Origin of the sequence: Streptomyces sp. NPDC048566 (assembly GCF_043199735.1) — a bacterium.
Taxonomy (GTDB): Bacteria; Actinomycetota; Actinomycetes; order Streptomycetales; family Streptomycetaceae; genus Streptomyces.
In genome coordinates this window covers 1-97082 of sequence record NZ_JBICWL010000023.1, presented here as the reverse complement: position 1 = coordinate 97082, position 97082 = coordinate 1, and the positions used below count along the sequence as shown (strand labels likewise).

At 74.1% G+C, this 97082-nt stretch carries 81 protein-coding genes and 1 tRNA gene; 35 read left to right on the top strand and 47 right to left on the bottom strand.

Going from position 1 to position 97082, the window contains the following annotated elements; genetic code table 11:
* Nucleotides 1–434 precede the first annotated feature (434 nt).
* Both ACGFS9_RS26785 and ACGFS9_RS26780 read left to right on the top strand, forming a co-directional pair.
* Nucleotides 435–1340 carry a pseudouridine-5'-phosphate glycosidase gene (locus ACGFS9_RS26785; RefSeq protein ID WP_393256759.1) on the top strand — a complete coding sequence of 302 codons (906 nt, stop codon included), beginning with the start codon at nt 435–437 and terminating at the stop codon, nt 1338–1340.
* Between the two features lie 89 nt (nt 1341–1429).
* Entirely contained in the window at nt 1430–2320 is an 891-nt protein-coding gene (locus ACGFS9_RS26780) for a carbohydrate kinase family protein (RefSeq protein WP_393256763.1), read from the top strand.
* Nucleotides 2321–2561: 241 nt separating this feature from the next.
* Here the strand turns inward: ACGFS9_RS26780 and ACGFS9_RS26775 are convergent, their stop codons facing one another.
* Nucleotides 2562–3356 carry a methyltransferase domain-containing protein gene (locus ACGFS9_RS26775; RefSeq protein WP_393256758.1) on the bottom strand — a complete coding sequence of 265 codons (795 nt, stop codon included), beginning with the start codon at nt 3354–3356 and terminating at the stop codon, nt 2562–2564.
* 185 nt (nt 3357–3541) lie between these two features.
* Here ACGFS9_RS26775 and ACGFS9_RS26770 point away from each other — a divergent pair, with 185 nt between their 5' ends.
* A complete protein-coding gene (locus ACGFS9_RS26770) occupies nt 3542–4669 on the top strand; it encodes a magnesium and cobalt transport protein CorA (RefSeq protein WP_393256757.1) in 1128 nt (375 codons plus the stop codon).
* 179 nt (nt 4670–4848) lie between these two features.
* On the opposite strand, the gene ACGFS9_RS26765 is transcribed toward ACGFS9_RS26770, so the two are convergent.
* Both ACGFS9_RS26765 and ACGFS9_RS26760 read right to left on the bottom strand, forming a co-directional pair.
* Nucleotides 4849–5277 carry a CBS domain-containing protein gene (locus ACGFS9_RS26765; protein ID WP_393256756.1) on the bottom strand — a complete coding sequence of 143 codons (429 nt, stop codon included), beginning with the start codon at nt 5275–5277 and terminating at the stop codon, nt 4849–4851.
* Between the two features lie 314 nt (nt 5278–5591).
* Entirely contained in the window at nt 5592–6233 is a 642-nt protein-coding gene (locus tag ACGFS9_RS26760; RefSeq protein WP_393256755.1) for a uridine kinase, read from the bottom strand.
* A gap of 83 nt (nt 6234–6316) precedes the next feature.
* Between ACGFS9_RS26760 and ACGFS9_RS26755 the strand changes: the two genes are divergently transcribed.
* A complete protein-coding gene (locus ACGFS9_RS26755; RefSeq protein WP_393256754.1) occupies nt 6317–7021 on the top strand; it encodes a DUF2293 domain-containing protein in 705 nt (234 codons plus the stop codon).
* 389 nt (nt 7022–7410) lie between these two features.
* Nucleotides 7411–8904 carry a glutamate synthase subunit beta gene (locus ACGFS9_RS26750; protein WP_393256753.1) on the top strand — a complete coding sequence of 498 codons (1494 nt, stop codon included), beginning with the start codon at nt 7411–7413 and terminating at the stop codon, nt 8902–8904.
* Nucleotides 8905–8962: 58 nt separating this feature from the next.
* On the opposite strand, the gene ACGFS9_RS26745 is transcribed toward ACGFS9_RS26750, so the two are convergent.
* The gene (locus ACGFS9_RS26745; RefSeq protein ID WP_393256752.1) at nt 8963–9529 is read right to left on the bottom strand and encodes a carboxymuconolactone decarboxylase family protein; all 567 of its coding nucleotides are present in this window, start codon (nt 9527–9529) and stop codon (nt 8963–8965) included.
* Between the two features lie 47 nt (nt 9530–9576).
* Here ACGFS9_RS26745 and ACGFS9_RS26740 point away from each other — a divergent pair, with 47 nt between their 5' ends.
* Nucleotides 9577–11004 carry a PLP-dependent aminotransferase family protein gene (locus tag ACGFS9_RS26740; RefSeq protein ID WP_393256751.1) on the top strand — a complete coding sequence of 476 codons (1428 nt, stop codon included), beginning with the start codon at nt 9577–9579 and terminating at the stop codon, nt 11002–11004.
* 163 nt (nt 11005–11167) lie between these two features.
* On the opposite strand, the gene ACGFS9_RS26735 is transcribed toward ACGFS9_RS26740, so the two are convergent.
* Both ACGFS9_RS26735 and ACGFS9_RS26730 read right to left on the bottom strand, forming a co-directional pair.
* Nucleotides 11168–11446, bottom strand: coding sequence for a DUF397 domain-containing protein (locus tag ACGFS9_RS26735; protein ID WP_366699197.1), 279 nt, complete (start codon nt 11444–11446; stop codon nt 11168–11170).
* Nucleotides 11447–12307: a helix-turn-helix transcriptional regulator gene (locus ACGFS9_RS26730; RefSeq protein ID WP_393256750.1), complete on the bottom strand. Its 861-nt coding sequence runs from the start codon at nt 12305–12307 to the stop codon at nt 11447–11449.
* 329 nt (nt 12308–12636) lie between these two features.
* Here ACGFS9_RS26730 and ACGFS9_RS26725 point away from each other — a divergent pair, with 329 nt between their 5' ends.
* Both ACGFS9_RS26725 and ACGFS9_RS26720 read left to right on the top strand, forming a co-directional pair.
* Nucleotides 12637–13593, top strand: a complete 957-nt coding sequence (locus ACGFS9_RS26725; protein ID WP_393256749.1) for an ATP-binding protein — start codon at nt 12637–12639, stop codon at nt 13591–13593.
* Nucleotides 13594–13628: 35 nt separating this feature from the next.
* On the top strand, nt 13629–14036 hold the full coding sequence (locus ACGFS9_RS26720; protein ID WP_393256762.1) for a hypothetical protein: 408 nt from the start codon (nt 13629–13631) through the stop codon (nt 14034–14036).
* Between the two features lie 245 nt (nt 14037–14281).
* Here ACGFS9_RS26720 and ACGFS9_RS26715 read toward each other — a convergent pair whose 3' ends face one another.
* Nucleotides 14282–14455 (bottom strand): hypothetical protein, encoded by a 174-nt coding sequence (locus ACGFS9_RS26715; RefSeq protein WP_393256748.1) that lies wholly within the window; start codon nt 14453–14455, stop codon nt 14282–14284.
* Nucleotides 14456–14653: 198 nt separating this feature from the next.
* The gene (locus ACGFS9_RS26710; protein WP_393256747.1) at nt 14654–15340 is read right to left on the bottom strand and encodes a DUF899 domain-containing protein; all 687 of its coding nucleotides are present in this window, start codon (nt 15338–15340) and stop codon (nt 14654–14656) included.
* Nucleotides 15341–15813: 473 nt separating this feature from the next.
* Here ACGFS9_RS26710 and ACGFS9_RS26705 point away from each other — a divergent pair, with 473 nt between their 5' ends.
* On the top strand, nt 15814–16221 hold the full coding sequence (locus ACGFS9_RS26705) for a RidA family protein (protein WP_393256746.1): 408 nt from the start codon (nt 15814–15816) through the stop codon (nt 16219–16221).
* Nucleotides 16222–16350: 129 nt separating this feature from the next.
* On the opposite strand, the gene ACGFS9_RS26700 is transcribed toward ACGFS9_RS26705, so the two are convergent.
* Complete coding sequence (locus ACGFS9_RS26700) at nt 16351–17880, bottom strand: YfcC family protein (protein ID WP_393256745.1); 1530 nt, start codon at nt 17878–17880, stop codon at nt 16351–16353.
* 100 nt (nt 17881–17980) lie between these two features.
* Nucleotides 17981–18310: a hypothetical protein gene (locus ACGFS9_RS26695; RefSeq protein WP_393256744.1), complete on the bottom strand. Its 330-nt coding sequence runs from the start codon at nt 18308–18310 to the stop codon at nt 17981–17983.
* Between the two features lie 134 nt (nt 18311–18444).
* Here ACGFS9_RS26695 and ACGFS9_RS26690 point away from each other — a divergent pair, with 134 nt between their 5' ends.
* The gene (locus ACGFS9_RS26690) at nt 18445–19101 is read left to right on the top strand and encodes an RNA-binding S4 domain-containing protein (RefSeq protein ID WP_393256743.1); all 657 of its coding nucleotides are present in this window, start codon (nt 18445–18447) and stop codon (nt 19099–19101) included.
* 322 nt (nt 19102–19423) lie between these two features.
* Here the strand turns inward: ACGFS9_RS26690 and ACGFS9_RS26685 are convergent, their stop codons facing one another.
* From ACGFS9_RS26685 to ACGFS9_RS26675, 3 genes are all read right to left on the bottom strand, one after another.
* Nucleotides 19424–19879 (bottom strand): DoxX family protein, encoded by a 456-nt coding sequence (locus ACGFS9_RS26685; RefSeq protein ID WP_393256742.1) that lies wholly within the window; start codon nt 19877–19879, stop codon nt 19424–19426.
* A gap of 197 nt (nt 19880–20076) precedes the next feature.
* Nucleotides 20077–20775, bottom strand: coding sequence for a class I SAM-dependent methyltransferase (locus ACGFS9_RS26680; protein WP_393256741.1), 699 nt, complete (start codon nt 20773–20775; stop codon nt 20077–20079).
* 101 nt (nt 20776–20876) lie between these two features.
* Entirely contained in the window at nt 20877–21905 is a 1029-nt protein-coding gene (locus tag ACGFS9_RS26675; protein ID WP_393256740.1) for an acyltransferase domain-containing protein, read from the bottom strand.
* A gap of 94 nt (nt 21906–21999) precedes the next feature.
* Between ACGFS9_RS26675 and ACGFS9_RS26670 the strand changes: the two genes are divergently transcribed.
* Nucleotides 22000–22308, top strand: coding sequence for a DUF6343 family protein (locus ACGFS9_RS26670; protein WP_393256739.1), 309 nt, complete (start codon nt 22000–22002; stop codon nt 22306–22308).
* Between the two features lie 52 nt (nt 22309–22360).
* Here ACGFS9_RS26670 and ACGFS9_RS26665 read toward each other — a convergent pair whose 3' ends face one another.
* From ACGFS9_RS26665 to rpsA, 4 genes are all read right to left on the bottom strand, one after another.
* Entirely contained in the window at nt 22361–22741 is a 381-nt protein-coding gene (locus tag ACGFS9_RS26665; protein WP_393256738.1) for a tetratricopeptide repeat protein, read from the bottom strand.
* Nucleotides 22742–22791: 50 nt separating this feature from the next.
* The gene (gene coaE, locus ACGFS9_RS26660) at nt 22792–23400 is read right to left on the bottom strand and encodes a dephospho-CoA kinase (protein ID WP_393256737.1); all 609 of its coding nucleotides are present in this window, start codon (nt 23398–23400) and stop codon (nt 22792–22794) included.
* Nucleotides 23401–23478: 78 nt separating this feature from the next.
* On the bottom strand, nt 23479–24417 hold the full coding sequence (locus tag ACGFS9_RS26655; protein ID WP_393256736.1) for a PAC2 family protein: 939 nt from the start codon (nt 24415–24417) through the stop codon (nt 23479–23481).
* A 172-nt stretch (nt 24418–24589) separates the two neighbouring features.
* Entirely contained in the window at nt 24590–26089 is a 1500-nt protein-coding gene (rpsA, locus tag ACGFS9_RS26650) for a 30S ribosomal protein S1 (protein WP_366699234.1), read from the bottom strand.
* A gap of 317 nt (nt 26090–26406) precedes the next feature.
* Between rpsA and ACGFS9_RS26645 the strand changes: the two genes are divergently transcribed.
* On the top strand, nt 26407–27267 hold the full coding sequence (locus ACGFS9_RS26645) for a class I SAM-dependent methyltransferase (RefSeq protein ID WP_393256735.1): 861 nt from the start codon (nt 26407–26409) through the stop codon (nt 27265–27267).
* Nucleotides 27268–27400: 133 nt separating this feature from the next.
* Nucleotides 27401–29983, top strand: coding sequence for an ATP-dependent helicase HrpB (gene hrpB, locus ACGFS9_RS26640; protein WP_393256734.1), 2583 nt, complete (start codon nt 27401–27403; stop codon nt 29981–29983).
* 247 nt (nt 29984–30230) lie between these two features.
* Here the strand turns inward: hrpB and ACGFS9_RS26635 are convergent, their stop codons facing one another.
* A complete protein-coding gene (locus ACGFS9_RS26635; protein ID WP_393256733.1) occupies nt 30231–32033 on the bottom strand; it encodes a lytic transglycosylase in 1803 nt (600 codons plus the stop codon).
* 784 nt (nt 32034–32817) lie between these two features.
* The gene (gene polA / locus ACGFS9_RS26630; protein ID WP_393256732.1) at nt 32818–35544 is read right to left on the bottom strand and encodes a DNA polymerase I; all 2727 of its coding nucleotides are present in this window, start codon (nt 35542–35544) and stop codon (nt 32818–32820) included.
* Between the two features lie 169 nt (nt 35545–35713).
* On the opposite strand from polA, the gene ACGFS9_RS26625 reads away from it, so the two are divergent.
* The 8 genes from ACGFS9_RS26625 to ACGFS9_RS26590 all read left to right on the top strand — a co-directional run bounded on the left by ACGFS9_RS26625 (nt 35714) and on the right by ACGFS9_RS26590 (nt 45520).
* Nucleotides 35714–37993: an FdhF/YdeP family oxidoreductase gene (locus ACGFS9_RS26625; RefSeq protein ID WP_393256731.1), complete on the top strand. Its 2280-nt coding sequence runs from the start codon at nt 35714–35716 to the stop codon at nt 37991–37993.
* A 62-nt stretch (nt 37994–38055) separates the two neighbouring features.
* Nucleotides 38056–38538, top strand: coding sequence for a PaaI family thioesterase (locus ACGFS9_RS26620; protein WP_393256730.1), 483 nt, complete (start codon nt 38056–38058; stop codon nt 38536–38538).
* 334 nt (nt 38539–38872) lie between these two features.
* Complete coding sequence (locus tag ACGFS9_RS26615) at nt 38873–39499, top strand: Tat pathway signal sequence domain protein (protein WP_393256729.1); 627 nt, start codon at nt 38873–38875, stop codon at nt 39497–39499.
* A gap of 284 nt (nt 39500–39783) precedes the next feature.
* Nucleotides 39784–41019 (top strand): branched-chain amino acid ABC transporter substrate-binding protein, encoded by a 1236-nt coding sequence (locus tag ACGFS9_RS26610; RefSeq protein WP_393256728.1) that lies wholly within the window; start codon nt 39784–39786, stop codon nt 41017–41019.
* 109 nt (nt 41020–41128) lie between these two features.
* Complete coding sequence (locus ACGFS9_RS26605) at nt 41129–42061, top strand: branched-chain amino acid ABC transporter permease (RefSeq protein ID WP_393256727.1); 933 nt, start codon at nt 41129–41131, stop codon at nt 42059–42061.
* A gap of 5 nt (nt 42062–42066) precedes the next feature.
* On the top strand, nt 42067–43890 hold the full coding sequence (locus ACGFS9_RS26600) for a branched-chain amino acid ABC transporter permease (RefSeq protein WP_393256726.1): 1824 nt from the start codon (nt 42067–42069) through the stop codon (nt 43888–43890).
* A 5-nt stretch (nt 43891–43895) separates the two neighbouring features.
* Nucleotides 43896–44807, top strand: coding sequence for an ABC transporter ATP-binding protein (locus tag ACGFS9_RS26595; protein WP_393256725.1), 912 nt, complete (start codon nt 43896–43898; stop codon nt 44805–44807).
* Nucleotides 44804–45520 carry an ABC transporter ATP-binding protein gene (locus ACGFS9_RS26590; protein WP_393256724.1) on the top strand — a complete coding sequence of 239 codons (717 nt, stop codon included), beginning with the start codon at nt 44804–44806 and terminating at the stop codon, nt 45518–45520. The genes ACGFS9_RS26595 and ACGFS9_RS26590 overlap by 4 nt, the downstream gene beginning before the upstream one ends.
* A gap of 94 nt (nt 45521–45614) precedes the next feature.
* Here ACGFS9_RS26590 and ACGFS9_RS26585 read toward each other — a convergent pair whose 3' ends face one another.
* Complete coding sequence (locus ACGFS9_RS26585) at nt 45615–46271, bottom strand: ANTAR domain-containing response regulator (protein WP_393256723.1); 657 nt, start codon at nt 46269–46271, stop codon at nt 45615–45617.
* 102 nt (nt 46272–46373) lie between these two features.
* Here ACGFS9_RS26585 and ACGFS9_RS26580 point away from each other — a divergent pair.
* Nucleotides 46374–46456 (top strand) — tRNA-Leu (locus ACGFS9_RS26580).
* Between the two features lie 89 nt (nt 46457–46545).
* Complete coding sequence (locus tag ACGFS9_RS26575; protein ID WP_393256722.1) at nt 46546–47337, top strand: transposase; 792 nt, start codon at nt 46546–46548, stop codon at nt 47335–47337.
* Between the two features lie 60 nt (nt 47338–47397).
* Here ACGFS9_RS26575 and pyk read toward each other — a convergent pair whose 3' ends face one another.
* Together pyk and ACGFS9_RS26565 are read right to left on the bottom strand one after the other, a co-directional pair.
* Nucleotides 47398–48834: a pyruvate kinase gene (gene pyk / locus ACGFS9_RS26570; RefSeq protein ID WP_393256721.1), complete on the bottom strand. Its 1437-nt coding sequence runs from the start codon at nt 48832–48834 to the stop codon at nt 47398–47400.
* Between the two features lie 243 nt (nt 48835–49077).
* On the bottom strand, nt 49078–49782 hold the full coding sequence (locus ACGFS9_RS26565; RefSeq protein WP_393256720.1) for an SIMPL domain-containing protein: 705 nt from the start codon (nt 49780–49782) through the stop codon (nt 49078–49080).
* A 137-nt stretch (nt 49783–49919) separates the two neighbouring features.
* On the opposite strand from ACGFS9_RS26565, the gene ACGFS9_RS26560 reads away from it, so the two are divergent.
* Nucleotides 49920–51725 carry a bifunctional metallophosphatase/5'-nucleotidase gene (locus tag ACGFS9_RS26560; protein WP_393256719.1) on the top strand — a complete coding sequence of 602 codons (1806 nt, stop codon included), beginning with the start codon at nt 49920–49922 and terminating at the stop codon, nt 51723–51725.
* A gap of 62 nt (nt 51726–51787) precedes the next feature.
* Here the strand turns inward: ACGFS9_RS26560 and ACGFS9_RS26555 are convergent, their stop codons facing one another.
* The 6 genes from ACGFS9_RS26555 to ACGFS9_RS26530 all read right to left on the bottom strand — a co-directional run bounded on the left by ACGFS9_RS26555 (nt 51788) and on the right by ACGFS9_RS26530 (nt 60067).
* The gene (locus ACGFS9_RS26555; RefSeq protein WP_393256718.1) at nt 51788–53209 is read right to left on the bottom strand and encodes a lysine N(6)-hydroxylase/L-ornithine N(5)-oxygenase family protein; all 1422 of its coding nucleotides are present in this window, start codon (nt 53207–53209) and stop codon (nt 51788–51790) included.
* A complete protein-coding gene (locus tag ACGFS9_RS26550; RefSeq protein WP_393256717.1) occupies nt 53206–54570 on the bottom strand; it encodes a pyridoxal phosphate-dependent decarboxylase family protein in 1365 nt (454 codons plus the stop codon). The genes ACGFS9_RS26555 and ACGFS9_RS26550 overlap by 4 nt, the downstream gene beginning before the upstream one ends.
* A gap of 350 nt (nt 54571–54920) precedes the next feature.
* A complete protein-coding gene (pepN, locus tag ACGFS9_RS26545; RefSeq protein WP_393256716.1) occupies nt 54921–57413 on the bottom strand; it encodes an aminopeptidase N in 2493 nt (830 codons plus the stop codon).
* A 97-nt stretch (nt 57414–57510) separates the two neighbouring features.
* A complete protein-coding gene (locus ACGFS9_RS26540) occupies nt 57511–58065 on the bottom strand; it encodes a two-component system response regulator (protein WP_393256761.1) in 555 nt (184 codons plus the stop codon).
* A 369-nt stretch (nt 58066–58434) separates the two neighbouring features.
* On the bottom strand, nt 58435–58776 hold the full coding sequence (locus tag ACGFS9_RS26535) for a chorismate mutase (RefSeq protein WP_393256715.1): 342 nt from the start codon (nt 58774–58776) through the stop codon (nt 58435–58437).
* A gap of 511 nt (nt 58777–59287) precedes the next feature.
* Nucleotides 59288–60067: a serine protease gene (locus ACGFS9_RS26530; RefSeq protein WP_393256714.1), complete on the bottom strand. Its 780-nt coding sequence runs from the start codon at nt 60065–60067 to the stop codon at nt 59288–59290.
* Between the two features lie 219 nt (nt 60068–60286).
* Here ACGFS9_RS26530 and ACGFS9_RS26525 point away from each other — a divergent pair, with 219 nt between their 5' ends.
* Together ACGFS9_RS26525 and ACGFS9_RS26520 are read left to right on the top strand one after the other, a co-directional pair.
* Nucleotides 60287–61195 carry a hypothetical protein gene (locus ACGFS9_RS26525; protein WP_393256713.1) on the top strand — a complete coding sequence of 303 codons (909 nt, stop codon included), beginning with the start codon at nt 60287–60289 and terminating at the stop codon, nt 61193–61195.
* Nucleotides 61196–61339: 144 nt separating this feature from the next.
* Entirely contained in the window at nt 61340–62068 is a 729-nt protein-coding gene (locus tag ACGFS9_RS26520) for an ankyrin repeat domain-containing protein (protein ID WP_393256712.1), read from the top strand.
* 74 nt (nt 62069–62142) lie between these two features.
* Here the strand turns inward: ACGFS9_RS26520 and ACGFS9_RS26515 are convergent, their stop codons facing one another.
* Entirely contained in the window at nt 62143–62694 is a 552-nt protein-coding gene (locus ACGFS9_RS26515; RefSeq protein WP_393256711.1) for a HutD family protein, read from the bottom strand.
* On the bottom strand, nt 62691–63410 hold the full coding sequence (locus ACGFS9_RS26510) for a vWA domain-containing protein (RefSeq protein WP_393256710.1): 720 nt from the start codon (nt 63408–63410) through the stop codon (nt 62691–62693). The genes ACGFS9_RS26515 and ACGFS9_RS26510 overlap by 4 nt, the downstream gene beginning before the upstream one ends.
* Before the next feature lie 157 nt (nt 63411–63567).
* Here ACGFS9_RS26510 and ACGFS9_RS26505 point away from each other — a divergent pair, with 157 nt between their 5' ends.
* Complete coding sequence (locus ACGFS9_RS26505) at nt 63568–64449, top strand: chitosanase (RefSeq protein WP_393256709.1); 882 nt, start codon at nt 63568–63570, stop codon at nt 64447–64449.
* Between the two features lie 153 nt (nt 64450–64602).
* Here ACGFS9_RS26505 and ACGFS9_RS26500 read toward each other — a convergent pair whose 3' ends face one another.
* The 3 genes from ACGFS9_RS26500 to ACGFS9_RS26490 all read right to left on the bottom strand — a co-directional run bounded on the left by ACGFS9_RS26500 (nt 64603) and on the right by ACGFS9_RS26490 (nt 71741).
* The gene (locus tag ACGFS9_RS26500) at nt 64603–66063 is read right to left on the bottom strand and encodes a glutamate synthase subunit beta (protein ID WP_393256708.1); all 1461 of its coding nucleotides are present in this window, start codon (nt 66061–66063) and stop codon (nt 64603–64605) included.
* Nucleotides 66056–70648, bottom strand: a complete 4593-nt coding sequence (gene gltB, locus ACGFS9_RS26495) for a glutamate synthase large subunit (protein WP_393256707.1) — start codon at nt 70646–70648, stop codon at nt 66056–66058. The genes ACGFS9_RS26500 and gltB overlap by 8 nt, the downstream gene beginning before the upstream one ends.
* Before the next feature lie 361 nt (nt 70649–71009).
* Nucleotides 71010–71741, bottom strand: a complete 732-nt coding sequence (locus tag ACGFS9_RS26490; RefSeq protein WP_393256706.1) for a VIT1/CCC1 transporter family protein — start codon at nt 71739–71741, stop codon at nt 71010–71012.
* A gap of 272 nt (nt 71742–72013) precedes the next feature.
* Here ACGFS9_RS26490 and ACGFS9_RS26485 point away from each other — a divergent pair, with 272 nt between their 5' ends.
* From ACGFS9_RS26485 to ACGFS9_RS26455, 7 genes are all read left to right on the top strand, one after another.
* Nucleotides 72014–73165, top strand: coding sequence for an ADP-ribosylglycohydrolase family protein (locus ACGFS9_RS26485; RefSeq protein WP_393256705.1), 1152 nt, complete (start codon nt 72014–72016; stop codon nt 73163–73165).
* Between the two features lie 146 nt (nt 73166–73311).
* Nucleotides 73312–74748 carry an ADP-ribosylglycohydrolase family protein gene (locus tag ACGFS9_RS26480; protein WP_393256704.1) on the top strand — a complete coding sequence of 479 codons (1437 nt, stop codon included), beginning with the start codon at nt 73312–73314 and terminating at the stop codon, nt 74746–74748.
* Nucleotides 74749–74755: 7 nt separating this feature from the next.
* Nucleotides 74756–75925: an ADP-ribosylglycohydrolase family protein gene (locus tag ACGFS9_RS26475; RefSeq protein WP_393256703.1), complete on the top strand. Its 1170-nt coding sequence runs from the start codon at nt 74756–74758 to the stop codon at nt 75923–75925.
* Nucleotides 75913–77277: an ADP-ribosylglycohydrolase family protein gene (locus ACGFS9_RS26470; protein ID WP_393256702.1), complete on the top strand. Its 1365-nt coding sequence runs from the start codon at nt 75913–75915 to the stop codon at nt 77275–77277. The genes ACGFS9_RS26475 and ACGFS9_RS26470 overlap by 13 nt, the downstream gene beginning before the upstream one ends.
* Complete coding sequence (locus ACGFS9_RS26465; protein ID WP_393256701.1) at nt 77274–78170, top strand: ribokinase; 897 nt, start codon at nt 77274–77276, stop codon at nt 78168–78170. Before ACGFS9_RS26470 ends, ACGFS9_RS26465 begins: the two co-directional genes overlap by 4 nt.
* The gene (locus ACGFS9_RS26460; protein WP_393256700.1) at nt 78167–79387 is read left to right on the top strand and encodes a CaiB/BaiF CoA transferase family protein; all 1221 of its coding nucleotides are present in this window, start codon (nt 78167–78169) and stop codon (nt 79385–79387) included. Before ACGFS9_RS26465 ends, ACGFS9_RS26460 begins: the two co-directional genes overlap by 4 nt.
* Nucleotides 79384–80223, top strand: coding sequence for an HpcH/HpaI aldolase/citrate lyase family protein (locus ACGFS9_RS26455; protein WP_393256699.1), 840 nt, complete (start codon nt 79384–79386; stop codon nt 80221–80223). The genes ACGFS9_RS26460 and ACGFS9_RS26455 overlap by 4 nt, the downstream gene beginning before the upstream one ends.
* Nucleotides 80224–80289: 66 nt before the next feature.
* Here the strand turns inward: ACGFS9_RS26455 and lgt are convergent, their stop codons facing one another.
* The 11 genes from lgt to hisI form a co-directional block, all read right to left on the bottom strand.
* The gene (gene lgt, locus ACGFS9_RS26450; protein WP_393256698.1) at nt 80290–81408 is read right to left on the bottom strand and encodes a prolipoprotein diacylglyceryl transferase; all 1119 of its coding nucleotides are present in this window, start codon (nt 81406–81408) and stop codon (nt 80290–80292) included.
* A 141-nt stretch (nt 81409–81549) separates the two neighbouring features.
* Nucleotides 81550–82326, bottom strand: coding sequence for a thioredoxin domain-containing protein (locus tag ACGFS9_RS26445; protein WP_393256697.1), 777 nt, complete (start codon nt 82324–82326; stop codon nt 81550–81552).
* 100 nt (nt 82327–82426) lie between these two features.
* Nucleotides 82427–83242, bottom strand: coding sequence for a tryptophan synthase subunit alpha (gene trpA, locus ACGFS9_RS26440; RefSeq protein ID WP_393256696.1), 816 nt, complete (start codon nt 83240–83242; stop codon nt 82427–82429).
* Nucleotides 83239–84531: a tryptophan synthase subunit beta gene (gene trpB, locus ACGFS9_RS26435; RefSeq protein ID WP_393256695.1), complete on the bottom strand. Its 1293-nt coding sequence runs from the start codon at nt 84529–84531 to the stop codon at nt 83239–83241. Before trpB ends, trpA begins: the two co-directional genes overlap by 4 nt.
* 183 nt (nt 84532–84714) lie before the next feature.
* Nucleotides 84715–84948, bottom strand: a complete 234-nt coding sequence (gene trpM / locus ACGFS9_RS26430; protein WP_393256760.1) for a tryptophan biosynthesis modulator TrpM — start codon at nt 84946–84948, stop codon at nt 84715–84717.
* A 226-nt stretch (nt 84949–85174) separates the two neighbouring features.
* Nucleotides 85175–85984: an indole-3-glycerol phosphate synthase TrpC gene (trpC, locus tag ACGFS9_RS26425; protein ID WP_393256694.1), complete on the bottom strand. Its 810-nt coding sequence runs from the start codon at nt 85982–85984 to the stop codon at nt 85175–85177.
* A 156-nt stretch (nt 85985–86140) separates the two neighbouring features.
* Nucleotides 86141–86674 carry a DUF2752 domain-containing protein gene (locus ACGFS9_RS26420; RefSeq protein WP_393256693.1) on the bottom strand — a complete coding sequence of 178 codons (534 nt, stop codon included), beginning with the start codon at nt 86672–86674 and terminating at the stop codon, nt 86141–86143.
* A gap of 93 nt (nt 86675–86767) precedes the next feature.
* The gene (locus tag ACGFS9_RS26415; protein ID WP_393256692.1) at nt 86768–87013 is read right to left on the bottom strand and encodes an HGxxPAAW family protein; all 246 of its coding nucleotides are present in this window, start codon (nt 87011–87013) and stop codon (nt 86768–86770) included.
* Nucleotides 87014–87213: 200 nt separating this feature from the next.
* On the bottom strand, nt 87214–87867 hold the full coding sequence (locus ACGFS9_RS26410) for a TIGR02234 family membrane protein (RefSeq protein WP_393256691.1): 654 nt from the start codon (nt 87865–87867) through the stop codon (nt 87214–87216).
* Nucleotides 87868–88029: 162 nt separating this feature from the next.
* Entirely contained in the window at nt 88030–89517 is a 1488-nt protein-coding gene (locus ACGFS9_RS26405) for an anthranilate synthase component I (protein ID WP_393256690.1), read from the bottom strand.
* An 11-nt stretch (nt 89518–89528) separates the two neighbouring features.
* Nucleotides 89529–89960, bottom strand: coding sequence for a phosphoribosyl-AMP cyclohydrolase (gene hisI / locus ACGFS9_RS26400; RefSeq protein ID WP_393256689.1), 432 nt, complete (start codon nt 89958–89960; stop codon nt 89529–89531).
* Between the two features lie 142 nt (nt 89961–90102).
* Between hisI and ACGFS9_RS26395 the strand changes: the two genes are divergently transcribed.
* Nucleotides 90103–90738 carry a TIGR03085 family metal-binding protein gene (locus tag ACGFS9_RS26395; RefSeq protein WP_393256688.1) on the top strand — a complete coding sequence of 212 codons (636 nt, stop codon included), beginning with the start codon at nt 90103–90105 and terminating at the stop codon, nt 90736–90738.
* A gap of 456 nt (nt 90739–91194) precedes the next feature.
* On the opposite strand, the gene ACGFS9_RS26390 is transcribed toward ACGFS9_RS26395, so the two are convergent.
* The 3 genes from ACGFS9_RS26390 to ACGFS9_RS26380 form a co-directional block, all read right to left on the bottom strand.
* The gene (locus tag ACGFS9_RS26390) at nt 91195–92997 is read right to left on the bottom strand and encodes a PucR family transcriptional regulator (protein WP_393256687.1); all 1803 of its coding nucleotides are present in this window, start codon (nt 92995–92997) and stop codon (nt 91195–91197) included.
* 114 nt (nt 92998–93111) lie between these two features.
* The gene (locus tag ACGFS9_RS26385) at nt 93112–94908 is read right to left on the bottom strand and encodes a LuxR C-terminal-related transcriptional regulator (RefSeq protein WP_393256686.1); all 1797 of its coding nucleotides are present in this window, start codon (nt 94906–94908) and stop codon (nt 93112–93114) included.
* Between the two features lie 702 nt (nt 94909–95610).
* Complete coding sequence (locus ACGFS9_RS26380) at nt 95611–96588, bottom strand: alpha/beta hydrolase family protein (protein WP_393256685.1); 978 nt, start codon at nt 96586–96588, stop codon at nt 95611–95613.
* Between the last annotated feature and the right edge of the window lie 494 nt (nt 96589–97082).

The following is a 97082-nucleotide window of genomic DNA, read 5'->3' as shown; positions in this document are numbered from 1 at the left end:
GCACGACCGGGTCAGGACTCCCAGCCCCAGCCGCTCCAGACGGGATATCAGCACACCGGCTCAACCGGCCGACAGCCTCAAAAGCAACGGCATTGTCATCCGTTCGACAGGGGGCAACAGTCATGCCGGGCCCGGAGGCCAGCGGCCCTCTTGCAGGACCGCGAAGAAGATAACGGGGCACGCCAAGGGCGGACGTCCGAGGGGGGCCGCCGGGGTGTTCCGCGATCCGGAGCACCGCTCGCCCCGCGTCCGCCTGTCCTCGTCGGCCTGTCCGCGTCGGCTCCGCCGTCGCGGGTGCCGGGGCCGGCAGCGGTGACGGCGGCTCCGCCTCCGCCGAACCCCGGGTCCCGGGACGGCGGCCCGAGGGTTTGGCGGCACGCGCCGCCCGCCAGAGATCCAGGGACGGGGAACGTCGTCCGACAGGAGGCAGACGCGTGATCGTGGTGTCCGAAGAGGTGCGGGAGGCGCTCGACGCGCGCCGGCCGGTGGTGGCCCTGGAGTCGACGATCATCGCGCACGGGCTGCCCCGTCCGCGCAATCTCCAGGTCGCGCTCGAACTGGAGGAGGCCGTACGGGAGGAGGGGGCCGTCCCGGCCACGATCGCCGTGCTCGACGGCCGGCCGCACGTCGGTCTGGGCAAGGAGCAGGTGGAGCGCGTCGCCGGCGAGGACGGCATCCGGAAACTGGGACACCGCGACCTGCCGCTCGCCGTGGCCCGCGGGGCGAGCGGCGCGACCACCGTCTCCGCGACGGCCCTGCTGGCGGAGCACGCGGGAGTGCGGGTGTTCGCGACGGGAGGGCTGGGCGGTGTGCACCGCGAGTGGACCACCACGCAGGACGAGTCCGCCGATCTGGGCCTGCTGGCCCGCACCCGCATCACCGTGGTGTGCGCGGGCGTCAAGTCGATCCTGGACGTGCCGGCGACCCTCCAGCGGCTGGAGACGCTGGGCGTGGCGGTGGCCGGATACGGCACCGACCGATTCCCCGGCTTCTACCTGTCCGACTCGGGCCACCCCGTCGAATGGACGCTCCGGTCCCCGGGAGAGGTGGCGGACGTCATGCGCGCCCAGGACGCGCTGGGCGGCCCGGCTTCGTCCCTGATCGTGGCGAATCCCGTGCCGCGCGAGGACCAGCTCGATCCCGACCTGCACGCCCGGGTGCTCGCCGACGCGCTGCGCGCCTGTGCGCAGGAGGGCATCACCGGGCAGGCGGTCACCCCGTTCCTGCTCGGCCATCTCGTCCGGCACACCGACGGCGCCTCGCTCGGCGCGAACCTGGCGGCCGTCCGGGGCAACGTGCGCCTCGCGGGGCGGATCGCGGCGGCCTGGGCCGGGAGGTGAACGGCTCGGCCCGTACGTCCCCGGGGGCCGGTCCGGCCGGGAGCGACGGCGCGGGCGAACCGGGGAGGGAACGTTCCGCCGCGAGGGCGCTGCTGGTGGTGGGCGACGTGGTGACCGACATCGTCGCGCGTCACCGCGGGCCTCTCGCCTCCGGTACGGACACCGTCGCGGCGATCCGCACCGTTCCGGGCGGCGCCGGCGCCAACGTCGCGTGCTGGGCGGTGTCCGCGGGCTGCGCTGACGTACGCCTGCTGGGGCGGGTGGGAGCGGACGCGGTGGACTGGCACGAGCGCGAGCTGCGGGCGAGCGGCGTCCGGCCGCTGCTGGTCACCGATCCGCAGGCGCCGACCGGGACGGTCGTCTGCCTGGTGGACACCGGCGCGTCGGCGGAGCGCACGTTCCTCACGGACAGCGGAGCGGCGCTGCGGCTGGCCCCGGAGGACTGGTCGCCGGGGCTGCTGGACGGGGTCGGCCGGCTGCACCTGTCCGGGTATCTGTTCTTCTCCGAGCCGGGCAGGGCGCTGGTGTCCACGGTGCTGGACTCGGCCCGCTCGTGCGGCGTGCCGGTGAGCGTCGACCCCGCCTCGGCCGGCTTCCTCGGCACGCTCGGCGCGGACCGATTCCTCGGGCTGGCCGAGGGGGCGGAGGTGCTGCTGCCCAGCCGCGACGAGGCGTGTCTGCTGACGGGGCTGCCCGATCCGGCGGACGCGGCGGTCAAGCTGAGCCGGCACTTCCCGCTGGTGGTCGTCAAACAGGGGGGCGCCGGTGCCCTGGTGGCGCGGTCCGGCGCCGTCCGCGCCCGTGTGCCGGCGCGGACGGCCGCTCCCCGGGACACGACGGGCGCGGGTGACGCGTTCACCGGCGCGTTCCTGGCGGCCCTGCTCGCGGGCAGTGCACCGGAGCGGGCCGCCGCCGCGGGGTGCGCGGCCGGCGCGCAGGCGGTGGAGCGGGTCGGGGGGAGGCCCCCGGCGCGGCGCTGACGGCGGGGCGGTACCGCCCGGACGGCCACGAGCGTGCCCGCTGCACGGCGGGAGCCCTGGGGCGGATCGCGGCCGGAGGGAGGCGACCGGCAGTGGAGCACGCGGCGGGGCGAGGCGGAGTGATCCGGTATCCGCCCTGTCCGTCGGCCCCTCCCCCGGGCTTGTCCCCCGGCCCGGCTCCCGCGCTGCCGCTCACCGGGAGCGCCCCGTACGCGGGTGCGCCGGGAGCGCCCGCGCCTGGTTAGCCCTTGCGGCCCCAGGCGGAGATCATCGGTGCCGTCGCCAGGTCCATCGAGCCGGCGGCGACGTTCGCGAGGTGCCGGTCGATCTCCTCGTCGGTCGCCAGCCCCGCCGTGACCAGCTGCCCCCGGATCTGACGGACCGTCGCCGCCTCCAGGGCACCGCACGCGGGAGAGGTGACGGGGAAGTACGCGTCGGCCTCCACTCCGCGCAGTCCGGCCTCGCGGAGCAGGCGCGGCAGTCTGCGGCCGTAGGCGAGGTCGGCGCCGCGGTCGGCGAGGAGCGTGCGGAAGCCCTGCCGCAACCGGTTGGCGAGCTGCTGCTCGGGACCGTGCTCGTCGGGGCAGAGCAGCGGCTGGAGCGCGGGGTCGGCGTCCTCGACGAGGAGCCGGCCCCCGGGCCGCAGAGCCTTGACCATCGAGCGCAGCGCCCGCTCCCGGTCCGGCACGTGGACGAGCACGAGCCGGGCGTGCACGAGGTCGAAGCCCTCGCCCGGCGGCTCCTCGGCGCCCACGTCGTGGACGCGGACCTGGACCGGCGGGCGGGCCGCCGAGGCGGCCCACGACGTGTCGATGTCGGTGGCGAGGACCCGGCCCGTGGGGCCGACCTTCTTGGCCAGCCAGGACACCACCGACGTACCGCCCGCCCCCACTTCCCAGCAGCGCCAGCCGGAGCCGACGCCGAGACGCTCCAGGTGCCGGAAGGTCGTGGGGTCGAAGAGGGTGGCGAAGGCCTGGAAGCGCTGTCCCGCCTCGTCCTGCCGGTTGTCGAGGAGATATCCGTCGGTTCGCGTCATGGGGGGATCTTCCCAGCCGACCGGCTTGTCAGGGCGTCCATCCGGCCCGGACGGGGGTCCGCCACCCCGCACGGCGGAACGGAATGTTCCGTTCCCACAGCCTTTTTCGCGACCGGAGCAGGACTGGCAGACTGGCGCGCCAGGCGCGGAGCGCGGCCCGAGGAGATCCACCCGGGGAGATCCAGATGTCCATGGCAGGGAATCTGCGGAAGGCGACGGCACGCGGCGCGGTCGGCGGCCTCCGCAAGGTGGCACGGCTGACGCGGCGACGGCCCCGTGTCGACCTCAGTCACCACGCCCGGTCGCCGCTGGGCTCGGCCGTGGTGAACTGCGTGGCCTACGAGGGCGGTGTGCGGATTCCCGAGGGCAGCGACCTGGTCGACACCGTGCACCGGATCCGCGTGCGGGACGAGGGATTCGTCTGGCTCGGACTCCACGAGCCGACGGACCGGGAGTTCGCGGGCATCGCGGAACTCTTCGATCTGCATCCGCTGGCCGTCGAGGACGCGGTGGAGGCCCACCAGCGCCCCAAGATGGAGCGGTACGGCGACACCCTGTTCGCCGTGTTCAAGACGGTCTGCTACGCGGAGCACGCGGAACTGACGGCCACGAACGAGGTGGTGAGCACCGGCGAGATCATGGTGTTCGTCGGCCCGGACTTCGTCATCACCGTGCGGCACGGACCGCACGGCTCGCTCGGCCCGCTCCGCGAGGAACTGGAGTCGGACCCGGAGCAGTTGTCCAAGGGGCCGGCCGCGGTCCTGCACGCGATCGCGGACCACGTCGTCGACGACTACGGAACCGTCACGGACTCGGTCCAGGCCGACATCGACCGGGTCGAGGCCGACGTGTTCGCGGAGGACGGCGCCCGCACGGACGCCGGGCGCATCTACCAGCTCAAGCGGGAACTCCTCGAACTGAAGCGGGCCGCGGTGCCGCTCGCCCGGCCCCTCCAGGAGCTGGCGTCCCGTCCGATCCGGGTGGTCGATCCCGAGATACAGGCGTACTTCCGCGACGTCTGCGACCATCTGCTGCGGGCCACCGAGCAGATAGCCGCCTTCGACGAGCTGCTCAACTCGATCCTCCAGGCGCATGTCGCGCAGGTGACGGTCGCCCAGAACGAGGACATGCGGAAGATCACCGCGTGGGCGGCGGTCATCGCCGTCCCGACGATGGTGTGCGGGGTGTACGGGATGAACTTCGACCACATGCCCGAGCTGCACTGGCGTTTCGGCTACCCCATCGTCCTCGCCGTCATATCGGTCGCCTGCCTCGTCCTCCACCGCGGCTTCCGGCGCAACGGCTGGCTCTGACGCGGCACTTCCCCGGCGCGTCCGGCCGGGCAGTCGCACGGCCGGACGGACGGTCGCGGGCGGGGCCGCGCACGAGAGCCCCGCGGACGGAGGGCGCGTCACAGGGCCGGCACGGCGCCCGGCGAGGGAGACGCGCACGGCCCCGACGGCGGCGGACGGAGGGAGGCCGGCGGCGCGCCTCAGCTCGTGGCGCTCCGGGCGTAGACGCTCTCCACCCAGTCGGCGAGTTGGTCCTCGCCGAGGTGCTGGGCGAGGTCGGCCTCGCTGATCATGCCCACCAGCCGCTTGTCCTCGATGACGGGCAGCCGGCGGATCTGATGGCCCTTCATCTCCTGGAGGACCTCGCCGACGTCGGCGTCCGACTCGATCCAGCGGGGTGTCCCGTGGGCCATGTCCCCCGCGGTCACCCGCGCGGGATCGTGGCCCATCGCGACACAGCCGACGACGATGTCGCGGTCGGTGAGGATGCCGCAGAGGCGTTCGTTCTCGTCGCTGATGGGCAGCGCTCCCACGTTCAGCTCGCGCATGAGCTGGGCGGCGCGGTCCAGGGTCTCGTGAGCGGGGATCCACTGGGCGCCCCGGTGCATGATGTCTCCGGCGGTGGTCATGACGTACCTCCCGGTGCCGGACGGCCGGCGCGGCGCCGGGCGCGCCGCTGGTCCCGGCGCCCCAATTCTCGCCGCGCCGCGGAGGGCGTGCACCCGGAGGCGCACTCAAGCGGGTCACGGCGGCGCGGGCCGCGGCGACGCGGTGAGATGGTCCGGGACCGTACCGCCGGGGTGGCTAACGGACCGCCCGGGGGGGGGGGACGGCGCAAGGCCGCGCCTCAGTCCCGCGGAGGCGGTACGGCGCACCGCGGGCGAGCGAGACCGCGGGGCGAGGGGGAGAGCGGCGCGGTGGGATGCCGTGGGTGGTGGACGGGTCAGCCGGTCCACGCCGGGTGGCGGGGGTCGTCGGCTCGTACCAGGACGTCCGCCGTGGCGGCGGGGTCGGTCTCGTCCTCGTAGCGGGCGAAGGCGGGGAGCGTCCAGTGCTCCGCCTCGGGCGTGCGGCGACGCAGCGCGCCCGGGGAGAGCAGGACGTGCACGCTGAGGTCGAAGGGGAACCAGTGGCGCAGGAGGAGGGGGCCGTGCAGCAACAGGATTCCGCCGCGCGGGAGTCGGGTGTAGGCACTGCGCGTGGCGCGGTCCGTGACCGGGTCCCAGAGATCGGGCAGGACCCGGCCGTCGCCGCCGGGTTCGAGAGGACCGAACACCTCACGCCACAAGGCGCCGGTGTCGAACCATCCGTCGTAGTAGGTGTCGACGTCCCGGTGCCCGTACTCGAAGCGGAGCGAGCCCGGCCGCAGGAAGCCCCCGGACCCGACGACGAGGGACGGCCGGCCGCGCACGCGCAGCGCCTCGCCGACCCGTTCGGCGAGGTCGCCGGGGCGGGCCGCGGGCGCACCGTCGAGCGCGACGCGCCGCCAGGGGCTCCCGTCGTCCGGCTCCAGGTCGAGCAGCCGGTCGGCGAGGAGGCCGCCGAGCCGTTCCCAGGTGATCGCTTCGAGTCGCACAGGGCCCATGATGCATCGGTCACCCGGTGGCGCGGGGGCACCGGTGGTGCTCTCCGGGTGGCCGGCGGTCCGGGGCGGGGAAGGAACCGCGCATGGCACGGTTCACCGCCCCTCCCCCGCAGCCGGCCGGCGCTGCGCCGCTCGTCCTCCAGCCGATCAGGAGGCGGCACTGCGCCGAGTGCCGCGGCGGACCGCTCGCCCTGCTGGTGCTGGAAGGGGGCGCGCCGCGCTGTCTGGACTGCGCGGACCTCGGTCACCTGGTCTTCCTGCCGCGGGGCGACACCGCTCTCACCCGCCGGGCGCGGGAGGGCAGTGGGCTGTCGGCCGTGGTCGTGCGGTTCAGCCGGCGGCGGGGCCGCTACGAACGCCGTGGCCTGCTGGTGGAGGAGGCCGCGCTGGTCCGTGCCGAGGAACAGTGCCTCGCCGATGCCGAGGCCAGGCGGCGGCGCCGGGCTCGGGACGCGCGACGCCGGGAGGCGGAGGACCTGCGGTTCACCGCGGCGTTCGCCGACGAGATCGGCCGGTTGTTCCCGCGCTGCCCGGCCGACCGGGCCCGGGCGATCGCGGAGCACGCCTCGGTGCGCGGGAGCGGGCGGGTGGGGCGCAGCGCGGCGGGGCGGGCGCTGTCCGAGGCCGCCGTGACGGCGGCGGTGCGGGCATCGGTACGGCACACCGAGACGCCGTACGACGCCCTGCTGATGAGCGGGACGCCCCGGCACGAGGCGCGTCGGCGGATCGCGCCGGCCGTGGACACGCGCCTTTCGGAGTGGAGCGAGGGGCGGACGGAGGGGAGGTGAGCAGGGCGGGGACGCGCAGGGAGCCGCCCGGACGGGCGGGGAGGGAGCGAGGAGGGGGCGGGAGGGCAGAGTGGGGGGGGGAGGGAGCGAGGCCAAGGGAGGGGGAGCAGGCTCGGGCGGATGCCGGCACCGCCGGTACGGCTCGCCGACGGGACCCGACCGGACCGGCGGACATCGGAGCCCGTCACCCGTGATCGGGCCTGCCCGCCGGTGGGATCGGGCCGGGCCGGCGTGGGGCGGCGGGGGGATCGGGCCGGGCCGGGTGGGGCGGCGGGGTGTGCGCGGGAGACGTATCGTGGCGGGAAAGGAGCACCGCCCGGGTCCGCGGTCGACAACGTCCGGCCGGCCGCGCGGTCGCGCACCACTCCGCGTACGTGAGGCGGACGGCCATGGCCGATCCCAAGGGGTTCATGTCCACACCGCGCGAGGAGTATCCGCGCCGGCCCGTCGACGAACGCGTGCGGGACTGGAACGAGGTGTACGTCCCCGGGGCGCTGCTGCCGATCATCGCCCGGCAGGCCGACCGGTGCATGGACTGCGGGATCCCGTTCTGCCACGACGCCTGCCCCCTCGGCAACCTGATCCCGGAGTGGAACGACCTCGTCTCCCGCGACGACTGGCGGGCGGCGAGCGACCGTCTGCACGCCACCAACAACTTCCCCGAGTTCACCGGGCGGTTGTGCCCCGCGCCGTGCGAGTCCGGCTGTGTGCTCGCGATCAACCAGCCCGCGGTGACCATCAAGAACGTCGAGGTCGCCATCGCCGACCGCGCCTGGCAGGACGGGCTCACCTCGCCGCGGCCCCCGGACCGGCTCTCGGGGCGGACCGTCGCGATCGTCGGGTCGGGGCCCACCGGGCTCGCGGCGGCGCAGCAGCTGACGCGGGCCGGCCACACGGTCGCCGTGTACGAGCGCTCGGACCGGATCGGCGGGCTGCTGCGGTACGGGATTCCCGCGTTCAAGATGGAGAAGCGGCACCTGGACCGGAGGCTGGAGCAGATGCGGGCGGAGGGCACCAGGTTCCGCACGTCCACGGTGATCGGCGCCGACCTCGGCGCCCGGGATCTCACGGCCCGGTACGACGCGGTGATCCTCGCGACGGGCGCGAGTGCCTGGCGTGATCTGGACGTTCCGGGGCGGGAGTTGTCCGGCATCCACCAGGCGATGGAGTACCTGCCGCCGGCCGACCGGGTGTGCGAGGGGGATCTGGAGGTCTCCCCGCTGTCGGCGGCGGGCCGCCATGTGGTCATCGTCGGGGGCGGTGACACCGGGGCGGACTGCCTGGGGACCGCGGTGCGCGAGGGCGCGGCGTCCGTCACCCAACTCGACATCTACGCCCGGCCGGAGGACGCGCGCGACGAGGACGCCGAGCCGTGGCCGACGTATCCGAAGATCTACCGGCTCTCCGCCGCTCACGAGGAGGCCGGCGCGCTCGGGACCGCTCCGGCGGCGCACGCGGACGCGCGGCTGTTCGCCGCCTCGACGCTTCGCTTCACCGGGGACGCGCGGGGCCGGGTGCGGTCGCTGCACCTCGTCGAGGTCGACGCGGGGCGGCGACCGGTGCCGGGGTCCGACCGGACGCTGCCCGCAGACATGGTGCTGCTCGCCCTCGGATTCTCCGGGCCGGACCGGCGCGACGGCCTGATCGACCAGTTGGGGCTGGCGCTGCAACCGCGCGGCACGATCGCCCGGGGCCCGGACTTCTCGACGAACGTGCCCGGTGTGTACGCCGCGGGCGACGCGGCACGCGGTCAGTCGCTCGTCGTGTGGGCGATCGCCGAGGGCCGGGCGGTCGCGGCGGCCGTGGACCGGGCGCTCGTCGGTGCCGAGGGGCTGCGCCTGCCGGCCCCGATCGGGCCGTACGACCGTCCGATGACCGCGTGAGGGGCGGCGAGGCTTCGCCCGGCGGGCGGCGCGGGCCGGCCGTGCCGGTGGGGGGCGGTCAGCGGCGTTCGTCGGTGCCGGCCACCTTGGCCGTCGCCAGGGCGAGACGGTTCCAGGTGTTGATGGCGAGGACGAGGGCGAGGACGTGGCCCAGTTCGGTGGCGTCGAATTGGGCGGCGGCCTCGGCGTAGACGTCGTCGGGCACGCCCGCGTCGGTGAGGCGCGTCACCGCGTCCGTCAGGGCCAGCGCGGCCTGTTCCCTGGGCGTGAAGAAGTGCCGGGCCTCGTGCCACACCGCGACCAGGTGGAGCCGGTCCTCGCTCTCCCCCGCGGTGCGGGCGTCGTTGGTGTGCAGGTGCAGGCAGTAGGCGCAGCGGTTGAGGTGCGAGGCGCGGATCAGGATCAGTTCGACGAGGGCGGGGTCGAGGCCCTCCCGGGCTGCCGCGTCGAAGCCGACCAGGGCCCGGAACGCCTTCGGGGCGGTCTTCGCGAAGTCGATCCGTCCGGTGCCGGCAGGGACCGCCGCGCCGGCGCCGAGTGCGCCGGTTCCGGTGGCGTGCGCCGTCGTGACGGTCCGGTTCACGGCGGCGCGGGTGCTGGCGGCGGTGTGCGTGTTCGTCGTCATGACTGTGAATCTACGGGCGGAAAAGACCGGCGGTAAGGTTCATTTCCGTGGCGGAATCATGGGTCAATTCGGCGGAACGGATCGGCTCCGACCTGCACGTGGAGCTGACCGGTCCGGGCGGGCGCAGGGCCGCGCTGATCCGGGCTCTGCGCGAGGCCGTACGCGGCGGGCGGCTGGCGCCGGGCACCCGGCTGCCGCCGTACCGTTCGCTGGCCGCGGACCTCGGGATCGCCCGGAACACGGTGGCCGACGCGTACGCCGAGCTGGTCGCGGAGGGCTGGCTGACCGCGCGCCAGGGCTCGGGCACCCGGGTGGCGGCGGGCGTCGCTCCCCCGCCAGGCGCGCGCCCTCGGGGCGACGCCGCGCGCGGGCCGGAGGAGAACGCGCCGCGCGCGCCCGGTATCCGGCACGACCTGCGGCAGGGCACGCCGGACGCGTCGTCGTTCCCGCGGGCCGCCTGGCTGGCGTCCTACCGCCGGGCGCTCCAGCGGGCGCCCCACGCGGCCTTCGGTCCCGGCGATCCCGCCGGCCGGCCCGAGCTGCGCGAGGCCCTCGCCGAGTACCTGGCGCGGGCCCGCGGGGTACGCGCGGACCCCGGGCGCATCGTGGTCTGCTCGGGGTTCGCCCACGCGCTGCGGCTGCTCTTCCCGCGGGTGCTGCGCGGCCCGCTGGCCGTCGAGGCGTACGGCCTCGGCTTCCACCGCGACCTGCTGGCCGCCGCCTCCGTACGGACCGTGCCGCTGCCGCTGGACGAGGACGGCGCCCGGGTGGAGGCGCTGGGGCGGGAGCGGGCCGTACTGCTGACGCCCGCGCACCAGTTCCCGACGGGAGGTCCGCTGCATCCCGAGCGGCGCGCGGCGGTGATCGACTGGGCGCGTGGGCGGGACGGGCTGGTCCTGGAGGACGACTACGACGGGGAGTTCCGCTACGACCGCAAACCGGTGGGCGCGCTCCAGGGGCTGGACCCGGAGCGGGTCGTCCACGTCGGGTCGGTCAGCAAGAGTCTGTCGCCGGCGCTGCGTCTCGGCTGGATGGTGCTGCCGGCGCGGTGCGTGAGCGCCGTGCTGGAGGTGAAGGGCGAGCGGGAGGCGTGGGCGAGCGTGCCGGACCAGTTGGCGCTCGCGGACTTCATCGCCTCGGGTTCCTACGACCGGCACGTGCGGCGGATGCGGCAGCGGTACCGGGGGCGCCGGGACCGGCTCGTGGCCGCGCTCGCGCAGCGGGCTCCGCATGTCGGGGTGACGGGGGTCGCGGCCGGGCTGCACGCGGTGCTGCGGCTGCCGCCCGGAACGGAAGGTGCGGTGGTGGAGGCGGCGGCCCGCCGGGGGATCGGTCTCGACGGGCTCGCCCGCTTCCGGCATCCGCAGGCGGCGACGTCCGCGCCGGACGGCCTGGTGGTGGGGTACGCGACACCCGCGGAACACGCCTACGGGTCCGCGCTGGAGGCGTTGTGCGCCGTGCTGCCGCCGGAGTGAGCGCGCCACGCGGGGCGGGCGCGCGACTCCTCGTACGGAGGGTCCGGCCGGCGGCGGGCGCCTGATCACTCCGGGTCCGCGTGGGGGGACGGATCGTTCGGGCATCGCGTTCGGGTCGGTCCGACTCCGGGGCGGGCTCCGGGCACGAGCCGGGCCGTGCGCTTCAGGACAGGAGGAAGTCCGCCTCCCCGGCCTTGGCACCCTGTATGAACGCGGTCATCTCACCCGGTGTGTAGATGAGCGCGGGGCCGTCGGGGTCGGCCGACTGGCGCACCGCGATCCGGCCGTCGGCGAGTTTCATCGCCTCCAGGCAGTTCCCGCCGTTGCCTCCGCTCCAGGGCTTGTGCCAGCCCTCGCTGCCCAGTTCGCGGGCGGGCATTCCGTTGTAGATGCGCAACTGGCCTGTCCGCGGATGCCTGCGTTCCGGCTTGATGCGTTCCATTCACAGCTCCTTGCGGAGGTCCCGGAGGATCTCCTTCGTGCGATGTGCCGTGGCGGCCTGCGCCGCCATGCGGTCCATGACCTCCAGGTGGGTCGCCACCTCGGAACGCGCGTCCAGGTAGACGGCGCCGGTCAGGTACTCGCTGTAGACCATGTCCGGGAGTTCCGGCATGGCGAATCGGAACAGCACGAACGGCCCGTAGGTGCCGGGGTGCGGGCCCGAGGAGAACGGCATCACCTGGAGCGTCACGCCGGGCAGCTCCGTGACCTCCAGGAGCCGGTCGATCTGCGCGCGCATCACCTCGGGGCCGCCGACGGGACGGCGCAGGGCCGTCTCGTCCATGACGGCCCAGATGCGGGGCGCATCCTGCCGGGTGAGGAGCTGCTGGCGCTGCATGCGCAGGGCGACGTGGCGCTCGATGTCCTCGGGGCGGGTCTGCCCGATGGCCCCCGCCTTCATGACGCCGCGGGCGTAGTCCTCGGTCTGCATCAGGCCGGGCACGAAGTGGGGTTCGTAGGAGCGCAGGAGGGCCGCGGCGCCCTCCAGGCTGACGTGCATGGAGAACCAGTCCGGCAGGATGTCGTGGAACCGCTGCCACCAGCCGGGTTTGTTGGCCTCCTCGGCCAGCTGGACGAAGGCCTCGGCCTCCTCGTCGCCGACGCCGTACGACTTCAGCAGCAGCTGGAGGTACGGGATCTTGAGGGAGACCTCCGCCATTTCCATCCGGCGGACCGTGGCGGGGGCCACGCGCAGGATGCGCGCCGCCTCCTCGCGCTTGAGACCCGCGCGTTCCCGCAGGTCCAGCAGTCGCCGGCCGAGGACGACCTGGCCCACCGTCGGCGCGGACCGCGGTTCGCTCACGTCCCACCTCCACTGAATCCGGACAGCCCGGGCGGCGCCGTTCGGGTTCTTCCTCGTCTTCCTCGACGATCCCAACTGGCGCCGCTCGGGATGCTGTTGCGAGCAGTGTGCCACGCGCCCCGACGGCGTCACACAGCACTCTGCATTTTTCAGAGTGACACTTGCCAAGTGTTCACGCCGAGGAGATAGTGGCAAGCGTGATTCCGTCCGCGCCGTTAGGAACAGACGCCGCCGAAGACCGGTCCGGTCTCCGTGCCGCCCGAGGGCATCGTCCCGGCGCGGCCGCCGATCGGCGGTTCCGCTTCGAGCTGGCCGCCCACCCCGGCTCCGTGGCCCGGGCGAGACGCCTGACCAGGGCGCGGCTGTCCGGCTGGTCGGTGTGTGAGGACACGTGCGACACGGCGGCCCTCGTGGTCTCCGAACTGGTCACCAACGCGATCGTGCACGCCGCGGGGCGACGCGTCGTCTGCGAGCTGCGCGACGGCGACGATCTGGTGCGGATAGCCGTGGGTGACGAGGGGTGCGCGCCGGGTGAGCCGCGCCCCTCGCCGGAACGGCCCGACGAGGAGCACGGGAGGGGATTGCTTCTCGTCGCGGCGGTGTCCAGGGCCTGGGGGGCCCTGGACACCGGGCCCGGCCTGCTGGTGTGGGCGGAGCTCGCGCGCTCGGCAGGCCGGGCCCACATCACCGGCGGCGCCGGTGCGCAGTCCGCGGACGTCGCCCCGCTCGGCCCGGACGACCTCGACCGGCTCGAAGCGGCCCTCGGGGCTGCGGCGGAACCGGCTGCGCACGGGGTGCCGCACACCGCGGGGCCGGAGCAGTTCCGGCCGGAGCTCGGGCGGCCCGAGCCCGTCCGCCCGGGGCACGACGGGCCGGAGCACCAGCGCGCGGAACACCTGCGGTCGGGCCGCGCGCGAGCGGAGCGCGGCCACTCCGAGCACGGGCGACCGCCGGCCGGCCAGGTTGGCGCCCAGCCCGGTCGGCCGCAGCCCGAGCACGTCGCGCAGCCGGACCACGTCACGCGACCGCACCGTGCCCAGCCGGATCGCCCCGGCGCCGATCGCCCGTGGCCGCACGGCGGTCCGGGCGGCACGGACACCGGCCCGCGCGGGGATCTGGGCTGGAGCGCGAAGAAGCCGCCGAACGACGGTCGGGGGACCGGGGCGGAGGGGGCGGGGGAAGCGGAGGGGTCCTGGAGGACGGGAACCGCGGGGGTTCGCCGGGACTCCTCCGCTCGCGGCGGGGACGGACATCGGGAACGGGACGGGGAGCGGAGGAGTCGGTGAGGCGTACGTCGGCGGCGGGACGCGCGACGCGGGCGATGAGCCTGGACACGCTGGTCCGGGTGCAGCGCGGGCAGCACCTGCCCGGGCCGCCGAGACGCCTTGCCGTCCCGGAGGGCATGACGGTGCCGCTCGGCTGTGACGCGGTGTCGGTGCCCGCCCGGCTCGGACCTCTGCTGCTCCCCCGGCTGCCCCGCGTGGGCTGCGTCTACGCGGACCGCGCGCACTGGTGGTGGATCGTGCCCTCCGACTCGGACGTCGCGCTGGAATGGCCGGCGCCCGCCCACTACGCCACGGGGGCCGTCGTGCCGGACACGCCCCGCGTTCCCGGGCTCATCCACAAACCGGACGGCACGGTTCCGTACACGCCCCCGATCCCGCTCTACCTGGCCGTGTGCCGGGTGACGGGCACGACGCCCGTCTGGTCACGTCCGATCAGCGCCTGACCGCTCCCGGCCCGGGCTGCTCGCGAGGGCGCCGAGCCGGTTCCCTCGGGCGTGTAGCGATAGCCGCTTCGTTCGCCCGGAGGCGGGCGCGCGGCGCCGGGTACGCGCTCTCGGCGTGCCGGGCGGAAGCCCTCGTAGCGGACGCACTCGGCCTTTCGCCCGGTGCGGCGAGCGTGCGTGCAGGGCGTCGCACGGCAGAAGGGGCGTTCGCAACACGCCCTCGCGGCCGAGAGCCACCACGGCGTCTACTCGGCGCGGTCGCTCCCCCCGACGACGACGAGGAACGTGTCCGAGGTGAGGTCCATGACGACCTCGACCGTCTGGCCCTCCCGGCGGCGCGCCTGCGCGAACTCCTCCGCGGGCCACGACCCGCGCGGTCCGCCGGCCGGAAAGCGCTCCAGCACCATTCGCCCGTTCACCCTGTACCTCCCTGTCGCGCTGCCTTTCAGGAGTTAAACGCCTGCCGGAGGCAGAACGACTCGGGAGGTGACCGTACTGAGACGAAGCCGACACCGCGTCACACAGCCCGTTACGGGCCGATCCGGCACACCGGCAGCGCGAGGCCGCAGGTCGGGCGGGGTGGAGGGGGTCGCTCCGCGGCCGGTGGCCCGGAGGTCTCAGTCGTCGTACTCGTCGTGGTAGCGGATGCGTTCGCTCCCAGCGGGCGCCCCCAGTGCCGACGCGCGCCCCGTGGGCTCCTCCCAGTCCTCCTGCCGGCCGAGGGCGGTGAGGTCGAGCAGGGAGGTCGTGGAGCCGAGCCCGTCCAGGCCGCGTCCGTAGGTGGAGTACGTGTGGAAGACGCGGTCGCGGTCCCGCAGGAAGCAGCTCACACCGGGGCGCTCCGCGGGTTCGTCCCCGCCGAGGGAGACCTCGAAGTCGTGGTTGAAGTCGCCGCCGAACGAGGAGTACCAGGGCACGGTCCACCCCATCCGCGCCTTGAACGGCAGGATCTTCGTGTACGGCGCCCGCGACACCACGGCGAACTCGGTCCCGCGGGCCCGCAGATGGGCGAGGTGACCGATCTGGTCGAGGAAGGCCGAGCAGCTCCGGCAGCCGGCGTCCCACTCGGGGGCGAACATGAAGTGCTGGACGACGAGCTGGTGCCGGCCCCGGAAGAGGTCGGGCAGGGTCACCTTGCCGTCGCCGCACTCGAAGACGTACTCCTTCTCCACCGCGACCATCGGCAGCCGCCTCCGGGCGGCGTTGAGCGCGTCCCGCGCGCGCGTCGCCGCCTTCTCCCTGACCAGCAGTTCCTCGCGCGCGGCGCGCCACTCCTCACGCGAGACGATCTCCGGAAGCGTCATGTGTCCCTCCAACAAAGCGGTGCCTGCTCCGTGGTGACCGGCGGGACGCGGAGAACTCATCGCCGCACGGAGGACTTCTTCGCCGACGGACCAATTTCCCCGACAGACCAATTTCCCGGATGTGGGCGGGGCGGTGGGGGTGTGGGAGGCCGACGGCGTGCAGGACGCGATGGTCTGCCGCCCTCCGGCCGCTCGGTCCCGGGCGCCCGCGTGCCACCGAGCCGCCGCCGACCGCACTCCGGCAGGTCCGGCGCCCCGTTGGGGGATCTCCTCGCCGTCCACCGTCGACGGACCCGCCTCCCGCCTCCACGCCCGCGCCGTCGAGGGCGCGCGGTGAGGACACGGGCGTCGAACGGACTCCCGTCCCGGGAATCCGGGTGCGGTTCGACGGGTCCGCGGCGCATGATCGGCGGGGTGCGCTCGCCGCGCCCCGGTTCCGTCCCGCACCGCACCCGTCCGGCAGGAGTACCCCCGTGATCCAGCGTGTCACCGTCCCCTCCCTCTTCCCGCCGCCCGGCTACGCGCACGCGTCCGTCGTCGAGGCCGGGACACGGCTGGCCTTCCTCGCCGGGTCGGTGCCGCTCGACGCCGACGGCGAACTGGTCGGAGCGGGCGATCCCGTCCGGCAGGCCGTGCAGGTGCTGGCCAATCTCGACGCACAACTGCGGGCCGTGGGCAGCGACATGGCGCACGTGGTGGCCACCGACGTCTACGTCGTCGGTGCCGAGCCCGCCGTCCTGAGCGCCGTCTGGGACGTCGTCCAGGAGTCCGGGCTCCGCACGGGCCCGCACGCGTCGACACTGCTCGGGGTCGCCTGCCTCGGGTACACCGGGCAGCTGGTCGAGATCACCGCGACCGCGGTCGTACCGGCCGCCGGGTGAACCGTGCTGGTGCGCCGCGACGTTCGCCGGCCGCGGGACCGCCGCCCGGGCGGCCCCGGGCTCCGCGTCCGAACGGCCCGGAGGTCGGGCGGGCCGGAGGTCGGGCGGGCCGGAGGGGCGCGCGCCGGACTACGTCATCGCCGCGCCCGCGGCCAGGAAGCCGCAGATCAGCACGAACAGGAGCGCGAGCAGCGGGAAGACGAACCGGAGGTACTTGTCGTAGCCGACCTTGGCGAGCGCCACGCCGCCGATGGTGACGGCGGTGGTGGGCACCCAGAGGTTCATCCAGCCGCTCGCGGCCTGCCAGGCGGTGACGGCGACGGCGCGGGAGACGCCCGCGAAGTCGGCGAGCGGGGCGAGGATCGGCATGGCGAGGGTCGCGTGCCCCGAGGTGGAGGGGATGAGGAAGGCGAGCGGCAGGTTCACCACGAAGACGATGATCGCGAACAGGCCGGACGAGGTGCCCTGCACGACGCCCTCGATCGAGTGCAGCACGGTGTCCGTGATCTTGGAGTTGTTCATGATGACGGTGACCCCGCGGGCCAGCACGATCACCAGCGCGGGTGAGATGAAGTCCGCGGCCCCCTGGACGATCGTCGCGCTCAGCTTCTGCTCGCCCATCCGCGCCACCACCCCGACGAGCACGGCCGCGCACACGAAGAGGGCGGCCAGCTGCGGGAAGGACCAGCCGAGTTCGAAGCCGTAGGGCCGGGCGTCCGCCTTGCCGGTGAGCGCGCTGGACCAGGGCACGACCGAGAAGATCATGAAGGCGAAGACCAGGGCCGTGGTGACGAGCACCGCCTTGTGCAGGCCGGTCAGCTCCGGCACCTCCCCGGAGGCGTCGCGGGCGTGCTCGCGGTCCCCCGGCAGGAATCCGGTCACCGAGCGCTCCGGCCGCCTCTGCACCCGGCGCGCGTACCGGACGACGTAGGCGACGGTCACCGCCGTCAGCACGACCCACATCACGAAGCGCAGCACGATGCCGTCGCCCAGCGAGATGTCGGCGGCGGAGGAGGCCACGCCCGTGGCGAAGGGGTTCACCGTCGAGCACAGCACCCCGACGCCGGCGCCGAGGATGATCGTGCCGACGGCCACCATCCGGTCGTAGCCCAGCGCCAGCATCAACGGCACGATCAGGCCGTAGAACCCGAGGGTCTCCTCGGCGAACCCCTCGACCGTGCCGAGCACGGAGAAGACCACCATGATGCCCGCGATCAGCAGCGCTCCCCGGGTGCGCAGCCGGTGGGCCAGCCGGCCGATCCCCCGGTCGAGCGCACCGGTGGCGAACACCACGGTGATGAAGGCCCCGATGGCGAGCACGAACAGGAACACGCCCGCGCTTCCGTACAGTTCGCCCGCGAAGTCCGGTCCGACCAGCTCCGTCTTCCCGTCCAGGATGCCGTACAGGCCGTTGACGGGAGAGAGGAAGAGGTCGTCGAGGCGGTCGGCGAGGCTGCGGCCGGAGTCGACGCGGTGGTAGGTGCCCTGGATCGGCCGGCCCGCGGGCGTGCGGTCGTACTGTCCGGCCGGGATCAGGAAGGCCAGCGCCCACACGGCGACGGTGACGATCGCGAGGACGGTGAGCGCGCTCGGGAAGGTGAACCCGCGCCGGCGCGGCGGCTCGGTACCGGTGGGCCGGCTCTCGGTGGGGGCGCTCATCGCAGGCCCCCGTCCCGGGCACCGGAGGCGGTGTCGGCCGCGGTGGGGCCCGGCGGGCGGCGGTGGAGTGCGCCGGACGGCGGCCGGGACGCATCCGCGGTCACGCGCCGGCTCCCGGCTCGACGGGCGGGGACGGCCGGGAATCCTCGTCCCGGGGCGGCCGCACGGCGTCGTGGGAGGGGAGAAGGCACGTCGGCGCGTCCGGGGCCGGCGTGATCTCCGCGAAGACGACGGGGGCGGTGTCGGGCAGGTCGAGCCGCGCGACCCGCTCCACCCCCGCGTCCCGCAGCATTCTCACGAGCAGGGTGTGGGCCTGCGGCACCGGTTCCGGCGGAAAGCCGGGGAACGCGGCGGAGGGGATGGCGGCGAGCCGCTCCGGATCGGCGCGCAGGCCGTCCGTCGGGGCGTCGGCCTTCGCTGCTGTGACCACGGCGGTCCCCTCTGTCGTTCGGCGCACCGACTCAACGGCCAGCCTCGGCGCAGCCCCGGGCCCCCGCATCCGGGGTGGTCCGTGCGACGGAAAAGCCGTGCGGCGGCGGGGACGCCGGGCGTTAGAGTCGGGGCATGGCTTCTCAGGACGCTGACGGGGAGACGGGCGGCACGGGCGCGGGCGACGGGACCCGGTCCGCGGACGACGGCGCCGCGCGCGGCCGGAACACCGCGGGGGCACGTTCCGGCGGCTCATCCGCCGATTCCGCCGCCGCCAGGGCGGCGGCGGTGATCGCCGCCGCCGGTGCGGGGCCCGCCGCCGGGGAGAGCGTGCGCATCGACGCGTGGATCTGGTCCGTCCGGCTCGTCAAGACCCGCTCGGTGGCCGCCACCGCCTGCCGCGGAGGACACGTGCGGGTCAACGGCGAGCGCGTCAAACCCGCCTACGGTGTCCGGGTCGGCGACGAGGTCCGGCTGCGCCACGAGGGGCGGGAGCGGGTCGTCGTGGTGCGGCGCGTGATCCGCAAGCGCGTCGGTCCCCCCGTCGCCGTCGAGTGCTACGTGGACAACAGCCCGCCGCCCCCGCCCCGGGAGGCGGTGGCCCCGGCCGGCGTCAGGGACCGCGGAGCGGGCCGCCCGACCAAGCGGGACCGCCGCGACATGGAACGTCTGCGGGGCATGCAGGCCGGTTCCTCCGGCCCGGTACGGTCCGCGGGCCCCTCGGCCTCCGGTCCGGGCGGACCGTCCGAGGCGTCCCGGCGCGCCTCGGGCCGCCGTTCGCCCGGCTCGTAGCCCCCCCGGGGCCCCTGGGCCTGCGACCGGCCCGTCTCGCCGGCCCCACGGCCCGGCCGGCTCACCGCTGCCGGGCGAACCGGCCCGCGCACTAACCGACTTCACAGCTCACGGCTCACGGCTCACGGCTCACGGCTCACGGCTCACGGCTCACGGCTCACGGCTCACGGCTCACGGCTCACCAGGATGATTCCGGCGGGTCGGGGGACCACTGCCCCGCCCGGCGTCGCCGCGGGCCCCGGCCCCGGTCACTGCCCGGGGCCGCACACCGCCGGAGGGCTTCCCCCGCCGGGGGAAGCCCTCCGATGCCGGTGGTCCGTCGTCACGCGCGCCGTTGCGTCCGTCGCCGGACCAGGCGGACCAGGTCCGCCGCGTGGCCGCGCCTGGCCCAGGCGATGAGGGCGAGCGGCAGCATCAGGACGAGCGGGGTGGCCGCGTACGGGCCGTGGACGACGGCGACGTTGGCGATGAAGGCGCCTGCCATCAGGGCCATGAGGGCCACCGCCGCCACCGCGTCGAGGAGCGGGATCATCAGGGCGATCCCGCCCGCGAGTTCGAGCGCGCCGATGAGGTACATCCCCGTGTGGCCCCAGCCGAGCTTGTCGAACGCCTCGGTCGCCGACGGGTGGGCGATCAGCTTGGGGAGGGCGCTGGCGATCGCGTAGAAGAGTCCGAGCACGACCTGAAGAGCGGTCAGGGCGATCCGGGCGCGGCGCGAACCCGCCGTGGCCGGGGCGGAGGCGGAAGCGGAAGCGGAGGGAAGGGTGGTCTCGGACACGGTGGTCTCCCGGGGTAGCGGTGCTTGGTGCCGACGCATGGACAGACCCGGGCGGCGCCGGAAACTCATCGGTCGGCGCGCGTCCCGCGCGGGGCGAGGCGGCGGACCCACCACCGCGAGGCCGCCGGGGGCCGCCGCTGCCCCTCCCCCGCGTCCTCGCCACCCGGCACGCCGCAGCCGGACCCCGGCCGGTGGCCTCACCCGGTGTGCGCCGCCACCGCCCTCGCCCACGTCCCGTCCTCCGTCAGATAGCGGTCGACGCGCAGCCCCGCCTCGCCCAGCGCGCCCTCGAAGGCGCTCCGGGTCAGCGGCCGGGACAGGAAGGTCTGCGTCCAGCGGGCGTCCGGGAACACGTACTCCACGCGGACCTCGTCGACACCGTCGCCGACCGGGTCCGCCGACAGCACGCGGACGACGAGGCCGCTCGGGTCACGGCGCTCCCGCGGTACGTCGCCGTGCCAGTCCGGCCCCTCGCGCTGGATCAGCACGCAGCCCCGGTCGGCGACGTGGCGCCGGCAGGTGTCGAGGATCGCCCTGCGCACCCGGAGGTCCCCGGAGTGGACGAGGAAGGAGGCCAGCAGCACCACGTCGAACTTCTCTTCGAGGTCGAGGTCCTCGATGGCACTGCGCACGGTGGGTGCTCCGCGGACGTGTGCCAGCATCTCGGCGGACTCGTCCACCGCGGTGACCGCGAAGCCGCGTTCCAGCAGCGGGTGGGTCATCCGCCCGACCCCGCAGCCCAGTTCGAGGATGCGCGCGGCCCGCGGGACGGCCGCGGCGACGATGTCCGGCTCGGCGCCGACCGGCAGCCGCGCGTAGAGCTCGACGGCACAGCCGTCCGGCGTGATGGCTCCCGGGCCCGTGCCGTCGTGCCCCTGACGCTTCTCGGTCCTCATGTCCGTCCAACGGGCGGCGCCCGCACCGGTGTTCCCTCCGCGCGTTCGCCCGTGCGGATGACCGGCGGCCCTGCGGGGCGCGGCCGGGCGGCCGGCGGTCCTCACCCGATGCCGGTCGGCGCCGAGGGGTGCCGACCGGTGCCCTGAAGGGCGAACCACCCGCTGCCCCCGTACCAGTGGCCGCCCGCGCGCAGGTGGTCGCCCACGGCGCGCTCGACGCCGGTGCGCCGGGGCAGCGTCCCGACGGGCAGGTCGGGGTCGCCGAAGACGAACCCGACGGGCGCCGCGTCGTCGGGGTTCGCCTCCTCCGGCACGAGCGTGAACCGGTCCTGGAAGCGGATGATGTTCGAGTCGGCGGGCAGATACCGCTTGAGCTGCGGATCGAGGAGCCAGGAGCGGCAGACGGCGACCGCGTGCCGCTCCTCGGGATAGTGACGGGCGAAGAAGTCCCGGGCCAGGCCGAGCGAGTGGTCGCACGCGGCCGGCGACAGCGGGCCGCGGAAGTCGGTGATGTGCAGGCTGAGACAGGGGTCTCCGGGACCGCGTCCGAGTCCGGCCGCCGCGACGGCCCGGCCGGTGCGCCGGCCGAGCACCGCCCGCTGGAACTGCAGCCGGCCCAGTTGGAACAGCTCGCCGTGGAAGGGCAGCGCCGTCCACCACGGGAAGAGCAGTCCGGGCCCGCCCGCACGGCGGTGGTGGACGGCCACGTGACGGCCCAGGTCGGCGAGCGTGCGCCGGGACACCTCGTCCGGGACACCCCGTCGGCGGTGGTGGGCCCGGACGTGCGGGAGGGCGGCGACGAAGACGAACAGCGGGAAGCAGCGGCCCAGGGCCCCGGTCCGTGCGGGGAACACGGGCGGGTCCCAGGCCGTGCCCACCTCGCCCATGTCGCGGACGAAGCGGGCGACGCAGCGGGCGAGGAGGGTCGTGGCCTCCGGTTCCTCGGCCAGCCGGACGCTCAGGGAGACGATCTCGTTGATGTGCTCGTGCGGGACGGCCAGGTCGAGCAGGACGTCGGGGAGGTCGTCCGGGTCGGGAAGCGACGCTTCCCGCGGGGGCGGGCCCGCACGCTCCAGTTCCTTGAGGCACTCGGCGAGCCTGGCGTCCGCCCGCACCTCTCTCAGCAGCACTGCCGCCTCCCCCGGCGGCCCGTTCCCCGGGCCGCTCTCCTGTGGTGAACGTGCACCACGAAGAGTACGTTTCACCGTGGGAGCGGTGACTCGGATGCGTACGGGCAGTGAACCGGTGACAGCGCGCAGTGCCCTGCGGGCGCGGTTCTGGCTGAGCGTGTGGGGCCTGCTCTGGGCCGTCGCCGGAACCGTGGCGTTCGTGCTGGCGGGCCGGCCGGGCTGGGCCGCGGCGTGCGCGGCGCTGTGGCTGCTCGCCACCGTGGACATGACGATGATCGTCCGGCACATCCGGCAGGGACCCCACTACCAGCCGGGCCGTGACATACCGCCGTACCGGCCGGTCGACGACCGGCGCACGCCGCGTCCCCCGCCACGGCGGCCCTCGAAGCCGTCTCATCCCTGAGGCCGCACCCGCCTCGCGCCACGCGCGCTCCGCGGCCCCCACCCGGTGCGCCCTAGGAGTCGAACCGTGCCGCTTGCAGGTACTGGGGCCTGGGGTCCAGCGCCGCCGCCAGCCGGAAGTGGCGTTTGGCCTGCTCGGGGCGCCGCTGGCGCTCATAGGTCCGGGCGAGGGCGAAGTGGGCGAAGGCGTTGTCCGGCTCACGCTCCAGGACGATCGTGAACTCCAGCTCGGCCGGGCGCAGTTGGGCGGCGGCGAAGAAGGCCCGCGCGCGCAGCAGCCGGGCCGCCGTGTTCTCGGGGTGGGCGGCGATGACGCCGTCCAGCAGCTTCACCGCACCCCGCGGGTCACGCGCGTCCAGCAACTGCTCGGCGGCGCGGAAGTCGATGACATGCGTCTCCGGGGTGCGTCCGGTGGGTTCGCTGGTCTCGGGCACGGCAGAGTCCTTCCCTCGCTGCACCGGTTCAACGCCCCTCGCGCGGAGCGCTATTCCTTCGGCTGCCGGGCCCGGCGGGCCAGCGCCTCCCACACCTCGGCCACCCGGCGCTCCAGGGCGTCCAGGGGCACGTCGTTGTCGATGACGATGTCGGCGATCGCCAGGCGCTTGTCACGGGCGGCCTGGGCGGCCATGCGGGCGCGCGCGTCCTCCTCGGTCATCCCGCGCAGCCGGACGAGGCGGTCGAGCTGGGTCTCGGGGCGGACGTCGACGACGACCACCAGGTCGTACAGCGGGGCCAGGCCGTTCTCCGTGAGCAGGGGCACGTCGTGCACGACGACGGCGTGCTCGGGGGCGGCGTCCTCCAGCGCCTGCGAGCGGGCGCCGACGAGGGGGTGCACGATGGCGTTGAGCGTGGCGAGCCTCTCGGCGTCGGCGAAGACGATCGAGCCGAGCCGGGGCCGGTCCAGGGTCCCGTCGGCGGCGAGGACGTCCGCGCCGAATGCCTCGACGACCGCCGACAGACCGGGGGTTCCGGGTTCGACGACCTCGCGCGCGATGCGGTCCGCGTCGATCAGTACCGCCCCGTGCTCCACCAGGAGCCGGGACACCTCGCTCTTGCCGGCGCCGATACCGCCGGTCAGGCCCACCTTCAGCATGTCCGGCAGCTTAGGGCCTGACCCGGGCGGTCCGCCGCCGGGCGTCCCGCAGCGGGCCGGGGCCGTCGGCGTCCCGGCTCAGGAGTCGCCCTCGCGCTCCGCGAGGAAGCGCTCGAATTCCTGGCCGATCTCGTCGGCGGAGGGGATGTCCACCGGTTCGGCGAGCATGTTCCCGCGGGACTCGGCGCCCGCGGAGGCGTCGTACTGGTGCTCAAGTCCCTGGACGAGTGCGACGAGTTCCTCGTCGCCCTCCTGGATCTGCCGGTCGATCTCGGTCTGCGTGCGGTGCGCCTCGGTGCGCAGGGTGTGCGCGATGCCGGGCAGCACCAGGCCGGTGGCGGCCGTGATGGACTCCAGCACGGTCAGCGCGGCGTCCGGGTAGGGGGAGCGCGCGATGTAGTGGGGCACGTGCGCGGCGACGCCGAGGACGTCGTGTCCGGCCTGCATCAGCCGGTACTCCACCAGCGACTCCGCGCTGCCGGGGACCTGCGCCTCCTCGAACGGGCTGCGGTGGCCGGGGACGAGGTCGGTGCGGTTGCCGTGCGGGGTGAGGCCGACCGGGCGGGTGTGCGGGACGCCCATCGGGATGCCGTGGAAGTTGACCGCGAGCCGGACCCCGAGCCGCTCCACGATCTGCTCGACCGCGGCGGCGAAACGCTCCCACTCCACGTCCGGTTCGCGGCCGGAGAGCAGCAGGAAGGGGGCGCCGGTGGCGTCCTGGACGAGGCGCACCTCCAGGGCCGGCTCCTCGTACGCCGTCCAGCGGTCGCGCTGGAACGTCAGCAGCGGTCGGCGCGCCCGGTAGTCCACCAGCCGGTCGTGGTCGAAACGGGCCACGACCTGGTGGGGCAGCGAGTCGAGCGCCCGGTCGACGATCTGGTCGCCCGTCTCCCCCGCGTCGATGTATCCGTCGAAGTGGTAGAGCATGACCAGACCGGCCGACTCCTGGGCGAGTGCCGTGTCGACGACGGCCAGCCCCTTCGGCTCCCATGCGTACAAACCCTGCGGATCAAGCACTGTGACCGCTCCTCCTCGTGTTCGTACTCGACAACAGGGCGCGGAGCACGGACATTCCCGTCCCGCGCCCCGCTCCGTCGTCCGTCACCGGCAGGTCCCGAAACGAACGACGTGGGCCCGCACCGAAACGGTGCGGGCCCACGTCCTTCAGCTACTGCCTAGCGGGGAGCGTTCAGCTCTGGCCGCCGGCGAGCTTCTCGCGGAGAGCCGCCAGGGCCTCGTCCGACGCCAGGGCGCCGGAGTTGTCGTCCGACTCCGAGGAGTAGGAACCGCCACCGGACGCGGCCGGAGCCGCGGTGGAGGTGCTGGCACCCTCGGCCTCGGCCTGGGCGTCGGCCTCGCGGGACTTGATGACCTGGGCCTGGTGCTGCTCGAAGCGCTGCTGCGCCTCGGCGTACTGGCCCTCCCACGCCTCGCGCTGGGTCTCGTAGCCCTCGAGCCAGTCGTTGGTCTCGGGGTCGAAGCCCTCGGGGTAGATGTAGTTGCCCTGGTCGTCGTACGACGCGGCCATGCCGTACAGCGTCGGGTCGAACTCCACCGAGGCCGGGTCGGCACCGAAGGACTCGTTGGCCTGCTTCAGCGAGAGGCTGATGCGACGGCGCTCGAGGTCGATGTCGATGACCTTGACGAAGATCTCGTCGTTGACCTGGACGACCTGCTCCGGGATCTCCACGTGGCGCTCGGCCAGCTCGGAGATGTGGACCAGACCCTCGATGCCCTCGTCCACGCGGACGAACGCACCGAACGGGACGAGCTTGGTGACCTTGCCCGGGACGACCTGACCGATCTGGTGCGTACGGGCGAACTGCTGCCACGGGTCTTCCTGCGTCGCCTTGAGCGACAGGGAGACACGCTCGCGGTCCATGTCGACGTCGAGGACCTCGACGGTGACTTCCTGGCCGACCTCGACAACCTCGGACGGGTGGTCGATGTGCTTCCAGGAGAGCTCGGAGACGTGCACCAGACCGTCGACGCCACCCAGGTCCACGAAGGCACCGAAGTTGACGATCGAGGAGACGACGCCGGAGCGGACCTGACCCTTCTGGAGGGTGGTGAGGAACGTCTGGCGGACCTCGGACTGGGTCTGCTCCAGCCAGGCGCGGCGGGACAGGACCACGTTGTTGCGGTTCTTGTCCAGCTCGATGATCTTGGCCTCGAGCTCCTTGCCCACGTAGGGCTGGAGGTCGCGGACACGGCGCATCTCGACGAGGGAGGCCGGCAGGAAGCCACGGAGGCCGATGTCGAGGATGAGACCACCCTTGACGACCTCGATGACGGTACCGGTGACGATGCCGTCCTCTTCCTTGATCTTCTCGATGGTGCCCCAGGCGCGCTCGTACTGGGCGCGCTTCTTCGAGAGGATCAGGCGGCCTTCCTTGTCCTCCTTCTGGAGAACAAGGGCCTCGATCTCGTCGCCGACCTTGACGACCTCGTTCGGGTCGACGTCGTGCTTGATCGAGAGCTCGCGGCTCGGGATGACACCTTCGGTCTTGTAACCGATGTCGAGCAGGACCTCGTCCCGGTCGACCTTCACGATGACGCCGTCGACGATGTCGCCGTCGTTGAAGTACTTGATCGTCTCGTCGATCGCGGCGAGGAAGGCTTCCTCGTTACCGATGTCGTTGACCGCAACCTGCGGGGTGGTGGCGGTGGTCTCGGTGCTGCTCGTCATGTGGGAAAGGGCTCCGGTACGGACAGTGAGTCGTAGGTACTGCTTACGCCGGAAGCCCGTTTCGCCCTGTAGAAGCCGGACAGCCAAAGAAACGCCGACCCGGACAATCCGGCGGCGCCTCGAGACCGAGGGGACATACATACAGATGCGAGCGTTACCTGCTACGTCTGAGGAGCGCAGGCTCGCAGCGCAACTTGTAGCATACGGGGGCAGCCGGGCAGGGTCAATGCGCGAAGGCGCACACCCGGGGCGGATCGCCGCAATCCCGGCACAAGACCTGTCTCACGAGGCCACGCGGGCAGCCGGACGCCTCCGCCGTGACGTGCCCGAGACGGGTTGGACGGAAGAGTACGACGAGGGAGCCGATCATCCAAGAGCCCGAAGCCTTCGAACCGGAAGCCACCCGGCGTGCCGCCGACCTCACCGAGAGCTCGCGGGCCAACCGGGGCTGGTGGGACCGGAACGCGGACGATTACCAGATAGAGCACGGCACGTTCCTCGGCGACGACCGGTTCGTGTGGAGCCCCGAGGGGCTCGACGAGGTGGAGGCCGAACTGCTCGGCCCGGCGGACGACCTCAAGGGCAGGGACGTCCTGGAGATCGGCGCCGGCGCGGCCCAGTGCTCGCGCTGGCTGGCCGGACAGGGCGCGCGCCCGGTGGCCCTGGACCTCTCCCACCGCCAGCTCCAGCACGCACTGCGGATCGGCGGAGCGATTCCCCTGGTCCAGGCCGACGCCTGCGCGCTGCCGTTCGCCGACGCCTCGTTCGACCTGGCGTGCTCGGCGTACGGGGCGCTGCCGTTCATCGCGGATCAGGTGGTGGTGCTGGGCGAGGTGCGCCGGGTGCTGCGCCCGGGGGGCCGTTTCGTCTTCTCCGTGACCCATCCGATCCGCTGGGCGTTCCCCGACGAGCCCGGTCCCGAGGGGCTGACGGTGTCGGCGTCCTACTTCGACCGCACGCCGTACGTGGAACAGGACGAGCGGGGCCGCGCGGTCTACGTCGAGCACCACAGGACGGTCGGGGACCGGGTGCGCGACGTGGTGGCCGCGGGCTTCCGCCTGGTCGACCTGGTCGAACCCGAGTGGCCCGCCTGGAACACCCAGGAGTGGGGCGGCTGGTCCCCGTTGCGCGGCAACCTCCTCCCGGGCACGGCGATCTTCGTGTGCGAGCGGGACTGACGCGGGCACCGGACCGGGGCGGCGGACGCCTCCCCGCGGCACGCCGGGCGGGGCGGCGGGCGGGGGCTCCTGGCTGCGGCCGCCCCGCACCCGTGCGTGGCACCCGCCGCCGGGCCCGTACGAGACTGGGGGCGTGATCCGACACGACGCCCTGGACGGGCTGCCCGTACGCGCCGCCCTGCCCGGTCTCGACGCCGCCCTGGAGGAGCACGGCGGGGCGGTGCTGGTGGCGCCGCCCGGCACCGGAAAGACGACGCTGGTGCCGCCGTTCCTGGCCGGGCTGCTGGACGACGGGCGCCCGCCGCGCCGGGTGGTGGTGGCCGAGCCGCGGCGCATCGCGGCCCGGGCGGCGGCCCGGCGGATGGCGTGGCTGCTGGGCGAACGGGTCGGCGGGAGCGTCGGCTTCACCGTGCGCGGGGAGCGGGTGGTCGGGCCGCGCACGCGCGTGGAGGTCGTCACCACGGGCGTGCTGCTCCAGCGGCTTCAGCGGGACCAGGAACTCGCGGGTGTCGACGTGGTCGTGCTCGACGAGTGCCACGAGCGGCATCTGGACGCCGACACCGCCGCCGCCTTCCTGCTCGACGTGCGGGCCGCGCTCCGGCCCGAGCTGCGGCTGGTCGCCGCGTCCGCGACGACGGACGCGGGCGGCTGGGCGCGGCTGCTGGGGGACGTGCCGGTCGTGGAGGCGCAGGGCGTCTCCCATCCCGTCGAGGTGGTGTGGGCGCCGCCCGCGCGTGCCGTCCGGCCGCCGCACGGGATGCGGGTGGACCCGGCGCTGCTCACGCACGTCGCGTCCACGGTGCGGCGGGCGCTCGCGGAACGGGACGGAGACGTCCTGTGCTTCCTGCCCGGGGTCGGCGAGATCGCGCGGGTGGCGGGCGAGTTGGGCGGCCTGGGCGGCGTGGAGGTCCTCCAGGTGCACGGCCGGGCGCCGGCCACCGTCCAGGACGCGGTGCTCACGGCGGGTGCGCGGCGGCGGGTGGTCCTGGCGACGTCGGTCGCCGAGTCGTCGCTGACGGTGCCCGGGGTGCGGGTGGTGGTCGACTCGGGTCTGGCCCGCGAGCCGCGGGTGGACCACGCGCGCGGGCTCGGCGCGCTGACGACCGTACGGGCCTCGCAGGCCGCCGGACGGCAGCGGGCGGGCCGGGCCGGCCGGGAGGCGCCGGGTGCGGTGTACCGCTGCTGGGCGCAGGAGGAGGACGGCCGGCTGGCGCGGTTCCCCGCGCCGGAGATCAAGGTGGCCGATCTGACCGCGTTCGCGCTCCAGGCGGCCTGCTGGGGCGATCCGGAGGCCGCGGGGCTGGCGCTGCTCGATCCGCCGCCGGGCGGGGCGATGGCGGCGGCGCGGTCCGTCCTGTCGACCGTGGGCGCGGTCGACGCCTCGGGACGGGCCACCGGGCGCGGGGTGCGGATGTCCCGGCTCGGCCTGCACCCCCGGCTCGCCCGCGCCCTGCTGGACGCGGCCCCGGAGGTGGGCGCGGAGCGGGCCGCCGACGTCGTGGCGCTGCTGAGCGAGGAGCCCCCGCGCGGCTACGGCGACGACCTGGCCGGTGCGTGGCGGACGGCCCGGCGCGGCGGCGACGCCTACGCGGCGCGCTGGCGTGCGGAGTCCCGCCGGCTGCGCGGCGCCGCGGCCGAGGCCGTCCGGCAGGGCACCGGGCACGACGGCGCGGGGGCGGGCACCGGCGCGGAGCGCGGAACCAGCGGAGAAAGCGGAGAAAGCGGAGGAAACGGAGGAAGCGGGGACGACCGGGTCGCCGGGCTGGTCGCGGCGCTGGCGTTCCCCGAACGGCTCGCGCGCGGCCGGGGCGGCTCGCACCTGATGGTCAACGGCACCCGCGCCGACGTCGCGGAGGGGTCCCCGCTGCGGGGCGCGCCCTGGCTCGCGGTGGCGGTCGCCGACCGTCCGGTGGGCAGCGGGCACGCCCGGGTGCGGCTCGCCGCCGTCACCGACGAGCCCTCGGCGCGGCGGGCCGCCGCCGGACTGCACTCCGAGCGGGACGAGGTCCACTGGGCCGCGGGCGACGTCGTCGCGCGCCGGGTGGAGCGGCTGGGCGCGGTGGAGCTGGCGGTGCGGCCGCTTCCGGACGCCGGTTCCGGGCCGGTCCGGGAGGCGCTGCTGGAGGGTCTGCGGCAGGAGGGGTTCGGGCTGCTGCGGTGGTCGCGGGACGCGGAGGTGCTGCGGCAGCGGCTGGCGTTCGTGCACGGGCGGCTCGGCGCTCCCTGGCCGGACGTCGGCGACGCGGGCCTGCACGCGCGCGTGGCGGAGTGGCTGGAGCCGGAGCTGAGCCGGGCCCGGCGGCGCGCCGACCTGGGGCGGATCGACGCCGGGCAGGCTCTGAACCGGCTGCTGCCGTGGTCCACGGGCGAGGCGGGCCGGCTCGACGAGCTGGCGCCCGAGCGGATCGTGGTGCCGAGCGGTTCGCGCGTCCGCGTCGACTACGGCGATCCCGAACAGCCGGTGCTCGCGGTGAAGTTGCAGGAGATGTTCGGGCTTCAGGCGTCGCCTCGGGTGGCCGGTGTGCCGGTGCTGGTGCACCTGCTCTCCCCGGCGGGCCGGCCGGCGGCGGTGACGGCCGACCTGGCGTCGTTCTGGCGGGACGGCTACAAGGGCGTCCGGGCCGAGCTGCGGGGGCGCTATCCGAAGCATCCGTGGCCGGAGGAACCGGCGAGCGCGGAGCCGACGCGGTTCACCAACGCCCGGCTCCGGCGCTGAGGGCCCGCGGCCGCCGTCCGGGGCGGACGCGGCGCCGCCGGGCAGGCGTCCGCGGGTCTCCGGCGTGATGGCCGGGAGGGTGCGGCGGGACCCGGCCGGGCGGCGGTGCGCGCCCTGCCGTCCGGCGGCGCGGTGGCGGCGGGCGGGGTCGGCACCGCGCACGGCACGGCCGGCGCACGGACGACCGGGGCGCTCCTTCGCCGGACGGTGAAGGAGCGCCCCGGTCGGGTGAACGGGTCGCGCGGTGTCAGGAGGCGGGGGTCTCCTCGGCCGCGGGTGCGGCGGCCACGGTCAGTTCGACGGTCAGCGTCGCGCCGCCGGTGGTGGTGATCCGGAGCAGGAACGTGCCCGTGGTGTCGTCGGCGTACAGCCGGGGCAGTGTCAGCAGGCCGTCGGCGTCGGTGGTGAGATCGGTCAGGGTGCGGACGGCCTGGTCGCCGGCGCCCTTGAAGTAGGGGCCCTTGGCGTCCGCGGCGGCGTCGCCGGTCGCGCCGCTCTGCGGCGCGCCGTCCTCGGAGGCGGCGTCGCCGGCCGTGGCGTCGGCGGGTCCGAGGAGGGTGGCGGTGGCGGCGACCTTGCCGGCGGCGGCGCCCTTGTAGGTGGCCTTCAGCTCGACGCGGTCGGCGAACTCGCCGCCGGGCACACAGGTCAGCTTGGTGTCCGCGGTGCGCGCCAGGGCGTCGGCCGCGCGGGCGGTGACGGTCGCGCCGTGGTCCAGGCCGGGCAGGACGCGGCCCACGACGGTGGCGCGCACGGTGAAGTCACCGGTCTTCTCGCCCGCGACGAGTGCGGGGGCGGTGGCGGCGCCGGCCGCGTCGGTCTTCACCACGGCGACGCTCTCGCCGCCCGTGAAGGTGGCGTCGGTGTCGCCGACGACGGTGAAGCGGACCCGTACCTGTGCCACGGCCTTGTCGGCCGAGTCCTCGGCACGCACCGTGATCTTCTGCGCGAAGGTGGCTCCCGCCATCGCGGTGAGCTTCGTCGCGGTCCCCGCGAGGTGGTCCACCCTCTCGGTGGGCGTCGGGGTGGCGGGCGGGGTCGTCGGGGGCGGCGTGGCCGGCTCCGAGGGCTTGGCCGGGGTGGCGGGCTCGGTCGGCTCGGGGCTCGGGCCGGGCTTGCCCCCGTCCGGTGCGGACGGTGTGGAGGCGGCCGGCGGGGTGGGCCGGGCGGGCTCCGGCGGCTCGGGCCGGGCGGTCGGCGTACCGATGCGTCCGCCGGTGCGGGAGGGCAGCGCGCCGGCGCCGTCCGGCACCTCGTGGGTGCCCTTGCGGTAGAACTCCAGCCACGACAGCACGGTGTTCAGGTAGGCCGTCGAGTTGTTGTAGCTGAGGATCGACTGGTTCATCTGCGCCTGGACCGACATGTCGTGGTCGAAGCGGCAGAGGTAGTGGCCCGCGGCGAGCGCCGCGTCGTAGATGTTGTTGGGGTCCTTCGTGCCGTCGCCGTTGCCGTCGCGGCCGGCCCACTCCCAGGTGGAGGGGATGAACTGCATGGGGCCCACGGCGCGGTCGTACGTGGTGTCCCCGTCGTAGGCGCCGTGGTCGGTGTCTCCGATGCTGGCGAAGCCGTTGCCGTTCAGGACGGGGCCGAGGATGGGCGACAGCGTCGTGCCGTCCGCGTCGACCCGGCCGCCGCGGGCCTGCCCGGACTCGACCTTGCCGATGGCGGCGAGAAGCTGCCAGGGCAGGTTGCAGCCGGGCTTGGACGCCCGCAACGACGCCTCGGCCTTCTTGTAGGCGTCGAGGACGCTCGCGGGGATGCCCGCCTCGGCGGCGCCGACGGCCGCCGGTGGCCCGCTGCCGGCGCTCGGCGCGGGCGCGGGGCTGTCGAGCGGCGGCAGGTCCGTGTAGTAGCGGGAGTTGCCGGTCGCGGTGCCGTCGTCCTGCGGGGTGCCCGTGTCCGGGCCGAGGTCGGCTCCGGTGGTCTGTCTTCCGCGGCCGTCGACGGTCACTCCGGGCGCCTGCGACGCGGACAGAGCAGCGACCGCGACCGCGGCCACAGCGGTGGTTGCCGCGCCCTTGCGCAGCCTCCTGCCGAATTGCGCCGCCATTGAGTGAAGCCCTCCCACCGACGGCCGGGCGAGCCCGCCGTCCTTCGATGCCGGTGCGCCCCCGGTCCGGGTGCGCGTCCGCCTCGTGACTGTTGCGTTGTTCGATCGTGCTCCCGGCACGGTGACCCAGGTGACCCTACGACAACTTCCGTCGTCCGGGGACCCGTTCGCGTCCGATATTCACCACTTGGCCATGTCCCGCCGTACCGCGTCATGGCCGTCGGTGATCGATCGGCCGGTCATATCGGTCCAACCGGCGGCACAGGGGGACGACTTGTCTTTCACGCTCGGTCACGCGGTGGCGTTCCGGTCCGGCGTGTGCGGGGACGGAAGCGGTCGCGGGCGAACGGTTCCGGCCGTCCTCGCGGCCGGTCCCCGACGCCTCCGGTACGTGGCCACCGGTCCGGCGGGCGTGCCCGGAGGCGCCGCGCTCGGCCCCGACCGCCGGCGGCACGGCCGCGGAACACCGAGGGCCCGCGCCGCGGGCGTGCGGCCGCCGCCCACCGCGACCGCACACCTCGACGGTCCGGGCAACGCCCGTCACGGGCCGTCGGGCCCGGCGCCGTCGCGGGTCGTCGGGGCCGGCACCATCGCGCGCCTTCGGGCCGGGGCGGCACGCGAGCCGGCGACGGGACGGCGGGGCGGCACCATGCCGCCGGTCCCGACCGCAGCTCCGGAACGGGCCGGGCCGGGTACGGCGGGTCGTCCCCGGCGCTCGCGTAGCGCGAACGGCGGCTGCCCGCAGGACGGCGCGGCCCCCGGGCCGAGGGGCCGCGCCGGGCGGTCAGTGCGCCGCCGACTCCCAGTCCGGGCCGGAGCCGACCGAGACGTCGAGCGGGGCCCGCAGGCTCACCGCGTTGGCCATCTCTCGGCGCAGCAGCTCCTCCGTCCGCTCACGCTCGCCCGGAGCGATCTCCAGCACGATTTCGTCGTGCACCTGGAGGAGCATCCGGGAGGTGAGTCCGGCCTCGCGCAGCGCCCGGTCCACGTTCAGCATCGCGATCTTGACGATGTCGGCGGCGGTGCCCTGGATGGGGGCGTTCAGCGCCATGCGCTCCGCGGCCTCGCGGCGCTGCCGGTTGTCGCTGTTCAGGTCGGGCAGATAGCGGCGGCGCCCGAAGAGCGTCGCCGTGTACCCCGTGGCACGGGCCTCGTCGACCGCGCGGCGCAGGTAGTCGCGCACCCCGCCGAACCGCTCGAAGTAGGTGTCCATCAGGGCACGGGCCTCGCCCGCCTCGATGTTCAGCTGCTGGGAGAGCCCGAACGCCGACAGCCCGTACGCCAGGCCGTACGACATCGCCTTGATCTTGCGGCGCATCTCCGCGTCGACCCCGGACCGCTCCACCGAGAACACCTGCGAGGCCACCGTGGTGTGCAGGTCCTCGCCCGAGGTGAACGCCTCCAGCAGGCCCTCGTCCTCCGACAGGTGGGCCATCACGCGCAGCTCGATCTGGCTGTAGTCCGCGGTCATCAGGGACTCGAAGCCCTCGCCGACCACGAAGCCCCGGCGGATCGCGCGGCCCTCGTCGGTGCGCACCGGGATGTTCTGCAGGTTCGGGTCGGTGGACGACAGGCGGCCGGTGGCCGCGACCGTCTGGTTGAAGGTGGTGTGGATCCGGCCGTCGGGGGCGATCGTCTTGATCAGGCCCTCGACGGTCGAGCGCAGCTTGGCCTGCTCACGGTGGCGGAGCATGATCACGGGCAGTTCGTTGTCGGTCTGCGCGGCCAGCCAGGCCAGCGCGTCCGCGTCCGTGGTGTAGCCCGTCTTGGTCTTCTTCGTCCTGGGCAGGGCCAGCTCGCCGAAGAGGACCTCCTGGAGCTGCTTGGGCGAGCCGAGGTTGAACTCGTGCCCGGCCGCCGCGTGCGCCTCCTTCACGGCCTGCTGCACGGCGCCCGCGAACATCTGCTCCATGGCCTCCAGGTGCGCCCGGTCCGCCGCGATGCCGTGCCGCTCCAGCCGGGCCAGCAGGCCGGAGGTGGGCAGCTCCACGTCCCGCAGCAGCTCGGCCGCGCCGACCTCCGCGAGCTTCGCCTCGAACGCCTCGCCCAGGTCGAGGATCGTGCGGGCCTGCGCCATCAGCGCGTCGGCCTCCGCCCGCTCGTCCGCGCCGAACGCGAGCTGTCCGTCGGCCGCCGCGGCCGGGCCCAGCTCCCGCCCCAGGTACTCCAGGGACAGCGCGTCCAGCGCGAAGGACCGCCGGCCCGGCTTGACCAGGTACGCGGCGAGCGCGGTGTCCATGGTCACGCCCTCGACGGTCCAGCCGTGCTCGGCGAAGACCCGCATCGCGCCCTTGGCGTTGTGCAGCACCTTGGGCCGCTCCGGGTCGGCGAGCCACCGCGCGAACGCGTTCTCGTCGGCCTCGTCCAGCCGCGCGGGGTCGAACCAGACGGCCGGACCCTCCCCCGAGGCCAGGGCCACCTCGGCCACGGAACCCGAGCCGAGCGCCCAGCTGTCGACCGTCGACATCCCGAGGGCGGCGCCGCCCTGCCCGGCCAGCCACGGCTCCAGCTCCCCCGCGCCCAGCACCGCGCCGTCGATCTCGACGCCCTCGGCGACCGGCTGCGTCTCCTGCGCCTCCTCGGCGCCCGGATCGACCGCGAGCAGCCGCTCGCGCAGCGACGGATTGCGGATCTCCAGGGTGTCCAGGACCATCGCCAGGGCCTTGCGGTCGTACGCGGCGCGCTCCAGGTCGGCGACCGTGCGCGGCAGCTCGACGTCCTTGACCATCTCGGTGAGCCGGCGGTTGAGCTTGACCGCCTCCAGGTGGTCGCGCAGGTTCTGCCCCGCCTTGCCCTTGACCTCGTCCACCCGCTCGACGAGCTGCGCGAACGAACCGAACTGGTTGATCCACTTCGCGGCCGTCTTCTCGCCGACGCCGGGGATGCCCGGCAGGTTGTCCGACGGGTCGCCGCGCAGCGCCGCGAAGTCCGGGTACTGCGCGGGCGTCAGCCCGTACTTCTCGAAGACCTTCTCCGGGGTGAAGCGGGTCAGCTCGGAGACGCCCTTCGTCGGGTACAGCACCGTCGTGTGCTCGGAGACCAGCTGGAAGGAGTCGCGGTCGCCGGTCACGATCAGCACCTCGAAGCCCTCGGCCTCGGCGCGCGTCGCCAGCGTCGCGATGATGTCGTCGGCCTCGAAGCCGTCGACGGCGAACCGCTGCGCGTGCATGGCGTCGAGCAGCTCGCCGATCAGCTCGACCTGCCCCCTGAACTCGTCCGGGGTCTTGGACCGGTTCGCCTTGTACTCGGTGAACTCCTCGGAGCGCCACGTCTTGCGCGACACGTCGAACGCCACCGCGAAGTGCGTCGGCGCCTCGTCACGCAGCGTGTTCGCCAGCATCGACGCGAACCCGTAGATGGCGTTCGTCGGCTGGCCGGTCGCGGTCGTGAAGTTCTCCGCGGGCAGCGCGAAGAACGCGCGGTAGGCCAGTGAGTGCCCGTCCATGAGCATCAGGCGCGGGCGGCCCGCATCCGCGGTCTTCTCGGTCTTCTTCGATGCTGTCTCTGCCACACCCCCGATCCTGCCACGGCCCACCGACAACGAGAGCCGCCCGGCCCCGCGGGGCGGGCCCGGCCCCGGATTCCCGCGGCCCCCGGCCGTCGTCACCGGCGGCGCGTGCGAGGATCGAAGGGCTACCAGGAGACGCACACCGAGGTGCGTACGCGAAGGGGGTCCAGCCATGGCCAGCAAGCCGCCCGCCGGCGATCCGGTCCAGGACGCCCCACGGGTCACCGAGCCGCAGCACGCCGCCGCGGGACTGCCCGCCATCGGCCACACCCTGCGCGTCGCCCAGCAGCAGATGGGCGTCCGCCGCACGGCGCTCACCCTGCTGCGCGTCAACCAGAAGGACGGCTTCGACTGCCCCGGCTGCGCCTGGCCGGAGCCGTCCCGGCGGCACACCGCGGAGTTCTGCGAGAACGGCGCCAAGGCCGTCGCCGAGGAGGCCACCCTGCGCCGGGTCACCCCGGACTTCTTCGCCGCGCACCCCGTCTCGGACCTGGCCGGCCGCAGCGGCTACTGGCTCGGCCAGCAGGGCCGCCTCACCCACCCCATGTACCTGCCGGAGGGCGGCGACCACTACGAGCCGATCGGCTGGCAGCGCGCCTTCGAGATCATCGCCGAGGAGCTGCGGGGCCTGTCCTCCCCCGACGAGGCCGTCTTCTACACCTCGGGCCGCACCAGCAACGAGGCCGCCTTCCTCTACCAGCTGTTCGCCCGCGAGTTCGGCACGAACAACCTCCCCGACTGCTCGAACATGTGCCACGAGTCGTCGGGTTCCGCGCTGTCCGAGACCATCGGCGTGGGCAAGGGCAGCGTCCTGCTCGACGACCTCCACCAGGCGGACCTGATCATCGTCGCCGGGCAGAACCCCGGCACGAACCACCCGCGCATGCTCTCCGCCCTGGAGAAGGCCAAGGCGGGCGGCGCGAAGATCATCACCGTCAACCCGCTGCCCGAAGCGGGCCTGGAGCGCTTCAAGAACCCGCAGACCCCGCAGGGCATGCTCAAGGGCGCCGCGCTGACCGACCTGTTCCTGCAGATCCGCCTCGGCGGCGACCAGGCCCTCTTCCGCCTCCTCAACAAGCTGATCCTCGCCACCGACGGCGCCGTCGACGAGGAGTTCGTCGCCGAACACACCCACGGCTTCGAGGAGTTCGCCGAGGCGGCCCGCGCCGCCGACTGGGAGGAGACGCTCACCGCCACCGGCCTCACCCGTGACGGCATCGACGAGGCCCTGCGGATGGTCCTCGCCTCACGGCGCACCATCGTCTGCTGGGCGATGGGCCTCACCCAGCACAAGCACGCCGTGCCCACCATCCGCGAGGTCGTCAACTTCCTCCTGCTGCGCGGCAACATCGGCCGCCCCGGCGCCGGCGTCTGCCCCGTCCGCGGCCACTCCAACGTGCAGGGCGACCGCACCATGGGCATCTTCGAACGCCCCGCCCCCGCCTTCCTCGACGCCCTGGAGCGCGAGTTCGGCTTCGCCCCGCCCCGCGAACACGGCTACGACGTCGTGCGGGCCATCCGGGCGCTGCGCGACGGCGAGGCGAAGGTCTTCTTCGCCATGGGCGGCAACTTCGTCTCCGCCTCGCCCGACACCGACGTCACCGAGGCCGCCATGCGGCGGGCCCGGCTGACCGTGCACGTCTCCACCAAGCTGAACCGCTCGCACGTCGTCACCGGCGCCCGCGCGCTCGTCCTGCCCACCCTCGGACGCACCGAACGCGACCTCAGGGACGGCGGGGAGCAGTTCGTGACCGTGGAGGACTCCATGGGCATGGTGCACGCCTCCCGGGGCCGCCTCGAACCGGCCGGCCCCCACCTGCTGTCCGAGCCCGCCATCGTCGCCCGTCTCGCCCGCAGCGTCCTCGGCGCGGACAGCGCCACCCCGTGGGAGGAGTTCGCGAAGGACTACGGGACCATCCGCGACCGCATCGCGCGCGTGGTCCCCGGCTTCGAGGACTTCAACGCGCGCGTGGCCGCTCCCGGCGGTTTCGCACTCCCGCACGCCCCGCGCGACGAGCGGCGCTTCACCACGGCCACCGGCAAGGCCAACTTCACCGCCGCCCCCGTGGAGTTCCCCGCCCTGCCCGCCGGCCGGCTGCTGCTCCAGACGCTGCGCTCGCACGACCAGTACAACACCACCGTCTACGGCCTCGACGACCGCTACCGGGGCATCCGCGGCGGACGCCGCGTGGTCCTCGTCAACCCCGAGGACGCCCGCGAGCTGAACGTCGCCGACGGCAGCCACGTCGACCTCGTCGGCGAGTGGAAGGACGGCGTGGAGCGGCGCGCGCCGGGCTTCCGCGTCGTGCACTACCCGACCGCCCGGGGCTGCGCCGCCGCCTACTACCCGGAGACCAACGTCCTGGTCCCCCTGGACGCCACCGCCGACACCAGCAACACCCCTGCCAGCAAGTCCGTGGTCGTCCGTCTGGAACAATCGGCGGCCGACTGAGCGTTCGCTCAGTACGAGCGCATCCACGGCGCGGCGGTCCACGACGAACGGAGCAGGACCCGATGGGCGAAGAGCACACCCCGACGTTCCCGCAAGAGGTCATCGACGAGTACGCGGCACTCGGCGTCGACCTGCCCGCCCTCTTCTCCGCGGGCCACCTCGGCAACCGCATGGGCGTGCGGATCGTCGAGGCCTCCGCGGACCGCGTCGTCGGCACCATGCCCGTCGAGGGCAACACCCAGCCCTACGGCCTGCTGCACGGCGGAGCCTCCGCCGTGCTCGCCGAGACCCTGGGCTCGGTGGGCTCGATGCTGCACGGCGGCAGCACCAAGATCGCCGTCGGGGTGGACCTCAACTGCACCCACCACCGCGCCGCCCGCTCCGGCCTCGTCACCGGTGTCGCCATCCCCGTGCACCGCGGCCGCTCGACGGCCACGTACGAGATCGTCATCAGCGACGAGGCGGACCGGCGGGTGTGCACCGCGCGCCTGACCTGCCTGCTGCGCGACGTCCGGCCCGGCGACGCCGCGCCCGCACCCGCGTAGCCCCGGGGCCGCCCGGATCACGCCGGATCGCGGCGTGCGCGAACGCGCGCGCCGGGGCGCGCCGGGACGGCGGCGCCCGGGGCCGCTCCGGCCGCGCGCCCGGCACGGCCGCGCCCGTTGCCCGCACCGTCCGGGCGCCGTAGCGTCGCCGCATGGGACCACGAGGACACCCCCGGCCCCCTGGTGCGCGGGCGGCCGGCGGACCGCCCCCCGCGGGGCGCGCCGGCGCAGCGGTCCGCGCCCCGGACGTCCCGCCCGCCCTCCGCTGTGATCCGGTGACCCGGCGGACCGTCGCGGACCCGCCCGGCGGTGCCCGTCCCGCGGGCGCCCCGCGATGACGGGGATCGGCCCGGTGGAGCCGGGCGAGGACACCCGCGCCTGGGACAGCCCGCCGCCGGACGGGTCAACGGCCCCTCGTCCGGGGCCCGTCGGCCTCCGCCGGCTCGCGCCGCGCTCGCCGCGGCACCGCCGCGCGGCGACGGCCCTCGCCGCCGGCGCGGCGGTCCTGGCGGGCGGCGGCTACCTCTGGGCGTCCCGCCCTCCGGAGCCGCCACCGCCCGAACTCCCTTATCCCGCACAGGTGGTGGCGCTCGACTTCGTCGACGAGCCCGTCGCGCCGCCCGGTACCGGACCGCGCAGCTTCGCGTTCGCCGTCCGGATGAGCGTGGCGTCCGGGCCGCCCGTCACGGTGACCCGGATAACGCAGCCCTACGCCGGGCTCACCCTCGCCTCCGTCCCGCCCGCCCCCTTCCGGACGAAGGCGGGAACGTCCCGCAAGATCACGATCACCATGCGGGTGACGGATTGCGGACGTGTTCCGAAGGACGCCGGACTGCCTTTCCTGGAAGTAACTCTGCGTAATGCGCGCGCAATACAAGCCCAGAGTTTCATCCTCGGATCGGCGTACGCGCGACACCTCTCCGCCGCCCTGAAGGTCGCCTGCAGCAACAAGAACTCGTAATCACCAAAAGCGCCGAGACTCCTGAACGCACCGAGGCGTTCCTGCGGGTTCTCACCATGTGGACAGGGCGAATCGGCCGTAATTCCAGCGTTTCCCCCACCGTGTACCGCTCTGCATTACCTCGTGTCATAACAAGAGCGTCACAGCATTCGTCAGACCCTCCTCGACATTCCCCGCCACGCTTAGAGTCACGGCCAGTCACCGCGCCTCGAATGCCATACGGGCCAGCGTGCGACTCGACCGCTTCCACGGGGATGCGGTTGTGCCTGGGGAAAGGACTGATCGTGCGTCAACGTTCGCTCATCGCCATCACCGCCGCGCTGGCGGCGGGAGCTCTCACCCTCACCGCCTGCGGCTCGCGAGACAGCAGCGACAAGGGCTCGGACTCCGGCAACGGTGGCACCACCGTCGTCATCGGTGTCGACGCCCCGCTGACCGGCGACCTCTCCGCTCTCGGCCTGGGCATCAAGAACTCGGTGGACCTCGCGGCCAAGCAGGCCAACAAGAAGAACTACGTCAAGGGCGTCACCTTCAAGATCCAGGCCCTCGACGACCAGGCCCAGCCCTCGTCCGGCCAGCAGAACGCCACCAAGCTCGTCGGCGACAAGCAGGTCCTCGGCGTCGTCGGCCCGCTGAACTCCTCCGTCGCCGAGTCCATGCAGAAGGTCTTCGACGACGCGAACCTCGTCGAGGTCTCGCCGGCCAACACCAACCCCGCCCTCACCCAGGGCACCGACTGGCAGAAGACCAAGGCCCGGACGTACAAGTCGTACTTCCGCACCGCCACCACCGACGCCATCCAGGGCCCCTTCGCCGCCCAGTACGTCTACAACAAGGCCAAGCACACCAAGGTCTTCGTCATCGACGACAAGAAGACCTACGGCGCCGGCCTCGCCGCGACCTTCAGCGACGAGTTCAAGAAGCTCGGCGGCAAGGTCGTCGGCACCGAGCACATCAACCCGGACACCAAGGACTTCTCCGCGGTCGCCACCAAGGTCAAGAACTCCGGCGCCCAGGTCGTCTACTACGGCGGCGAATACCCGCAGGCCGGCCCGCTCAGCAAGCAGATCAAGGCCGCCGGCGCCAAGATCCCGCTCGTCGGCGGCGACGGCATCTACGCCGACGACTTCATCAAGCTCGCCGGCTCCTCCGCCACCGGCGACCTCGCCACCTCCGTCGGCGCCCCGGTCGAGACCCTCCCCTCGGCCAAGGAGTTCGTCGCCAACTACAAGGCGGCCGGCTACAAGGAGGAGTACGCGGCCTACGGCGGCTACTCCTACGACTCCGCCTGGTCGATCATCGAGGCCGTCAAGAAGGTCGTCGACGACAACGACGGCAAGCTGCCCTCCGACGCCCGCGCCAAGGTCACCGCCGCCATGCAGAACGTCTCGTTCGACGGCGTGACCGGCAAGGTCTCCTTCGACGAGTACGGTGACGCCACCAACAAGCAGCTCACCGTCTACTCCGTCGAGGACGGCGCCTGGAAGGCCGTGGAGTCCGGCACCTACAGCGGCAGCTGACCCACACCCGCACCACCGAGCCGCGCGGGGCGCTGTTTCCACTGGCGCCCCGCGCGGACTCGCATCCGGCCCCATTCGTCGAACTTTCCGAAAGCTCGGAGGACATGCGGTGAACGAACTGCCGCAGCAGCTGGTCAACGGCCTGCTACTAGGATCCATGTACGGGCTGGTCGCCATCGGCTACACAATGGTCTATGGCATTGTCCAGCTCATCAACTTCGCCCACGGCGAGATATTCATGACCGGCGCCTTCGGCGCCCTCACGGTCTACGTCTACATCCTTCCCGACGGCACCTCCATGTGGCTGGCCCTGCCGCTCATGCTCGTCGGCGCCATCTTCGTCGCCGTCACCGTCGCCGTCGGAGCGGAACGATTCGCCTACCGGCCCCTCCGCACCGCACCCCGCCTCGCCCCGCTCATCACCGCCATCGGCCTCTCCCTCGCCCTCCAGCAGGCCGTCTGGGCCTGGTACCCCGAGGCCAAGTCCGCCCGCACCTTCCCCACCATCGACGGCGGCCCCTTCGAGATCGGCAACGTCACCATCCAGACCGGTGACGTCTTCCTCCTCGTCGCCGCGCCCATCAGCATGGGCTTCCTCGCCTACTTCGTCATGCGCACCCGCACCGGACGCGGCATGCAGGCCACCGCCCAGGACCCCGACACCGCGAAGCTGATGGGCGTCAACACCGACCGCATCATCGTCATCGCCTTCGCCCTCGGCGCCACCTTCGCCGCCGTCGGCTCGGTCGCCTACGGCCTCAAGTACGGCCAGATCGACTTCCGCATGGGCTTCATCCTCGGCCTCAAGGCCTTCACCGCAGCCGTCCTCGGCGGCATCGGCAACATCTACGGCGCCATGCTCGGCGGCCTCGTCCTCGGCGTCGCCGAAGCCCTCTCCACCGCCTACATCGCCGACATCCCCGGCATGGACAAGTTCGGCAGCCAGTCCTGGGCCGACGTCTGGGCCTTCGTACTCCTCATCCTCGTTCTGCTGTTCCGGCCACAGGGCCTGCTCGGCGAACGCGTCGCGGACAGGGCGTGACACCGATGACCACACAGACCACCACGGCACAGACCCCCGACGCCCCCACAACGGCGCAGACCGGTCTCATCGGCCTCCCCACCGCCCTCGGCCGCGCCCTCGCCACCGGCGGCGGCGCCCTCACCGTCCTGTCCACCTTCCTCGCCTGGACCTGGACCTCCCAGTTCCCCGGCGACCTCACCGTCTACGGCTACCCCGGCGGCCTCCAGGTCCTCGTCCTCGTCGGCGGCATCCTCACCACCCTCTTCGGCCTCGCCTCCTACGGCGTCAAAGGCCTCCGCTGGCTGACCCCCGGCAGCGGCGACAGCGCCGTCAAACTCGCCGCCCTCGGCACCTTCGCCACCGCCTGGTACACCGTCCTCGCCATCAGCTCCGAACTCGGCGGCGTCGTCAACCTGGAGCCCGGCGGCTACGTCGCCGCCGCCGCCACCCTCATCGCGCTCGTCGGCGCCCTGGCCCTCCCCTTCGAACGGCCCGAACCCGACCTCGCCGACCCCGACGACACCGGCTGGGACGTCGTCCGCCACACCACCCGCCAGAAGTGGAACACCTTCAAGGCGGCCTTCGCCGGCACCGCACCCGCACCGGCCCGCACCCTCCCCGCCTACGCCGAGATCCTCGTCATCTGCGCCGTCATGGCCCTCGGCCTGATCGTCTTCGACTACGGCATCGGCACCGAGTACGACGAACTCTTCATCGGCTTCCTCATCACCGCCGGATTCGGGTTCGCCGCCGTCGCCAAGGCCGGGCTCGTGGCCCGGATCTCGACGATCACCAGCCGCCACCGCACCGTCACCATGGCCGGCGCCTTCGCCGCCGCCGCGGCCTTCCCCTTCACCCAGTCCAACGACCAGTACGCGACCATCGGCGTCTACATCCTCATCTTCGCCACCGTCGCCCTCGGCCTGAACATCGTCGTCGGCCTCGCCGGCCTCCTCGACCTCGGATACGTCGCCTTCCTCGGCGTCGGCGCCTACACCGCCGCCCTCGTCTCCGGGTCCCCCTCCTCCCCCCTGCACGTGCACTGGCCCTTCTGGGCCTCCGCCCTGCTCGGCGGAGCCGTCGCCATGGTCTTCGGCGTCCTCATCGGCGCCCCCACCCTGCGCCTGCGCGGCGACTACCTCGCCATCGTCACCCTCGGCTTCGGAGAGATCTTCCGCATCACCGTCCTCAACATGGACGGCACCTCCGGCCCCGACGTCACCAACGGCTCCAACGGCATCTCCTCCATCCCCAACCTCAACATCCTCGGCTTCGACTTCGGCAAGGAACACGTCCTCCTCGGAGCCACCATCGGCCGCTTCGCCAACTACTTCCTGCTCATGCTGCTCATCACCCTCATCGTGGTCGTGGTGTTCCGCCGCAGCAGCGACTCCCGCATCGGCCGCGCCTGGATCGCCATCCGCGAGGACGAGACCGCCGCCCTCGCCATGGGCATCAACGGCTTCCGCGTCAAACTCATCGCCTTCGCCCTCGGCGCCACCCTCGCCGGACTCGCCGGATCCGTACAGGCCCACGTCACCTACACCGTGACCCCCGAGCAGTACCAGTTCGCCCACGTCGTCCCGCCGAACTCCGCCTTCCTGCTCGCCGCCGTCGTCCTCGGCGGCATGGGCACCATCTCCGGCCCCCTCGTCGGCGCGGCCCTGCTCTACCTGATCCCGGCCAAGCTCCAGTTCCTCGGCGACTACCAGCTCTTCGCCTTCGGCCTCGCGCTCGTCCTGCTGATGCGCTTCCGGCCCGAGGGCCTCATCCCCAACCGGCGCCGCCAGCTCGAATTCCACGAAGAAGCCGAAGCGCCCGCCGTCCTCACCAAGGCAGGGGCCTGACCACGATGACAACCGACACCACCACCCAGGACGCCGCCCCCGGCGCCTCCGCCCCCGGCGAGACCGTCCTCGACGCCCGCGGCGTCACCATGCGCTTCGGCGGCCTCACCGCCGTCCGCGGCGTCGACCTCACCGTCAACAGCGGCGAGATCGTCGGACTGATCGGCCCCAACGGCGCCGGCAAGACCACCTTCTTCAACTGCCTCACCGGCCTCTACATCCCCACCGAAGGCGAAGTCCGCTACAAAGGCGCCGTCCTCCCGCCCAAATCCTTCAAGGTCACCGCGGCAGGCATCGCCCGCACCTTCCAGAACATCCGCCTCTTCGCCAACATGACCGTTCTGGAGAACGTCCTCGTCGGCCGCCACACCCGCACCAAGGAAGGACTCTGGTCCGCCCTCCTGCGCGGCCCCGGATTCCACCGCGCCGAAGCCGCCTCCCGCGCCCGCGCCATGGAACTCCTGGAATTCGTCGGCCTCGGCCGGAAAGCCGAACACCTCGCCCGCAACCTCCCCTACGGCGAACAGCGCAAACTGGAGATCGCCCGCGCCCTCGCCAGCGAACCCGGACTCCTCCTCCTCGACGAGCCCACCGCCGGCATGAACCCCCAGGAGACCCGCGCCACCGAGGAACTCGTCTTCGCCATCCGCGACAAGGGCATCGCCGTCCTCGTCATCGAGCACGACATGCGCTTCATCTTCAACCTCTGCGACCGCGTCGCCGTCCTCGTCCAAGGCGAAAAACTCGTCGAAGGCGACAGCGCCACCGTCCAGGGCGACGAACGCGTCGTCGCCGCCTACCTCGGCGAACCCTTCGAGAACGCCCCCGGCGACGAAGAGGCGGCAGAAGTCCAGGCCGCCGAGGCACACGCCCAGCCCACGACGGACGCCGTGCCCGGCAAGGAGAACGACCGATGACCGCACTCCTCGAGGTCGAGGACCTCCGCGTCGCCTACGGCAAGATCGAAGCCGTCAAGGGCATCAGCTTCACCGTCGAAGCAGGCCAGGTGGTCACCCTCATCGGTACCAACGGCGCCGGCAAGACCACCACCCTGCGCACCCTCTCCGGCCTCCTCAAGCCGGTCGGCGGACAGATCAAGTTCAACGGCAGGTCCCTCAAGAAGGTCCCCGCCCACGAAGTGGTCTCCCTCGGCCTCGCCCACTCCCCCGAAGGCCGGCACATCTTCCCCCGCATGACCATCGAGGACAACCTCCGCCTCGGCGCCTTCCTCCGCAACGACAAAGCCGGCATCGAGAAGGACATCCAGCGCGCCTACGACCTCTTCCCCATCCTGGGAGAACGCCGCAAGCAGGCCGCCGGCACCCTCTCCGGAGGCGAGCAGCAGATGCTCGCCATGGGCCGCGCCCTCATGTCCCAGCCCAAACTGCTCATGCTCGACGAACCCTCCATGGGCCTCTCCCCGATCATGATGCAGAAGATCATGTCCACCATCGCCGAACTGAAGGCCTCCGGCACCACCATCCTGCTCGTCGAGCAGAACGCCCAGGCCGCCCTCAGCCTCGCCGACCAGGGACACGTCATGGAAGTCGGCAGCATCGTCCTCTCCGGCAGCGGCCAGGACCTCCTCCACGACGAGTCCGTCCGCAAGGCCTACCTCGGCGAGGACTGACCCACCGCGGCCCCGCCGCACCCACGCGAAGGCCCGCACCCCCCAAGGGGTGCGGGCCTTCGCGTACGCTCCGACGCCACCGCGCGGCCGGCGCCTAACCCTTCGACGCCTTCTTCTCCTCGGCGTCCTGGATGACCGCCTCCGCCACCTGCTGCATCGACATACGACGGTCCATCGACGTCTTCTGGATCCAGCGGAACGCCGCAGGCTCCGTCAGCCCGTACTCCGTCTGGAGCACCGACTTCGCGCGGTCCACCAGCTTGCGCGTCTCCAGGCGCTGCGTGAGATCCGCGATCTCCCCCTCCAGCGCCCGCAACTCCGCGAACCGCGACACCGCCATCTCGATCGCCGGCACCACGTCGCTCTTGCTGAACGGCTTCACCAGGTACGCCATCGCACCCGCGTCCCGGGCCCGCTCGACCAGGTCGCGCTGCGAGAACGCGGTGAGCATCAGCACCGGGGCGATCGACTCCCCGGCGATCTTCTCGGCCGCCGAGATGCCGTCGAGCTTCGGCATCTTCACGTCGAGGATCACGAGGTCCGGCTTGTGCTCACGGGCCAGCTCGACGGCCTGCTCACCGTCACCGGCCTCACCCACGACGCTGTATCCCTCCTCCTCCAGCATCTCCTTGAGGTCGAGACGGATCAGCGCCTCGTCCTCGGCGATGACGACGCGGGTCGTCAGCGGAGGCACGTGCGACGTGTCGTCGTCGGGCGCGTCTGCGGGCTGGGGCGACTCGGGGGCGGTCACGGGGGCTCCTTGTTACGGGCCGGGCAGGTAGTGCTGCTCAAGAAGACTACCTAGCGGCGGCACGCTGTGATGACCCGGTATGCTTCCGCACAGCCACGTCGCGCCGGGTTGGTGGAACGGTATACACGGAGGTCTCAAACACCTCTGCTCGAAAGGGCTTGCGGGTTCGAATCCCGCACCCGGCACAGAGCACGTCATCGGCGGAGGTTCACGTCCGGGTGAACCTCCGCCTTTTTGCTGCACACGGTGACTCTCCGCAACGCAGAGTGGCCACATGTACGACCATGGCACAGAGATACGACGACAGGCGGTGGCACTCCTCCGTGAGGGTGTGAGGAACACCGAGGTGGCGCGCCGGTTCGGGATCCCGCCCGGCACGGTCGGCTACTGGAAACACCGGGACCGGGCCGAGCGCGGCGAGCCCGCCACCGTGCGCCCGTCTCTCCTCTGTCCTCGGTGTGATGGCCGGGACCTCGACGAAGCCGAGTACAGCTATCTCCTGGGCCTGTATCTGGGCGACGGGCACATCAGCCACTACGCGAAGCACCGGGTGCCGAGTCTCGTGATCACCCTCGACGACGCGTGGCCCGGTATCCAGGACAGCGCCGAGCGCGCTCTGCGGGCCGTGTTCCCCCACAACGCCACCTGCCGTGTGCGCGCCAAGGGTTCCCACAACGTCAAGGTCTACTTCAAGCACCTCGACTGCCTCTTCCCCCAGCACGGCCCCGGCAGGAAGCACGAGCGCCCCATCGTGCTCGAACCCTGGCAGCGGGACGTGGTGGACACGCATCCCTGGGACCTGGTCCGCGGTCTGATCCACTCCGACGGCTGCCGGATCGTCAACTGGACCACGCGCCTCATCGCCGGCGAGCGCAAGCGCTACGAGTACCCGCGGTACTTCTTCACCAATGTCTCCGACGACATCAGGGGGCTGTTCACCGACACGCTGGACAAGATCGGTGTCGACTGGACCCACTGCACGCGCCGGGGCGCCCCGTACAACATCTCGATCGCCAGGCGGGCGTCCGTCGCTCTCATGGACGCCCACGTCGGGCCGAAGCACTGACCCGTCGGCCCGCGCCGGAGCGGGCCCCCGGCGACTCGGGGGCCCGGGGTGGTGGAGGGGTCACTTGGGGCTGTCGTCCTCGCCGATGTGGTGGACGCGGACGAGGTTGGTGGAGCCGGAGACGCCGGGCGGGGAGCCGGCGGTGATCACGACGACGTCGCCCTTGGCGCAGCGGCCGTAGGCGAGGAGGAGTTCGTCGACCTGGTCGACCATGGCGTCGGTGGAGTCGACGTGGGGGCCGAGGAAGGTCTCGACGCCCCAGGTGAGGTTGAGTTGGGAGCGGGTGGCGGGGGTGGGGGTGAAGGCGAGGAGGGGGATGGGCGAGCGGTAGCGGGAGAGGCGGCGGACGGTGTCGCCGGACTGGGTGAAGGCGACGAGGAACTTGGCGCCGAGGAAGTCGCCCATCTCGGCGGCGGCGCGGGCGACGGCTCCGCCCTGGGTGCGGGGTTTGTTGCGTTCGGTGAGGGGGGGCAGGCCCTTGGCGAGGATGTCCTCTTCGGCGGCGGCGACGATCTTGGCCATGGTGGCGACGGTCTCGACGGGGTATTTTCCGACGCTGGTCTCGCCGGAGAGCATGACGGCGTCGGTGCCGTCGATGACGGCGTTGGCGACGTCGGATGCCTCGGCGCGGGTGGGCCGGGAGTTGTCGATCATCGAGTCGAGCATCTGGGTGGCGACGATGACGGGTTTGGCGTTGCGCTTGGCGAGCTTGATGGCGCGTTTTTGGACGATGGGGACCTGTTCGAGGGGCATTTCGACGCCGAGGTCGCCGCGGGCGACCATGATGCCGTCGAAGGCGGCCACGATGTCGTCGATGGCGTCGACGGCCTGGGGTTTTTCGATCTTGGCGATGACGGGGAGGCGTCGGCCTTCTTCGTCCATGATGCGGTGGACGTCGTCGATGTCGCGTCCGCTGCGGACGAAGGAGAGGGCGATGACGTCGCAGCCGGCGCGCAGGGCCCAGCGGAGGTCGGCTTCGTCCTTGTCGGAGAGGGCGGGGACGGAGACGGCGACGCCGGGGAGGTTGAGGCCCTTGTGGTCGGAGACCATGCCGCCTTCGACGACGGTGGTGTGGACGCGGGGGCCGTCGACGGAGGTGACTTCGAGGGTGACCTTGCCGTCGTCGACGAGGATGCGTTCACCGGGGGTGACGTCGGTGGCGAGTCCGTCGTGGGTGGTGCCGCAGGTCTGCCGGTCGCCTTGGGCGCCTTCTTCGACGGTGATGGTGAAGGCGTCTCCGCGTTCAAGGAGTACGGGGCCTTCGGTGAAGCGGCCGAGGCGGATCTTCGGGCCTTGAAGGTCGGCGAGGACGCCGACGCTGCGGCCGGTTTCGTCGGAGGCCTTTCGCACGCGCTGGTAGCGCTCCTCGTGTTCGGCGTGGGAGCCGTGGCTGAGGTTGAGGCGGGCTACGTCCATTCCGGCTTCGACGAGGGCTTTGATCTGGTCGTACGAGTCGGTGGCGGGGCCCAATGTACAGACGATTTTTGCTCGGCGCATGGTTCGAGCCTAGGGCTTACCGGTGGGTAGGGGTTTGGTCGTGCATGACCGCTCAACGTCCTTTGGGTGAAAGCCTCTTGACAAGTGTTGAATTGTGCGCCGGGGCGCTCTGATGAGCGGGGTCGTGGTGGGGCCGGCGGGATGCGCGGTCCGTACGGTCGTTCGGTGGCGGCGGGGCGGAGAGGGGTGGTGACGGTGGGTGACGCGGGAGGGGCTTGGAGGGAGCGGGGCGGGGCGGGGTGGTCAGAGGCGGGGCGGGGCGAGGGTGAAGCGGGCGCTGACCGCGGCGTGGAGGTGCAGGCGCCGGGGTTGGAGGTCGAGGGGGGCGGGTTCGTCGTCGGTGGGGGCGGCGCCGGCGAAGGGTGCCGCGGCGAAGCGGGCGCCCTGGGGCGGGTGGGGGTGGGGGTCGTCCGCCGCGGTGTCGGCGAGTTCCAGCAGGGCGGTGAGGGTGGTGCCGAGTGCGTCGGCGTATTCGCGGGCGCGGCGGAGGGCGTCGTGGACGGCTTGCCGGCGGGCGGTGGCGTGGGCGGGCGAGTCGGGGCGGAGGTCCCAGGTGGGGCCGTCGACGCGGGTGAGGTCGAGGTCGGCGAGGGCGGTGGTGAGGTCGGCGAGGGCGGTGAAGTCGCCGAGGGTCGCGGTGATGTGGAGGTGGCCGTGGTGGGTGCGGACGCGTTCGCCGCGGCCGTGGCGGCCGAGTTCGGGGCTGATGGAGAGGTGGCCGGTCTCGACGTGTTCGACGCTGTCGCCGTGGCTTTTGACGAGGTCGAGGGCGCGGGTGTTGCGGCGGGTGAGGTCGGCGAGTGTCTCGCGGCGGTCCTTGCCGCGGGCGGTGACGGTGATGCCGATGCGGGCGATCTCGGGGTCGGCGTCGAGGTGGGCTTCGCCGCGGACGGTGAGGTGGGGTTCGTCGGGGGTGCCGTGGGGGGTGGTGGCGCCGGCGGGTGTCATGTGTCCCACTCTGTCACCGGAGTTGGCCGGTGTGATGCCCGAGGGACATCGGATGGAAACGTTCCGGGTCTGTTGCGCGGCCGGTTGGTGGGTCATGATCTACGCGCGTCATCGTCTCCGTCCCGAGGAGTTCCGGAATGCCTCTGAACCGTCGTAAGTTCCTGAAGAAGTCGGCCGTCACCGGTGCGGGGGTGGCGTTCGCGGGTGCCGTCGGCGCGCCCGCGGCGCGGGCCGCGGAGGCGGGGAGGGGGCATCGGCCGGTGAAGCGGTACGGGCTGACGGTGATGGGGACGACGGATCTGCACGGTCACGTCTTCAACTGGGACTACTTCAAGGACGCGGAGTACGCGGACGCGGCGGGCAACGCGCAGGGTCTGGCGCGGATCTCGACGCTGGTGAACGCGATCCGCAAGGAGCGGGGCCGCGCGAACACGCTGCTGCTGGACGCGGGTGACACGATCCAGGGCACGCCGTTGACGTACTACTACGCGAAGGTGGACCCGATCACCGCCAAGGGTGGTCCGGTGCATCCGATGGCGCAGGCGATGAACGCGATCGGCTACGACGCGGTGGCGCTCGGGAACCACGAGTTCAACTACGGGATCGAGACGCTGCGGAAGTTCGAGTCGCAGTGCCGTTTCCCGCTGCTGGGGGCGAACGCGCTGGACGCGAAGTCGCTGAAGCCGGCTTTTCCTCCGTATGTCATGAAGACGTTCCGCGTGCACGGGGCGCCGCCGGTGAAGGTGGCGGTGCTGGGGTTGACGAACCCGGGGATCGCGATCTGGGACAAGGCGTACGTGCAGGGGAAGCTGACGTTCCCGGGGCTTGAGGAGCAGGCGGCGAAGTGGGTGCCGAAGCTGCGGTCGATGGGTGCGGACGTGGTCGTGGTGTCGGCGCATTCGGGGACGTCGGGGACGTCGTCGTACGGCGACCAGGTGCCGTACGTGGAGAACTCGGCGGCGCTGGTGGCGCAGCGGGTGCCGGGGATCGACGCGATTCTGGTGGGTCACGCGCATGTGGAGATCCCGGAATTGAAGGTGACGAACGAGGTCTCGGGGCGGACGGTGGTGCTGTCGGAGCCGTTGGCGTTCGCGGAGCGGATGTCGGTGTTCGACGTCGAGTTGGTCTTCGAGCGGGGCCGGTGGCAGGTGGAGTCGGTCGCGGCGTCGGTGCGCAACACGAACACGGTGGCGGACGATCCGAGGATCACGCGGTTGCTGGAGGACGAGCACGCGGCGGTGGTGGCGTACGTCAACCAGGTGGTGGGGCGGGCGACGCAGACGCTGACGACGGCGGAGGCGCGGTACAAGGACGCGCCGATCATCGATCTGATCACCCGGGTCCAGGAGGACGTGGTGCGGGGAGCGCTGGCGGGGACGGAGTACGCGTCGCTTCCGGTGATCGCGCAGGCGTCGCCGTTCTCGCGGACGTCGGAGATTCCGGCCGGGGAGGTGACGATCCGGGATCTGTCGAGTCTATACGTGTACGACAACACGCTGGTGGCGAAGGTGCTGACGGGAGCGCAGGTGCGGGCGTACCTGGAGTATTCGGCGAACTACTTCGTGCGGACTGCGGTGGGTGCGGCGGTGGATCCGGAGAAGCTGACGAACGCGAACGGCCGGCCGGACTACAACTACGACTACGTGTCGGGGCTGACCTACGACATCGACGTCGCGCAGCCGGAGGGTTCGCGGATCGGGAACCTGATGCACGGCGGGGCGCCGTTGGACGACGCGCAGCGGTTCGTGCTGGCGGTGAACAACTACCGGGCGAACGGTGGGGGTGCGTTCCCGCATGTGGCGTCCGCGCCGGAGGTGTGGTCGGAGTCGACGGAGATCCGGACGCGGATCGCGGAGTGGGTGACGGCGAAGGGGACGCTGGACCCGGCGGAGTTCGCCTCGGTGGACTGGCGGCTGACGCGTGAGGGCACGCCGGTGTTCTAGCGGGTTGGTGCGTGGTGGGCGGCGTCGGTGCGGTGTTCTCCGTGCCGGCGCCGCTTTGTTCGTCATCTGCCGTCGACGAGGGGGGTGAGGGTGCGGGTCTCCTTGCGGGCCGCGGGGACGCGGGGGGTGGGGTCGAGGCCGAAGGTGGTGAAGGCGGTGCGGGCGGGGAGGGGGTAGGGGTCCTTGCCGGTGAGGGTGTTGAGGATGGTGGCGCTGCGCCAGGCGGCGAGGCCGAGGTCGGGGGTGCCGACGCCGTGGGTGTGGAGTTCGGCGTTCTGGACGTAGACGTGTCCGGTGACGGCGGGGTCGAGGACGAGGCGGAACCGGTCGTCGATGCTGGGGCGTTCGGAGGTGTCGCGGCGGAGGTAGGGGTCGAGTCCGGCGAGGAGGGGGCCGATGGGGCGTTCGCGGTAGCCGGTGGCGAGGACGACGGCGTCGGTGGTGAGGCGGGAGCGGGCGCCTTGCTGGGCGTGTTCGAGGTGGAGTTCGACCTTGGTGGTGGCGACGCGTCCTGCGGTGCGGACGGTGACGGCGGGGGTGAGGACGGCGTCGGGCCAGCCGCCGTGGAGGGTGCGGCGGTAGAGCTCGTCGTGGATGGCGGCGATGGTGTCGGCGTCGATGCCCTTGTGGAGTTGCCATTGGGCGGCGACGAGGCGGTCGCGGACGGGTTCGGTGAGGGCGTGGAAGTAGCGGGTGTAGTCGGGGGTGAAGTGTTCGAGGCCGAGTTTGGAGTACTCCATGGGGGCGAAGGCCTCGGTGCGGGCGAGCCAGTGGATCTTCTCGTGTCCGGCGGGGCGGTTGCGGAGGAGGTCGAGGAAGATCTCGGCGCCCGACTGGCCGGCGCCGATGACGGTGATGTGGTCGGCGGTGAGGAAGCGTGCGCGGTGTTCGAGGTAGTCGGCGGCGTGGATGACGGGCACGCCGGGGGCGTCGACGAGGGGTTTGAGGGGTTCGGGGATGTGGGGGGCGGTGCCGACGCCGAGGACGATGTTGCGGGTGTGGGTGCGGCCCAGGGTCTCGGCTTCGCCGTCGCTGTCGAGGTGGGTGAAGTCGACTTCGAAGAGGTCGCGTTCGGGGTTCCAGCGGACGGTGTCGACCTGGTGGGCGAAGTGCAGTCCGGGGAGGTGGCCGGCGACCCAGCGGCAGTAGGCGTCGTATTCGGCGCGCTGGATGTGGAAGCGCTCGGCGAAGTAGAAGGGGAAGAGGCGTTCGCGGGCTTTGAGGTAGTTGAGGAAGGACCAGGGGTTCGCCGGGTCGGCGAGGGTGACGAGGTCGGCGAGGAAGGGGACTTGGAGGGTGGCGCCGTCGATGAGGAGGCCGGGGTGCCAGTCGAAGCCGGGGCGTTGTTCGTAGAAGACGGCGTCGAGTTCGGTGAGGGGGTGGGCGAGGGCGGCCAGGGAGAGGTTGAAGGGGCCGATGCCGATGCCGACGAGGTCGCGGGGTGCTTCGGCGGCGGGGCGCGGGGGGTGGGGCGTCGGGCTCATCGGGGGGTGTGTCCTTCCACCAGTTTCAGGAGCGTGTCCAGGTCGTCGGGCCGGGTGTGGGGGTTGAGGAGGGTGGCTTTGAGCCAGCGGCGGCCGTCGAGGGTGGCGCGGCCGAGGACGGCGTGGCCCTGGTCGAGGAGGGTGCGGCGGACGGCGGCGACGGTGTCGTCGGTGGCGCCGGTGGGCCGGAAGAGGACGGTGCTGATGGCGGGCCGGTCGTAGAGTTCGAGGCCGGGGTGGGCGTCGACGAGGTCGGCGAGGTGGCGGGCGTGGGCGCAGACCTGGTCGACGAGGGCGGCGAGGCCGTCGCGGCCGAGGGTCTTGAGGGTGACGGCGATCTTCAGCACGTCGGGGCGCCGGGTGGTGCGCAGGGAGCGGCCGAGGAGGTCGGGGAGGCCGGCCTCGGTGTCGTCGCCGGCGTTGAGGTAGTCGGTGTGGTGGCCGAGGGGGGCGAGGTCGGCGGGGTCGCGGACGGCGAGGAGTCCGGCGGCGGCGGGCTGCCAGCCGAGTTTGTGCAGGTCGAGGGTGACGGTGTGGGCGTGGTGGAGGCCGTCGAGTGCGGGGCGGTGGCGGTCGCTGAGCAGGAGGGCTCCGCCGTAGGCGGCGTCGATGTGGAGGCGGGCGCCGTGGTCGGCGCAGAGGCGTGCGATGTCGGGCAGGGGGTCGATGAGTCCGGCGTCGGTGGTGCCGGCGGTGGCGGCGACGAGGAGGGGGCCGTGGAGTGAGGTGAGGGCGTTGTCGAGGGCGGCGGGGTCGAGGGTGCCGGCGGGTGCGGGGAGGACGACGGGTTCGGGGAGTCCGAGGAGCCAGGCGGCGCGGTGCAGGGAGTGGTGGGCGTTCGCGCCGTGGACGAGGTGGACGCTGCCGTGGGCTTCGCGGGCGAGGAGGAGGGCGAGGTGGTTGGACTCGGTGCCTCCGGTGGTGACGAGGGCGTCGCCGTGGGGGGTGCCGTAGACCTCGTGGGCGAGGGTGCGGGTGAGCAGGGTCTCGAGTTCGGAGGCGGCGGGTGCCTGGTCCCAGGAGTCGAGGGAGGGGTTGAGGACGGAGGCGGCGAGGTCGGCCGCGGCGGCGACGGCGAGGGGCGGGCAGTGCAGGTGGGCGGCGCAGTGGGGGTGGGCGGGGTCGGCGGCGCCTTCGGCGAGGGCGTGGACGAGGTCGTGGAGTGCGGCGGGGTCGCCGTGTCGGGGCAGGAGGTCGCCGACGCGGTCGCGGAGGGTGCGGGCGACGTCTCGGGGTCCTCCGGCGGGGAGGGGGCCGCCGCGGGTTTCGCCGCCGGCGGCGAGGGCGTCGAGGACGGTGTGGAGCAACGGCCGCAGTGCGTCGGGGCCTTGGGGGCCTGAGGCGAGGGGCGGCGTGCTCATGGATGTCCTCCGGTGGACGCGCGGCGGGGTATGTCCCAGCGTGTACGCGTTTCGGGCGGGGGTGCCCGCGAAGGAGAACGATTGGACCCGATCGGGGGTACCGCGGCGCGGAGGGCCGGTGGGGGACGGATGGGGGTGCTAGGGAGCGCCGGGGGGTGGTGCGGGGCGCCGGGCGCGCCCCCGGCCTCTTCTCCGGGGGTGCCGGTGGGCGGGCGCGCTCCGGCCGGTCCGCGGCGGGGGTGGGGCCGCTTCCGCCGTGGTGCGGGCGTCGCCGGGTCCGGCCGTGCGCGGGCCCTGGCGGCCCGCCGGCGGGGCGGGGCGTCAGGGCCCGGTGACGGTTGCGCGGAGGGTCAGTCGCGGCGGGCGCGCAGGGCGCGGGCGAGGTCGTCGAGCTGGTCGGTGAGTTTGCGGCGCAGGGCGGGGATGGGGTCGGCGTCGCGCAGGCACGCCTCGCCGAGGGCGAGGGTGTCGGCGGTGACGGCGTGGGCGGGGAAGGCCCAGCGGCCGGCCGCGTCGGCGATGGCGGGGCCGCGGCGTTCGGCGACGGCGACGGCGTCGGGCCAGTAGCGCTCGACGTACTCGCGGACGAGGTCGCTCTGCTCGGGCTGCCAGAAGCCCTGGGCGGTGGCGGTGAAGAGGTAGTTGGAGAGGTCGTCGGTGGTGAACATGGCGTGCCAGGCGGCGCGCTTGGCCTCGGGGTCGGGCAGTGCGGCGCGGCAGCGGGCGGCGCCTTCCTGGCCGGTGGCGCTGGGGTCCTGGACGAGTTCGGCCTCGATGACGGCGTCGTCGACGGCGCCGAGGACGCAGAGCCGGCCGAGGATGCGCCAGCGCAGTTCGGGGTCGAGTTCGGGGCCGCCGGGGACGGTGCCCTCGGAGAGCCAGGCGCTGATGGTGTCGGGGTGGGCGGCGACGTCGATGCAGTGGCGTACGGCGATGAGCCGCAGGCCGGGGTGGGAGCCGTCCTCGGTGCGGCGGATGAGGTCGCGGCACAGGTCGGTGAGGGTGGCGAGGGCGGCGGGGCGCTGTTCGGGGGTGAGGAAGCGGTCGGCGACGTGGGTGGAGGCGAAGCTCAACACGCCTTGGACGAGGGCGAGGTCGGTCTCGTGCGGGAGGTGGGTGCGGGCGGCGTCGATGTAGGCGGTGGGGGGCAGTTCGCCGTCGCGTACGGCGTCGCGCAGGGCGTTCCAGACGACGGCCCGGCTGAGGGCGTCGGGGAGGCCGGAGAGGGCGGCCTCGACGGTGGCGGCGGACGTGGTGTCGAAGCGGATCTTGGCGTAGCCGAGGTCGGAGTCGTTGAGGAGGAGGAGCGCGGGGCGCAGTCCGGGGGCGGTGTGCGCCGAGTCGCCCTGGGGGACGTCGAGTTCGAAGCGCTCGCGCAGGGCGAGGCGGCGGTCGTCGCCGGGGACGGTGTCGTAGGCGCCGACGGCGATGCGGTGCGGGCGGCTGCCGGTGCGGTCGACGGTGAGCCGCCAGTTGCCGCCGCCTTCGTGGAGGGTGGGGGTGAGGGTGTCGACGCCGGTGGTGCGCAGCCAGGACGCGGCCCAGGCGTGGACGTCGCGCTCGGTGGCGGAGGCGAGGTTGTCGATGAAGTCGGCGAGGGTGGCGTTGCCGAACCTGTGGCGGGCGAAGTGCGTGTTGATGCCGGCGAGGAAGTCCTCCTCGCCCAGCCAGGCGACGAGTTGGCGCAGCGCGGAGGCGCCCTTGGCGTAGGAGATGCCGTCGAAGTTGAGCATGGCGGACGCGGTGTCGGGGACGGCGTCCGGGTCGGGGGCGACGGGGTGGGTGGAGGGGCGCTGGTCGGCGTCGTAGCCCCAGGGTTTGCGGGCGACTGCGAAGTCGACCCAGGTGTCGGTGAAGCGGGTCGCTTCGGTGAGGGTCTGGTAGCCCATGTACTCGGCGAAGGACTCGTTGAGCCAGATGTCGTCCCACCAGCGCAGGGTGACGAGGTCGCCGAACCACATGTGGGCCATCTCGTGGGCGATGACCATGGCGCGGGTCTGGCGTTCGGTGTCGGTGACGGCGGAGCGGTAGATGAACTCGTCGCGGAAGGTGACGAGGCCGGGGTTCTCCATGGCGCCGGCGTTGAACTCGGGGACGAACGCCTGGTCGTAGGAGTCGAAGGGGTAGGGCTCGTCGAACTTCTCGTGGTAGCGGTCGTAGCAGGCGCGGGTGATGTCGAGGATCTCGTCGGCGTCGGCGTCGAGGTGGGGGGCGAGGGAGCGGCGGCAGTGCAGGCCGAAGGGCAGGCCGGCGTGTTCGGTGCGGACGGAGTGCCAGGGGCCGGCGGCGACGGCGACGAGGTAGGTGGAGACGAGGGGGGTGGGGGCGGCCTTCCAGTGGCCGTCTCCGAGGTGTTCGGTGACGCCGTTGGCGAGGACGGTCCAGCCGTCGGGGGCGGTGACGCTCAGTTCGAACACGGACTTGAGGTCGGGCTGGTCGAAGGCCGCGAAGACGCGCTGGACGTCTTCCATGAAGAGCTGGGTGTAGAGGTAGGTCTCACCGTCGGTGGGGTCGGTGAAGCGGTGCATGCCCTCGCCGGTGCGGGAGTAGCGCATGGCGGCGTCGACGCGCAGTTCGTGCTCGCCCGCCGTGAGGCCCTTGAGGGGCAGGCGGTTCTCGTCGAGTGTCCCGGGGTCGAGGGGGCGGCCGTCGAGGGTGACGGAGCGCAGTTCGGCGGGCTTCAGCTCGACGAAGGTGTCCGCGTCGTCGCGGGCGGTGAACCGGATGACGGTCCGGGAGTCGAAGGTCTCGTCCCCTCGGGTCACGTCGAGTTCGATCCCGTAGTGGTGGACGTCGAGGAGCTGGGCACGGGTCTGCGCTTCGTCGCGCGTCAGTACGGACATGGGGACATGCTGCCCGATGCGGTCGGCGGGTCACAGAGGTGGTCCCCTTCGCCCCTGCCGTCGCCGTCCGGTGGGGGGCGGCCGGGGTGTGCCGCGGTCAGGGGGTGCGGCGCTGCTCCAGCCGGCCGCCGTCGCGGGTGCCGGGGTGCCGGGGCTGGCCGGGGATGCGCGGCCCGGGGTCGGCGGGGGCAGGGCCGCCCGGGTCGGCGGCGGGGTGCTTGCCGACGAGGGCGCGCAGTTCGCGCAGTTCCCGTTCGAGGTGCAGGTGGCGCTGCCGGGCCTCGTACAGGTAGCGGACCTTGGTGCGCAGGGCCCACGGGTCGACGGGCTTCATGAGGAGGTCGGCGACGCCGAGGGCGAAGGCGGTGGCGGTGAGTTCGGCGTCCGGGCCGTAGCCGGTGAGGAGGATGACGGGGATGTGCTGGGTCTGTTCGACGCGCCGCATGTAGCGCACGACGTCGAGGCCGCCGACGCCGGGCATGCGGACGTCGAGGACCAGTAAGGCGACCTGGCCCCGCAGCACTTCCTTGAGCGCCGCGTCGCCGCCGGTGGCGCGGCCCACGCGGTAGCCGAGCGGGGACAGCGCGCTTTCCAGCGCGTACAGGGTGTCCTCGTGGTCGTCGACGATGAGGATCTTGGCATCCGACGGCATGGCCCGGTGTCCCCTCGTTCTGGGCATACCAGCATATGCCCGTGAGGGCGCGATGCGCCGGGCCGATGCGTGCGGGAGTGCGCGGCGCATCGCGGCGCGTTCCGGGCGGTGGTGCTCACTCCGGCGCGGAGCGCGCGGAGCGCGGGGGTGGGTTTCGCTCCGGCGCGTGATGGACGCGGCGGGACGGGGTTCTCGCGCCGGCGGGCGGCGGCCGGGTCCCGGGGTTCCGGGCGTCCGGCCTGATGCTGCGGGGGTCCGGGCCTGCTGGTGCGGGGTGTGCGGTGCGGCCGGGATGCGGGGGTGCGGGCGGGGGCTGGGTGCGGCGGGCCTCGTACGGCGCCGTGCCCCGTCGTGTCCGGTGCCGCGGGGTCACTCCCCCGGTTCGGGGGTGCCGCCCGCGTCGTCCGCGATGCGCTCGTGGTGGCGGATCACCTCGGCGATGATGAAGTTGAGGAGCTTCTCGGCGAAGGCCGGGTCCAGTTTGGCGTTCTCGGCGAGGCGGCGCAGCCGGGCGATCTGGTGGGACTCGCGAGAGGGGTCGGCGGGCGGCAGGTGGTGGGCCGCCTTGAGGTGGCCGACCTGCTGGGTGCACTTGAAGCGTTCGGCGAGCATGTGGACGACGGCGGCGTCGATGTTGTCGATGCTGTCGCGCAGCCGGGCGAGTTCCGCGCGGACGGCGGGATCGGCTTCCTGGGGCTTGCTGATGGTCATGTGAGCCAAGCCTACGGGGCGTGCGGGCACCCGATCGCGGGCGGATCGGCGGGGCCGCCGACGCGGTCGAGGCGGGGTGCCGGGGACGGTGCGGCTCCGCCGTCCGGGAAGCGGACGGGAGGCACGCCGGCGCGGCGGGTGGAGGGGTCCGGTGCAGGGTGCGGCCGTCGCGGCGGGAAGGGCCGGCGGCGAAGGGCGGCCGGGAGGGCGGCGAGCGCTTCCCCGGCCCGGTCGAGACCGGATGCCGGGCGGGTGGCCCCGGCAGGCGCGTCGATCGGCCCGGCGGACGCGGGACGGGGGACGCGGCACACGGCACAGGGCACACGGCACAAGAGACGCGGCACACGGCACGCGTCAGCGGCACAGGGCACGCGGCACGGCACCCGGCCCAAGCAATGTGCGCACAAGTGGAGGCCGGTGCCGTCGTCCCGGGTGACGGCACCGGCCTGGCGTCAGGGCGCCCCGTCCGGCCCGGGGCCGGGCGCTCCCCCGGCCCCGGGCCGGACGGCCCTCACATGCCCGCCGCGTACCGGGCGATGTCGGCGGCGAAGGTCGAGACCTCGCTGTACACGCCGGGGTACCCCGGTTCGGCGCAGCCCTGGCCCCAGCTGACGATGCCCACCTGGACGTAGGCGCCGGTGTCGTCCCTGCGGAACATGGGGCCGCCGGAGTCGCCCTGACAGGTGTCGACCCCGCCCTGCGGGAAGCCGGCGCAGATCTCGTCACCGGGGACGAGTTCACTGCCGTAGGCCTGCCGGCAGGTGGCGTCGTCGACGAAGGGCACGGTGGCCTTGAGCAGGTACCGCTGCTGCGCGCCGCCCTCGCGGGCCGCGCCCCATCCGGCGACGGTGAAGTCGCCGTTGTTGTAGGCGGTGGAGGTGGCGATCCGCAGGGTGGGCAGGTCGATCGGCCTGGCCAGCTTGATCAGGGCCCAGTCCTTGCCCTTGCCGTTGTACCCGGGCGCCCGGAGCACCTTCGCCGACCTGACCTTCACGGCGTCCGGGCTCCGCAGGTCGACGACGCCGGCGGTGGCGGTGATGGAGGTGTTGGTGCCGGAGCCGTTCACGCAGTGCGCCGCGGTGAGGACGATGCTCCGGGTGTAAAGGGCTCCGCCGCAGCCCATGGAGAGGCGGACCATGAAGGGGAACTCGCCCTGCGCCGCACGGGTGCCGCCGACGACGGGTGCCGGGGCGGCCTCGGCGGTCAGCGGCTGGAGGGAGGCGGCGGCGAGGACGACCGCGGCGACGGCGAGCAGTCTTCGGACGAGGCCGGACTTCTTCGGAGGCTTCAACGCGTTTCCTTTCGTGGGGGGTTGTCCGCCGGGCAGGGACACGGAAACGTCTGCTGGCATGCTCCTGCCAAGCTGGTGGGGAGTATGAGGACCGGCGCCGGGGCCGGGCAAGAGCGGCAATCCGGCCAGACACGCCCGCCGCCGCGCCGCGTCCCCGGCCGGCGCGCGGAAGCCCGCCTACAGTGGGGTGGAGCTCCGGCGTCTTCAGGGGGTGCGGACGTGGCGAACGGCGGACCCGTCGAACACGGCTTCCCGCATCTCGACACCGTGCGGGCGTCGATCACCGCGCTGTGGAAGCGGCTCTCCCACGACACCGTCCACGCCTTCTCGGCCAGCGTGGCGCCCGCCGACGCGGCCTTCGCCGACGCCGACGACCTGCACCTCGGGGCCCAGCGGGTGGCCCGCGAGATGGTCCGCCACTACCGGCTGCCGGACGCCCGGATGATCGTGGGATTCCGCGAGATGACCCACGCGGCCAACGTCGAACTGGCCGCGGGACCCGAGTACTTCATCGAACTGAACGACCGGTTCCGCACCCACCGCAGGGACATCGGCGCCGCCCTCGCCCACGAGGTGATGCACGTCTACCTGCACCGCCTGGACCTCTCCCTGCCCGGCACCCGCGACAACGAGATCCTCACCGACACCGCCGCGGCCTACCTCGGCGCGGGCTGGCTGCTCCTGGACGCCTACCGCGAGGACGCCGCCTCCTCGCAGAAACTCGGCTACCTGACCCCGGAGGAGTTCGGATACGTTCTCGCCAAGCGGGCCCTGCTGTTCGGCGAGGACCCCTCGGTGTGGTTCACCAGCCCGCAGGCGTACACCGCGTACACCACGGGCCGGGAGCGGGCCCGGCGCGACGAGCGGCAGCCGCCGCTCACCGCGGCCGGGTGGGCGGGCCGCCGCCGCTACGCCCGGGACCGCCGGCACGCCGGGGAGGACGGCCCGGGCCCCGGGCGGCAGGACCACCCGGAGGCCGCCTACACCTTCGCGCGCGACGCCGCGGGCGGACCGATGCGGGTGTCCTTCCCCTGCCCCACCTGCCTCCAGCGCATCCGCGTACCCGTGCGCGGCCGGGTGCGCGCCCGCTGCGCGCTGTGCCGGACGGTGCTGGAGTGCGACACCTGAAACCCCCCGCGGCTCCGCCCGGCCGGTGACCACCGCGGCCGTCGGCGCGCGGCCGACCGGGCCGGCACGGACGCGGGCCTGAGGTGAGCGAGACCACCCCGAAAGTCTTTGCCTCCGGCCTCCCTGCCGGGCGAGGGTCGAAGGATGAGCACGAACGACCCGGCCGCCGGCCTCTTCCCCGCCCTGTACGAGGGGGACGAGGACACGGTGGTCCGGCTGCTGCGGGCGGGGGTGAGCGCCGAGAGCGTGGACGACGACGGCCAGAGCGCGCTGTACGCGGCCGCGGTGAGCGACCGGGCGGGCGTCGTCCGGCTGCTGCTGGCCGCCGGCGCCGACCCCGACCGGCTCAGCCTGGGCACGGACGCTCCCCTGTGCGGCGCGGCCTGCGGCGGGCACACCGAGGTGGTGCGGGCGCTGCTCGGGGCCGGGGCGCGGCCCGACACCGTCGAGGAGTTCGGCTTCACCGCGCTCACCTGGGCGCTGCGATGCGGCCACGGCACCGTCGTGGAGCTGCTGCTGGAGGCGGGCGCGGACCCGAACCGGCCTGGTCCCTCGGGCGAGGCCCCGCTGGTGACGGCGGCCCACCGCGGTTCCGTCCGCTGCGTACGGGCCCTGCTCGCGCACGGCGCGACGGCGCGCGCCGAGGCGCTGGCGGAGGCGCGGCGCGTGCACGCCGTCGGCGCCGAGGCGGAACTGCGCGCGGGGCTGGTCCGCGGTCACGGTCCCGGACACCGTTCGCTCACCCGCCGCCACGGGTCGCCGGAGGACATCACCATCGAGGTGGAGCTGCTGGACGCGCACGGCAGCCCGTTCGCGGGCGACGCCCTCCAGACGGGGCACGCGCAGATCGTCGCCCTGCTGACGGCTCCCTGAACCGCCCCGCCCGCGGCCGGGAGCCGGCCCCGGGTCTCCCGCCGGCCGGCACGGCGGGCGGGGCGGGCGCCCGGTCAGTCCACCCGGACCACCGCGACCGGACCGGTCCCGCGGACCACGGCGGGCTCCGCCTCCAGCAGGGCGGCGTCGTACCGGCCGAGGGACAGCCCCGCGACCGCCGCGGACGTTCCGAGCGCCACCACCAGCACGGCCGGCCCGGCCGGAACGGCGACCCCCTCGGGGCACGACAGGACCTCGACGGCCGGTACGGCCGGACCGCCGCGGCTCCACATGACGTTGAGGTTCACGACCGGGCCGTCGATCAGCCGGCACCCGGTTGGCCGATCACCGGGCAGGGCCTGCGGCACGTACAGGGTGCTGACCCGGCGGCGCTGCGTGCCGATCGTCAGGTCCATTCCGGCGCCCTCGACCAGGGTGAGCGCGCGGTCCACCCGGGCGAAGGACGAGAAGGGCCCGTCGGCGGCGACGTCGGCGAGACTGACGCGCCAGGCGAAGCGGGACATGTCCGCGCCCTCGGGCCGGACGAGGATCTCCCGGGTGATCCCGCCGCCGTTCCTCCAGGGCGTGGCGGTCCGCGCCGCGGCGGGCAGCGGGCGGGCGCTCACCGGACGATCCCGCGGGCCCGGGCGGCGGCCAGCCACTGCGGGAACTCCCCGGTCAGCCGGCCGTACAGCTCCGCGTCGCTCACCGCCCGCGGGTCCGAACCGGCGTGGAAGAAGCCGGCGTTGTCGACGACCCGCTTCTGCGGGACGGCGAGGTCGTCCAGCGCGCGCAGGAAGTCGAACTGCCGGCTCGACGGGTCGCCGAAGCCGACGAACTGCCAGAACATGGGCAGCCGGGCGGCCTTGCACAGGTAGCGTTCGGCGGCCGGCCTGCTGATCGGTCCGCCGTCGGTCTGGAAGACCACGAGGGCGGGGTCCTTGGACCCGCTGTCGAGGTAGTGGTCGATGACGGCGTCCATGGCGAGGTGGTAGCCGGTCTTGCCCATGTGGCCGAGCCCGGACACGATCTCCTCGATCCGGCCGGCGTGGTTGTCGAGGGCGATGTCGGTGACGGCGTCGATGTCGGTCGAGAAGAAGACGACCGGGACGACGCCGTCGTCGTCGAGGTGGGCGGACAGGCCGAGCACCCGGTCGGCGAGCGCCTGCACGCTGCCGTCCCGGTAGTACGGCCTCATCGACCCCGAGTAGTCCACGACCAGGTAGACGGCGGCCCGTTGCCCGTTCAGCCCGCGCTCGGCGAGGCAGGCCCCGGCGGTCTTGTACAGGTCGACCAGCGCGGGCGCGGTCTCCTCGACCTTGGTGAGGCCTACTCCGGCCATGGCGGGGCTCCCGTCGCGAGGTTGGCGGTACGCCGAGGTTACGTCACGGCCCGGGGCCGCCGCGGCGCGCGGGCGGGGCGGGCGGGCGCGTGAACCCGCGGTGCGGCACGTCCGGGCGCCGCCCCCGCGGGGACCGGCGCCGCATACCCTGTCCGTCATGAAACGTGCGGGTTTGCTGTTGTTGGCGGTCGTTCCGGTCATCGTCACGACCGCGGCGTATGTCGCCGCACCCGAGCAGCCGGCGGGCAGCGGCGCGGGACGGCCGGCGTCCGCGTCGCGGGCGGCGGGCGGGGAGTCCTCGGCGAAGGGCGGCCGGGCCGCCCCGCGGCGGGCCGGACTGGCCGCGCCGGACAAGAAGGAGCTGGCGCAGCAGATCGTGGCCAGTGCCGAGAACTCCACGCTCGACTGGCGTGGGGCGTACGCCTACGTCGAGGACATCGGGGACGGCCAGGGCTACACGGCGGGCGTCATCGGCTTCTGCACCGGCACCCACGACCTGCTCACGCTCGTCGAGGAGTACACGCGGGACCACCCGGACAACGGGCTCGCCCGCTACCTGCCGGCGCTGCGCCGCGTGGACGGCACGGACTCGCACGAGGGTCTGGACCCCGGCTTCCCCGCGGCGTGGCGGCAGGAGGCGACGGTGCCCGCGTTCCGCGCGGCCCAGGACACCGAGCGGGACCGCGTCTACTTCGACCCCGCGGTCCGCCGGGCGCAGCGCGACGGACTCGGCACCCTGGGCCAGTTCGTCTACTACGACGCCATGGTCATGCACGGTCCCGGCACCGGCGCCTACGGCTTCTACGGGCTGCGGGAGCGCGCGCTGCGCAAGGCCCTGCCGCCCTCGCGCGGCGGTGACGAGACGGCGTACCTGGAGGCCTTCCTGGACGTGCGGCGCGCCGCCATGCGCTCCCGGAGCGCGCACCGCGACACCACCCGCATCGACACCGCCCAGCGCGTCTTCCTGCGCGAGGGGAACCTCGGCCTCGACACCCCTCTGGTGTGGAAGGTGTACGGGGAGACCTACCGGGTGCCCTGACGCGGCGGCGGGCGGGGACGGGGCGCGCCGGGCATGCGGCGGCGCCTGCCCGGTCGTCCGGTCGGGGACAGGTGGGCAGGCGCCGTCTGGTGTTCCGCACGCCTTTGTGCGGGACGTCTCGGGTGACCGCTTCGCGGTCACGCGTTTCGTGGGTCAGACCGTCAGCGAGCGGTCCGTCGGGCGGATCGGGGCGGGCAGGTCGCTCGCGCCGGTGAGGAAGCGGTCGACACCGCGGGCGGCCGAGCGGCCCTCCGCGATGGCCCAGACGATGAGGGACTGGCCGCGGCCGGCGTCACCGGCGACGAACACGCCGGGCACGTTCGTCGCGAAGTCGGCGTCGCGCGCGATGTTGCCGCGCTCGTCGAGCTCCAGGCCGAACTGGGAGACCACGCCGTTCTCGACGTCGGTGCCGGTGAAGCCCATCGCGAGCGTCACGAGCTGCGCGGGGATGCGGCGTTCGGTGCCGGCCTTCTGGTTCAGCCTGCCGTCGCCGAACTCGACCTCGACGAGGTGCAGCCACTGCACGTTGCCGTCCTCGTCGCCCTCGAAGTGGGTGGTGCTGACGGAGTAGACCCGCTCACCGCCCTCCTCGTGCGCGGAGGTGACCTTGTAGAGCATCGGGAAGGTGGGCCAGGGCTGGCCCGGGTTCCGCTCCTCGCCCGGCCGCGGCATGATCTCCAGCTGCGTGACCGAGGCCGCGCCCTGGCGGTGGGCGGTGCCCACGCAGTCCGCGCCGGTGTCGCCGCCGCCGATGACCACGACGTGCTTGCCCTCGGCGCTGATCGGGGGCGCCACGAAGTCGCCCTCCTGCACCTTGTTGGACAGCGGCAGGTACTCCATGGCCTGGTGGATGCCGTTCAGCTCCCGTCCGGGGACGGGGAGGTCGCGGGCGGTGGTCGCACCGGCGGCGACGACCACGGCGTCGTAGCGCTTGCGCAGGTCCGTCGCCTTGAGGTCGCGGCCGATCTCGATGCCGGTGCGGAAGCGGGTGCCCTCCGCGCGCATCTGCTCGATGCGGCGGTTGATGTGCCGCTTCTCCATCTTGAACTCGGGGATGCCGTAGCGCAGCAGGCCGCCGATGCGGTCGGCGCGCTCGTACACGGCGACGGTGTGCCCCGCCCGGGTGAGCTGCTGGGCGGCGGCGAGGCCGGCCGGGCCGGAACCGATGACCGCGACCGTCTTGCCGGAGAGCCGCTCCGGGGCCTGGGGGGCGACGCTGCCGCTGTCCCACGCCTTGTCGATGATCGAGACCTCGACGTTCTTGATGGTCACGGCGGGCTGGTTGATGGCGAGGACGCACGCCGACTCGCACGGGGCGGGGCAGAGCCGCCCGGTGAACTCGGGGAAGTTGTTCGTGGCGTGCAGCCGCTCGGACGCGGCCTGCCAGTCCTCCCGGTAGGCGTAGTCGTTCCACTCGGGGATCAGGTTCCCGAGCGGGCAGCCGTTGTGGCAGAAGGGGATGCCGCAGTCCATGCAGCGCGAGGCCTGCTGGGAGATGATCGGCAGCAGCGAGCCCGGGACGTAGACCTCGTTCCAGTCCCGGAGACGCTCCTCGACCGGCCGGGACGTGGCGACCTCACGGCCGTGGTTCAAAAAGCCCTTGGGATCAGCCATGGGTCGCCGCCTCCATCATCTTCTCGGTGATCGCGGACTCGTCGAGTCCGGCTCGCTCGGCGGCGTCCTTGGCGGCGAGCACTGCCTTGTACGTGCTGGGAATGATCTTGCTGAAGCGCTCGACCGCGACGGGCCAGTCGGCGAGCAGCTTCTCGGCGACCGTCGATCCGGTCTCCTCGGCGTGCCGCTGCACGACGTCGTGCAGCCACTGGCGGTCGGTGTCGTCGAGTTCCTCCACGGCACCGACGTTGCCGGCGTTGACGTTGTCGCGGTCGAGGTCGATGACGTAGGCGATGCCGCCGGACATGCCGGCCGCGAAGTTGCGGCCCGTCTCGCCGAGGACGACCGCGTGGCCGCCGGTCATGTACTCGCAGCCGTGGTCGCCCACGCCCTCGGAGACGACCGTCGCGCCGGAGTTGCGGACGCAGAAGCGCTCACCGGTCCGGCCGCGCAGGAAGAGTTCGCCGCCGGTCGCGCCGTAGGCGATGGTGTTGCCCGCGATGGTCGAGTACTCGGCGAGGTGGTCGGCGCCCCGGTCGGGACGGACGATCACCCGGCCGCCGGAGAGGCCCTTGCCGACGTAGTCGTTGGCGTCGCCCTCCAGGCGGAGCGTGACACCGCGCGGCAGGAAGGCGCCGAAGGACTGGCCCGCCGAGCCGGTGAAGGTGATGTCGACGGTGTCGTCGGGCAGGCCCGCGCCGCCGAACTTCTTCGTCACCTCGTGGCCGAGCATGGTGCCGACCGTGCGGTTGATGTTGCGGATCGCGACCTGGGCGCGGACCGGCTGGGCGTCGGCCTGGGAGTCCGCGGCGAGGGCGTCGGCGGCGAGCTTGATCAGCTCGTTGTCGAGCGCCTTCTCCAGCCCGTGGTCCTGGGGGACGACCTGGTGGAGCGCCGCGCCCTCGGGCAGTTCGGGCACGTGGAAGAGCGGGGACAGGTCGAGTCCCTGTGCCTTCCAGTGGGTGACGGCCCGCTCCACGTCGAGGTTCTCGGCGTGGCCGACGGCCTCTTCGACGGAGCGGAAGCCGAGCTCGGCGAGGATCTCGCGGACCTCTTCGGCGATGAACCTGAAGAAGTTGACGATGTACTCGGCCTTGCCGGCGAACCGGTCGCGGAGCACCGGGTTCTGGGTGGCGATGCCGACCGGGCAGGTGTCGAGGTGGCAGACGCGCATCATGACGCAGCCGGAGACGACGAGCGGCGCGGTGGCGAAACCGAACTCCTCGGCGCCGAGGAGCGCGGCGATGACGACGTCGCGGCCGGTCTTGAGCTGGCCGTCGGTCTGCACGACGATGCGGTCGCGCAGTCCGTTGAGCAGCAGGGTCTGCTGGGTCTCGGCGAGTCCGAGCTCCCAGGGTCCGCCCGCGTGCTTGAGCGAGGTGAGCGGCGAGGCGCCGGTCCCGCCGTCGTGGCCGGAGATGAGGACGACGTCGGCGTGCGCCTTGGAGACGCCTGCCGCGACCGTGCCGACGCCGACCTCGGAGACCAGCTTCACGTGGATGCGGGCCTGCGGGTTGGCGTTCTTGAGGTCGTGGATCAGCTGGGCGAGGTCCTCGATGGAGTAGATGTCGTGGTGGGGCGGCGGGGAGATGAGCCCGACGCCCGGGGTGGAGTGCCGGGTCTTGGCGACCCACGGGTAGACCTTGTGGCCGGGCAGCTGGCCGCCCTCGCCGGGCTTGGCGCCCTGGGCCATCTTGATCTGGATGTCGTCGGCGTTGACGAGGTACTCGCTGGTCACGCCGAAGCGTCCGGACGCCACCTGCTTGATGCTGGAGCGGCGCGCCGGGTCGTACAGGCGGTCCGCGTCCTCGCCGCCCTCGCCGGTGTTGGACTTGCCGCCGAGCTGGTTCATGGCGATGGCGAGGGTCTCGTGCGCCTCCTTGGAGATGGAGCCGTACGACATGGCGCCGGTGGAGAAGCGCTTGACGATCTCGGAGACGGGCTCGACCTCGTCGAGGGGGATCGCGGGGCGGTCCGAGGTGAAGCCGAAGAGGCCGCGCAGCGTCATCAGGCGCTCGGACTGCTCGTTCACCCGGTCCGTGTACTTCTTGAAGATCTCGTAGCTGCCCGAGCGGGTCGAGTGCTGGAGGCGGAAGACGGTCTCGGGGTCGAACAGGTGCGGCTCGCCCTCGCGGCGCCACTGGTACTCGCCGCCGATGTCGAGGGCCCGGTGGGCGGGCGCGATGCCGGAGGCCGGGTAGGCCTTGGCGTGCCGGGCGGCGACCTCCCGGGCGATGACGTCGAGGCCGGCGCCGCCGATCTTGGTGGTGGTGCCGTTGAAGTACTTCTCGACGAAGGCGTGCTCCAGGCCGACGGCCTCGAAGACCTGCGCGCCGCGGTAGGAGGCGACGGTGGAGATGCCCATCTTGGACATGACCTTCAGGACGCCCTTGCCGAGGGCGTAGATCAGGTTGCGGATGGCCTGTTCGGCCTCGATGCCCTGGAGGAAGGTGCCGGCGCGGACGAGGTCCTCGACGGACTCCATGGCGAGGTAGGGGTTGACGGCCGCGGCGCCGAAGCCGATGAGCAGGGCGACGTGGTGGACCTCGCGGACGTCGCCGGCCTCGACCAGCAGGCCCACCTGGGTGCGCTGCTTGGTGCGGATGAGGTGGTGGTGGACGGCAGCGGTGAGCAGCAGCGAGGGGATCGGCGCGTGCTCGGCGTCGGAGTGCCGGTCGGACAGGACGATCAGCCGGGCGCCGTTGCCGATCGCGGCGTCGGCCTCGGCGCAGATCTCCTCGATGCGCGCGGCGAGCGTGTCGCCGCCGCCGGAGACCCGGTAGAGGCCGGACAGCGTCGCGGCCTTCATGCCGGGCATGTCGCCGTCGGCGTTGATGTGGATGAGCTTGGCCAGCTCGTCGTTGTCGATCACCGGGAACGGCAGGGTGACGCTGCGGCAGGAGGCGGCGGTCGGTTCCAGGATGTTGCCCTGGGGGCCGAGGGAGGAGCGCAGGGAGGTGACCAGTTCCTCCCGGATCGCGTCCAGCGGCGGGTTGGTGACCTGCGCGAACAGCTGGGTGAAGTAGTCGAAGAGCAGACGAGGGCGCTGCGAGAGCGCGGCGATGGGCGAGTCGGTGCCCATGGAGCCGATGGGCTCCATGGCGGCCTTGGCCATCGGCGCGAGGATGATCCGCAGCTCCTCCTCGGTGTAGCCGAAGGTCTGCTGGCGGCGGGTGACGGAGGCGTGGGTGTGCACGATGTGCTCGCGCTCGGGCAGGTCGGAGAGCTCGATCTCGCCGGCCTCCAGCCACTCCCCGTAGGGCAGTTCGTCGGCGAGGGCGGCCTTGATCTCGTCGTCCTCGATGATGCGGTGCTCGGCGGTGTCCACCAGGAACATCCGGCCCGGCTGGAGGCGGCCCTTGCGCACCACCTTGGCGGGATCGATGTCGAGGACGCCGACCTCGGAGCCGAGGACGACGAGGCCGTCGTCGGTGACCCAGTAGCGGCCGGGGCGCAGGCCGTTGCGGTCGAGGACGGCGCCGACCTGGGTGCCGTCGGTGAAGGTGACGCAGGCCGGGCCGTCCCAGGGCTCCATCATCGTGGAGTGGAACTGGTAGAAGGCGCGGCGGGCGGGGTCCATGGAGTCGTGGTTCTCCCACGCCTCCGGGATCATCATGAGCACCGAGTGCGGCAGCGACCGGCCGCCGAGGTGCAGCAGTTCGAGCACCTCGTCGAAGGAGGCCGAGTCGGAGGCGTCCGGCGTGCAGACGGGGAAGATCCGCTCCAGGTCCTGCTCGCCGAACAGGTCGGAGGCGAGCTGGGACTCGCGGGCCACCATCCAGTTGCGGTTGCCCTTGACCGTGTTGATCTCGCCGTTGTGCGCGACGAAGCGGTACGGGTGGGCGAGCGGCCAGCTCGGGAAGGTGTTGGTGGAGAAGCGGGAGTGCACGAGCGCGATCGCGGAGGCGAAGCGGCGGTCGGACAGGTCCGGGAAGAAGGGTTCGAGCTGGCCGGTGGTCAGCATGCCCTTGTAGACGACGGTCCGCGCGGAGAGCGAGGGGAAGTAGACGCCGGCCTCGCGCTCGGCGCGCTTGCGCAGCACGAAGGCGAGGCGGTCCAGGGCGATGCCCTCGCGGCCGTCGCCGGCGACGAAGATCTGGCGGAAGACGGGCATCGTGGAGCGGGCGGTCGCGCCGAGCAGTGCGGGGGCGACGGGGACCTCGCGCCAGCCGAGGACGGTGAGGCCCTCCTCGCCGGCGATCGTCTCGATCCGTGAGACGGCGTCGGCCGTCCCGTCCGCGGGGAGGAAGGCGATGCCCACGGCGTACGCACCGGCTGCGGGGAGTTCGAAGCCGGCCACCTCGCGCAGGAAGGCGTCCGGGACCTGGCACAGGATGCCCGCGCCGTCGCCCGAGTCGGGCTCGGAGCCGGTGGCGCCGCGGTGCTCCAGGTTGCGCAGAACGGTGAGCGCCTGCTCGACCAGCGCGTGGCTCGCCTCGCCGGTGAGGGTGGCCACGAAGCCGACGCCGCAGGCGTCGTGCTCGTTGCGGGGGTCGTACATACCCTGCGCAGCAGGGCGAGCATCCATGAAGGACCACTTCTGGCCGTTCGCGGAGTGCTGGGACGGCTGGCGCGGTGTACGCATCGGCTCTCCCGTCGTCGTCGTGGCATATGACTGCTGCCGAGGGACGACGTTGGCCCTCTGCTGGGTGCAAAATTTCGTGCAGGTTACATGATGGAACGGTTCTCGGGAACCGGATACTTCGTTCCAGCATGCGGACGCCACGGGTGTGGCGGGCACCGCGCTCGGCGGTGGAAGGTGGGGGGCCTCGGCGGACAGATCGATGCCCGCCGGACCGGACCGCGGCGGACTTCGTGACCCGTCGCGGGGGGTGCCGCGCAGGCGTCATTGCCTGCGGTGCTTACGGCTCATGCCCGGTGGTCAACTGACTGAAACCGCCGAGTAACAATTACTTATGCGGTCCCTCGCATAAGCCATCGCCGCGTCATCCTACGGCCGTGCCGAACAGGCTGCCCAGGGCGTAGGTCACACCCGCCGCCGCACCGCCCAGGGCGAGCTGCCGCAGCCCGCTGAACCACCAGCTGCGCGCGGTCACCTTGGCCACGACCGCCCCGCAGGCGAAGAGGCCGATCAGGGCGAGCAGCAGCGCGGGCCACAGGGCCGTCGCGCCGAGCAGGAAGGGCAGGACGGGCAGCAGCGCCCCGAGGGCGAACGATCCGAAGCTGGACACCGCGGCGACGGACGGGGAGGGCAGGTCGCCCGGGTCTATGCCGAGTTCCTCGCGGGCGTGGATCTCCAGGGCCTGCTCGGGGTCGCGGGACAGCTGCCGGGCGACCTCGCGCGCCAGCTCCGGCTCCACGCCGCGGCCCTCGTAGAGCGCGGCCAGTTCGCGCTCCTCGTCCTTGGGGTGCCGGTGCAGCTCCCGGCGCTCGACGTCCAGCTCCGCCTCCACCAGCTCGCGCTGGGAGGCGACCGAGGTGTACTCGCCCGCGGCCATCGAGAACGCGCCGGCGGCGAGTCCCGCCAGGCCCGTGATGACGATCGTCTGGTGCGCGACGTTCCCGCCCGCCACTCCGGTCAGGAGCGCGAGGTTGGAGACGAGACCGTCCATCGCGCCGAACACGGCGGGGCGCAGCCATCCGCCGTTGACGTCGCGGTGGGTGTGGTTGTCGCGGTGCGCCTCGTGCAGCGTCGCCTCGGTCTCGATGATCGCCACGGCGGTCCCCCCTGAACGGTCGGTCTGGACGTCTTCTACTTTTCGACAACCCCAAAAGTACGCGGGGAAATTCCAGGCCGCCAGCAAGGAAAGGCTGCGCTAACCAGCACCTTTGCTGGTGCCCGCCCATCCGGGACATGACACCCACGAAGGTCGACCGGGTGACAGTGGGGCCCGCGAGGCTCCTGTCAACCGCCGCGGGGGGACAGATCCGCAAAGGGTCCCGGCCCGCATTCCGCGCGGCCGCGGGGGCCCTGAGAGGAGAGGCACGTATGGCTTCCACCGCCTGCATTCCCTCGGCCCCGGCCCCCGGCGACGCCGCCGCCCTGCGGGACCGGGCGCGCGGCGCCCTGCTCGGACTCGCCGTCGGGGACGCTCTCGGCGCGCCCGCGGAGAACATGACCCCCTCGCAGATCCGTGCCCGGTGGGGCCGGATCACCGGATACGTCGCGGAGCACCCGGCGGGCACCGACGACACCGAGTACGCGATCCTCTCCGGGCTGCTGCTGGCCCGGCACGGGTCGGCGCTCACCGTCGCGCACGTCGAGTCCGCCTGGCGCCGGTGGATCGCCGACCGCGACGAAGGGCCGTTCCGCGGGGCGGGGTTCAGTGAGCGCGGCACGCTGGAGAACCTCCGCCGGGGGCTCGCGGCCCCGCTCTCCGCGCAGCACCGGCACGCCTGGAGCGACGGCCTGGCGATGCGCGCGGCGCCGTTCGGCGTCTTCGCCGCCGGCCGGCCCGCCGAGGCCGCCCGGCTGGTGGCGATCGACGGCTCGGTGAGCCACGACGGCGAGGGCGTCCACGGGGGCCGGGCGGTGGCCGCGGGGGTCGCCGCGGCGATGGCGGGCGCGCCGGCCCCCGCGGTCGTGGCCGCCGCCCTCGCCGTCGTCCCGGAGGACTCCTGGACGGCCCGCTCGCTGCGCCGGGCCGTGGCCGTGGCCCACCGGGGCGAGCACGCGGTGCGCTCCGCGGTGGTCGTCGACGGCTACCCCTGGACCGACCTCGCGCCCGAGGCCGTCGCCCTCGCGTTCGGCGCGTACGCGGCGGCGGACGGGGAGTTCTCCGCGTCGGTGCTCGCCGCGGTGAACATGGGCCGCGACGCCGACACCACCGCCGCCGTCGCCGGCGCCCTCGCGGGAGCCTCCCGGGGGATGTCCGCGATCCCGGCGGCCTGGGCCCGCGCCATCGGACCGGCCCGCGGCAGCTGCCTGCCCTCGATGGCGGGCCACCACATCCTCGACGTGGCCGAGCTGCTCGCCCCGGAGAGCGGGGAGAAGTGGCGCACCGCCGCGGGCCACCGTCCCCCGCCGCCGGCCGGGTCCGGCCCGAGACCCGCTCCGGGACCGGGCCACCGGGCGGATCACCGGGCGGACCCGGACGCGCGACCCGCGCCGGTGGGGGCCGACGCCGGGGCCCGGCCGTGACGGCCGGAGCGGCCGGTGCGGCCGGTGCGGCCGGTGCGGCCAGTGCGGCCGGGGGCCGGTTCGGCGAGCCGGCGGCCGGGCACGCCGCTCCCGCCGGGGCCTCCGTTCCCCCGCCGGCCCCGGTCGTGGCCGGGACGGAGGCCGCGATGCTCGTCCCGGCCGTGTCCGCGCCGGTGGCGTCGCCGGGACCGGCACCGGCCGGGTTCGCACCCCCGGCGGTGCGCCCCGGACACGTGCCGGTCCCGGACCCGGTCACGGACCCGGACCCGGATTCGGCGCGGAACGCGGAGGGCGCCCCGGCGACGGCCCGCCCGGTCGCCGCGCCCGCCCCGGAGGGCACCGGCGGGCGGCGTCCGGCGCCCGCCCCCGACGGCGCGCCCGCGCCGGACGCCGTGCCCGGCGGTGCCCCGGCGCCGGCGGGGAGGACGCGGGGCGGTGCGGCGGTCCGGCGGATCGAGGGACTGCTGCTGGGACTGGCCGCCGGGGACGCGGCGGGCTGGCCCGCCGCCCGGCACCGGGCGGCGCGGATGCCGGAGTGGACCCGCCGGCTGACCCGTGAACTGGACGCGTTCGCCGAGCGGGTCGCGACGACGACGCTGCCCGTGCCGATCGCGCTGAACCAGCCCCCGCAACCCCTGCGGCTCGGCCCCTCCGACGACGCCGAGTGGGCGGTGTTCGCGGCCGAGGCCGTGCTGCGGGCCGCCCGGAGCACCGCGGCCGGCGCCACGGACCGCGACCGCCGGCTGCGGGCGTCCGTCGACCTGTCCTGGAACGCCCTGGCCGGCGAGGCGGCGTCCGCGGGGAACCGCCCGCCCGAGACCGCGTCCGCCCTCCCGCCCCTGCGCGCCCGCATCTCCGTCCGGGCCGCACTGGGCAACCTCGCCACCGGCCTGCGCCCGCCCGCGACCGGTCACGACAACCCCCACCACTTCGACGACGCCGCCTGCGTCCGGGCCTGCGTGCTCGCCGCCGCGCACCCGGGAGACCCCCGACTCGCCGCGGAGCTGGCCGAGTTCGACGCCCGCTACACCCAGGACGGGGACGGCGTGCACGGCGCCCGCGCGATGGCCGCCGCCGTGTCCCTCGCGCTCGCCGGGCATCCGGTCGGCGCCTGCGCGGAGGCCGCCCTGGCCGAACTGCCCGCCGGCACCGAGATCGGCCGCAACGCCCGGCACGCTCTCGCGCTCGCCCGCGGCGGCGACGGCGCCTTCGCCCTGATCCCGCTGCTGGAGCACCGGATCGTCGACCACGTGTACAGCTACGGCGTCGCGGCGGCCGAGACCGTTCCCGTCGCGCTGGCCCTGGCCACCGCCGCGCGCGGGCGGATCGCCGAGGCCGTGCCCGCCGCCGCGTGCCTGTCGCGGGTCGCCGACTCCGCGCCCGCCCTCGCCGGGGCCCTGTGCGGAGCGCTCGGCGGCGGCGCCGCACTGCCGGACTCCTGGCGCGACGCCTGCCGCACCCTCGCCGGCTGCGCGCTCCCCCGGCTGGCCGGCACGGATCTCGTCGCACTCGCCGATCTGCTGGAGGCGGCGGGACGCGCCGATCCGTCCCCTGCCCCGGAACTGGCCCTACCGGAGGGATGATTCGGACATGACGCCCACAGCAGAAGGAACGGCGACCCTCGACGAGCGGATCACCGGAGCCCTCGTCGGAGCGGCCGTCGGCGACGCGCTCGGCGGACCCGTCGAGGGGTACTCCCCCGAGCAGATCGCCGAGCGCCACGGCGGCCGGGTGCGCGGTGTCGTGGGCCCCTGGAACGGCGACGGCTGGGCCACCGCCCGCCCCATCGCCCCGTACCACAAGGGCGACGGGCACGTCACCGACGACACCTTGATGACCCACGCGCTGGTCCGGGTGTACGCCGCCGTCCGCGACCACCTCGACGCCTACGCCGTCGCCACGCACCTGGTCCCCGACCTGATGACGACGCCGCGCTGGATCCCGGAGCTGGAGACCGAGGCGCTCCCCCTCCAGCGGATCTTCCTCGCCGAGAAGTGGCTGGTGGCGCGTCTGCACTACGGCCACGTGGACCCCCGCGAGGCGGGCACCGGGAACATCGTCAACTGCGGTGCCGCGATGTACATGGCCCCCGTCGGCCTGGTCAACGCGGCCGACCCGGCCGGGGCGTACGCGGAGGCGCTGGACGTCGCCGGCGCCCACCAGTCCTCCTACGGGCGCGAGGCGGCGGGCGTGTTCGCGGCGGCGGTGGCGGCGGCCTGCGCGCCGGGCGCGACCCCCGACTCGGTGGTCGCCGCCTGCCTGGCCCTCGCCAAGGACGGCACCCGGGACGCCGTCGAGGCGGTCTGCGACACCGCCTCCCGCCACACCGACTTCGAGTCGGCACTCGGCCCGCTGCGCCGGGCGGTCGCCCCGTACGACACCGTCGGCCCCGACTACCGCGCCCCCTCGCTCGGCGCGCGGCGGCCCTCGCGGCTCCACTCCATCGAGGAACTCCCCGTCGCCCTGGGCATGGTGGTGCTCTCCGGCGGCGACTTCCGGCACGCGGTGCTCGGCTCGGTCAACTACGGGCGCGACTGCGACTCCATCGCCACCATGGCGGGGGCCGTCGCCGGCGCGCTCGGCTCCGCGGTCCCGCACGACTGGGCGAAGACGGTGGCGGAGTCCAGCCGCCTGGACCTGGAGGCTCCGGCACGCGTGCTCGGCGAGGTCACCCGGGAGATCTTCGGCCGGGACGTCGAACGCCGCCGGCGCCACGAGGCGGCCCACGCCGTGCTGACGGGCACGCCGTGCTCCGGCTGACCTGGGTGCAGCCCGAGGACCTGCTCGGACACGAACTCCACCAGGCCGCCCAGGACGGCCGGGCCGCGGAGTCCGTCGCCGCCCGCTGGCGCGCGGCGGGCGGGCCGCCCGCCCCGCTGCGTGCGGGCGCCTCGCCGGTCCCCGCGGAGCCGTCGCTGCGCCGGCTGGCCCTGGACCTGCTCGACGAACTCGACGCGCTGCCCGTCCCGTCGGCCGACGACGAGCCCACCGACCTGGCACGGATCAGGGCTCGCTGCCCGCACTGGCCCGAACCGCCCGCCGCGCCCGCCGCCGCTCCCGACCCGGTCCGGCTGGAGGCCGCCTGGCTGGGCCGGGCCGCGGGCTGCCTGCTCGGCAAGCCCGTCGAGAAGATCCCGCTGCCCGGCATCCGCGCCCTGGCCCGCGCCGCGGGCAACTGGCCGCTGCGCACCTGGTTCACCGCGCGGGGCGTGCCGCCCCGGCTGCTGGAGGCCCACCCCTGGAACCGGCGCTCGGCCCCCACCTCGCTGGCCGAGAACATCGACGGCATGCCGGAGGACGACGACCTCAACTACCCGCTGCTGAACATCCTGCTGCTCCAGCGGTTCGGCCGGGGCTTCGGCACGGCGGACGTGGCCCGGCTCTGGCTGGACGAACTCCCCGCCGGCCGCGCCTTCACCGCCGAGCGGGTCGCCTACGGCAATCTGCTGGCCGGCGTCGAGCCGCCGGACACCGCCCGCCGGCACAACCCCTTCCGGGAGTGGATCGGCGCCCTGATCCGCGCGGACGTGCACGGCTGGACCAACCCCGGCGACCCGGCCGCCGCGGCCGGACAGGCCCACCGCGACGCCGTCCTCACCCACACCGGCAACGGCGTCTACGCGGCGATGTTCACCGCGGCGGTCGTCGCCGAGGCCGCCACCGGCACGAGCGACGTCCACGCCTGCCTGCGCACCGGCCTGACCGTCGTCCCGCCCGCCTCCCGGCTCGCCCGCGCGGTCCGCCACGCCGTCCGACTCGCCCGCACGACACCGGACTTCGACGCCGTCGTGGACGAACTGCACGCCGTCCACGGCGGCTACCACTGGGTGCACGCCGTGCCCAACACCGCCGTCGTCGCCGCCGCCCTCACCCACGCGGACGGCGACTTCGGCGCGTCCGTGTGCCGCGCGGTGTCCGGCGGCCTGGACACCGACTCGAACGGCGCGACGGCCGGCAGCGTCGCCGGTCTGCTCGCGGGCAGCCCCGGCGCGCTGCCCGACCGGTGGCGGAGCCCCCTGAAGAACCGGCTCGCCACCTCCGTCGCCGACTTCGACGGAGTCGGCTTCGACACCCTCGCCCAGCTCACCCGACGGGAGGCCGTTCGCCCATGACCCACATCGCCGTGCTCGGCAGCACGAACATGGACCTCGTCGCCTATGTCGCCAGGGCCCCGCAGCGCGGAGAGACCGTGACGGGGCGGGAGTTCCGCACCGTCCCCGGCGGCAAGGGCGCGAACCAGGCGGTGGCCGCCGCCCTCGCGGGCGCCGACGTCCGCCTGATCGGCGCGGTCGGCACCGACCCCTTCGGCGTCCAGCTCCGCTCCACGCTGGAGCACTTCGGCGTGAACACCGATCATCTGCGCACGGTGGACGGGCCCTCCGGGACCGCCCACATCGTGGTCGACGACGAGGGCGCCAACGCGATCGTCGTCGTCCCGGCGGCGAACGGCACCCTCACCGCCCTCGGCCCCGGCGACGAGGGGCTCATCGCCGGGGCGGACGCGCTCCTGCTCCAGCTGGAGATCCCGCTGGAGGCGGTCGTCGCCGGCGCCGAGACCGCCCGCCGGCACGGCGTGCGGACCATCCTCACCCCCTCCCCCGCCCGGCTCCTGCCGGCCCGCCTGCTGTCCTGCGTCGACCTGCTGGTGCCCAACCAGCACGAGGCCGCCGCGCTCACCGGCCGCGCCGACCCGGCCGCGGCCGCCGCCGTGCTCCTGGAGCAGGTCGAGGAGGTCGTCGTCACCCTGGGCGCGGCCGGCTGCCTGCACGCGGCGCGCGGCTGCGCCCCCGTCACCGTGCCCGCCCCCGAGGTGACGGCGGTGGACTCCACCGGCGCCGGCGACACCTTCGCCGGCAACCTCGCGGTGGCGCTCGCCGAGGGCCGGGAGACGGCCGAGGCGCTCGCCTGGGCGTCGTCGGCCGCCGCCCTGTCGGTGCAGCGGCACGGGGCCACCTCCTCGATGCCGCACCGCTCACAGACCGACGCCTGCCGGTCCCGCTCGTGAACGGGCCGACCGGCGACGGCCGCGCCGGGTCCGCGGGCTCCCTGGCCGGACTGCGCGTCCTGGACCTCGCGACCCTCTTCGCCGGGCCGCTCGCGGCCACCCTGCTCGGCGACTTCGGCGCGGAGGTCGTCAAGGTCGAACACCCGCGGCAGCCGGACCCCTCCCGGGGCCACGGCCCGTCCAAGGACGGCATCGGCCTGTGGTGGAAACTGCTCGGCCGCAACAAGCGCACCATCACCCTGGACCTCTCCCGGCCCGGCGGCCGGACCACCCTGCTCCGGCTCGCCGCCGGCGCGGACGTGATCATCGAGAACTTCCGGCCGGGGACGCTGGAGAAGTGGGACCTCGGCTGGGAGGAGCTGTCCGCCGTCAACCCGCGGCTGGTGCTCGCCCGGGTCACCGCCTTCGGCCAGTTCGGCCCCTACGCGCGCCGCCCGGGCTTCGGCACGCTCGCCGAGGCGATGAGCGGCTTCGCGGCCATCACCGGCGAACCGGACGCGCCGCCCACCCTGCCGCCGTTCGGCCTGGCCGACTCCATCGCCGCGCTGGCGACCGCCTACGCCGTGCTCACCGCGCTGAACGCGCGCGAGCGCACCGGCGAGGGGCAGGTCGTCGACATGGCGATCATCGAGCCGATCCTGACCGTCCTCGGCCCGCAGCCGATCTGGTACGACCAGCTCGGCCACGTCCAGGAGCGCACCGGCAACCGCTCGGCGAACAACGCGCCCCGCAACACCTACCGGACGGCGGACGGCTCCTGGGTGGCCGTCTCCACGTCGGCGCAGTCCGTCGCGGAGCGGGTGATGCGGCTCGTCGGCCGCCCCGATCTGGTCGACGAGCCGTGGTTCGCGACCGGAGCGGACCGGGCCCGGCACGCGGACGTCCTCGACGCGGCGGTCGGAACGTGGATCGCGCGGCACGGCCGGGACGAGGTCCTCGCGGCGTTCGAGAAGGCGGAGGCGGCCGTCGCGCCCGTCCAGGACGTCCGCGACGTCATGACCGACCCGCAGTACCGGGCCCTGGACTCCGTCACCACCGTCGACGATCCCGAACTGGGCCCGCTGCGCATGCAGAACGTCCTCTTCCGGCTCTCGGCCACACCCGGCGCGATCCGCTGGGCGGGCCGCCCGCACGGCGCCGACACCCGGGCCGTCCTCGGCGAACTCGGCATGACCGACACGGAGATCGAGGCCCTGCGGGCGGAGGGAGCGCTGTGACGGACGAGCCGCTGCCCCTGACCCACCTGTACGCGCCCGGCGACCGTCCCGAGACGGTCGCCAAGGCCCTCGCCTCCGGCGCGGACGTCGTGCTCGTCGACCTGGAGGACGCGGTCGCCCCGGACCGCAAGGAGTACGCCCGGGCCGCCACCGCGGACCTCCTCGCCGACCGGCCGCCGGTCCCGGTGCACGTGCGGGTCAACGCCCTGGACGGCCCGTTCGCCGACGCCGACCTGAAGACCCTCGCGGTACTGCCCGGCCTCTCCGGCCTGCGGCTGCCGAAGGTGGCCTCCCCCTCCGACGTCGTACGGGCGGCGGCCTGCGCGGCACTCGCCGAAGGGGACACCGTCCCGCTGTACGCGCTGCTGGAGACGGCTCTCGGCGTGGAGCGGGCCTTCGCCATCGCCTCGGCGCACCGGGCGCTGCGCGGCATCGCGATCGGCGAGGCGGACCTGCGCGCGGACCTCGGCATCCGCGACGGAGCGGGCCTGGACTGGTCCCGGGCCCGGGTGATCGTGGCGGCTCGCGCGGCGGGCCTGCCGCCCCCCGTCCAGACGGTGTATCCGGACATCCGCGACGTGGAGGGGCTGGCCGCGTCCTGCGCCCACGGGCGCGCGCTGGGCTTCCTCGGCCGGGCGGCCATCCACCCCCGCCAGCTCCCGATCATCGAGCGGGCCTACCTGCCGACCTCCGCCGAGGTGGAGGCGGCCGAGGCCGTCGTCGCGGCGGCGGCGGCCGAGCCGGGCGCCCAGGCCCTGCCGGACGGCCGCTTCGTCGACGCGGCGGTGGTCTCCGGCGCCCTGCGCACCCTGGCGCTGGCCCGGCGCGCGGTGTGAACGCGCGGTGTGAACGCGCGAAGGGGCGCCGCGTGACGCGGCGCCCCTTCGCTTCGTGCGGTGGCGTCAGCCCTTCTTGGCGGAACCCGCCTCGTCCCGGCTGCCGGACGCGGTGCCGGGCGCCGTCTCGGATGCCGTCCCGGCCTCGGCCGGGCCGGCGTCGGCGGGCTCCGCGGAGGGGGCGGTGTCCTCGGCGGCGGACTCGTCCGCCTCCGGGCGGGCGCCGGCGGCCTCGCTCCCGGCCGCGGTCCCCGCGTCGGCGCCGGTCGCCGGCTCACCGTCCCCGGTGTCCTTCGGCGTGCCCTCCGGTCCGCTCGCCTTCTCGTCCTCGGCGGCCGTCGCGTCATCGCCGGCCGGGGTGTCCGGTCCGGCGCCGGGCTCCACGATCTCCTCGCGGCCCGGACGCATCCGGGACGAGAGCACGATGTACAGCACCGCCAGCAGGAACACGCCGAGGGCGGTCCAGTCGTTCAGCCGCAGGCCGAGGATGTGGTGGGCGTCGTCGACGCGCATGTACTCGATCCAGAAGCGGCCCACGCAGTACGCGGCGACGTACAGCGCGAAGGCCCGCCCGTGGCCCAGCGAGAAGCGGCGGTCGGCCCAGATGACCAGCAGGCCCACGCCGATGCACCACAGCGACTCGTACAGGAAGGTCGGGTGGTAGTAGCCGGGGACGCGGCCGTCGGTGGAGGAGGTGATGTGCAGCGCCCACGGGACGTCGGTGGCCCGGCCGTACAGCTCCTGGTTGAACCAGTTGCCCCAGCGGCCGGCGGCCTGCGCGAACGCGATGCCGGGGGCGACGGCGTCGGCCCACGCGGGCAGCGGGATGCCCCGGCGGCGGCAGCCGATCCACGCGCCCACCGCGCCGAGCGCGATCGCGCCCCAGATGCCGAGCCCGCCTTCCCAGATCTTGAAGGCGCCCACCCAGTCGCGGCCCTCGCTGAAGTACAGCTCGTAGTCCGTGATCACGTGGTAGAGCCGGCCGCCGACCAGGCCGAAGGGCACGGCCCACACGGCGATGTCGGCCACCGTGCCGGGCCGGCCGCCGCGGGCGACCCAGCGCCGGTTGCCGAGCCAGACGGCGAGGAAGACGCCGATGATGATGCAGAACGCGTAGCCGCGCAGCGGAATGGGGCCGAGGTGCAGCACACCGCGCGACGGGCTGGGGATGTAGGCAAGTTCCATGGCAGGGTCGACGCTACCGTGCCGGACGGCCCCCACGCCGGGCGGCCCCGCAACGGGTCCATAACGTGCTGTGACCCGCTGGAGGCTCCGCGGTGTCCCCGGCCCGCGGCCGGGCCGGGGGGCACCGCGCCGGCGGGCGGCTCAGCCCTGGGCCGCCGCCTCGACCATCTGCTTGAGCTTGGCGGGCGTCATCGACTGGTCCGCGTAGATGTTCTTGCCGTTGAACAGCACCGTCGGTGTGCCGTTGAAGCCGCTGCTGCGGAACGCGGCGTTCGACTTCGTGACCCAGCTGTCGTGGGTGCCCTTGTCGACGCACGCGCGGAACGCGGGCGTGTCCAGTCCGTCGACCTTGCCGGCCAGCTCGACGAGCTTGGCGTTGTCGGCGAAGGTGTCCTCGGTCTCCTTGGGCTGGTTCTCGTAGAGCACGTCGTGGTAGGCGCTGAACTTTCCGGCGTCCTGGGCGCAGGCCGCGGCGTTCGCCGCCGCGCGCGAACCGCTGCCGCCCATGTTCCCGTCGATCAGGGTGACGAGGTGGTACTCCACCTTGAGCCGGCCCGCGTCCACCAGCTCGTGGACGGTCGGACGGTACGTCGCCTCGAAGGCCTGGCAGGCCGGGCAGCGGAAGTCCTCCCAGACGGTGAGGGTGGACGGGGCCGCGTCCTTGCCGACGGGGATGGCGAGACCGTCCTTGCCGGTGGCTCCCGAGGGAGTGACGACCGGGGCCGCCGCGTCGCTCTTGTCGTCCTTGCCGGAGTTGGCGGCGACCACGCCGATCACGGCCGCCAGCCCCAGCACGCAGACCACCGAGGCCCCCACGATCAGCGCGCGCCGACGCTTCTCCGCGCTCTTCTGCTTCTCTCGCTCCGCCGCCATCCGCTCGCGGGCGCTGCGCTTTCCGTCACGGTTCTTCTCGCTCACATCCGGCAGAACGAACCGGGGAGGCGCAGCGCGCCTCCCCGGTCGAAGGTCCACCCGTTCGAGTGAGCCGCCCGTCCTCGGGCGGGAACGACCGCCGGGGTCAGCCGGTGGCGCGCACGCCCCGGGCGAGGTCGGCGGCGAGGTCCCGCACGGCGTCGAGACCGGCCGCCTCGTCGGGGGCGTCCAGCATCCGCTTCACGAACGCGGAGCCGACGATGACGCCGTCGGCGAAGCCGGCCACCTCGGCGGCCTGGGCGGCGTCCGAGACGCCGAGGCCGACGCAGACGGGCAGGTCGGTGGTCGCCTTGGTGCGCGTCACCAGGTCCCGGGCCTGCGCCCCGACCGACGCGCGGGTGCCGGTCACGCCCATCAGCGAGGCCGCGTAGACGAATCCGCTGCCCGCCGCGGTGATCTCGGCGAGACGCGCGTCCCTGCTGCTGGGCGCGGCGACGAAGACGGTCGCCAGGCCGTGCTTCTCGGCGTGCTCCCGCCACAGCGCGGACTCCTGGACGGGCAGGTCGGGCAGGATGCAGCCCGCTCCGCCGGCGTCCGCCAGTTCGGCGGTGAACCGCTCGACGCCGTAGCGGTCGACGGGGTTCCAGTACGTCATCACCAGCACCGGCTTGCCGGTGGCCTCGAAGGACTCGCGGACGGTCCGCATCACGTCCGCGATCTTGAGCCCGCCGCGCAGGGCGATGTCGTCGGCGGTCTGGATGACGGGGCCGTCGAGGACGGGGTCGCTGTGCGGCAGCCCCACCTCCACGACGTCGGCGCCGCCTTCGAAGACCGCCTTGACCGCGGAGATCCCGCCGTCGACGGTCGGGAAGCCGGCCGGCAGGTAGGCGATCAGCGCGGACCTGCCCTCGGCCTTCGCGGCGGCGAGGGTGTCGCTCAACAGCCGGATGTTGCCGCTCACTTGGCGTCCCCCTCGATCTCGGCGTGCTCGCCGTCGGCGTCGGCGGGGACGACGGCGTCGACCCCGGTGTCGTACAGCCCGAAGTAGCGGGCGGCGGTGTCCATGTCCTTGTCGCCGCGCCCGGAGAGGTTGACGACGACGAGCCCGTCCGGGCCCAGTTCCCTGCCGATGTCCAGGGCGCCGGCGAGGGCGTGCGCGGACTCGATGGCCGGGATGATGCCCTCGGTGCGGGAGAGCAGCCGCAGCGCCTGCATCGCCGCGTCGTCGGTGACGGCGCGGTACTCCCCGCGGCCGGTGTCCTTGAGGTAGGCGTGCTCGGGGCCGATGCCGGGGTAGTCGAGTCCGGCGGAGATCGAGTAGGGCTCGGTGATCTGGCCCTCCTCGTCCTGGAGCACGTACGACCGCGATCCGTGGAGGATGCCCGGCTCGCCCGCGGTCAGGGTCGCCGCGTGCTCGCCGGTCTCGACGCCGTGCCCGGCCGGTTCGCAGCCGATCAGTCGGACGCCGGCGTCGGGGATGAAGGCGTGGAACAGCCCGATGGCGTTCGAGCCGCCGCCGACGCAGGCGACGGCGGCGTCGGGCAGCCGTCCGGCGCGTTCGAGGATCTGCCGGCGGGCCTCGACGCCGATGACCCGGTGGAAGTCGCGGACCATGGCGGGGAAGGGGTGCGGGCCCGCGACGGTGCCGAAGAGGTAGTGGGTGCGGTCGACGTTGGCGACCCAGTCGCGGAACGCCTCGTTGATGGCGTCCTTCAGGGTGCGCGAGCCGGACTTCACGGCGATGACCTCGGCGCCGAGCATCCGCATCCGGGCCACGTTCAGGGCCTGGCGCCGGGTGTCGACCTCGCCCATGTAGATGGTGCAGTCGAGGCCGAACAGGGCGCAGGCGGTGGCGGTGGCGACGCCGTGCTGGCCGGCGCCGGTCTCCGCGATGACGCGGGTCTTGCCCATCCGCTGGGTGAGCAGGGCCTGGCCCAGCACGTTGTTGATCTTGTGCGAGCCGGTGTGGTTGAGGTCCTCGCGCTTGAGGAAGACGCGTGCTCCGCCCGCGTGTTCGGCGAAGCGCGGCACCTCGGTGAGGGCACTGGGGCGCCCGGTGTAGTGGACGAGGAGGTCGTCGAGCCGGCGGGCGAACTCGGGGTCGGCCTTCGCCTTGTCGTACTCGACGGCGACCTCGTCCACGGCGGCGACCAGCGCCTCCGGGATGAACTTGCCGCCGAACGCGCCGAAGTAGCCCTCGGCGGACGGAACGGTGCCGTCGGGATCGGGAAGGAAGAACTCGCTGGACATGCGGATACCTCGCTGGGGCGACAGCCCCGGTCACGGGTCGGAAGGGATCACGGTGGCCGCAGGCACACGCGCTCCGCCGTCCCCGACGTGCTCGTCGGGGACTCGCCGCCCCGGTCGCGGCGCCGCGGCGCAGGGCGCGGCGGGGACGGCCGGAGGGCCGCCCCGGTCTCCCGGAGGGAGACCTCAGCCGACCCGCGGGGCGGGTTCGGCCGGACGGGGCGTGAGCGCGCGTACGCGCGCGGGCCATCGCATCCCGTTGACCTGGCCCGGCTCGTCCCCGATGACGTAGCGGACCCGGCGCCCGTGCACCCGGCGGGCGGGCGCGCGGCAGCCGCGCGGACGGCAGCCGCGGGCCAGGCGCGCGTAGCGGTCGCGGGCCGCCGAGGCGGCCGGCGGCACGGCACCGGAGGGCGGCAGGGGCCGCGCTGCGCCGAGGCTTGCGTGGAGGGCGGTAGACCCGTGCGGTGCGGCGGCCGGGCGAGGGTCCGCGGCGTCCGCGCGCGCCGGGCGCCGTCCGGCGCCGTGCCGGTCCGGGGCGCCGGCCCCGGTCCGAGGCACCGGCGACCCCGCGCACGCCGCCGCGCCGTCGGGGCGACGGCCCGGACGGCGTGCGGCGGAGGGGGTCGCGGCGGTCACCGGCGGATCAGTCCCGTCCGTGCCGCAGCGCCGGGTGGGCGCCCGCGGCGACGAGGTCGGAGACGGCGGTCCTCGGATCGCGGCCGGTGACGAGGGACTCGCCGACCAGGACGGCGTCGGCACCCGCGTTGGCGTAGGCGATGAGGTCGTGCGGGCCCCGGACACCGGACTCGGCGATCTTCACCAGGTCGTCCGGGATCTCGGGGGCGACGCGCTCGAAGGTGGCGCGGTCGACCTTCAGGGTCTTGAGGTTGCGCGCGTTGACCCCGACGACCTTCGCCCCGGCGTCCACCGCGCGCTCGACCTCGTCCTCGTCGTGCACCTCGACCAGCGGCGTGAGCCCGATGGACTCGGCCCGCTCGATCAGGGACTCCAGGGCGGGCTGGTCCAGCGCCGCGACGATGAGCAGCACCAGGTCGGCGCCGTACGCGCGGGCCTCCCAGAGCTGGTACGACGTGACGACGAAGTCCTTGCGCAGGACCGGGATGTCCACGCGCGCGCGGACGGCCTCCAGGTCGGCGAGGGAACCGCCGAAGCGGCGCTCCTCGGTCAGCACGGAGATGACGGCCGCGCCGCCCGCCTCGTAGTCGGCGGCCAGGGCGGCGGGGTCGGCGATCGCGGCGAGCGCGCCCTTGGACGGGCTGGAGCGCTTGACCTCGCAGATGACCTTGACGCCGTCGCCGCGCAGGGCGGCCAGGCCGTCCCGGGCCGCGGGGGCCTTCGCCGCGCGGTCCTTGAGCTCGTCGAGGCTGACGCGCGCCTGCCGCTCCGCGAGGTCGGCACGGACTCCGTCGATGATCTCGTCGAGCACACTCACGCGAGCGGCCCCCTTCCTGCCGTGGACGGTCGAAGCGGTCGACCCGGTTCACCGCCGATGACGGAAAAGTGGGTCACTGCGATGGTATCCGGAGGTGGGCGCAGCCCTCGCATCCGGTTGACGCCGGTCCCACCACCTGGGACGTTCACCGGGTGATCAAGGATGCAGCCAGGCGCCGAAGGGCAGATTCCGGACAACCGTGAAGACCAGCAGCAACGTCCCCACGGTCCACAGGTGCACCGGCCCGAGGTCGAGCCGGACCGGCCGGCCGCGCAGCGAGCGGATCACCCAGAAGGCCCACAGAACGGCGAAGACGAGGTAGCCGCCGACGGCCGGGGCGTTGTCCGTGAGCGCCGCGGCGACGTCCCCGTGGGCGACGGCGTGCGCGCTGCGCAGCCCGCCGCAGCCGGGGCAGTAGATGCCGGTGAGGCGCAGCAGGGGGCAGGCGGGGTAGTGACCGGGCTGGTTGGGGTCGACGGCGCCGACGTAGGCGAAGGCGCCCACGACGGCCGCGAGCACGCCGGCCGGGGCGGAGAGCCGCCGCAGGACCCCGCTCGTCCCGGGGGCCGCCGGGCCGGGAGCGGGACGGGCCCCCGCCGGGCCCGCGGCCGCCCTGGGCGTGGACGTGGTCCGGGGAGCGGGCTCGGCGGTCGGCGTCACCCTCTGGGATTCGGCGTTCACCCGACGCATTCTGCCGCGCGCCGGACGCGGACGCCCGCCCGGGACGCCGTCAGGCGGCCCCGGAACCGGGCCGGGGCCGCCTGACGGCGGGGCCGTCACCGATCAGGCGTCGGCGCGGGCGGTCTCCGGGGCGCGCCCGACCTGCGGGGCGGCGGCCTTCGGCTGGCCCAGGCCCATGCTCCGCATGACCATGCCGACGACACCGCCGATGACGACGACGACCATGCCGGCCCAGAAGCCCAGCGGGTCGGCCATCACCATGAAGGCACCCGCGACGCAGAAACCGATGAAGGCGATGATGACACCGGTCCAGGCGGCCGGGGTGTGGCCGTGGCTGCTGCCCGCCATGACTTGCTCCTCGTTGCTCTATGCGTGTGTGAGTCGGACGCTCGGCGTCCATTGTCCCGTACGGGCGGGGGTGCCCCGAGCGGGGGGTGGGTCTGGTCTGCGGGTCCGGGCTGAACCGGGCGCGGTGCCCCCGGGCGCCGGGCCCGCGCGGGGCGGGGGCCGGCTGCTCCCCCGGGGGCCGGGTCCCGGCCGGTCGGGGCTCAGGACCCCGCGGGGTCGGGCCGTGTCGGGTCCTCGCCGCGGTCCAGGGCCTTCCAGAGGTCCTCGGGGCGGTCGGGGTCCACCGGCTTCGTCTTGCGGGGCCGGGGGGTGCCGTCGCGCTCGTACCGGCCGGACATGGCGGGCCACAGGCGTCCGTAGCGCAGGGCGAGCAGCCCGGCGAGCAGGATGAGCGCCCCGCCGGCGGCGGCCGCGTACGGCCAGGCCGTGTGGGTGAGCCCGGACGCGGTGGCGGCGGTGTTGCCGGAGGCCGCGGCGGCCTGCTCGTCGAGGGCCGAGCTGTCGCCGGCGCCGAGGACGGCGGCGAGGACGGTGCCGGCGCCGGAGAGCGCGAGCAGCGCGGAGACCAGCAGCCGGCCGGAGCGGCGGACGGCGAAGACGGCGACGAGCGCGGCGAGGCCCACTATCGCGAGGGCCGCGGGCACACCCGTGACGTCGCTGCCCTTCGCGGTCAGCGGAAAGGCGCCGCCGGCCACGGTCGCGGTCCCCTCCGCCCAGCTCTGCCGGGTGGACAGCAGGGCCACGGCCGCGCCGAGCGCACCACTCAGCAGGGCCACGGCGAGGCTGCGGCGGCCGGACCGGGAGGGGCCCGCGGCTTCGGATCGGGGGTGAGGTACAGCAGTCACGTACTCCACTATCGCCTGAACCCCGGGCGAACCGTCACCCGGGGCTCACGTGACGCTCGTCCTATCGCGCGGGCCGGGACGCTCCCGTCCCGGCTCCCGCGCCGCCCAACTGCCCGCCGTCCGCCCGGACGAGCGGCCCCGGGGCCCGGGTGCCGCGGCCCGTCCCGGGGGTCAGCCGCCGAGGCGGTTCGCCGTGTGCACCGCCCGCAGGACCGCTGCCGCCTTGTTGCGGCACTCCTCGTCCTCCGCCTCCGGAACCGAGTCGGCGACGATGCCGGCACCGGCCTGGACGTACGCGGTGCCGTCCCGCAGCAGGGCGGTGCGGATGGCGATCGCGGTGTCGGAGTCGCCCGCGAAGTCCAGGTAGCCGACACAGCCGCCGTACAACCCGCGCCGGGAGGGCTCCAGTTCGTCGATGATCTGCATCGCCCGCGGCTTCGGCGCACCGGACAGGGTGCCGGCGGGGAAGCAGGCGGTGAGCACGTCGAAGGCGGTCCGGCCGGCGGCCACCCTGCCCGTCACCGTGGACACGATGTGCATCACGTGGGAGTACCGCTCGATCGACATGAAGTCCACGACCTCGACGGAACCGGGCTCGCAGACCCGCCCCAGGTCGTTGCGCCCGAGGTCGACGAGCATGAGGTGCTCGGCGCGCTCCTTGGGGTCGGCGATCAGCTCGTCGGCGAGCGCCTGGTCCTCCTGGACGGTGCCGCCGCGCGGCCGGGTGCCCGCGATGGGATGCACCATCGCCTGCCCGTCCTCGACCTTGACGAGGGCTTCCGGGGAGGAGCCGACGACGTCGAACCCGTCGAACCGGAACAGGTACATGTACGGCGAGGGGTTGGTCGCCCGCAGCACCCGGTAGACGTCCAGCGCGCTCGCCGTGCACGGCGTCTCGAAGCGCTGGGAGGGGACGACCTGGAAGGCCTCGCCCGCCCGGATGCGCTCCTTGACGTCCTCGACGGCCTCCCGGAAGTCGGGACCACCCCAGAGCGCGGTGTACTCGGGCAGCTCGGAGGGCGGCAGCGCGGCGGGCGGCTGGGAGACGGGGCGGGAGAGGTCGGCCTCCATCGCGTCCAGGCGGGCGACCGCGTCGGCGTACGCCTCGTCCACGCCGGTGTCGAGGTCGTTGTGGTTGATGGCGTTGGCGATCAGCTGGACCGAGCCGTCCCAGTGGTCGAGGACCGCCAGGTCGCTGGTGAGCAGCATCGTCAGCTCGGGCAGCTTCAGGTCGTCGCGGTCGCCGGGGCCGATCCTCTCCAGGCGGCGCACGATGTCGTAGCCCAGATAGCCGACCATGCCGCCGGTGAACGGGGGCAGGCCCTCGCCGTGCGGGGTGTGCAGAGCCTGGAGGGTGGCGCGCAGCGCGGCGAGCGGGTCGCCGTCCACGGGGACGCCGACCGGCGGGGTGCCGAGCCAGTGCGCCTGCCCGTCCCGCTCGGTGAGGGTCGCCGCGGAGCGGACCCCGACGAAGGAGTACCGGGACCAGGACAGCGAGGTGCGGCCGTTCTCCGCGGATTCGAGCAGGAAGGTGCCGGGGCGCTCGGCGGCCAGCTTGCGGTACAGCGCGACCGGCGTGTCGCCGTCCGCGAGCAGGGTGCGGCTGACGGGGATGACGCGGCGGTCGGTGGCCAGCTTGCGGAACGTGTCGAGGTCCATGGCGGCCGACCCTACTGATCCCGGGCCGGTGCGCCGGAACCGGCGGGCCGGGTCGCGGCCGCGGCGTCTTCCGGCGGCACGTCGTCCGTCAGCAGCACGTCGGCGTCGAAGCAGGTGCGGTCGCCCGTGTGGCAGGCGGCACCCACCTGGTCGACGCGCACCAGGACGGTGTCGGCGTCGCAGTCCAGGGACACGGACTTCACGTGCTGGACGTGCCCGGAGGTGTCGCCCTTGACCCAGTACTCCCGGCGGCTGCGCGACCAGTAGGTGCAGCGGCCCGTGGTCAGGGTGCGGTGCAGCGCCTCCTCGTCCATCCAGCCGAGCATCAGCACCTCACCGGTGTCGTACTGCTGGGCGATGGCGGGGACGAGCCCGTCGGCGCCGCGCTTGAGGCGGGCGGCGATCTCGGGGTCGAGGCTGCTGGGCGGAGGCGTGCTGGTCATGCAGGCCATTGTGCCGCGCCGGGCGGACGGGGCCGGCCGTCGTCCACGGGCCGGACCCGTGCCGCCGGTTCCGGGCGCACCGGACCGGGCCCGCCGGGCCGTCCACTGGGCGCAGCGCCCGCCCGGTCGTAGGCTGGCTGGCATGTCGACCCATGCCAAGCGTGAACGACTCCTTTTCGCCGACCTGTTGGAAGCGGTGGGCCCGGAGGCCCCGACTCTCTGCGAGGGCTGGAACGCCCGGGACCTCGCGGCCCACGTGGTGGTCCGCGAGCGGCGCCCCGACGCGGCCGGAGGGCTTGTCGTCAAACAGCTCGCCCCCCGGCTGGACCGGGTGATGACGGAGTTCGCCGCCAAGCCGTACGAGGAACTGGTGCAGCTGGTCCGCACGGGGCCGCCGCGGTTCTCGCCGTTCTCCCTGAAGCAGATCGACGAGGCGTCGAACGTGGTCGAGTTCTACGTGCACACCGAGGACCTGCGGCGGGCCGAGCCCGGCTGGACCCCGCGGACGCTGGACCCGGTGTTCCAGGAGGCGCTCTGGTCGCGCCTGGAGCGCACGGCCCGGCTGATGGGCCGCAACACCCCGACCGGCGTGGTCCTGCGGCGCCCCAACGGCCAGACGGCGGTGCTGAACAAGAACACCCCGGTCGTGACGGTGACCGGCGAGCCGTCCGAGCTGCTGATGTTCGCCCTCGGCCGCCAGGCGGTCGCGGACGTCGAACTGGACGGCGACAAGGAGGCCATCACCAAGCTGCGGGACAACAGGCAGCTGGGGATCTGAGCGGGCCGGGGGTGGGGCCCGGCGGAGATCCCCCCGGCCCCGTCTCCCCCGCAGCCCGCTGCGGCGCGGACCTCACCGGCTCCGGCGGGCCCGGCGGGCCCGCGGCCCGTCCCGGCAGCGGTCCGGCCCGCTCGGCGGTTCTCCGGCGCACCGGGTCGTGCCGCCTCGGGGGCGGCCCGTCGGCTGTTCCGCGCGACGAGCGGGCTCCCGCCCACCCCGCCGGCCGTGCCGCGGTCCGGCGGGGCGGCTCCGCTCGGCGCAGGCCGGGGACGCCCCGGGCGGAGCGGCCCACCGCCGGTCCGACGCGCCGTCTCGGGAGCCGCGCACTGCCCCCGAGACGGCCCCGGCGCCGCCCCTGCGGCCGGCGCCGGGGCCGCCCGGGACGGGCGAGCCCCTCGGGAACAAGCCGGGGCCGTGAAGGCCGTGCGCACGGCCGCGGTCACCCGAGGCCCGGTGTCACGGGTCGAGCAGCGCGTGTGCGGCCAGGGCGAGGGAGAGTTCCACCACGTCGGCGGGGCGGGTCAGGGAGCGGCCGGTGAGCTGTTCGCAGCGGCGGAGCCGGTTCAGGACCGTGTTGCGGTGGCAGTAGAGCCGGCCCGCCGCCCGCTGGGCGGAGCCGTCGCAGGCGAGCCAGGCCGTGAGGGTGTCGAGCATGACGTCCCGGTCGGAGAGGTCCAGCCGCAGCAGCGGCCCGAGCACCCGCTCGGAGAGCGCCGCGCCGAGGGCCGGGGCGGTGACGACGAGCGCGGCCGGCAGGTGTTCCTCCAGGACGACGGTGCCGCCGGCCCTGGGGCAGGCCCGCAGGGCGGTGTCCGCGAGACGGCGGGCGTCGCCGATCGCCGCGAGCCCGTCCACGACGGGGCTCACGCCGATCCGCGCCACGGGCGGGGCGGTGATGCGGCGGGCGATCTCGCCCGCGTCCATGTCGAGCCCGTACGCCCGGCTCCGCCCCCCGTCCCGGCCGCCGCCGGGACGGGAGCCGGAGTCGCGCTCGCCGTCGCGGTCCGGGTCGGGCCCGGATCTCGTTCCGGGTCCGGTACGGGGGGTGGGTCTGATTCCGGGACGGGGGGTGGGTGCGGGACGGGGGGCGGGTGCGGGACGGGGTTCGGCCCCGGAGGCGATGCGGGAGCCGCGCCCAGGACCCCGACGGCCTCGGCCGGGCTCTGGCCCCTCCCCCGGACCGGTGCCGGAACGGAGGCCGGTGCCGGAACCGAGGCCGGTGCCGGTGCCGGAGCCGGAGCCGGAACGGAGGCCGGCCCCGGACCCGCCGAGGCCGGAGCCGAGCCAGATGCCGGAGCCGGACCCGGCGGGGCCGTACCCCGCGCCGGGGCCGGGTGCGGCGCCGGCGCCGGTGATGCCGCCGGGGGCGTCGTCCGGTGGGCCGTCGTGCGCGTCGGCGCCGGGCTCGGCGTCGAGGAGCCCGGTGTCGTGGCCGTGGCCCGCCGCACCCCCGTCGTGCGGGTGGCCGCCGAGCAGCACGATGCCGTAGCCGCCCGCGCCGTCGCGGTCCCGGCACCACAGGACCCGCAGGCCGGAGAGGTGCACCTGGCTCCGCGGTTCGCACGGCACGCGCCCGGCGGGCAGCCGCGCCAGCACGACCGCGTACCTGCCCTGCTCGGGCAGCCCCAGCGCGGCGGCCGTGGCCGGCAGGTCGGCGATCCGCGCGGTGCCGTCGAGCAGGGCGGCCGTCATCAGCCGCAGCCGGTTCTCCCGGCGCCACGTCAACTCGCGCTCGGTCTGCCGGTAGGCGTCGGCCACCACGGCGCAGTGGTCGTCGACGAAGTTCCAGACGTCGGCGGCGACGTGGACGAGCAGGCGGGCGTCGGCGGGGTGGCGGCGGGTCGTCTCGTCGACGAGTTCCTGCCAGACCATGCCGCCGCCGAGGCGGAAGGCGCGCAGCAGCGCGTCCAGCGGGAGTCCGCGTTCGGCCCGTGCCCGGCCGATGGCCCAGGAGCAGCGCCGCGCGTCCTCCCGCAGCTCACCGGGCCGGATCAGCGATCCGACGTTGAGCCGCAGTGAGCGCCGGACCTCGTCGCGCACGCTGTCCACGTCGCTCTCGATGGCCGCGCGATAGGCGGGCTCGCGCTCCCGCAGCAGGACCAGCAGGCGTTCGGTGAGGTCGTCCAGCCCCGCCATCAGCGCCCGGGCGGCGCGGTGCAGGACCGACAGGGCCTCCGCGTCGACGGCGGAGCCCGCGCCCGGCGCCGGGGGCCGCCGCCCGGGCAGGGGCCGGCCGTGGGCGGGTACGAGGTGCTGCATCGCTGTCCTCCACCGGAGTCGGCTCGGTCCGTGCGCCCGCTCGCGGCCGACACGCGGCACACGGGCGCTCGGGACCTCCTGATCCCGCAGGATGACATACCGCCCGGTCGGTACCTAGGGGTCTGCGGTGGTCTTCTCCGCACGGTCCACCCAGCGGGAGAGCTCCACGCGGGAGCGCACCCCCAGCGCGGCGAAGACATTGCGCAGGTGGTGGTCCACGGTGCGGGGGCTGACCGACAGCCGTAGCGCCACCTCGCGATTGGTCGCCCCCTCCGCCACACAGCGCGCGATCCGCAACTGCTGCGGCGTCAGCAGGGCCAGGGGCCCAGCCGGTTCGGCCGCCCCCGCCTCGCCGGTGGCGCGCAGCTCCGCCCGGGTCTGCGCGGCCCAGCCGGGCGCTCCGCTCCGCTCGAAGGAGACCAGCGCGTCCCGCAGCCGCCCCCGGGCCTCCCCCGGCCTGCGCCTCCGTCTCAGCCATGTCCCGTACAGGAGTTGGGTGCGGCCCCGTTCGAAGTCGCCGGTGGCCTCGTCGTGATGGGCCAGGGCCGCGGCGAACAGCGGCTCGCACGCCTCGCCCTCGGTCAGCAGCGCACGGCAGCGGGCGAGTTGTGCGGGCGCCTGCGGGTCGGCGCCCTGCGCGGTCCAGCGGGCGAACTCCGCCACCGCCGCTCGGGCGGCCTCCGCCTGTCCGGTGCGGGCCGCCGCCTCGACGAAGCAGGGCACGGCGAGCATCCGTACCGCGAAGTGGCCGCGGCGCGGTCCGGCGCCGACCAGCGGCCCCAGCCGGGCGGCGGCCTCCGGGAGCCGCCCGCGGGCCAGGTCGGCGCGGGCCCGCGCCCACTGCGCCAGGGTGGCCGCCTGCGCGAGCCCGTGGGGCGCGGCGACGTCCTCGGCGGCCGACGCGTGCTCGGCTACGCCTTCCCCGTCCCCTTCCACGGACGCCACCAGGGCGAGGATCGCGTGATGGTGGGCCGCGAGGTTGCGCTGCCCGGCGGCGCGGGCGGCGCGCAGACCGTCCTCGGCGTGGGCGCGGGCCCGCGCGTGCCGGCCGGCGCGCAGTTCGCCGTACGCCAGGCGTTCCAGCGCCTGGGCGACCAGGACCGACGGCCCGCGGACCCGGGCGAGTGCGAGGGCGCGGGAGTTGGCCCGGCAGGCGGCGGGGAGGTCGCCGGCGACGAGGGCCGCCCCGCCGGCCAGCAGCAGGATCTCGGGGGCGTCGGGGAACCCGACGGGCCCCGTCGCGTCGACCACCTCCCGCAGCCGGCGCCGCCCCTGCTCCAGCCGGCCGCGCAGGACGGCGGACATCCCCGCCCGGTACGCGGCGACGCGCCGGTCCTCCTCCGGGTTCCGGGGCGCCCCGCCGTCCGGGGCGGTTTCCTCGCGGGGCTCCGCGACCGGGCTCCCGCCTCCCGCGCCGGGGCCGGCGGCCGGGCCGGCCCACGAGGGCCCGCCGGGACCACACTCCAGCACCTCCCGGCAGGCCGCCGCGTCCCCCGTCGCCCAGGCCGCCTCCAGCGCGGCGAGCCGGGCGGCCAGGAACCGGGCCGGTGCGGCCGGGGCCAGCAACTCGGCCGCCAGCAGCAGCATGTCGCGGGCGTCGGCGACGGGCCCGCTCTGGAGCACGAGCCGGCCGTCCACCAGCAGGGCCGCTCCGCGGACGACGTCGGGGCCCTCCTCCCAGCCCGCCCGGCCGAGCAACTCCCGTGCGCGGCCGGGACGTCCGGACCGGCGGGCCCGTTCGGCGGCGTCGACCAGCCCGAGGGCGCCCTCGCGCGCGGCGTCGGCGTCCCCGGCCCCGGTCCGGACGGCGCCCGGCGGATCGTCCGCGCCGGACGGGTTCGGGGCAGCGGCTCCGGCACCGCCGGGCGGTCCGGCGGCCGCCGGAGGCCCGTCCGTGCCGGGCGCCGCCACCGGCCGCGCGCCGGGGCGGTGGGCGTCCCGGCGCCGCGGGTCGTATACGGCCGTCGCCTCGGCCGGAGCGGTCCCCGCCGCCCGGCGCCGGGCATCGGCCGGGCCGTCGCGGCGCGCGGCACGGCGACCCGTGGAGGGCGGGGCGCCGTCGGCGGGCCGGGGCGGTTCCGGCGCGCTCGCGGTGGCGGGTACCGGCGAGTCGGGCGGGACGCCGGGGCCGGCCGCGGGCCCCGCAGGGCCCGGGCGGCCGGGGTCGCGGCCGGCGGCGTCGTTCGCCGCCTCTCGCGCAGGCGACGGTAAGGCGCTCCGGCCCGCTGCCCGGAGTGGAGTGCGCGCGGGGGCGTGTCCCTTCACCATCCTCACGTTACGTCCGCGTAACCGGCGGCGGAAGACCCGCGACCGTCAACCCACTCGCCCCACAAACCCTCTGTGACCTGGGAAAACCGTGTTGCGGCGGGGGGCCGGATGGGCCGGCTCCCAGGCTCCGGGCCCCAGGCGTGTGCACCGGCACAGGCCCCCTCCCCCGCACCGCCGACCGGGGTCCGGCACGGACCCCGGTCGGCGGGCGGGGTGCCCGAGTCGGCGTCCGGCACCGGCACGGGAGGCGGGGGGTGGCCATCGGTGGCCACCCCCCGCCTGCGGGTCGTGCGGGTCGTACGGATCAGACGATCGCGGCGCCGACGCGGGCCGGCGGGGTCGGGGTCAGGAGGTGTGCGGGCAGGTGCCCCGGTACTCGGCGATCGTGAGGGACGGCTGCGGCAGCGGGCAGAGGAACTGCTCGTAGCGGGTGTCGTCGTCGATGAACCGCTTCAGCCACGCGATGCTGTACTTCGCGATCGTGGTGTTGGAGCTGTTGGGCGTGAAGTGGGTGGCACCCCGCAGTTCCAGGTACGCCTTGTCGAGGCTGCCGGGCAGGCTGCGGTAGAAGGGCTCGGAGTGCGTCGCCACCGGGGCGATCGTGTCCCCGTCGGCGCCCACGACGAGCGTCGGCGTGCGGACCTCGGGCCAGGTCGTGTCGAGGTTCCAGCCCGTGAGCGGGATGGCCGCCTGGAGCGAGGGACGGCTCTTCGCCGCCTCCAGGGTGCCGCCGCCGCCCATCGAGTGGCCCATCACGCCGAGCCGCGAGGTGTCGATCCGGGACCGTATGGAGCTGCGCTGGGTCAGGTAGTCCAGCGCGGCGAGCAACTGCCGCCCCCGGCTGGCCGGCTGGTCGAGCGTGGTGATGGTGTCGATGGTGAACACCACGAAGCCCTGGGAGGCCAGCCGCGGACCGAGCCAGGCGATGGAGGACTGGTAGGCGGTGTATCCGGGCGAGATGGCGATGGCGCCGAAGGTCCCGTCGCGCGTCGTGGTCGGGTAGTAGACGGTGCCGCCGCCGAACCCGCTGACCAACAGCGAGGAGACGCCGCTCTGGGACACGGCGTACGGCCCGCGGGCCGCCTCGATGGAGGACGTCGTGGGCGCCGGACCCCGCTCGTACGGGTTCGCGGCCGGCTGCGCCGAGACGGCCGGTGCGGGGGACGCCTGCGCTCCGGTGGCCTGGGCGGCGACGAGGCCGCCCGCGGCGAGCAGCGCGGCGAGAGCGGCCCGCGTGAGACGGGTGGTGAGCCGGCGGGGCCGGCGGGCGGACGGCGCGGGGCTGCCGCCGGCCGCGCCGGGCAGGGTGCGGTTCTGCTGCACGGTGGGTGCATCCTCTCGGTGAGGGACGACGGACCCGCGCCGCGCCCGGAACGTCACCGGGCATGGGTGTCGGATGACGCTCGCTGCGGGGCGGCGGGGTCCGTCTCGGTGGTTGCGGTGGCAACTGTCCGGCTCCGGACCACCCGCGCACATCGGCGGAATCACCGGTTTCGGCTTGCACCGGGCCCTCCTTCCGGCCCCATCGCCGCCCCGGACGGTACGCGCCCCGGCCCCGCCTCCCCGCCAGGCGGCCGTCAGGCGCCCGGACCGGGGCGGCGACACCGGCGGCCGGACGGGGGTGCCGGCGCCACGGCCGGCACGCCCCGTCGCGGCGCCGGCACCGCACGCGGGCACCGCGCAGGAGGGCGGACAGCGACGACGGCCCCCCCCCGGGGGGGGCCGGGGGCGCCCGGGGGGGGGGGCGGGGGGGGGGGTCGGGGGGGGGGGGCCCCCCCCCCGGGGGGCCCCCCCGGGGGGGCGCCGGCCCGGGGCGC

Bases quoted from the DNA above. Each gene is read 5' to 3' on its own strand.
- ACGFS9_RS26775 (WP_393256758.1), bottom strand. From the start codon at position 3,356: ATGACGCGAACCGACGGATATCTCCTCGACAACCGGCAGGACGAGGCG.
- ACGFS9_RS26770 (WP_393256757.1), top strand. From the start codon at position 3,542: ATGTCCATGGCAGGGAATCTGCGGAAGGCGACGGCACGCGGCGCGGTC.
- ACGFS9_RS26765 (WP_393256756.1), bottom strand. From the start codon at position 5,277: ATGACCACCGCCGGAGACATCATGCACCGGGGCGCCCAGTGGATCCCC.
- ACGFS9_RS26760 (WP_393256755.1), bottom strand. From the start codon at position 6,233: ATGGGCCCTGTGCGACTCGAAGCGATCACCTGGGAACGGCTCGGCGGC.
- ACGFS9_RS26755 (WP_393256754.1), top strand. From the start codon at position 6,317: ATGGCACGGTTCACCGCCCCTCCCCCGCAGCCGGCCGGCGCTGCGCCG.
- ACGFS9_RS26750 (WP_393256753.1), top strand. From the start codon at position 7,411: ATGGCCGATCCCAAGGGGTTCATGTCCACACCGCGCGAGGAGTATCCG.
- ACGFS9_RS26745 (WP_393256752.1), bottom strand. From the start codon at position 9,529: ATGACGACGAACACGCACACCGCCGCCAGCACCCGCGCCGCCGTGAAC.
- ACGFS9_RS26735 (WP_366699197.1), bottom strand. From the start codon at position 11,446: ATGGAACGCATCAAGCCGGAACGCAGGCATCCGCGGACAGGCCAGTTG.
- ACGFS9_RS26720 (WP_393256762.1), top strand. From the start codon at position 13,629: ATGAGCCTGGACACGCTGGTCCGGGTGCAGCGCGGGCAGCACCTGCCC.
- ACGFS9_RS26710 (WP_393256747.1), bottom strand. From the start codon at position 15,340: ATGACGCTTCCGGAGATCGTCTCGCGTGAGGAGTGGCGCGCCGCGCGC.
- ACGFS9_RS26700 (WP_393256745.1), bottom strand. From the start codon at position 17,880: ATGAGCGCCCCCACCGAGAGCCGGCCCACCGGTACCGAGCCGCCGCGC.
- ACGFS9_RS26690 (WP_393256743.1), top strand. From the start codon at position 18,445: ATGGCTTCTCAGGACGCTGACGGGGAGACGGGCGGCACGGGCGCGGGC.
- ACGFS9_RS26680 (WP_393256741.1), bottom strand. From the start codon at position 20,775: ATGAGGACCGAGAAGCGTCAGGGGCACGACGGCACGGGCCCGGGAGCC.
- ACGFS9_RS26670 (WP_393256739.1), top strand. From the start codon at position 22,000: ATGCGTACGGGCAGTGAACCGGTGACAGCGCGCAGTGCCCTGCGGGCG.
- coaE (WP_393256737.1), bottom strand. From the start codon at position 23,400: ATGCTGAAGGTGGGCCTGACCGGCGGTATCGGCGCCGGCAAGAGCGAG.
- rpsA (WP_366699234.1), bottom strand. From the start codon at position 26,089: ATGACGAGCAGCACCGAGACCACCGCCACCACCCCGCAGGTTGCGGTC.
- ACGFS9_RS26635 (WP_393256733.1), bottom strand. From the start codon at position 32,033: ATGGCGGCGCAATTCGGCAGGAGGCTGCGCAAGGGCGCGGCAACCACC.
- ACGFS9_RS26625 (WP_393256731.1), top strand. From the start codon at position 35,714: ATGGCCAGCAAGCCGCCCGCCGGCGATCCGGTCCAGGACGCCCCACGG.
- ACGFS9_RS26620 (WP_393256730.1), top strand. From the start codon at position 38,056: ATGGGCGAAGAGCACACCCCGACGTTCCCGCAAGAGGTCATCGACGAG.
- ACGFS9_RS26615 (WP_393256729.1), top strand. From the start codon at position 38,873: ATGACGGGGATCGGCCCGGTGGAGCCGGGCGAGGACACCCGCGCCTGG.
- ACGFS9_RS26600 (WP_393256726.1), top strand. From the start codon at position 42,067: ATGACCACACAGACCACCACGGCACAGACCCCCGACGCCCCCACAACG.
- ACGFS9_RS26595 (WP_393256725.1), top strand. From the start codon at position 43,896: ATGACAACCGACACCACCACCCAGGACGCCGCCCCCGGCGCCTCCGCC.
- ACGFS9_RS26590 (WP_393256724.1), top strand. From the start codon at position 44,804: ATGACCGCACTCCTCGAGGTCGAGGACCTCCGCGTCGCCTACGGCAAG.
- ACGFS9_RS26575 (WP_393256722.1), top strand. From the start codon at position 46,546: ATGTACGACCATGGCACAGAGATACGACGACAGGCGGTGGCACTCCTC.
- pyk (WP_393256721.1), bottom strand. From the start codon at position 48,834: ATGCGCCGAGCAAAAATCGTCTGTACATTGGGCCCCGCCACCGACTCG.
- ACGFS9_RS26565 (WP_393256720.1), bottom strand. From the start codon at position 49,782: ATGACACCCGCCGGCGCCACCACCCCCCACGGCACCCCCGACGAACCC.
- ACGFS9_RS26560 (WP_393256719.1), top strand. From the start codon at position 49,920: ATGCCTCTGAACCGTCGTAAGTTCCTGAAGAAGTCGGCCGTCACCGGT.
- ACGFS9_RS26555 (WP_393256718.1), bottom strand. From the start codon at position 53,209: ATGAGCCCGACGCCCCACCCCCCGCGCCCCGCCGCCGAAGCACCCCGC.
- ACGFS9_RS26550 (WP_393256717.1), bottom strand. From the start codon at position 54,570: ATGAGCACGCCGCCCCTCGCCTCAGGCCCCCAAGGCCCCGACGCACTG.
- pepN (WP_393256716.1), bottom strand. From the start codon at position 57,413: ATGTCCGTACTGACGCGCGACGAAGCGCAGACCCGTGCCCAGCTCCTC.
- ACGFS9_RS26540 (WP_393256761.1), bottom strand. From the start codon at position 58,065: ATGCCGTCGGATGCCAAGATCCTCATCGTCGACGACCACGAGGACACC.
- ACGFS9_RS26535 (WP_393256715.1), bottom strand. From the start codon at position 58,776: ATGACCATCAGCAAGCCCCAGGAAGCCGATCCCGCCGTCCGCGCGGAA.
- ACGFS9_RS26520 (WP_393256712.1), top strand. From the start codon at position 61,340: ATGAGCACGAACGACCCGGCCGCCGGCCTCTTCCCCGCCCTGTACGAG.
- ACGFS9_RS26510 (WP_393256710.1), bottom strand. From the start codon at position 63,410: ATGGCCGGAGTAGGCCTCACCAAGGTCGAGGAGACCGCGCCCGCGCTG.
- ACGFS9_RS26505 (WP_393256709.1), top strand. From the start codon at position 63,568: ATGAAACGTGCGGGTTTGCTGTTGTTGGCGGTCGTTCCGGTCATCGTC.
- ACGFS9_RS26500 (WP_393256708.1), bottom strand. From the start codon at position 66,063: ATGGCTGATCCCAAGGGCTTTTTGAACCACGGCCGTGAGGTCGCCACG.
- gltB (WP_393256707.1), bottom strand. From the start codon at position 70,648: ATGCGTACACCGCGCCAGCCGTCCCAGCACTCCGCGAACGGCCAGAAG.
- ACGFS9_RS26485 (WP_393256705.1), top strand. From the start codon at position 72,014: ATGGCTTCCACCGCCTGCATTCCCTCGGCCCCGGCCCCCGGCGACGCC.
- ACGFS9_RS26480 (WP_393256704.1), top strand. From the start codon at position 73,312: ATGCTCGTCCCGGCCGTGTCCGCGCCGGTGGCGTCGCCGGGACCGGCA.
- ACGFS9_RS26475 (WP_393256703.1), top strand. From the start codon at position 74,756: ATGACGCCCACAGCAGAAGGAACGGCGACCCTCGACGAGCGGATCACC.
- ACGFS9_RS26465 (WP_393256701.1), top strand. From the start codon at position 77,274: ATGACCCACATCGCCGTGCTCGGCAGCACGAACATGGACCTCGTCGCC.
- lgt (WP_393256698.1), bottom strand. From the start codon at position 81,408: ATGGAACTTGCCTACATCCCCAGCCCGTCGCGCGGTGTGCTGCACCTC.
- trpB (WP_393256695.1), bottom strand. From the start codon at position 84,531: ATGTCCAGCGAGTTCTTCCTTCCCGATCCCGACGGCACCGTTCCGTCC.
- ACGFS9_RS26420 (WP_393256693.1), bottom strand. From the start codon at position 86,674: ATGCGTCGGGTGAACGCCGAATCCCAGAGGGTGACGCCGACCGCCGAG.
- ACGFS9_RS26415 (WP_393256692.1), bottom strand. From the start codon at position 87,013: ATGGCGGGCAGCAGCCACGGCCACACCCCGGCCGCCTGGACCGGTGTC.
- ACGFS9_RS26405 (WP_393256690.1), bottom strand. From the start codon at position 89,517: ATGGACCTCGACACGTTCCGCAAGCTGGCCACCGACCGCCGCGTCATC.
- hisI (WP_393256689.1), bottom strand. From the start codon at position 89,960: ATGACCAGCACGCCTCCGCCCAGCAGCCTCGACCCCGAGATCGCCGCC.
- ACGFS9_RS26395 (WP_393256688.1), top strand. From the start codon at position 90,103: ATGTCGACCCATGCCAAGCGTGAACGACTCCTTTTCGCCGACCTGTTG.
- ACGFS9_RS26390 (WP_393256687.1), bottom strand. From the start codon at position 92,997: ATGCAGCACCTCGTACCCGCCCACGGCCGGCCCCTGCCCGGGCGGCGG.